The sequence below is a fragment of the Micromonospora sp. NPDC049081 genome, assembly GCF_040648835.1.
Classification (GTDB): domain Bacteria; phylum Actinomycetota; class Actinomycetes; order Mycobacteriales; family Micromonosporaceae; genus Micromonospora; species Micromonospora antibiotica.
The window spans coordinates 692,059-774,091 of record NZ_JBEZEK010000001.1; the positions used below are offsets into that span (position 1 = coordinate 692,059).

The window sequence follows — 82,033 nt, forward strand, 5'->3', positions numbered from 1 at the left end:
TCCTCCTCGGTGTAACCGAAGGTCTGCTGCCGCCGGCGCACCGAGTCGTGGGTGTAGACCACGTGCTCCCGGGCGGGCAGGTCACCGAGGTCGATCAGGCCGGCGTGCAGCCACTCGTCGTACGGCTGGGCGGCGGCCAACTCGGTCTTGATCTCGTCGTCCGAGACGATCCGGCCGTTGACCGTGTCCACCAGGAACATCCGGCCCGGCTGGAGGCGGCCCTTGGCGACCACCGTGGCCGGGTCGAGGTCGAGCACGCCCGCCTCGCTGCCCAGCACCACCAGCCCGTCGGCGGTCCGCCACCAACGCCCCGGCCGCAGGCCGTTGCGGTCCAGCACCGCCCCGACGATCTCACCGTCGGTGAAGGCGACCGACGCCGGCCCGTCCCACGGCTCCATCAGGCTGGCGTGGAACCGGTAGAACGCGCGCTTGTCCGGGCGCATCGCCGGGTCGTTCTCCCACGCCTCCGGGATCATCATCAGCACCGCGTGCGGCAGGCTCCGGCCGGCCAGGTGCAGCAACTCCAGCACCTCGTCGAAGTTGGCCGAGTCGGAAGCGGCCGGAGTGCACACCGGGAACACCCGGCGGATGTTGCCGGGCAGGTGCGGGCTGCGCAGCAGCGCCTCGCGGGCCTGCATCCAGTTCCGGTTGCCGCGGATCGTGTTGATCTCGCCGTTGTGCGCGATGAACCGGTACGGGTGGGCCAACGGCCAGGACGGGAAGGTGTTGGTGGAGAACCGGGAGTGCACCAACGCGATCGCGCTGTCGACCCGCTCGTCGGTCAGCTCCGGGAAATACTCCGGCAGCTGGTCGGGGGTGAGCATGCCCTTCCAGGTCATCGTCCGCGCCGACAACGACGGGAAGTAGGCGGTCACCCCCCGCTCGGCGGTCTCCCGCTCGGCCTGCTTACGCACGCAGAACGCCACCCGGTCCAGGTCGATGCCGGACAGCGGGGAACCGGCCGGACCCGCCGGGGTGTCGGTGAGCCGGTGCGCGGCCAGGAAGAGCTGCCGGATCCGGGGCATCGCCGCCAACGCCGTCTCACCGAGCCCGCTCGGGTCGGTCGGCACGTCGCGCCAGCCGAGCACCTCGGCCCCCTCGACGAGGGCGTACTTCTCCACCACCTGACGGGCGCGGGCCTCACCGCCGTCGTCGTCGGGGAGAAAGACCAGACCGGTGGCGTACTGGCCGGCGGGGGGCAGGGGGAAGTCCACCACCGCGCGCAGGAACGCGTCCGGCACCTGGATCATGATGCCCGCGCCGTCGCCGGTGTTCTGCTCGGCGCCCCGGGCGCCACGATGGTCGAGCCGGCAGAGCGCACCGAGGCCGTTCGCCACCACCGCATGGGAGCGCCGCCCGTGGAGGTCGGCCACGAAGGCCACCCCGCACGCGTCGTGCTCGTGCGCCGGGTCGTACAGACCGGTCGCGGAAGGGACCGGCTGCGGGCTGTGCGGGTACGGAAGGGCCACCGGGTCTCCTGTCGTCACTCAGGTTGTTTCATGGTCGGGACGACGTCGGCCCTGGGCGGTCTGTTGAGTCTACGTTAGGGCGACCCGGGCAGGGCCAGTGCGGATTGATCACACCTTCCAGACTCTGGGACGTGTAGTCTCGCGCGGTGGATCCTGCGCATCGCGACCTGTTCGACCGGTTGGAACGCTTCTATGACGCGGTGCCCCGGGACGCCGCCCGCGCCGAGGAACACGGCGGCCTGGTGCTGTTCGCCCGGAACGGGGTCGGTTGGCCGTTCTACGCCCGCCCCCGCCTCGACGCCACCGCGCCACCGTCGCTGGCCGACCTGCACACCGTCCGGGAACGGCAGCGTGAGCTGGGCCTGCCCGAGGCGTTCGAGTGGGTGCACGAGACCACCCCGGACCTGCTCACCACCGCCCGGGCCGCCGGCCTGAGCGTGCTGGAGGCCCCGCTGATGGTGCTCGACCCGCAGGTGACCCCGCCCGACCCGGCGACGCTCACCGACGTACCGGTGCGGGTGCTGGACCCGGACGCGCCCGGCTTCGCGCTCGACGTGGCGGCCCGCCGCGCGGTCGCCGCGGTCGGTTTCTCCGCCGCCGGCACCGCCGCCGGCGCCGCCGGCCCGGCCGAACGGGACGCCGCGATGACCGAGCTGGACGTGGCCGCCCTCGACGAGGAGCGGGCCGCGATCGCCGCCGGCCGGCGACTGTCGGCGGTCGCCTGGACGCCTGACGACGGCGCGTTGGCCAGCGGGATGGCGATGCGGGTCGACGACGTCGCCGAGATCGCCGGGGTCGCCACCCTGCCGGCCGCCCGCCGCCGGGGGCTCGCCGCCGCGGTCACCGCCACTCTGGCCCGCACCCTGCGCGCCGCCGGCACCGACCTGGTCTTCCTCTCCGCCGGCAGCGAGGACGTCGCCCGCATCTACCTGCGCGTCGGCTTCCGCCGCATCGGCACCGCCTGCATAGCCGAACCCACCGCCCTCCTCTAACCCCCACCCCTGTCCCTCCCCCGCCCCGCCCCGACTCGCCCCGGCTCGCCCCGCCCCGGCTCGCCCCGCCCCGGCTCGGCTCGGTGATCAAGAGGTTTGCGTCATGAAATGGGCCGCGCATGACGCAAACCTCTTGATCACCGGCCCGGGGACGGCCGTGCGGGGCGGGTTGGGGGTGGGGGCGGGTCAGGGGGTGGGTGGGGGGCGCCAGGCGGCGGCTGCGGCGGCGGCACCGGAGAGCAGGCGGGGGCTGATCGTGCCGAGGGCCGCGTCGCGGGCGCGCAGGGCCAGCCGGCCCCGGGTCTGGAGCACCGCCGACATCCGGCGGGTCTGCCGGACCACGGTGGCCGCCCGGGGACGGCGCAACCGGTCGTACGCCAGCACGGCGTCGGGCAACCGGGACTCGCGCAGCAGCGACGACAGGGTGGCCGCGTCCTCGAAGGCCAGGCAGGCGCCCTGTCCCAGGTGCGGTGGCATGGCGTGGGCGGCGTCGCCGAGCAGCACCACCCCGCCCGGCCCGGCGGGGAAGCCGTACGCCCGGGGCAGCGGACGCAACTCACGCACCTCCTGCTGCACCAGGTCGTCGGGTTCGGTGGCCGCCAGGAGGTCACCGATCGGGGCGGGCCAGCCCGCGTACCACCGCTTGAGCAGGGCGAGCTGGGTCTGCGGGGACTCCGGGCGGGGCGCACCGGCGGCGGTGGCCACCCAGTAGACGCCACCTCGACGGGACGCGCCGGAGGACCCCCGCTCGCCGAGCGAGGCCGCCACGAACCGGTAACCGGCGCCCAGCACCTCGCCACCGACCGGCTGGTCGGCCGGCACCGGCACCCGGTACCAGGGGATCACCGCCCGCCAGGCGGCGCAGCCGGAACTGACCACGCTGGCCTCGGGGGCGAGCTGACGGCGCAGCACGCTGTCCGTGCCGTCGGCGGCGACCACCAGGTCCGCCTCGACGAACTGCCCGTTCAGCCCGACCCCGGGCCGCTCGTCGGGGTTGGCCCGGACGCTGTCCACCACGACCCCGGTCCGCAGCTCGACCCGGTCCCCGAGGCCGGCGATCAGGGCGTCGTGCAGATCCTCCCGGTGCACCACCACCGGCATCCGGTCGGCCGGGGTGGGCCGGGGCTGCGCCAGCCAGTGACCGTCGGGGCGGCGGATACCGCCGTCGGGCAGCGGGGTGGCGATGGCGTCCAGGCCGGCGCCGAGGCCGAGTACCCGCAACGCGCGTACCCCGTTGGGCCAGAGCACCACGGCGGTGGGTTCCGGGCGGACCCGGTCGGCCCGTTCCAGCAGGGTGACCTGCCAGCCGGAGCGGGCCAGCGCGCCGGCCACCGACAGTCCGCCGAGCCCGGCGCCGACCACCACCGCGCTGCGCATGCCGGGCCCGCTCAGTTGTCCCGGTCGGCGGGCCGGCCACCCGCGCCGCCGGCCCCCGCTGACGCGTCGATGTCGTCGCCCGCGCCGGTCCCGGCGGCCCGGTCGCCGCCGGCTCGGTCGCCGCCGGCCCCGGCCTCCGCACCGCCGCTGAGCCGGTCGGGCTCCGCCGGCTGGTCGTCGTGGCCCGCAGGCTGGTCGTCGTGGCCTTCAGGCTGGTCGTCGTGGCCTTCAGGCTGGTCGTCGGTCGCCGTCGCGTCGTCGGCGGCGGGTCCGTCGGGCCGTACCCCGGTCTCCCGGTACGCGGTGAACTGTTCCTCGTCGACCACCTGGTAGCCCACCGGCGCGACCGTCGCGGCGGACCCCTTGCCGGTCTGGGACAGGTCGACCTGGGAGACGTCGCCACCGGTCACCGGAGCCGGCGCGGGGGCGTCGATCGGGATCAGGTAACCCCGGGGGCCCCGCACCCGCAGGAAGTAGATCAGCGCGCCGAGGAAGACCAGCCCGGCGGTCCACACGTTGAGCCGGACCCCGAGGATCCGGTTCGCCTCGTCGCTGCGCATCAGCTCGATCCAGAACCGGCCGGCGGTGTAACCCATCACGTAGAGCGCGAAGGCCCGGCCGCGCCCCAACTTGAACCGCCGGTCCAGGGCGAACACCAGGCCGGCGACGCCGAGGTTCCACAGCGCCTCGTACGCGAACGTCGGATGGTAGAGGCCGGGCTCCAGGATGGGCTGGTTGGCGTCGTCGCGCAGCGCGTGCCCGGGATTGTCCGGGTCCATCCGGTGGATCTCCAGGCCCCACGGCAGGCTGGTCCGCCCGCCGTACAGCTCGTTGTTGAACCAGTTGCCGAGCCGGCCCACCGCCTGGGCCAGCGGCAGGCCCGGGGCGAGGGCGTCGGCCACCACCGTCAGCGGGATGCCCAGCTGCCGGGCGGCGATCCAGGCACCGACCGCGCCACCGGCGACGGCCCCCCAGATGCCGAGACCGCCCTCCCAGATGGCGAACGCCTTCCAGGGGTCACCGCCGGTGCCGAAGTATTTCTCGGGTGAGGTGATCACGTGGTAGATCCGGGCGCCGATGATGCCGGTCGGGACCGCCCAGACCGCGATGTCGAGCACCGCGCCGGGGGCGACGCCACGCTGGCGCAGCCGATGCTCCGTCACCAGACAGGCGATCACGATGCCGGCGACGATGCAGAGGGCGTACGCCCGCAGCGGGACCGGCCCGAGCTGCCAGACGGCGGTCGTGGGGCTGGGCAGCGCCGCCAGGGGTGTCATCGAGACGTGGGTCACGGGTGCACAGGCTACCGCTGCGCAGCCGCGCCGTGGCACCCCGGTCCGGTCAGACCTGCCACCCGACCCTGCAACCCCGTCGGCCGGCCGCCCGACGGACGCCAGCCGTGGGGCGAAATGGCAGCATTCCGCCGCAGCGGACACCGCCGTCGCGCCCCCACTGAGTTGATCAACCCGAGCCGTCCCGCACCTCGGCGACGGACGGCAGGGTGGGACGGGCCGGCCGGGTGCGGGCTCAGCGGGTCGGGTTGCGGACGCCCTCGGCCAGCTCGGCGGAGAGGGTACGCAGGGCGGCCAACCCCGCGTCGAGGTCCGGGGCGTCCAGCAGCCGGCGGATCAGCGCGCTACCCACGATCACCCCGTCGGCGTACCCGGCGACGGTGGCCGCCTGCGCGCCGGTGCCGACGCCGAGACCCACCCCGACGGGCAGCTCGGTGACCTCCCGCAGCCGGGAGACCAGCACCGGGGCGGCGTCCGAGGTCTGGGACCGGGCCCCGGTCACCCCCATGATGGCGGTGGCGTAGACGAAGCCCCGGCAGTGCTCAACGGTCATCCGCAGCCGGGCGTCCGTGGACGACGGGGAGACCAGGAACGTCCGGTCCAGCCCGTACGCGTCCGAGGCGGCCAGCCACTCGCCGGCCTCGTCGGGAATGAGGTCGGGGGTGATCAGGCCGGTGCCCCCGGCGGCGGCCAGGTCCCGGGCGAACGCGTCCACCCCGTACTGCTCGATCGGGTTCCAGTAGGTCATGGTGACCACGGGTGCCCCGGTGGCCGCGACCGCCTCGATGATGCGCAGCGTGTCGGCGGTACGGACACCACCGGCCAGGGCGATGTCGCTGGCCTTCTGGATCACCGGGCCGTCCATCACCGGGTCGGAGTAGGGGATCTCCACCTCGATGACGTCCACCCCGGCCTCGACCATCGCGGTCATCGCGGCGATGCTGCCCTCGACGGTGGGGAACCCGGCCGGCATGCAGCCGACCAGGACGGCCCGCCCGTCGGCCCGGGCCTTGTCGAAGGCCACCCCGATCCGGCTCACGGTCTCACTGCTCCTTGTCGAGGATGCCGAAGTACTCACCGGCGGTGTGCACGTCCTTGTCGCCCCGGCCGGAGAGGTTGACCACGAGGAGCGGTTCCCGGCCCAGCTCGGCGGCGAGCTGCGGGGCGATCTGCACCGCGCCGGCGAGGGCGTGCGCGCTCTCGATCGCCGGGATGATCCCCTCGGTGCGGCAGAGCAGCTCGAACGCGGCCATCGCCTCCCGGTCGGTCACCGGCTGGTAGCGGGCCCGGCCGCTGTCGTGCAGCCACGCGTGCTCCGGGCCGACCCCGGGGTAGTCCAGGCCGGCGGAGATCGAGTGCGACTCGACGGTCTGGCCGTCGGCGTTCTGCAGCACGTACGTGCGGGCGCCGTGCAGCACCCCGGGGGTGCCGCCGGTGATGCTGGCGGCGTGCCGGTCGGTGTCCACGCCGTCGCCACCGGCCTCGAAGCCGTACAGTCGTACGTCGGTGTCGGGCACGAAGGCGTGGAAGATGCCCAGCGCGTTGGAGCCGCCGCCGACGCAGGCGAGCACGGCGTCCGGCAGCCCACCGGTCAGGTCGAGGCACTGCTGACGGGCCTCGTCACCGATGCCGCGCACGAAGTCCCGGACCATCTCCGGGAACGGGTGCGGACCGGCGGCGGTGCCGATCAGGTAGTGGGTGTCGTCGACGTTGGCGACCCAGTCCCGCATCGCCTCGTTCATCGCGTCCTTGAGGGTGCGCGAGCCGGTGGTCACCGGAATCACGGTGGCCCCCAGCATCCGCATCCGGGCCACGTTGAGCGCCTGCCGCTCGGTGTCCACCTCGCCCATGTAGACCACACAGTCGAGGTCGAACAGGGCGGCGGCGGTGGCGGTGGCCACCCCGTGCTGACCGGCGCCGGTCTCGGCGATCACCCGCCGCTTGCCCATCCGCCGGGTGAGCAGCGCCTGGCCCAGCACGTTGCGCACCTTGTGCGCGCCGGTGTGGTTGAGGTCCTCCCGCTTGAGCAGGACCCGGGCACCGATCTTGGCGGAGAACCGCTCGGCGGAGTAGAGCAGGGAGGGGGTGCCGGCGTAGTCGTGCAGCAGGGCCGCGAACTCGGCGAGGAACTCCTCGTCGGTCATCGCCTTGCGGTACGCGGCGTCCAGCTCGTCGAGCGCGGCGACCAGCGCCTCGGGGACGAACCGGCCGCCGAACCGGCCGAAGTGACCGGCGGAGTCGGGAAACTGGCCGGCCGGGGTCGTCACGTCGGCGCTCATGCCGTCGCTCCCCGGCCGTCCGCGCGCCGACGCCCCGTCGCGTCGCCGGTGACGAATCGCTCGCGCTCGCTCATCGCGATGTCCTCTCGCTGCGCAGATCTGCCCGTCGGGTCAGCGCGCCGGGCGGGGCGTGGCCGGGTGGTTCCCGGCGTTGACCAGCTCGGCGACCGCCTCACGGGGGCTCTTCTGGGTGACCAGCCCCTCGCCCACCAGGACGGCGTCGGCGCCGGCCGAGGCGTACCGGATCAGGTCGTGCGGACCGCGCACGCCGGACTCGGCGATCTTGACGACGCTGCTCGGCAGGCCGGGGGCGATCCGTTCGAACACCGACCGGTCGACCTCCAGGGTACGCAGGTCACGGGCGTTGACCCCGATCACCTGCGCGCCGGCCTCCAGGGCCCGGTCGGCCTCCTCCTCGGTGTGCACCTCGACCAGCGCGCACATGCCGAGCGACTCGATCCGCTCCAGCAACCCGACCAGGGCGTTCTGCTCCAGCGCGGCGACGATCAGCAGCACCAGGTCGGCACCGTGCGCCCGGGCCTCGTGCACCTGGTAGCTGGAGACCACGAAGTCCTTACGCAGGACCGGCACCTGCACCGCCGCCCGCACCGCAGCCAGGTCGTCGAGTGAGCCACCGAACCAGCGCCCCTCGGTCAGCACACTGATCGCCCGGGCACCACCCGAGGCGTACTCGCCGGCCAGCTCGGCCGGGTCGGCGATCTCGGCCAGTCGGCCCCGGCTCGGTGAGGAACGCTTCACCTCGGCGATCACGGCCACGCCGGGCTTGCGCAGGGCCGCGTACGCGTCCAGCGGCGGCGGCGCGGCGGCGGCCAGTTCGCGCAACCGCTCCAGCGGAAGCTGCTCCTGCCGTCGCGCCACATCCTCGCGGACGCCGGCCAGGATCTCGTCGAGCACGCTTGCGGACGCCGCCGAACCGGCCCCGTCCCCCTCTGCGTGCGCATGCTCAGCAGTCACCAACGGACTCCCCTCTCCGGGTGTCATGGGCCGATGCTAGGGGGCGCCACCTGGCGACAAGTGCCGGGGGTATGGCGCTCCTCACGAGATGGGCTGTGGCATGATGCCGGACCTCCGGTGAACGGAATGTCACACAGCGCCACCGTACCCGTCGGCGGGTGTCATCGACATCCGTCGTCCGGAGCCGCCCGGACCATCGATAGACGCCCATATGCGTTATGAGATCACGTTCCGGCGCACCGCGCAGCTCGGCCCGGTCGGGGCGGCTGTGACGAAACTCAAGGATCTCCGCCCGGTGCAGGTGGGGGCCGTTGACCGGCCCGTCACCAGGGCGAAACGTGAACCGGGCAGCATCGGTTTCGGGCAGACTCGACCATGCGCCTGCCCACCATCGGATCTCATCGTGCGGGGTGATCTATGAGCACTGCGGGGCCGAACGCCGGCATCGGACTCACCACCATCTCCCGAACCGTCGCCTCGCTGGCCGTCGAGGTGGTGCACACCCTGGAACGGGTCGTCGCGGGCGAGGGGCGGGTACGCACCGCCCGGGGCAACGCCTGGGAGGCGGTCTGCGCCGACCGGGCGCGCGCCGACCAGCGCGCCGAGCTGGACCGCCTGGTCGCCGAGCTGGCCGCCACCCGGGCCGCGGCCCGGGACCGGCACCCGGGTCAGGACCGGCGGGCCGTTCGGGACCAGCGCGCCACCCGCGCGCCGCAGCCGGTCAGCTGACCGTCGGGTCCTCACCCCGGTCGAGCGCGTCCCACGCCGCCCGGTTGCCCCCCTCGGCGATCGGCCGACCGTCGGGCCGGTCCGGCCCGGTGGCGCGCGCCGTCCGCTCGTAGCGGGCACCCATCGTCGGCCAACCCGCGCCGCGCAGCGCGGTGAGCAACCCGCCTCCGGCCGCCACCAGGCCACCGAGCAGGCAGAGCGCCGGCCACTGCCGGTGCGCCTCAGCCCCCGGGTCGGCGGCCAGCCCGTAACCGCCACCGGCCGCCACCGCCAGGCCGAGCAGGGCGACGAAACCACCCAGCAGCCGCCGCAGCCGCCCCCGGGTGGCCAGCACCGCACCGCCACCGGCCAACGCGACCAGCGCCAACGCGGACAGCCAGGGCAGCAGGTCCGCCCCGGAGCGGTCCTGCCGGGCCGGCGGCAACGCCCCCCGGGCGAGCACCTCCACCGACCAGGTGCGGGTCGCCGTCCAGGTGGCCAGGCCCGCCCCCGCCAGGCAGAGCAGCACGGCGTACGTCAGCTCACGCCGCCCGGAGGCCGCCGAACCACCGGAGGCCGCCGACCCGTCGGAGGTGGCCAAACCGTCGGAGGTGGCCGAACCGTCGGGGACAGCCGGGCCGTCGGGGACAGCCGGGCCGTCGGGGACAGCCGGGCCGTCGGGGACAGCCGGGCCGTCGGGGACAGCCGGGCCGTCGGAGGCGGTGCCGCTCACCGGGCCGGTCGCAGGGTCTCGGCGGCGGCGATGGCAGCCAGCACGGCGGCGGCCTTGTTCCGGGTCTCCTGGTCCTCGGCGGCCGGATCGGAATCGGCCACCACCCCCGCCCCGGCCTGCACGTACGCCCGGCCGTCGCGGATCAGCGCGGTCCGGATCGCGATCGCCATGTCGAGGTCGCCGCCGAACCCGAAGTAGCCCACGGTGCCGCCATAGAGCCCTCGGCGCACCGGCTCCAACCCTTCGATGATCTCCATGGCGCGGACCTTCGGGGCCCCGGACAGGGTGCCGGCCGGGAAGGTCGCGGCCAGCGCGTCGAAGGCCGTCCGGTCCTCGCGCAGGGTGCCCACCACCGTGGAGACGATGTGCATCACGTGGCTGTACCGCTCGATGGTGGCGAACTCCGGCACCTGCACGGTGCCCGGCTGGCAGACCCGGCCCAGGTCGTTGCGGCCCAGGTCGACAAGCATCACGTGCTCGGCGCGTTCCTTCGGGTCGGCCAGCAGCTCGGTGGCGAGCCGGGCGTCGGCGACCGGGGTGGACCCGCGCGGCCGGGTGCCGGCGATCGGGTGCAACATCGCCCGCCGCTGCCCGTCGGTGTCGGCGTTGACCTTGAGGTGCGCCTCCGGGGACGAGCCGACGATGTCGAACCCGTCGAAGCGCAGCAGGTACATGTACGGGCTCGGGTTGGTCGTCCGCAGCACCCGGTAGACGTCCAGCGGGTCGGCGTCGGTGGCCCGCTCGAAGCGTTGGGCCAGCACGATCTGGAAGCACTCGCCGGCCCGGATCGCCTCCTTGGCCGCCTCGACCGCCTTCGGGTAGCCGCCGTCCGGGGTGCGGCTGACCACGTCGCCGGCCGGTGGCCGACCCACCGTCGAGATCATGGGCGGAATCGGTCGGGACAACGCGGTGGTCATCGCGTCGAGCCGCCCCACCGCGTGGTGGTAGGCGGCGGTGACCCGGTCGGCCCGGTCCGGGTCGGTAAGCGGTGGCAGCACCGCGTTGGCGACCAGGATCGCCGACCCGTCGTAGTGGTCCAGCACCACCAGGTCGGTGGCGAGCATCATGCCCAACTCCGGCACCCCGAGGTCGTCCTCGGTCAGCTCGGGCAACCGCTCGAACCGGCGGATCAGGTCGTACCCCAGGTAGCCGACCATGCCACCGGTCAGCGGCGGCAGGCCGGCCGCCGGGTCCGGGGTGCCACCGGCGAGCGCCTCGACGGTCTCCCGCAGCACGTGCACCGGGTCGCCGGAGACCGGCACGCCGGCCGGCGGGGTGCCGGTCCACTGCGCGACGCCGTCCCGTTCGACCAGGGTGGCGCTGCTGCGCACCCCGATGAACGAGTACCGCGACCAGGCCATGCCGGCCGAACCGACACCCTGCTCGGCGGACTCCAGCAGGAACGTGCCCGGCCCGCCGGCCAGCTTGCGGTAGACCCCCACCGGGGTCTCCGCGTCGGCCAGCAGCCGACGGGTCACCGGCACCACCCGCCACCGGGCCGCCGCCGCCACGAACCCCGCGAGATCCGGGCTGAGCGCGCCGTCGGTCATCGCTGGACCCCCTGACCGGTGACCGGGAGTTCGGTGAAGAAGCAGGTGTGTTCGCCGGTGTGGCAGGCAGCGCCGACCTGGTCCACGCCGACCAGCAGCGCGTCGCCGTCGCAGTCCAACGCCACCGAACGGACGTACTGGTGGTGGCCGGAGGTGGCGCCCTTGACCCAGTACTCCTGCCGGCTGCGCGACCAGTAGGTGGCCCGGCCGGTGGTGAGGGTGCGGTGCAGCGCCTCGTCGTCCATCCAGGCGACCATCAGCACCTCGCCGGTGTCGTGCTGGCGCACGACCGCGGCCACCAGGCCGTCCGGGGTGCGGCGCAGCCGGGCGGCGATGGCCGGGTCGAGACGGGACGGGCGGGCCGCGTCGGCGGGTCCGCCGTCGTTGGGGGCAGAGTCAGGTACGGGCACAGTTCCCGATTGTCCCGCACGCGGTGCGGGCACCTGCGCCCCGTCCCCGACCGCCCGGGACAACTGGGCGACGTAGCGGTCCAGCCGGCCATCGTGCAGCGCCAGGGCGAGGTCCGGGCCGGCCGTCTCGGCGATCCGGTCGGCGTACGGGCGGACCAGCGGGAGCACCCCGGCCACCAGGCGGGCCGCGGCGACGCCGACCTCGGCGACGGCAGCGGGGCGTACCCCCAGGCAGCGCAGCATGTCGTCGCGGTAGCCCGGCGGCGCGACCGGCAGGTCCAGGGCGGCGGCGAAGGCGGCCCGGCGGGACACCACCCGCACCCCCGGGTTGGCCGGGCGCAGCACGCACGGGCAGAGCCGGGCCAGGTCGGCGGCGGCCAGCCGGACCCCGAGCGGGTCGTCGGCGGCCAGCGCCCCGGCCACCTTGCCGAGGGTGGCGACCAGCTCCTCCAGCCGGGGCTGGTCGGCGGGCTGGCAGAGCACGGGCAGGTCGATCCGGCGACGCCAGGTCGGGTCGGCCCAGAGCAACCGGGTGGGGGTGGTCACCGGCAGCCCGAACGCCCAGTCGGCGGGTTCGCCCAGCCGGTCGACCCAGGTGCGGACGTCCCGCGCGGCCACCGAGACGTGCACGATCCGCCCGTCGACCTCGGTCAGGTAGGCGCGACGGGTGTCGTACGGCGTCTCGGCCGGCCGGCCCGTGCCACCCGGACCGGCGCGGTCGGCGTCGACCGGGGTCGTCTGCCGGGCCGGACCGGTCGGGCCCGGGGCGGCCGGCGGACCGGCCCGGCGCGGGACCGGCGCGGGACCGACCCGCTCCGGCGGTCCCGGCGCAGCGGCCCGGCGCGACAGGGCCGACGGCCCCGCACCGGGCGGGGACGCCGGGTCCGCCAGCGGTGACAGGTCCGCCAGCGGTGCCGGGTCCGACGGATCCGCCGGGACGGGCCGGCCGGTCGCGGTGACCAGGACGTCGAGGTCGACGTCACTGTAGGCGGTGGCGGCTGACCGGGCGTGGCTGCCGCGCAGCAGAATCCCGACCACCGGACGCTCGGCGCAGGCCCGCAGCCGGTCGGTCCAGTCGGCCAGGAAGGCGGCCTCCGGCAACGGAGCGTGATCCACCGCGCCATCGTGCCGTACGTCCGATCAGGTCCGCAATGCCCGAAGGCGGACATCCTGTCCGGTCAGAAGGCTAGCGCCCGGTCCGAAGGCTGAAGCCCGGGTCGGGGCTAAAGACCGGTAAGAAGGCTAGCGTCCGATCCGATGTAGGGCCGCAGGTGCTGACGGTCGCCTGGGCGCACGGCCCGATCCGGACACCGGCCGAGGGGACCGGATCGGGCCGCTCGCGGCGAGAGAGGCGACCGGAGCAGGTCAGTGGCCGACCGTCCGCATCCCGGCTGCCGCGTACCGCTCGCCGGCCACCGCGTCGGCGGGGACCGCCTCCCGCAACCGGGCCTGTTGGGCGGCGGTGAGCCGCAGGTCGGCGGCGGCGGTGTTCTCCTCCAGGTAGCGGACCCGCTTGGTGCCCGGGATCGGGAGCACGTCCGGGCCCTGGGCGAGCAGCCAGGCCAGGGCGGCCTGGGCCGGCGTGCAGCCGATCTCGTCGGCCACCGCCCGGACGGCGGCCACCAGGCGCAGGTTGGCGTCGAGGCTCTCCGCCGCGAAGCGGGGAGCCGCCGCCCGCCAGTCACCCTCGGCGAGCTGGTCCCGCCCGGTGATCGCCCCGGTGAGCAGCCCCCGCCCGACCGGTGAGTACGCCACCAGGGCCACCCCCAACTCCCGGCAGGTGTCCAGCATCTCCCCCTCGACGTCCCGGGTGAACAGGGAGTACTCCATCTGCACGGCCGAGATCGGGTGCACCGCGTGGGCCGTACGCAGGGTCGCCGGGCTGACCTCGGACAGGCCGATCAGGCGCACCTTGCCCGCCTCGACCAGCTCGGCCATCGCCGTGACGGTCTCCTCGATCGGGGTGCCCGGGTCACGGCGGTGCAGGTAGTACAGGTCGATGGTGTCGACCCCGAGCCGCCCGAGGGAGGCGTCACAGGCCTCGCGGGCCCAGGCCGCGCTGCTGTCGACGCGGACCCCGGAGCCGTCGGGGGTGCGTCGGTTGCCGAACTTGGTGGCCAGGAAGACCTCGTCGCGGCGGGCCCGGACCACCGGGGCGAGCAGCCGCTCGTTGGCGCCGAAGCCGTACATGTCGGCGGTGTCGAGGTGGTTCACCCCCAGGTCGAGGGCGCGGTGCAGGGTGCGCGTCGACTCCGCGTCGTCCGGCCCGCCGTAGGCGAAGCTCATCCCCATGCAGCCCAGGCCGATCGCGGAGACCTCCGGACCGTCGGCCCCCAGCTGTCGACGGATCATCGCCCCTCCTCCGCGCAACGGTAGATTTCGATCTTGTAGTTGAGCACCTTGAGGTCCTCCTCCAGTTCGGCCATCCGGGTCAGTACCCGGACCCGGTGGGCTTCGAACAGCGCCCGTCGGGCGGCCCGCGTCCGGTCGCCCTGGCGGGCCAGCTCGGCGTACCGGCGCATGTCACGCACGGGCATCCCGGTGCGGCGCAGCCGGGTGAGCAGCATCAGCCAGCTCAGGTCGGCCTCGGTGTAGCGGCGGCGGCCGGCCGAGTCGCGGCCGACCGGGGCGACCAGCCCTTCCTGTTCGTACCAGCGCAGTGTGTAGGTGGTCAGGCCGACCCGGGCCGCCGCCTCGCCGACCGACAGGACTCTCTCCCGCGTGCTGATGTCCACGTGCCCCAGGTTCTCAGTTCGAGCGTGCTCGAAGTCAACCGTTGCGCCACACCGGGTAATTCATCTAGCGTTGATTTCAACATACGATGAGTTTTGGGAGGCGCGATGGACGACGCCATCGCCGTCCGCGACCTGGTCGTCGACCGGGGTCGACGACGGGTGCTGGACGGCATCGGCTGCACGGTGCCGCGCGGCGCGGTCACCGGGCTGCTCGGCCCGAGCGGCAGCGGCAAGACCACCCTGATGCGGGCCGTGGTCGGGGTGCAGACGATCAACTCGGGCACGGTCACCGTGCTGGGTCGACCGGCCGGTGCGGCCGAGCTGCGCCGCCGGGTCGGCTACCTGACCCAGGCCCCCAGCGTCTACGTCGACCTGACGGTCCGGGAGAACGCCCGCTACTTCGCCGCCCTCCAGGGACGTACCGCCGCCGACGCCGACGCGGCGGTCACCGACGTCGGCCTGGCCGCCGCCGCCGGCCAACTGGTCGGCACCCTCTCCGGCGGGCAGCGCAGCCGGGCCTCACTGGCCTGCGCGCTGGTCGGCGAACCGGAACTGGTCGTCCTCGACGAGCCCACCGTCGGGCAGGACCCGGTGCTACGGGCCGACCTGTGGGCCCGGTTCCACGCCCTGGCCGCCGCCGGGACCACCCTGCTGGTGTCCAGCCACGTGATGGACGAGGCGGCCCGCTGCGACCGGCTGCTGCTGATCCGCCACGGCCGGCTGATCGCCGACGACACCCCCGACGCCGTCCGCGCCGCGACCGGGGTGGACGACCTGGAAGAGGCGTTCCTGCGCCTCATCCGGGCCGGCGAGGCCGGCCCGGCGGACATCGGGGAGGCGGCGTGAACCCGACGATCCTGGCCGCCACCACCGGGCGCATCCTGCGTCAACTGCGGCACGACCGGCGTACGGTGGCGCTGCTGGTGGTGGTGCCGACGGTGCTGCTCACCCTGGTCTACTACATGTACGCCGACCAGCCCGCCCCGCCCGGGCGACCGTCGCCCTTCGACCGGGTGGCCCTGGTGATGCTGGGCTTCTTCCCGTTCATCATCATGTTCCTGGTGACCAGCATCGCGATGCTCCGGGAACGCACCAGCGGGACGCTGGAACGGCTGCTCACCACCCCGCTGGGCAAGCTCGACCTGCTCTTCGGCTACGGCATCGCGTTCGGGCTGGCCGGGGTGGTCCAGTCGACCGTCGCCGCCGCCGCGGCGTACCGGCTGCTCGGGCTGACCACCGCCGGGTCCGCCGCGCTGGTCGTGCTGATCGCCGCGGTCAACGCGGTGCTGGCCGTCGCGCTGGGGTTGCTGTGCAGCGCCTTCGCCCGCACCGAGTTCCAGGCGGTGCAGTTCATGCCGGTCGTGGTCGCCCCGCAACTGCTGCTGTGCGGGCTGTTCGTGCCGCGCGACCAGATGGCCGGCTGGCTCCAGACGGTCAGCGACGCGCTGCCCCTGTCGTACGCGGTGGAGGCGCTCCAGGAGGTCGGCGCGCACTCCACACCGACCGGCCTGATGTGGCGCGACGTGTCGATCGTGGCCGGCGCGGCGGTGGTGGCCCTGGTGCTGGCGGCGGCGACCCTGCGCCGGCGCAGCGGGTGAGCCCGGTGACCCGACGCACCGGCCGCCGCCCCGGCAACCAGGACACCCGGGAGGCGATCCTCACCGCCGCCCGGTCGGCGTTCGCCGAACGCGGTTTCGACGCGGCCTCGATCCGGCAGGTCGCCACCGCCGCCGGGGTCGATCCGGCCCTGGTCCACCACTACTTCGGCAGCAAGGAGGAGCTGTTCCGGGCCACCGTCGACATCCCGGTCGACCCGGCCGCGCTGCTGCCCGCCGTGCTGGCCGGCGAACCGGACGGGATCGGGGAACGGCTGGTCCGCACGTTCCTCGGGGTGTGGGACTCGCCGGCCGGCGGGGCGGCGGTGGCGCTGCTCCGCTCGGCGAGCAACAACGAGTGGACGGCCCGGCTGATGCGCGAGTTCCTGACCACCCAGGTGCTGCGCCGGGTGCTCGACCAGCTCGACCTCGACCCGGCGGAACGGCCGCTGCGCGGCGCCCTGGTCGCCACCCAGATGATCGGCCTGGCCATGATGCGCTACGTCATCCGCCTCGAACCGGTCGCCTCCGCCACCCCCGACACCCTGGCCGCAACCCTCGGCCCCACCATCCACCGCTACCTCACCGCCCCTCTCCCCTAACCCCGCCCCGGCACCCCGCCCCGGTGATGCCCTGCCCCGGTGATGCCCTGCCCCGGTGATCAAGAGGTTTGCGTCACGAAAGCCGCCCGGCATGACGCAAACCTCTTGATCACCGGGGCAGCGGGCGGGGGGCGGAGGGGTGGGAGCGGGGGGTGGGGGTCAGGGGTGGGGGTGGGCGGGGGTGGGGAGGTGAAGCAGGGGGTGCAGGAGGTGGGGCAGGTCCGCCGGGTCGGTGACCGGGTGGGGGAACGGCAGGCGGGTGCGGCGGCGGTCGCCGGGTCGGCCGTACGCCACGACCAGGCCGTAGCGGTCCAGGCGTACCACCCGGGGCTCGTCGCCGGTCAGCCGGAGCCGACCGCGCAGGTACGCGACCGTCTCCGGCCCGTGGTGGTTGGCGAGATCGGCCAGCAGCGCGGCCTCGTCGGCGTGCAGCGGGTCCGGCTCGGCGGCGGCGTACTCGCCGGGATCGACCCGGTGCACCACACCGGCGGTCTCCAGCCGGGCCTCGACCACCTCGAAGCGGTGCAGCCGGAAGCGACTCCCCACGTCGAGCAGGTCACCGGTCGGGTCCACGGCGGCGAAGTCGACGGCGGCGCGACGGGCCGACTCGCCGTCCAGTGGCACCGCCCAGCCGGAGACCCAGGCCCGGCCGGCCGAGGGTGCTCCGGCGGCCGGAGGCAGATCCAGCACGTCGAGCACCACGGCGACGTCCCGGGCGACCCCCGGGTCCAGCTCGGCGGCCAGGTCGCTGAAGACCGGGACGAGCAGCAGCACCCGCCCCTCCACGTCGGTGGCGTGCCGGACGTGGAACGGCCCGGGTCGGTGGGCGAGATGCACCAGGCCGGGCAGCCGACCGGCCACCAGGGTACGGATCAGCTCAGCAGGGGTCGGGGCCACCGGGCACCTCCGATAAAGGTTAGCCTTACCTAACCCGCAGCGTAGAGCACCCGGGCGACCACGTCCACCGACTGCCGGTTCCGCAGGGACACGCCGCTCGGCGACACGGACCCGGCGGCCGGTCGCCCGTCACCGGCGCCGCGCCGGACGTCAACGGGCCTGGCCAACCAACCAACCAGCTAGCCGAAGCGTCCACAGCAGGTGGGCAGGGCGGTGTCTGGTGCCGGCCGGTCAGCGGGTCTGTTCCAACCAGGAGGCGTAGAGCAGGCCGTAGACCGAGTCGGGGTCACGGAGCAGTTCCTCGTGCGGGCCGCGCTGCACGATCCGACCCCGGTCCACCACCACCACCTCGTCGGCGGCCTGCGCGGTGGAGAGGCGATGCGCGATGGCCAGCGTGGTACGACCCCGGGTCACCGCGTCCAGGGTGCGTTGCAGGCGTACCTCGGTGGCCGGGTCGACGGCGCTCGTCGCCTCGTCCAGCACCAGCAGATCCGGATCCGCCACGTACGCCCGGGCCAGCGCCACCAGCTGCCGCTCCCCGACGCTCAACGCCTCCCCCCGCTCCCCCACCGCAGTGGCCAGACCCGCCGGCAGACCGTCCAACCAGTCGGCCAGCCCCAGCTCGGTGAACGCGGCGGTGAGCTGCGCGTCGGTCAGCTCGGGGCGGGCGAAGCGGACGTTCTCCCCGACCGTGGCGTCGAACAGGAACCCGTCCTGCGGCACCATCACCACCCGGGACCGCAACGAGTCGAACCGCACCTCGTCCAGCGGCACCCCGGACAGCAGCACCCGCCCCTGCGTCGGGTCCATCAGCCGGGTGAGCAGCTTGGCGAAGGTGGTCTTGCCGCTGCCGGTCTCGCCGACCACCGCCACCCGGCTCTTCGCCGCGATGTCCAGGGTGACGCCGTGCAGCACCGGCGGCCCGCCCGGATAGGCGAACGTCACCCCGGCGAAGCGGATGTCCAACGGCCCGGCCGGCAGCTCCCGGCCCTGCTCGCCCGGGTCGGCCACGTCCGGCGCGATGTCGAGCACGTCGAGCACCCGCCGCCAGCCGGCAATGGCGTTCTGCGCCTCGTTGAGCACCTCGGTGGCGATCTGCACCGGCTGGATGAAGAGGGTGACCAGGAACAGGAAGGCGGTGAGCTGGCCGACGGACAGCGTCCGGTCCACCCCGAGCGACACCCCGACCACCACCACCCCGGCCAGTGCCACCCCGGCCGCCAACTCCCCCACCGAGCTGCCCATGATGCTGATCCGGATCGCCCGCTGCTGGGCCACCCGCTGCCCGTCGATCGCCTCGTCCAGCCGGCGGGCCGTCCGCCCGGACACCCCGTACGCCCGGATCACCGGCGCACCCACCACGCTCTCGGCGATCGTGCCGAGCAGGGTGCCCATCCGCTGCCGGACCACCCCGTACGCCCCGGCCAACCGGCGCTGCAGCAGCCGGATCATCAGCACCGCCGGGGTGAACGCGACGAGCACCACCAGCGTCAACTGCCAGGAGTACGCGAGCATCACCGCCGTGGTGACCGCGAGCTGGCCCAGGTTGACCAGGAGGATCACCCCGCCCCACTGGAGGAAATGGGTGATCTGGTCGACGTCGCTGGTCACCCGGGAGACCAGCGAACCGCGCCGCTCGGACTGCTGGTGCAGCATCGACAGGTCGTGCACGTGCCGGAACGCCCTGGTCCGGACGTTGGCCAGCGCGGTCTCGCTGACCGTGAACAGCCGCCGCATCATCAGGTACCCGCAGGCGGTGGTGACCACCAGCACCGCCGTGGTGGCGGTGACCACCGTGACGATCACCCCGAGGTCCGGACCACCGGGTACGGCGATCCCCTGGTCGATGCCGCGTTGCACGGCGACCGGGACCGCCACCCGGCCGACCATGTAGACCAACGCCAGGGCGATCGTGCCGGCCAGTCCGGTACGCAGCTCGGGCGAGAGCGCCAGCCCTCGGCGCAACGTCTGCCAGGTCCCCTCGACCCGCTCGTCCCCGCCACCCACATTCGCGCTCACCGGCGTCGACCCTTCGTTCGCGACTGCGGGGCTCCGCTGCGCTGCACTCCTCGCGCTCACCGAACCAACCCTTCGTTCGCGACTGCGGGGCTCCGCTGCGCTGCACTCCTCGCGCTCACCGGTCCACCTCGATTTCCAGGCCCGACGGCAGCGGGGCGACCTCGTCGTACGTCCGGTTCTGTTCGCGTTCCTGCTCGGCCTGCTCGTAGGCGGTGACCAGGTCGACGTAGCCGGGCACGCTGGCCAGCAGCGCGGTGTGGGTGCCCCGGGCCAGCACCCGGCCCTGCTCCAGATAGATCACCTCGTCGGCGAGCGCGATGGTGGCCCGCCGGTACGCCACCACCAGGATCGACGCGGCGGCCTGCTGCCCGGGTGCCGGGGCGCGCAGCCCGGCCAGGATGGCGGCCTCGACCCGGGGGTCGACCGCGCTGGTGGCGTCGTCCAGCACCAGCAGCCGGGGCCGGCCGGCCAACGCCCGGGCCAGGGTGAGCCGTTGCCGCTGACCGCCGGAGAGCGAGGTGCCCCGCTCACCGACCATGGTGTCGAGCCCGTCGGGGAGGGCCGCGACGAAACCGTCCGCCTCGGCCAGCCGCAGCGCCGCCCAGACGTCCTCGTCGTCGATGCCCGGCCGGTCCAGGCTGATGTTGGCCCGGACGGTGTCGTCGAAGACGAACGGCACCTGGGCGACCAGGGCGGCGGTCGAGGCGAGTGAGGCGGCGGTGAGCCGGCGTACGTCCACCCCGTCCAGGGTGACCGTGCCGGTGTCCGGGTCGACCAGCCGGACCGCCAGCGAGGCGATGGTGGACTTGCCGGAGCCGGTCGGGCCGACCAGCGCCACCGTCCGTCCGGCGGGCACGGTGAAGGCGACCGCACCGAGCACCTGCGTCCCGGGCAGGTGCGCCTCGGCGGGTTCGTACCCGAAGTGGACGCCGTCGAAGGCGAGGGTGGCGGGCGTCCCGCCGTCGTCGAGGGTGTCGTCCCCGTAGGGCATCTCGCCGGTGGCGTCGAGCACCCGGCTGACCCGGTCCCAACCGGCCACGCTACGGGGCAGTTCGGCCAGCACCCAGCCGATGGCCCGCACCGGGAAGGCCAGCACGGTGAAGAGGAAGGCGACGCTGACCAGCTCGGTGACGGTGATCGCGCCCTGCCGCAGCCGGATCGTGCCCACCACGAGCACGGCCAGGGTGCCGAGGCTGGGCAGCGTCTCCAGCAGCGGGTCGAAGACCCCCCGCAGCCGGCCGACGGAGATCAGCGAGTCGCGTAGCTCGTGGGCACGGCCGGCGAACCGGGCGGTCTCCTGGGCCTCCCGGCCCATGGTCTTGACCACCAGCGCGCCGTCGAAGCTCTCGTGGGCGATCCCGCTGACCTCGGCCCGCAGTCGTTGCGCCCGGGCCTGGCGGGGGGCCATCCGGCGGGAGTAGACCACGTTGAGCGCGAACAGGGCGGGGAACACGGCCAGCCCGACCAGGGCGAGCGCCCAGTCGGTGACGAAGAGTGAGCCGACCGCGCCGACCAGCATCACCAGCGTGCCCACCGCGAACGGCAGCGGCGCGATCGGATACCAGGCGGCCTCGACGTCGGAGTTGGCGTTGGACAGCAACGTGCCGGTGGAGTTGCGGTGGTGCCAGGACAGCGGCAGCTCCAGGTAACGGCGCGTCACCCGGCGGCGGTAGGCGGCCTGGAGGCGGAACTGCATGTAACCGGCGCCGAGCCGACGGCCGAAGATGCCCACCACCCGCAGCACGCTGATCCCGAACAACGCCACGGCGGCCAGGGCCAGCGTGCTCGTGCCGACCTCACCGGACTCGATCGCCGGCATCACCACGTCGCCGACGACCGCGCCGACCACGTACGCGCTGACGATCACCAGCCCGCCGAAGAGCACGCTACCGGCGACCGCCACCGCGAAGATCCGCGGTTGTTCCCGGATCGCCCGGCCGAGGACCCACAACCCCCGGTGGATCACGTCCCGACTCGTCCCGCTCGCCACGCTCTCCCCCGCCGTAAGCCGCAATTATCTCCCTTATCCTTACCGCTCGCCGCCACCTACGCCGCCCGGCGCGGTATGTCCACCATCACGTCGCGGACCGCGCCACCACACCGCACCCGGGGCCGCCGGCCCGCCGCACGGCGCTGCCGGACCGCGCGGGGCAGGTGGGAAGGGTCGCTCGCCGCGCCGACTGCGGCCGACCGTCCTACGATCGCTGCATGCCGCGGTACGCCCGAGCGGAGCGCGAGGCGCTCGCCAACCTGATGCTGGAAGTGGGCCCGGACGCCCCGACGATCAACGAGGGGTGGACCGCCCGGGACCTCGCCGCCCACCTGGTGGTGCGGGAGCGCCGCCCCGACGCCGCCGGTGGCATCCTGCTGCCACCTCTGCACGGGTACGCCGAGCGGGTGCGGCTGCGCACGGCCGCCCGGCCCTGGCCGGAGCTGGTCGACCAGGTGCGCCGGCCGCCGGTGTGGAGCCCGGTCAGCAACCCGCTCACCGACGAGTTGGCCAACACGATGGAGTTCTTCATCCACCACGAGGACGTCCGGCGGGCCCGGTCGGGGTGGCACCCCCGGGACCTCCCGGCGGGGCTGGCCGCCCGGTTGTGGAAGCCGGTCGCTCTGCTCGCCCGGACCCGGGCCCGCCGGTTCCCGGCCAGTCTGCTGGTGCAGGCGCCCGGGCACGGCGAGGTGGCCACCGGCCGGGGTGGTGACCGGGTACGCCTGGTCGGCTCCCCCGGTGAGCTGGTGCTGTTCCTCTCGGGCCGGCAACGGGTGGCCCGGGTCCAGCTCGACGGCCCGCCCGCGTTGACCGAGCGGCTGCGTACCGCCCAGCTGGGGATGTAGGCGCCCCGGCCCGCACCCGCGTGCCGTCCGGGCACCGGACCGCGCGGTCGGCGAGCACCCGCGCGCCAGCAGGTCACCCGTTGTGCCGTTCCCGTCACCGTCTGTCGGGGCGGTCGATTCGACCGCCCGACCGTCACCGGCAATGATCTGTGTCGATTCCCCAGGCGTACTCTCCGGCAACGCCACCGGTGGGGTGGCCGACTGGGGAAACCATGCGAAGCTTCGACGTCTCGGCGCTGCTCGAACCACCCTTCGTCAGCCGACGGCACGCCGCCACCGACGCGGTGGCGGCGGCGAGCCTGGAGTGGGCCCACCGGCAGGGCCTGGTCGGGGCGGGTCGTTCGGCGGGCCGGCTGCACCGGGCCGGGGCCGCCGAGCTGGCCGGCCGCGCCTGCCCGCAGGCGTCGGTGGCGCACCTGCGGCTGCTCACCGACCTGTTCTCCTGGCTGTTCGTGATGGACGACGTCTGCGACGACGACGGGCTGGGCAGCACGCCGGCCACCCTCGCGCCGACCGTCGCCGCACTGCTGGACGTCCTCGACCGGCACGGGGCCCCGACCAGCCGGGGCACACCGACCAGCCGGTACGCACCCACCGGCCGGGACGCACCCACCGGCCAGGGCACACCGACCGGCCAGGACGCACCGACCGGCCGGGGCGCTCCGGGTGGGGCGCTCGGTGCCGCCCTGGCCGACCTGTGCCGCCGGGTTCGCGACCAGCGCCGCCCCGCGCTGCTGCTGCGGCTGGTCGGCCAGTTGCGGGCGTGCCTGCTCGCGCTGCTGTGGGAGGCGGCGAACCGGGAGCACCGGCGGGTGCCGGGGGTGGCGGAGTACCGCCAGATGCGCCGGCACACCGGTGCCGTACGCCCCAGCCTGGCCCTCACCGATCTGGCGTACGGTCGACCGCCCGGTGCCCGGAGGCGGGTCGATCCGGCGTTGGTCGCGTTGGACGACCTCGCCGTCGACCTGGTCTGCTGGTGCAACGACCTGTTCTCCTACCGCAAGGAGCAGGGTCCGGTGGCCGACCCGCACAACCTGGTGACCGTCCTCGCCGCGCAGACCGGGCGGGGTGAGGCGGACGCCTTCCGCCTGGCCGCCGGGTGGTTCAACGACGGGCTGGCCGGCTACCTGGTCCGCGAGGCGGCGTTGGTCGCGCACGGCGGACCGGCGTTGACGCCCTACCTGGCGGCCCGCCGCTCGTGGCTGCGCGCCACCTACGACTGGTCGGCACGGGCCGACCGGTACGCCTGACCCGCCGCCGCACCCGCGGGGCCTGCGGGCAGCGGCCACCGGCCAGCTCCGCGGGGATTCAGCCGCCTCACAGGTACGGGGGCTAGCCGATGCCCCGGCGCAGGCAATACCCTTCGGTAACCGCAGCGCGACGTGACCCCCGTCACGTCACCCACCCCTGAAGGCGGCTTCCACGATGGCTCTCGATATCCCGTACCGCTCCATTCCCGACATGTTCCGTAAGCGGGTGGCCGCGACCCCCGACCAGCACGCCTTCGCCCATCCGGCACCCGACGACTCCGGCCCGGTCTGGTTGACCTGGGCCCAGGTGGGCCGGCGGGCCGACGCGGTCGCTGCGGGCCTGCACGGGCTCGGGGTCGGGCTGGAGGATCCGGTGGCGATCCTGGCGAACACCCGACTGGAGTGGATCATCGCCGATTTCGGCATCATGTGCGCGGGCGGGGCGACCACCACCGTCTACCCCACCACCGAGCCGCAGGACGCGGCGTACATCATCGCCGACTCCGGTTCCCGGGTGCTGTTCGCGGAGAACCCGGCCCAGGCGGCGAAGGTCGCGGGCACGCAACTGCCCGCGCTGACCCACGTGGTGCTCTTCGACGGCACCCCCGACCCGGCCGCCGCCGTGCCCCAGTTGACCCTGGCCGAGCTGGAGGAGCAGGGCGCGCAGGCGCTCGCCGCCGACCCGGGCCTGGTCGACCGGCTGATCGCCCCGGTCGGCCCCGATCACCTGGCGACGCTGATCTACACCTCGGGCACCACCGGCCGGCCCAAGGGCGTCGAGCTGCTGCACGGCGGCTGGTGCTGGGAGGGGGTGGTGCAGGCCGAGACGGGTCTGCTGCGCGACGACGACGTGCAGTACCTCTGGCTGCCGCTGTCGCACTCGTTCGGCAAGACGCTGCTCTGCGGCTCGACACACGTCGGACTGCCGACCTACGTCGACGGGCGGGTGGACAAGCTGGTCGAGTTGCTGTCGGTGATCCGGCCGACGCTGATGTGCGGGGCGCCCCGGGTCTACGAGAAGGTCTACAACAAGGCGGTCACCACCGCGCAGGACGCCGGCGGCGCGAAGGCGAAGATCTTTGCCTGGGCCGTCGCGGTCGGCAAGGAGAAGATCGCCCTGGAGCAGGCCGGCCGGCCGGTGCCGGGTGGCCTGAAGCTCAGGTACGCGGTGGCCGAGAAGCTGGTGTTCAGTAAGCTCCAGGCCCGGCTCGGCGGCCGGATCCGGGTGCTCGTCTCCGGGGCGGCCCCGCTGAGCGCGGAGATCGCCACCTTCTTCGCCGCGGCGAACCTGCCCATCTCCGAGGGGTACGGCCTGACCGAGACCAGCGCCGGCAACTTCGTCAACCCTCCCGACGGGTTGCGGATCGGCACGGTCGGCCGGGCGATGGGCGACCTGGAGTGCCGGATCGACACCGACGGGGAGATCCTGGTCCGGGGCCGGCCGGTGATGCGCGGCTACCACAACCTGCCCGAGGAGACGGCCGTCGCGTTCACCGAGGACGGCTTCTTCCGTACCGGCGACATCGGCAGCCTCGACGACGACGGTTACCTGCGCATCACCGACCGCAAGAAGGACCTGGTCAAGACCTCCGGCGGCAAGTACGTCGCGCCGTCGCACATCGAGGGCATGTTCAAGGCGATCTGCCCGTACACCTCGCAGGCGATCGTGATCGGTCAGGCCCGCAACTACTGCACCATGCTGGTCAGCCTGGATCCGGATGCGATCCGGGGTTGGGCGGCGGGCGGCCCGCTCGACGGGCGCGACTACGCCGAGATCGTCGCCTCGCCCGAGGCCCGGGCCATGGTCGAGGAGCACGTCGCCCAGCTCAACACCAAGCTCAACCGCTGGGAGACGATCAAGAAGGTGACCGTCCTGCCCCGCGACCTGACCATCGAGGACGGCGAGATGACCCCGTCGTTGAAGATCAAGCGACGCGGGGTGGAGAGCAACTTCGCCGCCGAGATCGACCGGATGTACGCGGGCAGCCTGGCCGAGATCTGAGCGGTCCGGACCGGTCGACGTCCGTGTCCCCCCGTCCCGGGACACGGCCGTCGACCGGTCACAGGTGCTCGCGACGCCACCGGCTCTGCTCGGCCTCGGCGGCTTCCTGTTCCGCCAGGGCCAGCTGGCGTACGCGGTGCCGACGCCGGCCCTGCCCCCGGGTCTCCACCACCACCAGGGCGACGCAGACCAGCGCCAGCAGGGCCAACGCGCCCACCTCGGACACCCGGGCCCCCACCGGGGCGAGCGCGGCCAGTGCCAGCACCGCCAGCACCGGCGGCCAGCGCAGCACCCGCAGCGCCCGCAGCCCGCAGGCGACGAGGCTGAGCAGGTAGAGACTCACCCCGCCGTAGAGCACCAGCACCCAGTAACCACCCAGCGGCACCCCCCAGTCCGGGTTGTCCGGGTCGGCCACCTCGGTCAGCAGGTCCTTGAGCCCGAGGGCGAAGAAGATGACCCCGGCGACGATCGGCAGGTGCAGGTAGGTGTAGGCGTCCCGGGCCAACCGGGCCCGGTGTGCCGGGTCCCGGCTGCGGTGCAGGGCCTGTTCCAGGGCGAGCGCCAGGGTGTCGAAGTAGGCCCACCAGAGCACCGACGCCACGGCGATGCCGAGCACCGCGGCGATCACCACCGGCCAGGTCAGCGGCAGGCCGGTGACGAACTTCGGGCCGACCCCCAGCGCGATGATCGACTCGCCGAGCGCGATCAGCACCATCAGGGCGTGCCGTTCCGCCCAGTGCCCGGCGGAGACCACCACCCAGTACGTCCCGCCCAGCCGCACCCCGGCCGCGTACTCCAGCAGCAGCGCGGCCGTCCACAGGGTGAGTTGCAGGGCGGTGGCGGCCCCGTCCCCGGAGATCCGGCGCGGCAGCAGCGCGGAGGCGACCAGCAGGGCGGCGGCGACCACCGGCAGCACCGCGAGCCGCCGCCACTGCCGCCACCGGGCCGGGTCGCCCCGGGCCACCACCCCGAAGACGGACAACTGGCTGGCCCGGACCAGAAAGTAACAGCCGGCGAAGACCAGCGGGCCGTTCAGGCCGCCGGGCTCGTCGAGGAACGCCCCCGGCATGCTCAGCGCCAGCAGGAAGGTGGCGGTGACGGTGACGAAGCCGACCACCGGCAGCAGCCCCTGGTCGGCGCGGACCGCGTTGCCGACGCCCGCGAACCCGGTCCAGCACCACCAGAGCAGCCCCAGCACCAGCAGGCAGCGCAGCAGGTTGGTGCCGGTGGGCTGCTGGGAGGTCAGCGCGGTGACGTTGAAGAAGGCGAAGACGAAGACCAGGTCGTAGAAGAGTTCCAGCCGGGTGGTCCGGGAGCCGGGCGCACCGAGCCGGACCCCGCGCGACCACTGCGGGCTGCCCACTCCGGCAGTCTCCCAGCCGACGCCCGCCGATCAGGCCGGTTCGTCCCGACCGGGACCACCGTCGGTCCCCGGGGCGGGCCGTCAGGCGATCACTGCCGGTTCCCGCCAGCGCGCCCGGCCGGCACCCCGGTCGAGGTCGTAGCGGATCGCGGCCAGCCGCCCGACCGCCTCCACCAGGTCGGCGGCGGGCAGGGTGAAGGGCAGTCGCAGGAAGCGCTCCAGGGTGCCGTCCAGGCCGAACCGGGGACCGGGGGCCAGCCGTACGCCGACCTCCTCGGCTGCCCGGGCCAGGGCGCTGGAGATCGGGCCGTCCAGCTCCACCCAGAGCGTGACGCCCCCCCGGGGCACCCCGACCCGCCAGTCCGGCAGCCGCTCGGCGAGCACGTCGAGCAGGGCGTCCCGCTGGGTGACGAGCTGCGCACGGCGGGCCGCGACGATCGCCGGTGCCTGGGCGAGCAGGTGCACCGCCACCAACTGGTCGAGCACCGGGCTGGCCATGTCCACCCCGACCCGGGCGGCGGCCAGCCGCTGCACCTGCGGCGCGGAGGCGCGTACCCAGCCGATCCGCAGACCGCCCCAGTAGGGCTTGCTCATCCCCCCGATGGAGATCACCCGGGAGTGCCGGTCGAAGACGGCGACCGGCGGGGGCAGCGGTGTGCCACCCAACGGCAGGTCCACGAAGGACTCGTCGACGACCAGGTCGGTGCCGGCGGCGTGGGCGGTGGCGACCAGCCGCTCCCGCAGCTCGGCGGGCATCAGGTGGCCGGTGGGGTTCTGGAACTCGGGGATCAGGTAGGCCAGTTTGGGCCGGGTCTGCCGGACGCTGCCCAGCAGCAGGTCGGCGTCCCAGCCGGCGTCGACGGCGAGGCCGTGGGTGCTGATCCGGGCCCGCCGGGCCGCCAACGCGGCGAGCGCGTTCGGGTAGGTGGGCGATTCGACCAGCACGTTCCCGCCGGGCGCGAGGGCCAGCCGCAGCACCAGGTCCAGCGCGTGCTGGGTGCCGCTGGTCACCATGATCTGCTCGGCGCTGGTCGGCAACCCCCGCTCGGTGTACGCCCGGGCGACCGCCTCGCGCAGCTCGATGATGCCGGTCGGGTGGTAGCCCGCGCCGGACAGGTAACGCGGCAGGTCCTCCAGGGCGGCTCGGGCGGCCGGCACCAGCTCGGGTGGGGCGGCCAACGCGGCCACCCCGAGATCGATCATGTCGCGGTCGTCCAGCGGGGTCCACAGGCCGGTGCTGGCGACCCGGTGGGTGCCGGGCAGCATGGTCCAGCTCCCCGCGCCGCGCCGGCTGGCCAGGTGGCCGGTCTCCCGCAACTGCCGGTACGCGGCGGTGACCGTGGTACGGCTGATCCGCAGCGCCTCGGCCAGCTCCCGCTCGGCCGGCAGGCGTACCCCCAGGGGGAGCCGGCCGTCGGCGAGCAGGCCCCGGACGGCGGCGGCGAGCGCGGCGTAGTCGGGGCTGCGGCGACGGCCCGGCAGCGCGTGCCACTGTCCGAGCAACCGGGCCAATTGGACCCCTCGCACCTGGCTGGTCACGGCCACCCCTTCGGAATTGGCTCTTCTGTGGGTGATATTGGACTCTAGAGTGGCATGCATGGCTCTGATTGGCAATCTCCGGCACCGCCCCGCCCGGCGGCTCACCCAGCTCTATGCCGGGCTGGTCCTCTACGGGGTCAGCATGGCCATGATGATCCGCTCCGGGCTCGGGCTGGACCCGTGGGACGTCTTCCACCAGGGGCTGGCCCGGCAGACCGGCCTGTCGTTCGGCACCGTGACCATCGCCGTCGGCGCGGTGGTGCTGCTGCTCTGGATCCCGCTGCGGCAACGGCCGGGCCTCGGCACGATCAGCAACGTACTGGTGATCGGACTGGTGGTGGACGCCACGGTGGCCCTGCTGCCGGCCGGGTGGCCGCTGCCCGCCCGGATCGGCCTGCTGCTCGGCGGCATCGTCGCCAACGGCGCCGCCACCGGCCTCTACCTCGGCGCGCGGCTCGGCCCCGGCCCCCGCGACGGCCTGATGACCGGGTACGTCGCCCGCCGGCCGGGCCGCTCCGTCCGGCTGGTCCGCACCGTCATCGAGATCACCGTGCTGGCCCTGGGCTGGCTGCTCGGCGGCACCGTCGGCGTCGGCACCGTCGCGTACGCGCTGGGCATCGGCCCGTTGGCCCAGTTCTTCATCCCCCGCTTCGCCGTCCCCGCCGAACCGGTCCACCCGGAACCGGACCCCGGGCCGCAGATCCCCAGGCCGCAGATCCCCGGACCGCAGCTCTCCGGACGGCAGGTCTCCGGACGGCAGGTCTCCGGGCCGCCGCCTGCGGTGCCCGGCCGACGGGCTCATCCGGAGCCGGCTCTCGGGCCACCCGTGTCGGCTTCCCCGCCGCCCCCGAGCCTGGCCCCCGGGTCACCGGCCACCGGGTCACCGGCCACCGGGTCACCGGCCACCGGGTCACCGGCCACCGGGTCACCGGCCACCGGGTCACCGGTGTCCGCCGTTCCGGCGTCCCCGGGAGTCCACCCGGAGGCACCGGTTTCCGGCCCCGGACAACGGTTCCCGGCGAAACCGCCTGCCGAGGGTCCGGGGGTGACCACGCTGAGCTGCGCTGACAGAACAGGGGGGAAGTAGGTGTTTCCTCAGCGGACACCTACAGGCATCATTCGTGCATGGGGGAGAATGCGTGGCGCTGGACGGACGCCTGGATCTTCGTGTCACTGGTGATCGCCAGCGGCGCCGGACGGCACCGCCGCGCGGCGGATTCGCGCCGCCCGGAAGGGGTCCGGCTCACTGACGTGCTGTCCACCGCCGACCACCTCAACCAGGCGATACCCGAACGGCACGACGTGGAGACAGCGGTCCAGCGGCTGGTCGGCGCGGGGCTGGTCACCGTCTCCGACGGCTGGTTCCGGATCACCCCCGACGGCGAGCAACTCTGGCGTACCCGACCCCGGGCCGGAGTGGGCGGCACCGTCGACAGCATGCAGGGGGTGCTCACCCGGCGACACGCCCCGGGCAGCGCGCAGTGGCACCTGCCCGAGGAGGACCACGCCGCCGCCGTGCAGGAGTACGTGGTCCGCTCGATCCCGGCCCCCCGCCGCTCCCCGGAGGGCCAGACCGGCCGCTGAGCCACCCGACCCGCAGGAGCAGTGCGCCAACCGGTGCGTGGGGCGACCCGGCGACGGTGCGCTCAGCGCACGGGGTGCCCGGCGACGGTGCGCTCAGCGGACAAAGTGCCCGGCGCTGCGTTCAGCGGACGGGGTGCCCGGCGGACAGGGTGGCCGGCGGCGCTGCGTTCAGCGGACGGGGTGCCCGGCGGTGCGCAGGGCGTCCTTGACCTCGCCGACGGTCAGCTCGCCGAAGTGGAAGACGCTGGCGGCGAGCACCGCGTCGGCCCCCGCGCCGATCGCGGGCGGGAAGTGCGCCACCCGGCCGGCGCCGCCGCTGGCGATCACCGGCACGTCGACCACCGCGCGGACCGCCTCGATCAGGGTGAGGTCGAAGCCGGCCTTGGTGCCGTCGGCGTCCATCGAGTTGAGCAGGATCTCCCCCGCGCCCAGCTCGGCCCCGCGCGCCGCCCACTCGACCGCGTCGAGCCCGGTGCCGCGGCGGCCACCGTGGGTGGTCACCTCGAAACCGCTGGGGGTGGTGCCAGCTGGTGCCCGCCGGACGTCCAACGAGAGCACCAGCACCTGCCGGCCGAAGCGATCGGCGATCTCGGCGATCAGCTCGGGGCGGGCGATGGCGGCGGTGTTCACCCCGACCTTGTCGGCCCCGGCGCGCAGCAGGGTGTCCACGTCGGCGACCTGGCGTACCCCACCGCCGACGGTGAGCGGGATGAAGACCGACTCGGCGGTCCGGCGCACCACGTCGAGCATGGTGCCCCGGTCGCTCGAGGACGCGGTGACGTCCAGGAAGGTCAACTCGTCCGCACCGGCCCGGTCGTACGCCGCCGCCAGCTCCACCGGGTCACCGGCGTCGCGCAGGTCGAGGAAGTTGACCCCCTTGACCACCCGACCGGCGTCCACGTCCAGACACGGAATCACCCGTACCGCCACCGTCATGCGCCGAGCCTATCCAACGCCCCCGCCCCACCCCCCTGCCCCGCCCACCCAACCCCACCAACCCCGCCACCTCCCCGGTGATCAAGAGGTTTACGTCAGTTCGATCTCCAAAGGTGACGCAAACCTCTTGATCACCGATGCCGGGGCGGTGGGGGAGGCGGGCGGGGGCGGGGAGGGGAGGAGGGGAAGGGGGAGGGAGGGTTAGAGGCGGACGAGCATTTTGCCGAGGTTTTCGCCGCGGAGGAGGCCGAGGAACGCTTCGGGGGCGTTGTCGAGGCCGTCGACGATCGTCTCGTCGTAGGAGAGGCGGCCCTCGCGCAGCCAGCCGGCGACCTCGGTGACGAACTGCTCGCGCAGGTCGCCGTGGTCGCCGACCAGGAAGCCGCGCAGGGTGAGCCGCTTGCCGATGACCAGCGCCAGGTTGCGGGGCGCGGCTGGCGGCTCGGCCGAGTTGTACTGCGCGATCATGCCGCAGATCGCGGCCCGACCGTGCAGGTTCATCGCCCCGATGGCGGCCTCCAGGTGCTCGCCGCCGACGTTGTCGAAGTAGACGTCGACCCCGTCCGGAGCGGCGGCCTTCAGCGCGTCGCGGACCGGACCGTCGTGGTAGTCGAAGGCGGCGTCGAAGCCGAGCTCCGTCAACCGGGCCACCTTGGCCGGCGAGCCGGCGCTGCCGACCACCCGGCCGGCGCCCCGCAGCTTGGCGATCTGGCCGACCATGCTGCCCACCGCGCCGGCCGCGCCGGAGACGAACACGGTCTCCCCCGGCCGCATCGCCGCCACGTCCAGCAGCCCGGCGTACGCGGTCAGCCCGGTCATCCCGAGCACGCTCAGGTAGGCGCTGACCGGGCCGACGTCCGGATCGACGCGGCGGGCGGACCGGCCGTCTAGCAGCGCGTACTCCCGCCAGCCCAGCCCGTGCAGCACGGTGTCGCCGACGCTGATCCCGTCGGCCCCGCCGGCCACCACCTCGCCGACCGCCCCACCGTCGAGGGGCGCATCCAGGGCGAACGGCGGCACGTAGGACTTGACGTCGTTCATCCGGCCACGCATGTACGGGTCGACCGACATGAACTGGTTACGGACCACGATCTGCCCCGGGCCCGGGGTGGGCACCTCGGTCTCGACGAGGCGGAAGTTGTCGGCCGTCGGCCACCCCTGGGGGCGGGAGGCCAGGTGGATCTCACGGTTGCTGGTCATCCGGTGTCGTCCTCTCGTACGCGATGGTGGTGGTCTGCTGCAGCGCTCAGGCCGCAGCGGCCTCGCGCACGGTGAGCGCCACCTCGATGTTGCCCCGGGTGGCGTTCGAGTAGGGGCAGACCTGGTGGGCGGCCTCGACCAGCTGCTGGGCGGCGGCGCGCTCGACGGCCGGCAGGTCCACCACCAGGGTGACGGCAAGACCGAAGCCGCCGCTGCCGTTCGCTCCGATGCTGACCTCGGCCTCGACGACCGAGCCGGTCACGTCGGCCTTGGCCCGGCGGGCCACCACGCGCAGCGCGGAGTGGAAGCAGGCCGCGTAGCCGGCGGCGAAGAGCTGCTCGGGGTTGGCCGCGCCACCTGCGCCGCCCATCTCCTTCGGAATCGCCAGGTCCAGGTCGAGGGTGGAGTCGGAGGTCCGGACGTGGCCGTCCCGGCCGTCGCCGGTGGCGGTCGCGGACGCGGTGTAGAGCACCTGCATGGAAATCACTGCTCCTTCTGTCGGTGGATCGTCTCGGTGACCCGGGTGAGGGTGTCGCGCAACGCGACCAGCTCGGCCTCGTCGAGCCCGGTGGAACAGGCCACCCGCAACGGCACGTCGGTCATCCGTTGGCGCAGGGCCACGCCGTCGGCGGTCAGCCCCACCTCCACCCGTCGCTCGTCGAGCGCGGAGCGGGTGCGGACCACCAGACCCGCCGCCGCCAGCCGTTTGAGCAGCGGGGAGAGGGTGCCGGAGTCGAGCCGCAGCGCGGTCCCCAGCTCGGAGACCGTGGGTGGATCGTCGCCGCGCTCCCACAGCACCAGCAACACCAGGTACTGCGGGTAGGTGAGCCCGAACTCGTCGAGGATGGGCCGGTAGACGTCGGTGAGCGCGCGGGAGGCCGCATAGAGCGCGAAGCAGACCTGATCACGCAACACCAGATGGTCACTCACCCGGAAAACGTAGCTCGCAATTCAATTGTGCACAACTTATCTGGTCGGAAGTGACCCGGGTCTCCCCCAGCCGCCTGAACAGGACGCCCCGGGCCAGGCCGCCGGACCAGGACGCCCCGGGCCAGGACGCCCGGCTGGACTCCCGGATCAGGAGGACACCCGGGTCAGGACGGCGGAAGGTAGGCCTCCAGCTCGACCTCCACCAGATGGTCCGGATCGACCAGCCCGGCGACGACGACAAGCGTCGCAGCCGGCCGGACCGGGCCGAAAACGGCATTGTGGGCCCGGCCGACCTCGTCGAGGAAGAGCCGGTCGGTCACGTACAGCCGGGTCCGCACCACGTCGGCGGCCCCCGCACCCACCTCGGCCAGGGCGGCCAGGGCGATCCGCAGCGCCTGGGCGGTCTGCGCGGCGGCATCGCCGACGTGCGTCACCACCCCGTCGACGGTCGACGTGCAGCCGGCCGTCCAGGCCGACCGACCGGCCCGGACCACCCGGGAGTAGCCGTACACCGTCTCCCACGGGCCGCCCGAGCCGAGCCGGGTGACGGTCGCGTCGTCCGGCCCGGCCACGTCGGTCATCCGGCCGCCCGCAACGTGGCAAGCGCCTCGGCCACCGTGAACGCACCGGCGTAGAGCGCCTTGCCGGCGATCACGCCCTCCACACCCGCCGGCTCCAGGGTCGCCAGGGCCCGCAGGTCGTCCAGGGTCGACACGCCACCCGAGGCGATCACCGGGGCGTCGGTACGGGCGCAGACCTCACGCAGCAGGTCCAGGTTCGGCCCGCGCATCGTGCCGTCCTTGGTGATGTCGGTCACCACATACCGGGACGCACCGGCCGCGTCCAGCCGGGCCAGCACCTCCCACAGGTCACCGCCGTCGCGGGTCCAGCCCCGCGCCGAGAGGGTACGACCCCGCACGTCCAGGCCGATCGCCACCCGGTCGCCGTACTCGGCGCAGATCCGGTCACACCACTGCGGGTCCTCCAGCGCGGCGGTGCCGATGTTCACCCGGGCCGCCCCGGTGCCGAGCGCCGCGCGCAGCGACGCGTCGTCGCGGATGCCACCGGACAACTCCACCCGCACGTCCAGCTTGCCGACCACCTCGGCCAGCAGGGCGGCGTTGGAGCCCCGGCCGAAGGCCGCGTCCAGATCGACCAGGTGGATCCACTCCGCCCCGTCGTTCTGCCAGGCCAGCGCCGCGTCGAGCGGGTCGCCGTAGGCGGTCTCGCTGCCGGCGGCGCCCTGCACGAGCCGGACGGCCTGGCCGTCGGCGACGTCCACAGCGGGCAACAGGGTCAGGCTCACGTTTCCTACTCCTCGGTCAGATCCGACGGTCCAGGGCGATCACCACGATCGCCGGCAGGACCAGCAGCAACAGCACGACCAGCGCCACCCGCAGCGCGAGATCGTCGACGAACACCCAGATCAGCACCAACGCCGCGCCGGTCAACCCGACGATGGCGGCCCGCTCCCCCCGGCTGCGCCGGGCCAACCGGCCCGTCCGGCCCCGCCGCCACTGCGGGGTGACCCGACGGACCAGGGCGCGGCGACGCTGCCGACGGGCCAACTTGCGCTGGCGTACGACACGGTCGCGGGCCGCCTCCGCCTCCCGGACGGCCCGCCGACGGGCCCGCTCCTTACTCACCGCGCACCCGACCCGGTGCGGCCGCCCGTCTCAGTCAACCGTGGCCAGCCAGTTGCGCAGCAGCACGGCACCCGTCTCGGCCGACTTCTCCGGGTGGAACTGGGCCGCCGACAACGGGCCCCACTCCACCGCGGCGACGAACTCCGTGCCGTGGTGGGCGGTGGTGACCCGGACGCCCGCCTCGCGCAACGACGCCTGGTCGAGCACCCCGTAGGAGTGCACGAAATAGAACCGGCTGTCGGCGGGCAACCCGGCGAAGAGCACCGACCCGTCCGGCGGGGTCACCGTGTTCCAGCCCATGTGGGGCAACCGGTCGGCGGGCAGCCGGGTCACCCCACCGGGCAGCAGCCCCAGCCCCTTGGTCACCACCCCGTGCTCGTCGCCGTGTGCGAAGAGCACCTGCATGCCGACGCAGATGCCGAGCACCGGGCGGCCGGCGGCGACCCGTTCGGCGATCACCGGGCCGGCACCCGACGCCTCGATCCCGGCCATGCAGGCCGCGTACGCGCCGACGCCCGGCACGACCAGGCCGTCGGCATCGGCGGCGGCGGTCAGGTCGGCGGTGACGGTCACGTCCGCCCCGGCGTGGGCCAGCGCCCGCTCGGCCGACCGCAGGTTGCCCGAGCCGTAGTCGAGCACCACGATCCGCTTGCCGGTGCCGTGCGCGCCCATCAGCCCTCCCCGGGTAGCAGCCAGAGCACCCCGCCGACGGTGGCCAGCACGGCGAGCAGCCCGGTGACCACGATCGCACCGCGTGGCGCGTCCTGCCGGTACAACGACCAGGCCCCACCGACGAGGATGCCGGCGAGGATCAGCAGCAGGGTCGGCAGCACCGGGCCCATCAGCGCCACCCCCCTGGCCGGCCGACCCGCGACGGGCAGCGCCGGGCGGAACCGGACGCGACCGCGCCGGTCACAGCGCGCCCTTGGTGCTGGGCACCACACCGGCGTTGCGCGGGTCGAGCGCGGTGGCCTCCCGCAGCGCCCGGGAGACCGCCTTGAACTGGGCCTCCACCACGTGGTGGGCGTCCGGGTGGCCGCCCGGCCGGGCCGCCCGCAGCACGTCCACGTGCAGGGTGACCCGGGCCGACTGGCCGAAGGACTCCCAGATGTGCCGGGTCATGCTGGTCGGATAGACCGGCCCGATGTACGGCGACAGCACCGGCTCGTCGTGCACCACGTACGGGCGGCCGGACAGGTCGACGGCGGCCCGGACGAGCACCTCGTCCATCGGGACGGTCGCCGAGCCGTACCGCCGGATGCCGGCCTTGTCGCCCAGCGCCTGGTCGAACGCGGCGCCCAGGGCCAGCGCGGTGTCCTCCATCGTGTGGTGGGCGTCGATCTCCAGGTCACCGACGGTGCGCACGGTCAGGTCGAAGCCGCCGTGCCGGGCGATCTGGTGGAGCATGTGGTCGTAGAAGCCGACCCCGGTGCTGATCTCGGCCTGGCCGGTGCCGTCGAGGTCGATCTCGACGAGGACCTTGGTCTCCTTGGTGATCCGCTCCACCCGGGCGGTGCGACTCATGACAGTTTCTCCATCGCGGTGAGGAAGGCGTCGGTCTCGGCGGGGGTGCCGGCGGTGACCCGCAACCAGCCGGGCAGGCCCACGTCCCGGACGAGCACCCCGGCGTCGAGCAGGGTCCGCCACGCGGTGGCCTGGTCGCCGCCGACGGCGAAGAGCACGAAGTTGGCGTCGCTGTCGGCCACCCGGAAACCCCGGCCCCGCAGCGTGTCGACGATCCGGTCCCGTTGCACCTTGATCGCCTCGACGGTGCCGAGCAGGGCGTCACGGTGGGCCAGCGCCGCGCGGGCGGCGGCCTGGGTGAGCGACGAGAGGTGGTACGGCAGCCGGACCAGCTGCACCGCCGACACCACCGCCGGGTCGGCGACCAGGTAGCCCAACCGGCCACCGGCGAAGCCGAACGCCTTGCTCATGGTCCGGGTCACCACCAGCCGGGGGTGGCCGGGCAGCAGCGCCAGGGCGTCGCTCGTGCCCGGTCGGGCGAACTCGGCGTACGCCTCGTCGACGACCACCATGCCGGGCGCGGCGTCGAGCACGGCGGTGACCACCGCCGGGTCCAGCGCGGTGCCGGTCGGGTTGTTCGGCGAGCAGAGGAAGACCACGTCGGGGCGGTGCTCGCGGACCTCGGCGACCGCCTCGTCGGCGGTCAGCCCGAAGTCGACCCCCCGCTGGGCCGGCACCCACCGGGTGCCGGTGCCCAGGGCCAGCAACGGGTGCATCGAGTACGCCGGCACGAAGCCCAACGCGGACCGCCCCGGCCCGCCGAACGCCTGGAGCAGCTGCTGCTGGATCTCGTTGGAGCCGTTGGCCGCCCAGACCTGCTCGGCGGTGATCCCGTGCCCGAGGTAGCCGGCCAGGTCGGCGCGCAGCGCCACCGCCTCGCGGTCCGGGTAGCGGTTGAGGTCACGCAGCTCGGCGGCGAGCGCCTTGCCGATCGCCTCCACCACCGGCTCGGGCACCGCGTAGGAGTTCTCGTTGGTGTTCAGCCGGACCGCCACGTCGAGCTGCGGCGCCCCGTACGGCGAACGGCCCCGCAGGTCGTCGCGGATCGGCAGGTCGTCGAGGGTGGTCACGACGCCTCCCCGGCGAACCGCACCGCGACCGCCTGCCCGTGCGCCGGCAGGTCCTCCACGGTGGCCAGGGTCACCACGTGCGGCGCGACGTCACGCAGCGCCTCCCGGGTGTATTCCACCAGGTGCACCCCGCGCAGGAAGGACTGCACGGACAGCCCCGAGGAGTGCCGGGCGCAGCCGCCGGTGGGCAGCACGTGGTTGGAGCCGGCGCAGTAGTCGCCGAGCGACACCGGCGCCCACGGGCCCACGAAGATCGCCCCGGCGTTGCGTACCCGCAGCGCCCAGTCGCGGGCGTCCCGGGTCTGGATCTCCAGGTGCTCGGCGGCGTACGCGTCGACCACCCGCAACCCGTCGGCCAGGTCGTCGACCAGCACGATGCCGCTCTGCTGCCCGCCCAGCGCGGTGCCGACCCGCTCGGCGTGCTTGGTGGCCGGCACCTGCCGGGCCAGCTCCCGGTCGACCGCGTCGGCCAGCTCGACCGACGGGGTGACCAGCACGCTGGCCGCCAACGGGTCGTGCTCGGCCTGGCTGATCAGGTCGGCGGCGACGTGCGCCGGGTCGGCGGTGTCGTCGGCCAGCACGGCGATCTCGGTCGGGCCGGCCTCGGCGTCGATGCCGACCACCCCGCGCAGCAACCGCTTGGCGGCGGTGACCCAGATGTTGCCCGGCCCGGTGATCATGTCGACCGGCGCGCAGTGCAGGGTGCCCCCCGCGTCGACCGCCGACCCGTACGCCAGCATGGCGACCGCCTGGGCGCCGCCGACGGCGTACACCTCGTCGACGCCGAGCAGCGCGCAGGCGGCGAGGACCCGGGCGTCCGGGAGCCCCCCGTTGTCCAGCTGCGGCGGGCTGACCACCACCAGCGAGCGGACCCCGGCCACCTGGGCCGGCACCACGTTCATCACCACGGTCGACGGGTACATCGCCAGCCCGCCGGGGACGTAGAGGCCGACCCGGTCGACCGGCACCCAGCGCTCGGTGACCGTGCCGCCCGGCACCACCTGGGTGGTGTGGTCGGTGCGCCGCTGGTCGGCGTGCACCCGACGGGCCCGGCTGATCGACTCCAGCAGGGCGGCCCGCACGTCGGGGTCGAGCGTCCCCTCCGCCTCGGTGATCGCCTCGGCCGGGACCCGCAGCACCGGCGGGCAGACACCGTCGAACCGCTCGCTGGCCTCCCGGATCGCCGGGTACCCATGGTCGCGGACGGCCTCGACGAGCGGGCGGATCCGCTCGACGGCCACGGACACGTCGAGCTGGGCACGGGGCAGCAGTCGGCGCGGGTCACGGACCCCGCCGCGCAGGTCGATCCGATTCAACACGCTCCCGAGTCTAGGCGGCGGCCCGGAGGGCGACCCGCGCCGCCCGTACCGCGAGACGGTGAGCCGGGACACGCCGACGTCGCGGGATCGGGCTACGCTCGGACGCGTGACCGCACGGCTGCCGGTGTTCCCCCTCGCCACGGTGCTCTTTCCAGGTCTGGTGCTGCCGTTGCACATCTTCGAGGAGCGTTACCGCCACCTGGTGCGGGACCTGGTCGGGCAGCCCGAGGGGGCGCCCCGCGAGTTCGGTGTGCTGGCGATCCGCTCCGGCTGGGAGGTCGCCCCGGGCGCGGGTCGGGCCACCCCGGGCGGCGGCGAGGTGACCCTGCACGAGGTGGGCTGCACCGCCGAGCTACGCCAGGTCAACGAGCTGGACGACGGCGGCTTCGACATCGTCACAGTGGGCCGGCGACGGTTCCGGGTCACCGGGATCGACCGGGAGTCCGCCCCCTACCTGACCGCCGACGTCGAGTGGCTGCCCGAGCCGACCGGCCCGGACGAGGCCGCCGAGGTGCTGGCGGCCCGGGTGATCGCGGTCTTCCGGCAATACCTGGGCCTGATCCGGGCCGACCCGCAGGAGCTGTCCGAGCAGCTCCCGGAGGACCCGACGGTGCTGTCGCACCTGGTGGCGGCCACCGCCGTGCTGACCGTGGCCGACCGGCAGCGGCTGCTCGCCATCGACGACACCACCGCCCGGCTGCGCGCCGAGCTGCGGCTGCTCAATCGCGAGTCGGCCCTGCTGCGTCAGGTGCGGGCGGTTCCGGTGCCGCTGTCGGAGCTGGCGTCCCCGCCGGCCCCCAACTGACCCCGCCCGGCACCCCGGGAGCACCGGGCCGGTCCCGACCGCTGTCGACGCCGGGCCGGTCCTGGTCACCGTGGGCGTCGGGCCGGTCCCCGTCGCGGTAGCCGTCGGGGCGGTCCGGGACGGCGATGCCGGTCGGTGGGGCGGTGCCGGTGGGGCCGTCGGGCCGGTCGGTGGCGACGGGGCCCGGCCAGCCGGCGACCTCGGGGCCGGTCGGCCAGTCGGGCTCCGGCTCCGGGCGCAGCGAGGGCCAGCGGGACCAGCCGGCCAGCAGGGTGTACGTGACGGCGGCGGCGAACGCCGGCAGCAGCAGGTTGCCGTACGGCAGCGGCAGCACACCGAGGACCCGTTCGATGCCCCCGGCCCGCAGGTCGGCCGGTTTGTCGAACGGCGTACCGGCGGGGGCGGTGGCGAGCAGCCGCTGGTAGCCGTCCAGCCCGATCCGGCGGCCCAGCTGCCAGGCGACCAGCGCGGTGCCGAGCGCCCCCACGGTCAGCGCGACCAGGTTCACCGGCCCGCGTCGGCGGCGCAGCAGCGTCCACACCGCGATCGCGGCGAGCACCCCGAACCCGAGGCCGAGCAGGCTGAACCAGCCGTCGGCGGCGATCGGCTGCTCCGGTTGGGGTTGGGCGTAGACGGCACCCTCGGCGGTCTTGAGCACCGGGGTGTCCGGGGCCAGCGCCGCCCAGAGCAGCCCCAACGGCGCCCCGAGCAGGGTCAGGCCCAGCACGAGGCCGGCTGCCACCGCGCGGGTGTGCCGGGGGCGTTGCTCCCCCGGCTGCGTCGGCCCGCCCGACGGCGGCGGCCACGGCAGGTACGACCCGCCCGGGTCGTATCCGGGCACGGTCGGTGGCCCGTCGGCCGGTGCCCCGGTGGGGACGGTGTGCGGGGTGGGCGCGACACCCGCCGGGGCGTCGGCGGGGCGGTGCGGATCGGGGGTGTCCGGGCTCACCCGATGATCCTCTCAGGCGGGGCGGTACGGCGGGGCGGCGGAGCCCGTACCGTCCCTCAGCGGGCGAACGGCTCCACCATCACCGAGGCGGCCCGCAGCCACGCGGCCCGGGTCTCGGCCTGGAGCTGGTGGTACTCGATCGACGACCCGGTCTCCAGCACCGGGTCGTACGGCACCACCGCGACGGCCCGGGTCCGGGTGGCGAAGTGCCGCTCCAGGTCGTCCTGGAGCGTCGACCGGCCCGGGGTGGGGCAGGAGATCAGGGTGACCGCGTTGTCGGCCAGCTCACCCATGCCCTCCTCGTGCAGCAGGTCGAGCATCCAGTCGGCGCTGAACGCGGCGTCCTCCCGGGGCACGGTGGTCACCACGAGCTGGTCGGCGGCGTGCATGACGGTGCGCCAGTTGGGGCTCTCCACGTTGTTGCCGGTGTCCACGCAGACCACGTCGTGGGTGCGCCGCAGCAGTTCCAGCACCCGTTTGACGGTGAACTGGTCGAGGCGCTGGGCGAACCGGGGGCTCTCCTCCCCGGCCAGCACGTCGTACGAGCCGTCGGAGGCGTGCCGCAGGTAGTCGTCGAGGGACTCCAGCAGCTCGGCGCCGTCGCGGATCTCGATGTGCGCCAGGTCGCTGATCAGGTGCCGGATCGTGCGGGCGTGCCGGGCGCTGCCGGCGCGCAGGCCGAGGGTGCCGCGCAGCTCGTTGTCGTCCCAGGCGAGCACGCCCCGGCCCCGGACGCTGCCGACGGTGGCGGCGGCGAGCACCGTGGCGGTGGTCTTGTGCACCCCGCCCTTGGGGTTGGCGAACGCGAGCACCCGGGGGGTGCCCAGGTCACGGCGGAGGATGCCGGCGGCGCGTTCCTGCTCGTCCTGGGGGCCCTGCTGACGCCACTCGATGCGGGCCGGTTCGATCCGGGCCGGGTAGCTCCGGTCGACGGTCACCGCGGGCGGGTAGGCCGGCGGCTCCGGCTGGTAGGTGGGCGCGGCCGGGTAGCCGGGCTCCGGGTAGGCCGGCTCGGGGTGGGCCGGCTCGGGGTAGGCGGGTTGCGGCGGCTGGTACGTCGGCTCCGGCGGCGCGTAGCCGGGCGCGCGGTATCCGTTGTCCAACAGGGCGTACCGGGACTCGGGGGGTGGCGGGTCGGACCGGTAGCCGTTGTCCAGCAGGGCGTAGCGGGACGGGACGACAGGCGGCTCCGGCGGCCGGGCCGGCTCCGGCGGGTAGCCGGGGTCGGCCGGGTAGCCGGGGGCGGCTGCGTAGCCGGCGTCGGCCGGATAGCCGGGAGCGGCTGCGTAGCCGGCGTCGGCCGGGTAGCCGGGGGCGGACCCGGCCGGATAACCGGGATCAGCCGGGTAGCCCGGGGCGGCGCGGTAGCCCGGGTCGGCGCGGTAGCCGGAAGCGGGCTCAGCCGGATAGTCCGGCGCGGCGCGGCGCGGCGGGTCGACCCGGTAGCCGGCCCCGGCGCGGTAGCCCGGGTCCGGTTCGTAGCCGGGCTGCGCACCGTAGCCCGGGTCGGCGGGTGGTGGCACGGAAGCCGATCCCCGCCCGGACCAGCCGCCGGCGGGCCCCCGGCCGGGCAACGGGTCCCGGACCGGCGGCTCGTCGCGGCGGTCCGGCTCCGCCTGGTCGGCGGCGCGTCCGCCGAGGCGGGCACGCTCGAAGAGCGCCCGCCATCGCGGTGCCGGTTCGGCCGACCGACCCCAGCCGGTCTCGCTGCCGTCCAAGGCTCGCCCTCCCGCGCCGTCGATCTCCGCCTGACAGGCTACGAACGAAACCCTATTCGGACCACACCGGTCTGCACACATCCCCCGGGAACAATACTTACGGCGACCGGTCGGACGACCCACCGCTACGGGAGTCCGGGGAGGTGGGGGCGGGGGTCGCGGCGGACCCCGGCCCGGCCCCGCTCGACGACGGTACCGGGGCGATCACAGCGGGCGCCCCTTCCGACGAATCGCCCATCGCCCCACCCGGCGTCGGGACCGGGCCGGTGGACGTCGGGTGCGCCGGTGTCGCGGCGGTGTCGGCGGGCGGCCGGGCCACGTCCCGCTGTTCCGGCAGCGGTGGCAGGAACACCGTCCGGTCCAGCCGGGCCACCTCGGGGGCGGGATCGAGCGCCCGGACCCCGTCCCGTCCGGCCACGGCACGCAGCGCGGTCGGGTCGGCCCGGATCACCGCCGCGTAGACGCAGGCGCAGGCCGCCCGGTAGCCGGCCGCCTCCCGCCCGGCGACCTGCGCCCCGGTCTCGTACCCCTGACGGGTCGTGGGGTCGGTGGTGTCGGCGGCCCGCCGCCGCTGGTCGGCGGCCTCCCGGTCCTTGCGGTCCGCGAGGCCGGCCATGCCGGCGGTGACGTCCTGCGGCAGCAGTTGCGCCGGCAGCCGGACCACCTCGGTCTGCCGACCGGGCAGCGGCACCCGCACCACCACCGCGGCGACCTCGACGTCGGCGAGCAGCGCCGGCAACCGGTCCGGCGCGAGGTAGCGGTCGAAGCTGACCAGCGCGTACGCCCCGGCGGTCAGCCCGGCGAGTTCGGCCCGGGCCGCGGCGGCGTACCCGGGCAGCGAGTCACCCGGCAGCACCCCGACCCGGGTCACCTGCCCGACCGTGCGGTCACCCACCGGCGCGGGTCGGCGGGCCACCCAGCCGACGGTGAGCAGCACCGCGCCGACGGCCAGCACCGCTGCGGTGACCAGCCCCCGGCGCGGCCGCGACGCGACGGCGGTTGGCCCGACGCCCGGGCGACTACCCGGCACCGGTCAGTCGCGCAGGATCGTCAGCGCGCGGGCCAGATCGTCCGGGTACTCGCTGACGAAGGTGACGTCGTCACCGGTACGCGGATGGGCGAAGGTCAACGACCGGGCGTGCAGCCACTGCCGGCGCAGTTCGAGCCGTGCCGACAGGGTCGGGTCGGCCCCGTAGGTGAGGTCGCCGACGCACGGGTGCCGCAGGGACGAGAAGTGCACCCGGATCTGGTGGGTACGCCCCGTCTCCAGCCGGACGTCGAGCAGGCTCGCCGCCGGGAACGCCTCGATGGTGTCGTAGTGGGTGATGCTCGGCTTGCCGTCGGAGACCACCGCCCAGCGGTAGTCGTGGTGCGGGTGCCTGTCGATCGGGGCGTCGATGGTGCCGCGCGACGGGTCGGGGTGACCCTGGACGACCGCGTGGTAGCGCTTCTCCACCTCGCGGTACTTGAACGCCCGTTTGAGCGCGGTGTACGCCTGCTCGCTCTTGGCCACCGCCATGATCCCGGTGGTGCCCACGTCGAGGCGGTGCACCACACCCTGCCGTTCGGCGGCCCCGCTGGTGGAGATCCGGTGGCCGATCGCGGCGAGGCCTCCGATGACGGTCGGGCCGGTCCAGCCGGGGCTGGGGTGCGCGGCCACCCCGACCGGCTTGTCCACCACCACGATGTCGTCGTCGGCGTAGACCACGGTCAACCCGGGGACCGCCTGCGGCACCACGGTCGGCGGCGCGACCGGCGCGGGCAGCGTCACCTCCAGCCAGGAACCGGCCTTGACCTTGTGCGAGTTCTGCCGGATCACGCCGTCGACAAGCGCGTCCCCGGCGTCGACGAGCGCGGCGGCGGCGGTGCGGGAGAGCCCGAAGAGGCGTGCCACCGCCTGGTCCAGCCGCATGCCGTCGAGGCCGTCCGGCACGGGCAGGGAACGGTGGTCGCCACCGGCGGCGGTCATGCCCGCTCCCGCGGCTCGGCGTCGGCCGCCGTCGGCGCGGCGGCGGCCGGTCCGGTGGGGGCGGCGGTCCGGGTCGCGTCGGTGGGGGCGTCGGCGGTGTCGCCCTTGGCACCGACCCGTCGCCCGTCGCGCTGGCGGCCGGTCAACTCCAGCAGCACGGCCAGCAGCACCCCGGAGACCAGGCAGCTGTCGGCCAGGTTGAACACCGGCCACACCTGGCCGTACGGGTCGAAGAGGCTGACCATGTCGACCACGTGACCGACGAAGTGACCGGGGGCCCGGAAGATCCGGTCGGCGAGGTTGCCGAGCGCCCCGCCCAGCACCAGCCCCAGGGAGACCGCCCACGGCAACGACCGCAGCCGGACCGCCATCCAGCTGATCCAGCCGACCACCCCGATGGTGATCAGCGGGAACACCCAGGTGTGGTCGGCGCCGATGCTCCACGCCGCACCGCTGTTGCGGGTCAGGGTGAGATAGACGGACCCGCCGAGCAGGCGCACCGGCGCCCGGTCGTCGAGCAGTTGCAGGGCGAGATGCTTGGTGAGCAGATCCGTCAGCAACGCGAGCGTCGCGATGCCGACGAGGACCACGACCGCCCTGCGTCGGGGGGTGCGGCCGGCCGGCCCGGTGGTGCCGGGTCCGGCGGTCGGTGCTGTGGTCATCGACTCCCCATCGACTGTCCCGACGACGCGGGTCCGCCGTCTCTCGAGGTCACCGGGGAGTGGACGTCAGCGCCGCTCCTCCAGCTGCTTGCAGGTCACGCAGAGGGTCGCCGACGGGAAGGCGGCGAGCCGCTCCACCGGGATCGGGTTCCCGCACCGCTCGCACCATCCGTAGCCACCCTCGTCGAGCCGCTCCAGCGCGCGCTCGACCTGGGTGATCCGTTCCCGGATGCTGTTGGCGAGGGAGATCTCCTGCTCGCGCTCGAACGTCTTGGTGCCGGTGTCGGCCTGGTCGTCCCCGGCCGAATCGGTCAACCGGTCGCGCTGCAGCTCGGTGATCTCGCTCAGGGTCTGATCGTACTCGGCGCGCAGCTCGTCCCGTCGGGCCGCCAGGGCCGCCCGGATCTTCTCGGTCTCCGCCGCGCTGCGGGTGGCCTGCGCGGTGGCCTTCGCCGCCGGTTTGCGACCGGCGGTCCTGGTGTCGGCTGGCTTCGCCATCGTCAGCTCCCTCAGCCGCGGGACGCGGCGGTCGGCGGTGCCCGGACAGGGTGCGCCGACATGGCGTCCCCAGGTAACAAAACGGGCGCACGGCAACGGTGGCCGCGCACTCCGGAGGTTGGCAAGAATACGGAACGTACAGGTTTCCGACAACGTGCCGGACCGTTGCGCCGCTATTCAGCCACTAATAACCCCTAATTGGGGCAAAAAGAAGACTAGCAGATCATCCGTCCCGATCCTCGCCGTACTCGCCGAACCACCTCGCCAGGCGACCCCGCCGGCTGACCGCCCGCAGCCGGCGCTCCGCCTCGTCCCGCACCCCGGCGGTCGCCACGATCAACAGGCTGTCCCCGGTCTTGAGCCGGGTGTCCGCCCCTGGCACGAAGCCCACCCCGTCGCGCAGCACCAGGGTCACCGACGCGCCCACCGGCAGCCGCAACTCGTCGACGTGCACCCCGGCCAGCCGGGACCCCGCCGGCACCTCCAACTGGAGCAGGTCCGCCCGCATCCGCTCCAACGGCGCGGTCTCCACCCGGATCTCCGCCGGCTCGGCCGGGGCGGTCACCCGCAACCGGCGGGCCGCCGGCGCGAGCGTGCCCGCCTGGAGCACCGTGAAGATCACCACCAGCACGAAGACCGCGTCGAACAACCGGTCCGCCCCGGGCACCCGGGCCGACAGCGGAATGGTGGCCAGCACGATCGGCACCGCACCCCGCAGCCCCGCCCAGGACAGGAAGAGCTGCTCACGCAGGCTCACCCGGAACGGCAGCGCCGACACCAGCACCGACAGCGGCCGGGCCAGCAGCAGCAGGGCCAGCCCGGTGACCACCGCCGGCAACAGCGCGGTGTGCAGCCGCTGCGGCGTGGCCAGCAGCCCGAGCAGCACGAACAACCCGATCTGGGCCAGCCAGGCCAGCCCGTCGGCGAATCCCAGGATGGCCTGCCGGTGCGGCAGCCGGGCGTTGCCGAGCAGCACCCCGGCGACGTAGACGGCGAGGAAGCCGGAGGCGTGCAGCACCGCCCCGGCGGCGTACGCCAGCACGGTGAAGCCGACGGCGGCGATCGGGTACAACCCGGAGGAGGGCAGCGCCGCCCGCCGCAGCGCGAACCGGCCGGCAAGCCCGGCGGCCAACCCGACCGCCGCGCCCACCCCGAGCTCGTAGCCGACCAGGAGGACCTCGAACCACCACGGGTGCTCCACCGGCCCGGTGCGCGACAGCAGCACCACCAGGATCACCACCGGGGCGTCGTTCATGCCCGACTCGGCCTCCAGCGCGGCCACCAGCCGGGGCGGCAGCCGCAACCGGCGTAGCGTGGCGAAGACCGCCGCCGCGTCGGTGGAGGAGAGCACCGCGCCGTAGAGCAGGGCCAACCGCCAGTCCAGCCCGAGCAGCAGGTGCACCACCAGGCCCACGACGACGATGCTGACCAGCACCCCGACGGTGGACAACGCGCCGGCCAGCCCGAGCACCGGGCGCAGGGTGCTCCACCGGGCGGTGAGCCCACCCTCCGCGATGATCACGATCAGCGCGCAGAAACCCAACATCCGGGTCAGCTCGGCGTCGTCGAACCGGATGCCCAGCCCGGCCTCACCGATCGCCACCCCGAGCGCCAGATAGACGAGCAGACTCGGCACGCCCAACCGGGTGGAGAACCGCACCGCACCGATCGCCACCAGCAACACGGCCGCCCCGAGGAGCAGGGCCAGATCCAGTCCCGGCGTCACGGGCGCCCCACCCGGGGCGCCGTCACCCGGCCGATCCGTCGCGCAGCCGCCGCAGCAACCCGCTCAGACCGGGCACCGGTCGGTCGACCAGGAAGAGCTTGTCCCGGCTGGCCGCCCCGGTGCGCAGCGCCACCGCCGACGGGCGGACGCCCAGGGCACCGGCCAGCGCCCGCCGGGCCGCCTCGGTGGCCCGGCCGTCCACCGCCGGGGCGGTCACGGCGATCACCAGGGCGGGTCCGTGCGGGCCGGCGGAGCAGCCGCCGACGCGGGCCCGGGACGCGCCGGGTTTCACCCGCACCGCGACGGTCAGCGTGTCGTCCGTGGGCATCGACGCCGGCCTCAGCGGGGGTAGGTGTCGGCGAGCAGGGCGGTGTCCGGGTTGCAGAGACCGCACGGGGTGAACCCGAGGGAGATCGCCTCGTCCACCGGCAGCGGCTCGTGTTCCCGTTCGATCAGGTGGGCGCAGGACGGCAGGTGGTAGCGGGGATGCCCGTCGACCACCAGCACCTCGGCGTCGAGTCGGGCCACCCGGGCCGCGTCGGCGGGTGGGACCCGCTGGGCCGGCGGATCCCACGGCGACGCGTCGTCCTCCGGCGGATCCCAGGGTGGCCCGGGGTCGTCCCCGGCCGCCCAGGCCGGGTCGTCCGCCGGGCCCCGGCGGGGGTCGTCCGGGTCGGGTCGGGCGGGGTCGGTGGGGGCACGGTCGGCCGGCGGGGAGGCGTGGTCCGGCCCCGACGCGGAGGGCACGACGACGGGATCCCACGGGGCCTCCGCGTCGGGCTCCCAGGCACCGGCGTCGGGGCGGGTGGCCGCGCCGACGGGGTCGCCGGCCACCGGCTGGCCGGGTGGTTGCCGCCACCCGGCGCCACCGGTGCCGAACGTCGTCGGGGGGTACGTCGTCGGTTCGTCCGACGGCGCGGTCGTGGGCGGCGGGGCGGTCGGACGGGACTCCGTCGCGCTCCGACCGCGCGCCTCGGCCCGTTCCGCCGCCCTCGCCCTGGTCACGGCTGCCTGGCGGGCACCGGCCACCAGGGCGACGGCAGCCAACAGACTGGCCGCGATGGAGCTGGTCAACAGGGTGCTGGAGCCGTCGACGAGACCGAACACCAGCAGGACCACGGCGACGAAGATGAGCAGGAGACTGGCGACTAGCACGGGCTCACCCCCGCAGCGTCGTGGGTCGTGGTGGGTCGGCGACCGTCGGGGGACGGTCGCCGACCGGGGATCAGCGGCCCGCTTCGAGGGCGCCGGAGCGACCGCCACCGTACGAGCCGGCGAGGCCCGCTGCGGCCAGACCGTTGCCACCGACGGCACGGGTGCCCTCGGCGCGGGTCATCTCGGCTTCGAGGCCCTGGCCCCGACCGTCGAGGTCCCGCAGCTGGCTCTCCAGGTAGGCCTTGAGCCGGGTGCGGTACTCGCGCTCGAACTGCTTGAGCTCCTCGATGTGCTTCTGCAACGCGGTCCGCTTGGCGTCCAGGCCCCCCATGGCCTCCTGGTGCCGCTGACGGGCGTCGCGCTCCAGCGCGTCGGCCTTGGCCCGCGCCTCGCGGGTGACCTCCTCGGCCTTGGAACGGGCCTCGGAGAGCAGCTGGTCGGCTTCCCGACGGGCGTCGGAGACGTGGTCGTCGGCGGTGCGCTGGGCCATCATCAGCACCCGCAGCGCCTGCTGCTCGCCGTCGCCGCCGACGGCCGGACCGCCGGTCGTGCGGACCTGCTCCAGCTCCGCCTGCATCGCGCGGGCAGCCTGCTCGGCGGCGGCCTTGTCGCGCTGCACCCGGTCGAGCTGGGCCTTGACGTCGTTGAGCTCCGCCGCGAGCCGGGCGTCGCCACCGGGGCCGGCAGGGGCCCCGCCACGACCGCCGCGCTCCACCTGCGCGCGCAGCTCGTTGTTCTCCTCGATCAGACGGGCCAGCTCACGCTCGACCTCGTCCAGGAAGGCGTCGACCTCCTCCTCGTCGTACCCCCGCTTGCCGATCGGCGGCTTTTTGAAGGCGACGTTGTGCACGTCGGCCGGTGTCAGCGGCATCGAAACTCCTCGGGTCAGTTGCGGCCGCGAAAGCGCGCGCTGGTCAGGAGAAGTTCCTGATCAGCGGATCTAACACAAACCTCATCAGCACGAACAGGATAACCAGGAGCACAAGGGAGGCCAGGTCGATGCTCACGGTACCAATTCGCAGTGGGGGGATCACCCGCCTCAACGCCTTGAGAGGCGGATCAGTGACGCTCCACACGGACTCAAGTCCGGCGGACGCGCCACGCCCCGGTTGCCACCGACGACCGTACTGGAGGACTGCACCGAGAACGAATCGGGCCAACAGCACAATAAGAAAGAGGTACACAATCAGGTACAAGAGTTGGAACATGATCGACAACACAGCAGACGACGTCCCTCGGTCGGGTGGACTTAGCTCAGGGAGAAGAAGCCACCCTCAGCGATCTTGGCCTTGTCCTCCGCGGTGACCTGGACGTTGGCCGGTGAGAGCAGGAACACCCGGTTGGTCACGCGCTCGATCGTACCGCGCAGCCCGAACGCCAGCCCGGCGGCGAAGTCCACCAGCCGGCGGGCGTCGGCCTCGTCCATCTCGGTGAGGTTGATGATCACCGGAACGCCGTCGCGGAAGTGCTCGCCGATGGTCCGCGCCTCGCGGTACGTCGTCGGGTGCAGGGTGGTGATCTGGTAGCGCTGCTCCTCCTCGGCCACCACCGGCCGCTCCCGCGGCGACGCCTGCGGCGCCAGGGCGAGATTGTCCCGGGTGTGGTAGCTCAGCGCGCCCGAGGACTCCGACCCGCCGGACCTGGTGATCGACCGGACGCTCGCCCGTTCCGACCGTTCGGCCCGCTCCGACCGTTCGGCCCGCTCGTCGTCGGCGCGGTCGGCCTCGGCCAGTCGGCTGGACCGGTCCGTCAGCCGACCCCGGTCACCGAGGCGCGGACGCGGTGCCGGCGGCTCCTCCGCGTCGTCCTCGTCGTCGTCGGCGAATTCCTCGGCGTACCGGCTCGACCGGTACCGCGACTCGCGGTAGCCGGGCTTGTCGTAGCCCTCGTCGTAGCCCCGCTCGTCATCCTCCTCGACGAGACCGAGCCAGACCCCCGCCTTGCGCAGTGCACCCATCCCGCGCCCTTCCGTCCGCCGTGCGGCACGCACCCCCGTGCCGTGTCGCCATGATCGCGAATGGACTTCCATGCCCACCGGATCGAAGTGGCAATCCCTCGACGCGCGATTCGCGGCTCGCCCGTCGTGGCCCCCGACCTGGGGACGCCGCTCCTGAACAACACTGATGTAATTTGCTTCTATCGCGGTCAGGCTACCGCAGCGTGGTACGCATTCCGAGCAACGCGCTGCCGACGCGGACATGTGTCGCGCCGTGTCCGATGGCCACCTCCAGGTCACCGCTCATCCCGGCGGAGAGCGCCGTCGCCCCCGGATGGTCGGTCCGGAACCCCGCCGCCACCTCGGCCAACCGGGCGAACGCCCGCTCCGGTTCCCAGCCCAGCGGCGCCACCGCCATCAGCCCGGCCAGTCGCAGCGCCCCCGCCCCGGCCAACGCCCCGGCCACCGCACCGAGCCCGCGGTCGGCGTCCGCGGCACCCGGCAGGGCACCCCCTCGGGCCGGGTCGCCGTCGATGCTGACCTGGACCAACGTCTCCAACGGACGGTCCCGGCCGGACTCCGCGGCGGTGGCCAGCGCGCGGGCCAACCGGACACTGTCCACGGAGTGGACCACATCGGCGTACCGGACCACCGAACGGGCCTTGTTGCGTTGCAGTTGGCCGATGAAGTGCCACCGGGCGGCCACCCCCGCCGCCGCCACCTCGGCCGCCTTCGGTGCCGCCTCCTGGTCCCGGTTCTCCCCCAGGTCGGTGACCCCGAGCCCGGCCAGCGCGACCGCGTCGGCGGCCGGGTACGTCTTGGTCACCGCGATCATGGTCACCCCGGCCGGGTCCCGGCCGGCGGCGGCGCAGGCGTCGGCGATCCGGGCCCGCACCACGGCCAGGCCGGCCGCGAGCGCGGCCCGGCGGTCCGCACCCACCGGATCGGGCGCGGCGGTCATCGGCCGGACCGCCCGGTCACCGGCGGGGTGGCCCGGCCGCCCCGGGACCCGTCCGGCGTCGTCGGGGTGGCGTGCCCGCCTGCGGGACTGCCCGTCATCAACGGGCTCAGGAACCGTTCTTGAGGAAGTCGGGCACGTCGACGTCGTCGAAGAGCACCCGGCGCGGCGACTGCTGCGGCGGCATGGTGGCCGGCGCGGTGACCACCGGGGCCTGCGGCGTCGGCTGGTTCTGGTTGCTCTTGCGCGGCGACTCGGACGCCTTGTACGCCGGCGTGCCACCGTCGAAACCGGCGGCGATCACGGTGACCCGCACCTCGTCGCCGAGCGCGTCGTCGATGACCGCACCGAAGATGATGTTGGCGTCCGGGTGGGCCGCGTCGGTGACCAGCTGCGCGGCGTCGTTGATCTCGAACAGGCCCAGGTCGGAGCCACCGGCGATGGACAGCAGCACGCCCCGCGCACCGTCCATGCTCTGCTCCAGCAGCGGGCTGGAGATGGCCGCCTCGGCCGCCTCCACCGCCCGGTTCTCCCCCCGGGCGCTGCCGATGCCCATCAGCGCGCTGCCCGCCCCGCTCATCACGCTCTTGACGTCGGCGAAGTCCAGGTTGATCAGGCCCGGGGTGGTGATCAGGTCGGTGATGCCCTGGACACCGGAGAGCAGCACCTGGTCGGCGGTGCGGAAGGCGTCCATCATGCTGATGCCCCGGTCACCCAGGGCCAGCAGCCGGTCGTTGGGGATGACGATCAGCGTGTCGCACTGGTTGCGTAGTTCGTCTATTCCCGCCTCGGCCTGCACCTGACGCCGCTTGCCCTCGAAGGAGAACGGCCGGGTCACCACGCCGATCGTCAACGCGCCGAGCTTGCGGGCGATGTTGGCCACCACCGGCGCCCCGCCGGTGCCGGTGCCGCCGCCCTCACCGCAGGTGACGAAGACCATGTCGGCGCCCTTGAGCACCTCCTCGATCTCGTCGCGGTGATCCTCGGCGGCGTTCTTGCCGACGTCCGGGTTGGCGCCCGCGCCGAGTCCCCGGGTCAGCTCCCGGCCGACGTCGAGCTTGACGTCGGCGTCACTCATCAGCAGCGCCTGCGCGTCGGTGTTGATCGCGATGAACTCGACGCCCTTGAGCCCAACCTCGATCATCCGGTTGACGGCGTTGACGCCGCCGCCGCCGATGCCGACGACCTTGATGACCGCCAGGTAGTTGTGCGGAGGTGTCATCTCCGGTCCTTTCCGTTCGAGATTGGCTCGCACCGCCCCGGTACGGCGTGGCTCAGACCGGTGGTCGGCGAGCTGTCACCAGCGAGGATCAGAGGCGAACCCTAACCCTCTACTAGAGGGTTAGAGTTATGTCAACCACTGATCCTCTTCGGGGCAACGTAAGCGCCCCCACGCCGAGAGCCAAGGACCCCACCGGCGTGTCGCCGTCGCGAGAGTAACGACTCACGTTCGACACGGGCCTCACCGGAAGGTCACCACGTCAGGAGCGCTCACGTCGATCGTGTCGGCCTTACGACCCAGCAACGCCGTCGCCACCCGCGCCTTCTCCTCGCCCCGGGTCGCGTCGCCCCAGACCACCGTCCGCTCGTCACGCAGGGTCAGCCCGATCCGGGCCAACCCCTCGACGGTCACCTCGACCAGAGCGGCCCGCAACGCCGGGGTGAGCACGGTCAGCACCTGCAACGCCGCCCGGGTGCCCGGATCGTCCGGCCCCGGGGCGGCCAGCCGCACCAGCGGCAACCCCGCCGGGGGCCGGGGCACCGTCCGGAACACCACCCCGCTGCGGTCCAGCACCACGAACTGGTCGTCCCGGGGCACCACCGCCACCCCGGTCCGCTCCACCACCGTCACCACCAGGGTGTCCGGCCAGTCCCGGCGTACGGTGGCCCGCTCGACGGGGGCCAACCCGCCGATCCGCCGGGCCGTCGCGGCCAGGTCCACCCGGGCCAGCGGCGCCCCGTCCGGCACCGCCGCCGCGTCGCGCACCTCGACCGGGGTGACCAGCCGGGCCCCCTCCACCCGGACCTCGCGCACCCCGAACAGGCCGGAGCCGAGCATCGCCCAGGCCACCAGGCCGGCCAGCACCAGCACCCCGGCGACCACCGCCCAGGGCAGGGCGGCCCGCATCCGCCGCTGCCGGGCCCGCGCCATGAACCGCCGGGTGGACGGCGGGACCGCATCGCTACCGGCCCGCACGAGCTGCCAGCGCCGTGCCGGACCACGCCGGGAACCACCACCGTCCGCGCCCGCGGGACGGCCCCGCGCCGGCCCCGGACTCATCCGGTGGTGGAGACCGTGCCGTCCGGGCCGACGACCGGGCCCGGGGCGACCGGTTCGGTGACCCCGCCGGCCCGGACGGTCAACGCGTCGAGCAGCTGGTCGCCCAGCAGGGAGATCGGCGGGGCACCCATCGTCACCACCACGTCACCGGGGCGGGCCCGCCGGGCCACCTCCACCGGCGCGTCGTCGAACGAGTCCACGAAGACCTTGTGCGCGGCGTCCAACGGCACCGCCGCCAGCAACGCCGCCGACCCCTCACCCGGCTGCCGCAGCTCACCGGGGCCGAAGACCTCCAGCAGCACCAGCTCGTCGGCGATGCCCAGGGCGGCGGCGATCTCCGCCTGGAGGTCCCGGGTGCGGTAGAGCCGGTACGGCTGGAACACCACGATCAGCCGGCCGTCGCCGGCGACCTCGCGCAGCGTCTGCAGGGCCAGGGTCATCGAGGTCGGGTGGTAGGCGTACTCGTCGTAGACCAGCACACCGTCGGCGACGCCCTTGCGTTCGAAACGGCGGCGTACCCCCGGGAACGCGGCCAGCGCCGCCTCCGCCGCCGCCACCGGCAGGCCGAGCAGGTGGGCGGCGAGCACCGCCGCAGCACTGTTGAGCCCCATGTGCCGCCCCGGCACCGGCAGCCGGATCTCGCCCAACGACCGGCCGTCGAGCGCGGCCAGGTACCGCACCCCCTGGGCGGACGAGGCCATCTCGGACAACCGCAGGTCGGCGTCGGCCGCCTCGCCGTACGTCCAGACCCGCCGCCCCTCGGCACGCAGCGTCTCGGCCAACCGCCGGCCGCCCGGGTCGTCGGCGCAGGTGATGACGAACCCGGCCGGGTCGGTGAGCCGGGCGAACTCGGCGAACGCCGCCTCCAGGGTGGCCAGGTCGCCGTAGGTGTTCAGGTGGTCGGCCTCGACGTTGGTGATGATCGACACGTACGGGCGGTAGATCAGGAACGACCTGTCGCTCTCGTCCGCCTCGACCACGAAGTGCTCGCCGGTGCCGTGGTGCGCGCCCGAGCCGACCTCGGAGATCTCCCCGCCGATGACGAAGGACGGGTCGACGCCGGCCTGCTGGAGCACCATGGTCACCATCGAGGTGGTGGTGGTCTTGCCGTGGGTGCCGGCCACCGCGACGGTACGCCGGCCGGTCATCGCCGCCGCCAGCGCCTCGGAGCGGTGCAGCACCCGCAGCCCGCGCCGCCGCGCCTCGACCATCTCCAGGTGGTCCTGCGGAATCGCCGAGGAGTAGACCACGGTGTCCACCCCGTCGAGGTTGGCCGCCTCGTGGCTCATGTGGATGGTGCCGCCCAGCGCCCGCATCCCGGCCAGCGACGGCCACTCGCGCAGTTCGCTGCCGGAGACCGGCAGGCCCCGGGTGAGGAAGAGCCGGGCCAGGCCGCTCATGCCGACCCCACCCACCCCGATCAGGTGGATCCGGCCCAGGTCCTCCGCGGTGAGCGTGCCGGCCGGGGTGAACTGCGCGGTGTTCATGCCAGGTACCTTTCCGTCGCGGTGGACCGGCTCACCGGGCCACCGCCTCGTAGACGAAGTTGAGCAGGGCCACGTCGCCGTCGCGGCGGCCGTACGCGGCGGCGGCGTGGCTCATCGCGGACAACCGCTGCGGGTCGCGCAGCAGGGGCAGCACGGTGCGCTCCAGCCAGTCCGGGGTCAGCTCGGCGTCGTCGACGAGCAGCCCGCCGCCGGCCTCCACCACGGGCAGCGCGTTGCGCTTCTGCTCCTGGTTGGAGTGCGGGTACGGCACGTAGATGGTGGGCAGCCCGATGGCGGCCACCTCGGCGCAGGTCATCGCCCCGCCCCGGGCCAGCATCAGGTCGGCGGCGGCGTAGCCCAGCTCCATCTCGGACAGGTAGGGCAGCGCCACGTACGGCACCGGCAGGTCGGTGGGGACCGGCACCGGCTCGTTGCGGGCACCCATCACGTGCAGCACCTGCACGCCGTTACGGGACAGTTCCTTGGCCGCGCCGGAGACCGCCAGGTTGATCGACCGGGCACCCTGGGAGCCACCGGCGACGAAGAGCACCGGCAGGTCGGGGCGGAGTCCGAAGTGGGCGCGGGCGGCGGCCCGCATGGCGAAGCGGTCCAGCCCGGCGATGCCCCGGCGCAGCGGCACCCCGACCACCCGGGCGTCGCGCAGCGCCTCCGCCTGGGCCGGCTGGTGCGGGAATCCGACGGCGATGTTCTTGGTGAACTTCATGCCGAGCCGGTTGGCCACCCCCGGCGGGACGTTCACCTCGTGGATGACGATCGGCATCTCGCGCCGCCACGCGGCCAGGTAGCCGGGGACGGAGACGTACCCGCCGAAGCCGACGACCACGTCGGCGGAGACCTCGTCGATCACCTTGCCGGCGGCGCGGGCCGCTTTCCACATCCGGTCCGGGGTGCGCACCAGCCCCATGTTGACCGAGCGGGGCAGCTGGTAGGCGGGGATCTGCCGCAGGTCGTAGCCGGCCGGCGGGATCAGCTCGTTCTCCAGGCCCTTGGGGGTGCCGAGGCAGGTGATCCGGACGCCCGGGTCGTGTCGGCGCAGGCAGTCGGCGAAGGCGAGCAGCGGGTAGATGTGCCCACCGGTGCCCCCTCCACAGAGCACCACCGAACGCAGCGGACCCATCAGCGTCTCCTCTCGCTCGCCGGCCCGCCGCGGGTCCGGTCCTGCCGGACGCCGCGCGGTACGGCCTGATCGTCGGGTCGCCGCCCGCGCGCCCGGGGTACGGACCCCGGGGCAGCCGGTGGCGACGCCGGTCGGCTCCGCGCACCGGGAAGCGGCGGCAACGGGGCCCAGACTAGTCGGACCCATCGGGCGGGCGGACGGGCGTGCAGGGCTCGGGCGGCGTCGGGTTCGGCGCGGGCGAAGGAGGCGAGCATGCCGACCGCGGCCAGGGTGACGACCAGGGCGCTGCCGCCGTCGGAGATGAACGGCAGCGGCACCCCGGTCAGCGGCAGCAGCTTGGTCACCCCACCGATGTTGATCACGGCCTGGCCGGTCAGCCAGGCGGTGACGGCGGTAGCGGCGAGCCGGCGGAACGGGTCGGCGACCCGGCGGGCGATCCGCAGCCCGGTGTAGGCCAGCACGGCGAAGAGCACCAGGATGACGGTGCAGCCGACCACGCCCAGCTCCTCGGCGATGACGGCGAAGATGAAGTCGTTGTGGGCGGCCGGCAGCCAGCCGAACTTGAGACTGCTCTTGCCCAGCCCGACGCCGAACCAGCCGCCGTGTTCGATGGCGTTGCGGGCCTGGACCATCTGCCAGCAGGCGTCCTCGACGCACTTGGCCGGGTCGGGCGTGTCGAGGAACGAGGTGAGCCGGGCCAGCCGGTAGTTCTCCTGGCCACGCGCCCCGGAGCCGGCGCCGAGGGAGGCCACCGCGACGAGCAGGCCGACGCCGGCCAGGCCGACGGCGGAGAGGGCGGCGAAGACCCGCAGCCGCACCCCGGCCGCCCAGAGCAGCCCGACCACGATGGCCAGCAGGCAGAGCATGCTGCCCAGGTCGTTGTAGCCGACCAGCACGAAGAGCAGGCCGACGACGGGGAACAGCGGGGTGGCCAACTCCTTCCACCAGCCCAGCGCGGCGCCCTTGCGGGCCACCACGTGCGCGCCCCACAGCACCAGCGCCAGCTTGGCCAGCTCGGCGGGCTGCACCTGGATCGGCCCGAGATAGAGCCAGAGCAGGTTGGCCTGCAGCGGCCCCAGTGACTTCAGCCCGAACAGCGCGTTGAGCGCCACCAGCAGGTTGAGCACCAGCAGCAGCACCACGGCCCCGCCGAGCAGCGGCCGGCCCAGCGAGCGGAAGGTGCTGGCCGGCAGCCGCTGGCAGGCCCAGAACGCGACGATGCCGATCACCGCGAAGATGGCCTGTTTGGTCACCGAGGCGGCGGCGTCGCCGGCCTCGGCGTAGTCGCGCACGCTTGTCGCCGAGAAGACCATGGTCAGGCCGATCAGCAGCAGCAGGCCGGCGCTGGACAGCAGCAGGTAGTAGGAGGCCAGCGGGCGGGCCAGCAGGCCGCGCAGCGCCGCCAGGCCGCCGGCCGGTCCCAGCCCGGACAGCACCGGGGGCGGATCGGCGGTACGCCCCGCGCCCGCGACCCGCCGTGGCTGGGTCTGCGCCGTCGTGCCGGTGCTGGTGCCTCGGTCCTCCCCCACCCGCCCATCATCGCCGCTGCGGGCGGCCGGTTCCGGCCGTTCCCCCCGGTCGGCGTGTCGAAATGCGCGACGGGGGCCCCTCCGGTAGGAGGAACCCCCGTCCGCCGGTGGTCCGGCGGCGGCCCGGCGCGGACGGAACCGGCGCGCGGGCCGGTACCGGCCCGGAACGCGATCAGCCCATGCTGGCGAGGAAGTCGCTGTAGAACAGGCCCAGCGCGATGGCCACCCCGATGCCCGCGATGATCCAGAACCGGACCACGATGTTGACCTCGCTCCAGCCGGCCAACTCGAAGTGGTGCTGCAGCGGGGACATCCGGAACACCCGCTTGCCGGTGGTGCGGAACGAGATGATCTGGATCACCACGGACATCGTGATGATCACGAACAGCCCGCCGAGGATCGGCAGCAGCAGCACGGTACGGGTGGACATCGCCATCCCGGCGATCAGCCCGCCCAGGCCCAGCGCGCCGGTGTCGCCCATGAAGATCCGGGCCGGCGAGGTGTTCCACCACAGGAAGCCCACGCACGCCCCGGCCGCCGCCCCGGCGATCAGCGCGATCTCCAACGGGTCCCGGACGGCGTAGCAGTAGTTGTCCGGGTTGGCGGTGTACGTCGGGTCGGCGCACCAGTGCCGGTACTGCCAGAACGCGATCAGCGCGTACGCGGCCAGCACCATCACCGAGGCGCCGGTGGCCAGCCCGTCCAGCCCGTCGGTGAGGTTGACCCCGTTGGTCGCCGCCATCACCACCATGATGATCACGATCACCGAGGCGACCTTGCCGATCTCCAGGGCCGGGATGTCCCGGATGAAGCTCAGCGTGGTGCTGCCCACGGTCTCGGTGTTGGTCGTCGCGCCGCTGGCGTCGGTCATGCTGCTCGGGAAGTACAGCGCGACCACCCCGAAGACCGCGCCGACCAGGATCTGCCCGAACAGCTTGCCGCGCTTGTTGAGCCCGCCGCTGTGCCGCTTGCGCACCTTGAGGAAGTCGTCGATGAAGCCGACCGCGCCGGAGAAGACCATCAGCCCCAGCAGCACCAGGGCGGTGATGGTCGGCTCGACCTGGGCGATCTGCGCGTCCGGCAGGGTGGTCAGGGCGAGGTGGCCGGCGACGTACGCGATGACCGTGGCCAGGATGAACACCACGCCGCCCATCGTCGGCGTGCCCTTCTTGCCCTCGTTGCTGGCCAGCCCGAGGTTCGATCGGATCGGCTGGCCGGCCTTGAGCCGGGCGAACACCTTGATCGCCAGCGGGGTGGCCAGCAGCGACACCAGGAACGCCACGCCGATGGCGACGATGACCGCCCTCACGCGGCACCCCCCGCGCCGGGCCCGTCAACCTGGGCGTCGGCCCGCAGGGCGTCGACGACCTCCCAGGTGCGGTACCGGGAGCCCTTCACCAGGACGACGTCGCCCGGTCGTAGCTCGCTGCGCAGCACCTCGACGGCCGCCGCCTGATCGGTGAGCAGCACCGACTCTCCTCCCCAGTCACTTACCGCTGTCGCGCCCTCGTGGATCGGCGCGGCCGGCTCACCCACCACGAGCAGCCGGTCGACACCGAGTTCGGCCGCGAGCCGGCCGACCTCCCGGTGCCCCTCGTCCTCGTACGCGCCCAGCTCGGCCATGTAGCCCAGCGCGGCGAACGTCCGCCCGCCCCGGTGCATCCCGGCCAGCGCCCGCAGCGCCACCGCCATCGAGGCCGGGTTGGCGTTGTACGAGTCGTCGATCACGGTCACCCCGTCGGGACGGGTGAAGACGTCCATCCGGCGGCTGGAGACCAACCCCAGGTCGCCCAGGGCCGCCGCCAGCTCGGCCAGCGGCATGCCCAGCTCCCGGGCCACCGCCGCCGCGGCGAGCGAGTTGGAGACCTGGTGCCGGCCGGTCAGGCCGAGCCGCACCGGGGCCGTCCCCTCCGGGGTGACCAGGGTGTACGCCGGCCGGCCCCGCTCGTCCAGGGTGACGTCGACCGCGCGGACGTCGGCGTCGGCGGACTCGCCGTAGCGGACCACCCGGGCGGCGGTGCGCGACGCCATCGCGGCGACCAGCGGGTCGTCGGCGTTGAGCACGGCCAGCCCGTCGGCCGGCAGCGCCTCCACCAGCTCCCCCTTGGCCAGGGCGATGTTCTCCACCGAACCGAACTCGCCCAGGTGCGCCACCCCGACGTTGAGCACCACCGAGACCTGCGGCGGCACCACGTCACAGAGGTAGCGGACGTGTCCCACGCCCCGGGCGCCCTTCTCCATCACCAGGTACCGGGTCTGCGCGGTGGCCTGCAACGCGGTGTACGGGTGCCCCAGCTCGTTGTTGAACGACCCGGGCGGGGCGACCGTCGGGCCGAGCCGCACGGCGAGCTGCGCGATCAGGTCCTTGGTGGTGGTCTTGCCCGAGGAACCGGTCAACCCGATCACGGTGAGCCCGGGCAGCCGGTCCACCACCGTGCGGGCCAGCCGGCCCAGCGCGGCCAGCGCGTCGTCCACCAGCACCATCGGCACCCCGGGCAGCTCCCGGGTGCCGAGCACCGCCACCGCACCGGCGGCGACCGCACCGGCGGCGTAGTCGTGCCCGTCGACCCGCTCACCGGGGAAGGCGACGAAAAGCGCCCCGGCGGCGACCTTGCGGGAGTCGAACTCGACCGGACCGGTGACCACGGTGGCCGGGTCGGCGGCGTGCAGCCGGCCACCGACCGCCGTGGCGACCTCGGCCAGGCTCAGCGGGATCACCGGCGACCCGCCAGGTCGCCGAAGCGGACGCGCAGCGCCTGCGCCAGCTCGGTGCGGTCGTCGAACGGGTGCACCTCGCCGGCGATCTCCTGACCGCGTTCGTGTCCCTTGCCGAGCAGCGCCACCACGTCGCCCGGTTCGGCCAGCCGCACCGCCTCGGCGATCGCCTCCCGCCGGCCCGGCACCTCGACGATCCGGGCGGCGGCGTCGGCGGCGTACGCCCCGGCCAGCACCTCGGCCCGGATCGTCGCCGGGTCCTCGGTGCGCGGGTTGTCGTCGGTCACCAGCACCACGTCGGCGCCCCGGGCGGCGGCGGCACCCATCACCGGCCGCTTGCCCCGGTCCCGGTCACCACCGGCGCCGATGACGCAGATCAACCGGCCGGTGCCGGTGTCGCGCAACGCGACCAGGGCCGCCACCACGGCGTCGGTCTTGTGCGCGTAGTCGACCACGCCGCGCACCGGCGCGTCCCCGCTGACCAGTTCCAGCCGGCCGGGCACCCCGCCGCAGGCGGCCACCCCGGCGACGGCGGTCGCCGGGTCGACCCCGGCGGCGACCAGGCAGGCGACGGCGAGCAGCGCGTTGGCCACGTTGTGCCGGCCGGGCAGCGCCACCCCGGCGGGCAGGGCCAGGTCGTCCGGGCCGTGGGCGGTGAACCGCTGGGCGTAGCCCTCGCCGCCGACCCGGTCGGCCCACCAGGTGGCGGTCGGGTCGCCGGCCGCCGAGTAGCTGACCGTGGCCGGGCGGAACAGCGGACGCAGGGCCGGGTCGTCGTGGTTGAGCACCTCGACCCGGCAGCGCCCGTCGAACAGTTTCGCCTTGGCGGCGAAGTAGTCGGCCGAGTCGGCGTGGAAGTCGAGGTGGTCGGAGCCGAAGTTGGTGTAGCCGCCGACGGTGAACCGGACCCCGCCGACCCGGCCCATCGCCAGGGCGTGGCTGGACACCTCCATGACCACCGCGGTCACCCCACGCTCCCGCGCGGCGGCGAGCAGCGCGTGCAGGTCGGTCGCCTCCGGGGTGGTCCGGACGCTGTCGATCACCAGTTCACCCAACCGGGTCTCCACCGTGCCGATCAGGCCGGTGACGTGACCGGCGGCGCGCAGCCCCGACTCGATCAGGTAGGCGGTGGAGGTCTTGCCGGCGGTGCCGGTCACCCCGATCACGGTCAGCCCGTCGGTCGGGTCGCCGTAGACCGCGGCGGCCAGCTCACCCAGCACCGCCCGGGGGTCGGGCGTCACCAGCACGGGCAGCCCGGTCGCGCCGGCCGCCGCCGCACCGGACGGGTCGGTCAGCACGGCCACCGCGCCGGCCGTGGCGGCGGCGGCGGCGAACTCCGCGCCGTGCCGGCGGGCACCGGGCAGCGCGGCGTACAGGTCGCCGGGGCGGACCTCCTGGCTGGCGTGGGTCACCCCGGTCACGACCAGCGCGGCGGCGTCGGCCGGCGGCGTCACGGCGAGCCGGTCGGCGAGGTCGCCGAGCCGGACTCCGGGCACGGTACGGGGGCGTGGATTGCCGGGCACGGCGTCAGACCCTACCCGGTCGTCCGGTTCCGGCCGCACAGCCGCCCCGGTGGTTCGTCGGCACTCACCGATGATGTCCCGCCGTTCCCGGTCAGCGCGGAAAGACCTCGAAGTTGGGAGATTTCCCGCGCGACGGCGGGACCCGGTAGTGACGCAGCGTGAAGCCCATCATCTCGCGGAACGCCGGGGCGACGACCGCGCCGCCACCGCCCTCGGGGTTCCACACGAAGACCGCCACCACGTACCGGGGTGCTTCGGCGGGGGCCATCCCGATGAACGAGCCGACCTCGCCGGGTTGCTGCTTGCCGTTGACGTAGCGCAGCCCGGTGCCGGTCTTGCCGGCGATCCGGTAGCCGGGCACGGCGGCGGCCAGGCCGGTCGCGCCGTCGACGGTGGTGACCGCCTCCAGCAGGGTACGCAGCGCGGCGGCGTTGCTCGGGCTGAGCACCGAACGGGTGACCGGGGCGGCGGCCGGGGTGCGTTTGCCGTCCGCCCCGACCACCTCCTTGATCAGGTGCGGCTGGACGTAGGTGCCGTCGTTGGCGATCGTGGCGTACGCGGCGGCCATCTGCAGCGGGGTGGCGTCGACGCTGTGCCCGATCGGCACCGAGCCGTAGGACGAGCCGCTCCACTGGTCGGCCGGGAGCAGCCGCCCGGACGCCTCGCCGGGCATCCCCTCGCCGGTGGGCTGCCCCAACCCGAACCGCTTCTGGTAGTCGATCAGCCGGTCCGGGCCGAGCCGGTCGCCGATCTCGATGGTGCCGACGTTTGACGAGTAGGCAAGCATCCCGGCCACGCTCAACTTCTTGCCCTCGGCCGGGTGGGTGTCGCGGAAGGTCACCCCGCCCCGGGTGATGGTGTTGGCGACCGGCCAGGCGCTGTCCGGGGTGATGACGCCCTCCTGCAACGCCGCGCCGTAGGTGATCGCCTTGTGCACCGAACCCGGGTCGACCACGAAACTGGTGGCCGCGTCCTCCCGGTCGGTGGGCCGGCTCTGCTCCGGTGACGCCGCGTTGTAGGTCGGGTTGCTCGCCTGGGCCAGCACCTCACTGGTCTTGACGTCGAGCACCACGGCCGCGCCGATCGCGCCCCGGGTCTGCGCCATCTGCCGGCTGAGGATCTGCTGCACCTGGAACTGGAGGTCCCGGTCGGTGGTGAGCACCAGCGAGCTGCCCGGCCTGGGGGCGGTGGTCTGGCTGTAGCCGCCGGGGATGGGCGCGTCCAGGTCGCCCGCGCCGGCCTCGTAGACCCACCGGCCGTCCTGCCCGCGCAGCACGTCGTCGTAGCGGGCCTCCAGCCCCTCCAGGCCGTCCATGTCCGGGCTGGTGAAGCCGACCAGGTTGGCGGCCAGGTCACCGCCGGGCACCTCGCGGCGCTCGTCACGGTGGGTGCCGATGCCGGCCAGTTCGAGCGCCTCGATCTGCTTGGCCTGGGCGATGTCGACGCCCCGGGCCAGATAACGGAACTGGAGCCCGCCCTGGCGCTTCATCTTCTCGGCCAGCTCGGAGACGGGAATGCCGAGCAGCGGGGAGAGCAGCTTCGCGGTCTCCGTCCGGTCCTTGACCAGGGTGGGGTCGACGAAGACGTACCGCGCCTCGACGCTGCGGGCCAGCGGGGCGCCGTTGCGGTCCTCGATCGACCCGCGCGGAGCCGGCAGTTCGACCCGGCTGAGCCGGTTGCCGACGCCACCGCCGGCGTACGCCGGGGTGTCCACGGCCTGCAGGACGACCAGCCGGATGCCGATCACGGCGAAGACCGCCAGCACGAGCGCGGTGCCCAGCCGCAGCCGGCGTCGCGGTTCGGCCAGCTTCGGCGGGCGACGCGGCTTGCGCACCGGTCGCCGGCCGGCGGGCCGGTCGGTGCGCCGGGGTGCCTCGGTCCGGCGGGGGGCACCCCGGCCGGGTGTGTCGGTGCGGCGCGGGGTGGTGCGGCCGGGGCGGCGGCGTGGCGCGGGCGGATCGGCGAACTCGTCGTCGTCGGGGGCGGCCGTGGCCGGCACGGTCCGGATGACGCCGGTGCGCCCGGTCGGGGCGGCCTCCCGGCGGCCGGCCCGGTTGGCGGCGGCCCGGCCGCCGTCGAGCACCTGGAGGGCGGGCCGGAACGGGTCGCCGGAGCGGCCGGCCCGGGGGGTACGCCGTTGCCCGCCCCGTTCGTCGCTGCTCTCCCGGATGGTCCGCCCCCGGGGGGTGTACGCCCGCGCGTCGGAGATCCCCCCGCCGTCCCCGGCGCGGGGCTGCCCGGTGCGGGCGTCCCCGGCCCGGCCCTGTCCCCGGGGTTCACCGGCCCGGGGCCCGGCGGCCGGGGGTTCGCCGGTGCGCGACTGCGGGGTCCGTGGTTCTGGTGTGCGGGGCTCCGGCGGGCGTGGCTCGCCGCCCCGGGCGGCCCCACCACGAACCGATCCGCGCCGGGAGCCCGTGGCGTCCCGGCGCGGTTCGTCGGATCTGGGTGGCACGGGTGTTACCCCCCGTTGCCCTGCTGGCTGGTGATCGCCGGCTGTCCGTCGGCCGGCTGCGGCACGCCGATCAGCCGACCGTCCGGCAGCCGGATGTACGCCGGTTCGCCGGCCTCCACCAGGCCCAACTTGCGGGCCTCGGCGGTCAGGTTGCCCGGCTCCTTGGCCTCCTCGATCTGCTTCTCCAGCTGCTGCTGGTCGACGTCGAGGCGGGCCTGCTGCTGCTGGAGCTGCTGGAGCCGGAACGCGTTCTCGTTGATCTTGGTGTTGACGGCGAGGATGCCCAGCACCCCACCGACCACCAGCACCACGATCAGTGCCGCGAACGGCGCCCGGGGCACCCGGACCGGCGGCGGCGGCGCCACCCGCAGCCGGGGTGAACCGGTGCCGGTGGCCCGGGTGGCCGGCTGCTCGGCCGGCCGCAACGCGGCGCTGCCCTGGGTGGGGAACTCGCGCGCCCCCCGGCGAGCCTCCCCCGCTCGACCGGCGAGGTCCGCCGGCATCGTGGTACGGGTCGTGCGCTGCGCCGTGGTCCGGCCCCCCGACCGCGGTGCGCGCTGCCCGACGACCGCGTCGCGGTCGTCACGCTTGTTGACGTTCATGTCCCCTCCCCCTGTTCGTCCGTCCTGCCGTCCCCCGGCGTCGCCCCGTCATCCACTGTGGAACCCGGCGTCGACCCCGTGCCCGGTTGGTGCATCGCCCTGACCCGTCGGCGGGACCGTTCGCGGTCGGTCCGCCCCTGCTGCCCGGTGGTCGGGTCGAGTCGCTCCGCCGCCCGCAACCGCACGGATGCGGCCCGCGGGTTCGCGGTGACCTCGGCCTCCCCGGCGAGTTCGGCACCCCGGCTGAGCAGCCGGAACGTCGGACCCGACCCGGGTAGTTCCACCGGGAGGTCGACCGGGCCCTTACTGCGGACCCGGTCGGCGAGCGCCTGCTTGGTGAGCCGGTCCTCCAACGAGTGGTAGGACAGGACCACCATGCGGCCGCCCACGTTGAGCGTGTCGAGGGCAGCCGGCAGCGCCGTCTCCAGCACCACCAGTTCCCTGTTTACCTCGATCCGTAAAGCCTGAAACGTTCTCTTGGCCGGGTGTCCCCCGGTTCGTCGCGCTGGTGCCGGAATGCTCTCCCTGACCAGCTCGGCCAAGCGGGCCGACGAGGTGATCCGGCCCCGCTCCCGCTCCCGCAGGATCGCCGAGGCGATCCGGCCGGCGAACTTCTCCTCGCCGTAGACCCGCAACACCCGGGCCAGGTCCGGGTGGGAGTAGCTGTTGACCACCTCCTCGGCGGTCACCCCCCCGGTCTGGTCCATCCGCATGTCCAGGGGCGCGTCCTGGGCGTAGGCGAACCCGCGGTCGGGCGCGTCGAGTTGCAGTGAGGAGACGCCCAGGTCGAACAGCACCGAGTCGATGCCCGGATAGCCCAACCGCGCCACCACCTCGGGCAGCTCGTCATAGACGGCGTGCTCCAGGTGGATCCGGTCGGCGAACCGGGCCAGCCGGACCCGGGCGTGCGCCAGGGCCTCGGTGTCCCGGTCCAGGCCGATCAGCACCGTGTGCGGGTGCCGTTGCAGCACCGCCTCGGCGTGCCCGGCCAGACCCAGCGTGGCATCGACGTGGACCGTACGGCCGCCCCGGTCCAGCGCGGGGGCCAGCAGCTCGAGGCACCGCTCGAGCAGCACCGGCACGTGCGTGCCGCGCAGCTCCCCCATGTCGACCCCCACTGTGGAATAAGTCTCGTCGTGTCGCGCTCTGCTCGTCGGACGACGCCGTACCGTCGTACCGCCAGATCCCCATCCGCTCCCGCTCCGGCTCCGGGTCACCGACCCGGGGTGGAGATCGTGCCCCTGGCACCGGGGAAGGGGCGCCAGGAACTCGAAAGCGGCTGGAGATCTCGCAGTACGTCGGGCGTCGCCACGCCCTACAGACCGCCGGGCAGCACCCCCTCCTCGATGTCGGCGAAGTCGTCTTCGCTGTCGGCGAGGTAGCTCTCCCAGGCCGCCCGGTCCCAGATCTCCACCCGGGTGGACGCCCCGATCACCACCAGATCCCGGTCGAGCGCGGCATAGGACCGCAGGTGGGCCGGGATGGTGACCCGGCCCTGCTTGTCGGGGACCTCGTCGTGCGCGCTGGCGAAGAAGACCCGGCTGTAGGCCCGGGCCGCCTTGTTCGTCATCGGCTGCGCGCGCAACTGCTCGGCGATCCGCTGGAACTCGGGCGTGGGGAAGACGTAGAGACAGCGATCCTGTCCTTTGGTGATCACGACACCCCCCGCCAGTTCGTCCCGGAACTTGGCCGGAAGGATCAACCGACCCTTTTCGTCCAGGCGCGGAGTGTGGGTGCCGAGGAACATCGGCCCAACCCCCTCGCCCTGAGCGGCGTTCGCGGCGCCGCTGACCCCCTGGGCCGGTGGGCCCTCCCGGCCTCACCAATGCGCCCCACTCTACTCCACTTCCCTCCACCTGCAACCAGAATCGCCCGCCCGGCGCGTCGCCGGCGGGGCTAAAACCGCACGTCAGAGCCGGTGGAGCGAAGTGGAGGGCCGAGCCGCCCCCGCGCCGCGTCCGCTACCCGACATTGATCGACTCCGTCCGGTGGAGCGCTCCCCGACCGGACGCCCGGCCCACCCCGACCGAACGGTTCGCCGTCGGCGGCGATCTGGCGGGCGCGGAGGTCCGGTAACCTCGCTCGCGTGACAGACGCGAAGATGCCCCTGCGGGCGAAGGTGGCCAGCTCCGTGTCGAGGACCGCCGCGGCGCTGTCGCGCGCCGCCGGCCGGGGCGACGGCTCGGTGATCGGCGGGTGGATCGGGCTGAAGATCGACCCGGACCTGCTGGCCCACCTCTCGGCCGGTCGCGCCATCGCGCTGATCTCCGGCACCAACGGCAAGACCACCACCACCCGACTCAGCGCCGCCGCCGTCGGCGTGCTCGGCCGGGTCGCCACCAACTCCTTCGGCGCCAACATGCCCACCGGGCACACCTCGGCGCTGGCCAAGGCCGGCAGCACCCCGTACGCGGTGCTGGAGGTCGACGAGCACTACCTCGCGCAGGTGCTGGAGGCCACCGAGCCGCACGTGGTGGCCCTGCTCAACCTCTCCCGCGACCAGCTCGACCGGGCCAAGGAGGTGGCCATGATGGCGCAGCTCTGGCGGGCCGCCCTGATCCGGCACACCGACGTGCGGGTGGTGGCCAACGCCGACGACCCGATGGTGGTCTGGGCGGCGACCCCGCCGGCCGACCCCGCCCGGGGCGTCCGCCCGCCGCACGTCACCTGGTTCAGCGCGGGCCAGCGCTGGCACGACGACTCCTGGGTCTGCCCGGAGTGCGGCTCCACCATCCAGCGCTCCGGCGAGCAGTGGTGGTGCACCGGCTGCCCGCTGCGCCGCCCGGACGCCCAGTGGACGGTGGAGGACGACGGTGTGCTCGACCCCACCGGGGCCTGGCACAAGGTGACCCTCCAACTCCCCGGCAAGGTCAACCTCGGCAACGCGGCCACCGCCCTCGCCGTCGCCGCCGAGTTCGGGGTACGCCCCGTCGACGCGGTCTCCCGGCTGCACACGGTCAGCTCGGTCGCCGGCCGGTACGCCCAGGTCGACCGGGACGGCCGCAACATCCGGCTGCTGCTGGCGAAGAACCCGGCCAGCTGGCTGGAGGCGTTCGACATGGCCGACGAGGCACCGACCCTGCTGTCCATCAACGCCCGCGACCCCGACGGGCTGGACACCTCCTGGCTGTTCGACGTCGACTTCGCCCCGCTGCGCGGCCGGCAGGTCCTCATCACCGGTGACCGGGCGTACGACCTGGCGGTCCGGCTCGACGTCAACGGGGTGCCGTTCCAGCACGTCCGGGCGTTCGGCGAGGCGGTCCGGGCGGTGCCGCCGGGCCGGCTGGAGGTCATCGCGAACTACACCGCCTTCCAGGACATCCGAGCGGAGTTGGACCGTGTCAACTGAGAGCCTGCGTATCGTCTGGATCTACCCCGACCTGCTCTCCACCTACGGCGACCGGGGCAACCTGCTGATCCTGGCCCGCCGGGCGCAGCAGCGCGGGATGCCGGTCGAGGTGCTGGAGGTCCGCTCCGACCAGCGGTTGCCCGCCACCGCCGACATCTACCTGATCGGCGGCGGCGAGGACGGCCCGCAGGCACTCGGCGCGCAGCGCCTGCTCGCCGACGGTGGCCTGCACCGGGCCGTCGCCCAGGGGTCGGTGGTCTTCGGCGTCTGCGCCGGCTACCAACTGCTCGGCACCTCCTTCTTCGCCAAGGGCACCAAGTGCGCCGGGCTGGAGCTGCTCGACCTCTCCTCCGACCGGGGTCCCACCCGGGCGGTCGGCGAGCTGGCCGGCGAGATCGACCCGAGGCTGGGGGTGCCGGCGCTGTCCGGGTTCGAGAACCACGGCGGCCGGACCCACCTCGGCCCCGGTGTGTCGCCACTGGCCCGGGTCAGCGCCGGGGTCGGCAACGACGGCGTCACCGAGGGGGCCTGGCGGGGCAGCCTGCTGGGCACCTACTCGCACGGGCCGGCACTGGCCCGTAACCCGGCCCTGGCCGACCTGCTGCTGCGCTGGGCCACCGGCGCGCACCAGCTCCCCCCGCTGGACGACACCTGGGCCGACCGGCTCCGCTCCGAACGCCGCGCCGCGGTGGCCTCCGCCGCCCGGACATGACCCACCGTCGGGCGGCCGCGGTCGCCGCCGCCCGGCGGTCGCTCGGTCAGCCGTCCGCCCGGCGGTTCGCCCTGCTGCTGGTCATGCTCGTCGGGTTCGCGGCGGTGCTGCTGGTGGCACCCCGGCCGGACGTCGGCGAGCTGCCCCGGCTAGCCGACACCCTCGGCGGGTACGCCCCGGTCGTCGGGATCGTCGTCGGGGCGTTGCTGCTGGTGGCGCTCGTCCCCCGGACGTTCGTCACGCTCGTGGCGGGGGCCGTCTTCGGTGCCTTGGAGGGGGCGGCGTACGCGCTCGGCGCGGCGCTGCTGGCCGCCGCGCTCGGCTTCGCCGTCGGCCGGGTGCTGGGGCGGGAGTTCGTCGCCGAGCGGGTACGCGGCCGGCTGGCCCGGCTCGACGGCTGGTTCGCCCGGCAGAGCGTGCTGGGCGTGATCACCGTACGGATGCTGCCGATCGCCGGGTTCGGCCTGGTCAGCTACGGCTACGGCACCACCGGAGCGCGGGTGCTGCCGTTCCTGGTCGGCAGCGTGCTGGCCTCCGCCCCGACCGCCTTCGGCTACGCCGCCATCGGCGCGGCGGCCAGCTCCCCCGGCAGCATCAACTGGTACGCCGCCGCCCCGGCCAGCCTCGGGCTGATCGCCAGCGCGGTGCTGGCGTACCAGTGGTGGCGGGCGGAGCGCCGACGTCGGCTCGACCCGGGCTGACCCCGACCGGCGTCGGGGACCGGCGCTGACACCGGACGGGCCGGCCGGTGGCGTGCCGTCGCCCCGGCGGATCAGGGACCCCGTTGCGCGTCACGGTCGTCCCTGTGCGCGGGGTTGACCAGCCCGGCCTCGTAGGCGGCGATGACCAGGTGCACCCGGTCCCGTGCGCCGAGCTTGGTGAACAGCCGGGCCACGTGGGCCTTGGCGGTGGCCGCGCTGATGAACAGGTGCGCGGCGATCTCCGTGTTGGACAGCCCCCGACCGACCAGGGTCAGCACCTCGCGTTCCCGCTCGGTCACCCCGGGCAGGGCGCGCGGGTGGGCGGCCCGGTCGGGGCGGCGGGCGAATTCGGCGATCAGCCGGCGGGTCACCGCCGGTGCGATGAGGGCGTCACCGGCGGCGACCACCCGGACCGCGCCGAGGATGTCGTCCAGGGCCATGTCCTTGACCAGGAATCCGCTCGCCCCGGCACGCAGTGCGCCGTGCACGTGCGCGTCGTCGTCGAACGTGGTCAGCACCAGCACCCGGGGCGGGCCGCCGGCCGCGGTGATCGCCCGGGTGGCGGTGATGCCGTCGGTCCCGGGCATCCGCAGGTCCATCAGCACCACGTCGGGCACCACGTCCCGGGCCAGCCGGACCGCCTCCGCGCCGGTGCCGGCCTCACCGACCACCTCGATGTCGGGTGCGTCGGCGATCAGCACCCGCAGACCGGCGCGGACCAGCGGCTGGTCGTCGACGAGCAGGACCCGGATGCTCACCCGTCGGCCCCGGCGGGCATCTCGACGCTGGCCCGTCCGTCGTCGGCCGGCAGGCGGGCGGCGACCCGGAAACCGCCCTCCGGGCGCGACCCGGCGGCGAACCGGCCCCCGAGCAGCGTCACCCGTTCCCGCATGCCGACGATCCCGTGCCCCGCACCCGCACCGCTGGGCGGAGCGCCCCGGCCCGCGTCGACCACCTCGACGCGGAGCCCGTCCGGCAGGTAGCCGAGGGTGACCTGACACCGGTCGACGTCGGCGTGCCGGACGACGTTCGTCAGCGCCTCCTGCACGATCCGGTAGGCGGCGAGGTCGACCTCCCCGGGCAGCTGTCGGGGCGGGCCCTCCCGGCGTACCGCCACCCGGACCCCCGCCTCGGCGGCGACGTCGACCAGCCGGTCCAGGTCCGCCAGACCGGGCGGCGGGTCGAGCGACGCCGCCGCCTGCTGCGGGTGACGCAGCGCGCCGACGGTACGCCGCAGCCCGGCCAGCGTGTCCCGGCTGGTCTGCTCGATGGCGGCGAGTGCGGCCCGGGCCTGTCCCGGCTGGGTGTCGATGACCCGGGCTCCGACACCCGCCTGGATGGCGATGACGCCGATGCTGTGCGCCACCATGTCGTGCACCTCCCGGGCGATCCGCAGCCGCTCCGCAGTGACCGCCTCGACGGCGGCGTGCGCACGTGACTCCTCGGCGTGCCGGCGGCGGGCCCGCGCCGCGCCGCCGGCCACCACGGCGGCGACCACCAGCAGCACCGAACTGGTGGCCCGGTCGACCGGGCCGGTGGCCGAGTTGACGAAACCCGCAGTGACCTGCAGCACGAGCACCACGGCGGCGGCGGGGACCGCGATCCGGCCCGGGAAGCGTGCCGCGACCAGCCCCACCATCGCATCGACGACGAGGAACTGCAGGTACCAGACGGCGGACAGGTAGCCGTTCTCCCACGCGTTCGTCGCCACGGTCACCGTGCAGGCCCCGACGAGGGCCAGCCCCAGCGCGAGCAGCGGACGACGTCCCAGCAGCGCGGCGGGCAGCAGCACCACCAGCGCCGGCGCGAGATAACGCAGCGGAATCCCCGGCACGCTCCCGTCGGGGGTGGGGACCGGCAGGAGCGGACCGCCCGTGCCGACGGTCGACGCGAGCAGCACCACGACCGGGAGCAGGCCCACCCCGGCCCAGACGAGGACCGTCCGCACCCGGCGGGCGACGGGGTCCGGACGGGCGGTGACGGCACGCATGGGCACACCGTAGCCAGCGGGCGGGCGGGTGGTCATCAGCCGGCGGGCGTACGCCCCGGGGCCTACCCCGCGGGGCCCGAAGTGGCCGGCGGTACGACGCCCGGTCGGCCACCGTCCGGCAGCGTCGAACCCGTGATCGAGATACGTGACCTCACCAAGCGGTACGGCCGGACCACTGCCGTGGACCGGCTGACCCTCACCGTCCGACCCGGACACGTGACCGGGTTCCTCGGGCCGAACGGCGCCGGCAAGTCCACCACCCTCCGGTTGCTGCTCGGCCTGCACCGCCCGACCAGCGGCAGCACCCTGATCGACGGGCAGCCGTTCGCCGCACGCCGGCGCGGGTTGCGGCACGTCGGCGCGCTGCTCGACGCGGGCGACGTGCACGGCGGGCGCAGCGCCCGCTCGCACCTGCGGGCGCTGGCCGCCAGCAACGCCATCGGCCGGTCGCGGGTCGACGAGGTGCTGGGCGAGGTGGGCCTGACCGGCGTCGCCGGACGCCGGATCGGTGGTTTCTCGCTCGGCATGAAGCAGCGGCTCGGTATCGCCGCCGCGCTGCTGGGCGATCCGCCGACGCTGCTGTTCGACGAGCCGTTCAACGGGCTCGACCCGGCGGGGGTGCGCTGGGTGCGTGAACTGTTCCGGCGGCTCGCCGCCGAGGGCCGGACCGTCCTCGTCTCCAGCCATCTGATGAGCGAGATGGAACAGACCGCCCAGCACCTGGTGGTGATCGGCCGGGGCGAGTTGATCGCCGACGAGAGCCTGGCCGAGTTCGCCGCCCGCAGCGTCCAGACGCAGGTCGTGGTCCGTACGCCCGATCCGGCGGCACTGACCGTCGCGGTGCGCGAGGTGGGCGCGGACGTCGGGACGACCCCCGAGGGGGCGCTCGTGGTGACCGGCCTGAGCCCGACGGCGCTCGGCGACCTGGCCTTCACCCGGGGCATCCCGGTGCACGAATTGATCACCCGGTCCACCTCGTTGGAGGAGGCGTTCATGAACCTCACCGCCGACCGCGTCGACTACCGGGCGGGAGAACACCGGTGACCGCCTCGACCGAGGCCGCCCGGGGCGCCGGCCGCCGGGCCGTCGAGCCCGCCGCCCGCTTCCGTGACCTGCTCGCCTCCGAATGGCTCAAGCTGTGGTCGCTGCGTTCCACCTACGGGTCGATGGCGCTGATCGCGGTGTCGGCCATGCTGTTCAGCGTGCGGGCGGCCCTGGCCGACCACCACAACTGGCCGGGCTACTCGGCGGAGCGGCAGGCCGCGTTCGACCCGATCCACGACGCCTTCCCCGAGGAGGGTTGGTTGTTCGTCATCCTCGCCGCCGGGGCGGTCGGCGCGGTGGCGATCGCCGGTGAGTACGCCAGCGGCCAGATCCGTACGACGTTCGCCGCCGTACCGGCCCGGTCCGCCGTGGCCGCCGCCAAGGTGCTGGTGTTGGCGACGGTCATGCTGGTCGTCGGGGTGCTGACGGCAGGTGTCTCGTTCGGGTTGTCGCAGGCCATCCTCGCCGACCGGGGGGCCGGCGCGTCGCTCGGCGACCCCGGGGCGTTGCGGGCGGTCGTCGCCTCGGCGCTGCTGCTGCCGGTCTGCGCGCTCATCGGCCTGGGCTTCGGTGCGTTGCTGCGGCACACCGCCCCGGCGATCGTCGCGACCACGGGGCTACTGCTCCTGCTGCCGCTGGCCTTCGACCTGGAGAACCGGTGGACGGCCGCGATCCACAACGCCCTGCCGGTGCCGGCCTGGGAACGGCTCGTCGCGAACCCGTACATCCAGTTCAACGAGCACCTCGCCACGGTCCCGGGTTCGTGGGTGGCGCTCGCCGCCTGGCCGGTCGTCGCCACCCTGGTGGCCGCGCTGGTCGTGCACCGCCGCGAACCCTGACCGGCTCCACGGTCCGCAGCGGCACGCCGGGCGGGCCGGTGGGAAGGGCCCCTCGCGCCGCCTGAAGCGTCGACGAGGGGCCCTTCCGACAGGTCAGGCGACGACCGAGACCAGCCGGCCCGGCACCACGATGACCTTGCGGGGTTCCTTGCCGGCCAGCGCGGACGCGACCGCCTCCAGGGCCGCCGCCCGGACGGCCTCCTGCGGCGCGTCGGCGGGCACCTCGACCCGGCCCCGGACCTTGCCGTTGACCTGCACCGGGTAGGTGACCGTGTCGGCGACCAGCAGCGCCGGGTCGGCGGTCGGGAAGTCCGCGTACGCCAGGGAGGTGTCGTGGCCCAGCATCCGCCACAGCTCCTCGGCGACGTGCGGGGCGAACGGGGCCAGCATCAGCACCAGCGGCTCGGCCACCTCACGGGGGGTCTGTTCCAGCCGGGTCACCGCGTTGGTCAGCTCGATCAGCTTGGCGATCGCGGTGTTGAACCGGATGCCCTCCATGTCGGTGCGGACCCCGTCGATCACCCGGTGCAGCAGCCGGCGGGTCTCGGTGTCGGCGGGCGCGTCGGTGACCCGCAGCGTGCCGGTCTGCTCGTCGACCACGGCCCGCCACACCCGTTGCAGGAACCGGTACGACCCGACCACCGCCCGGGTCTCCCACGGGCGGGACACCTCCAGCGGGCCCATCGACATCTCGTACACCCGGAAGGTGTCCGCGCCGTAGGCCGCGCACATGTCGTCCGGGGTGACCACGTTGCGCAGCGACTTGCCCATCTTGCCGTACTCGCGGGTCACCTCCTGCTCGCCGTGCATCCAGCGGCCGTCGACCTCGACGACCTCCTCGGCCGGCACCGGGGTGCCCCGGGAGTCGCGGAAGGCGTACGCCTGGATCATGCCCTGGTTGAACAGCTTGCGGAACGGCTCGAACGACGACACGTGCCCCAGGTCGTACAGCACCTTGTGCCAGAACCGGGCGTACAGCAGGTGCAGCACGGCGTGCTCGGCACCCCCGACGTACAGGTCGGTGCCCCCGCAGTCGCCCTCGGCGCGCGGGCCCATCCAGTACGCCTCGTTCTCCGGGTCGACGAAGTGTGCGGCGTTGGTCGGGTCCAGGTAGCGCAGCTCGTACCAGCAGGAGCCGGCCCACTGCGGCATCACGTTGGTCTCCCGGGTGTACCGCTGGGGCCCGTCGCCCAGGTCCAGCTCCACCTCGACCCAGTCGCGCCGCCGCGACAGCGGGGTCTCCGGGTTGCTGTCGGCGTCGTCCGGGTCGAACGTCTTCGGCGAGAAGTCGTCCACCTCGGGCAGCTCGACCGGCAGCATCTCCTCGGGCAGGGCGATGGCCGCGCCGGTGGCGTCGTAGACGATCGGGAACGGCTCGCCCCAGTAGCGCTGCCGGGAGAACAGCCAGTCCCGCAGCCGCCAGGTGACCGCGCCGACGCCGTGGCCGTTGGCCTCCAGCCAGGCGATGGTCGCCGCCTTGGCGTCGGCCACCCCCAGCCCGTTCAGGTCCAGGCCGCGCTCGGGGGCGGCGCTGTTGATCGCCGGCCCGTCCCCGGTGTACGCCTTCCCGTCGAACCCGTCGGCCGGCTGCACGGTCCGCACGATCGGCAGCTCGAAGACCTCGGCGAAGGCCCAGTCCCGCTCGTCCTGGGCGGGCACCGCCATGATCGCGCCGGTGCCGTAGCCGGCCAGCACGTAGTCGGCGATGAAGATCGGGATCTGCCCACCGGTGACCGGGTGGGTGGCGTACGCGCCGACGAAGACGCCGGTCTTCTCCTTGGTGTCGGCCTGCCGCTCCACGTCGGTCTTGGCCGCCGCCGCCTTCCGGTACGCCTCGACGGCCTCCCGGGGGCCGGCGTGCCCACCGGTCCAGGCGTCCCGGGTCCCGGCCGGCCAGGCGGCCGGGGTCAGCGCGTCGACCAGCTCGTGCTCGGGGGCCAGCACCAGGTAGGTGGCCCCGAAGATGGTGTCCGGCCGGGTGGTGAAGACTCTGATGCGGGCTCCGCCCGCGACACCGGGATCAGTGGTCCCGGTCGCGAAGTCGATGTGCGCGCCGGTGGAGCGGCCGATCCAGTTGCGCTGCTGCAGCTTGATCGACTCGGGCCAGTCCAGCGTGTCCAGGTCGTCCAGCAGCCGGTCACCGTACGCGGTGATCCGCATCATCCACTGCTTCAGGTTGCGCTTGAAGACGGGGAAGTTGCCCCGGTCGGAACGGCCGTCGGCGGTGACCTCCTCGTTGGCCAGCACGGTGCCCAGCCCCGGGCACCAGTTCACCGGCGCCTGCGAGACGTACGCCAGCCGGTGGTCGTCGACGATCCGCCGCTGCTCGGCCGGGCTCAGCTCGGCCCAGGCCCGACCGTCGGGGGTGGGCCGGTCACCGGCGGCGAACTCGGCGGTCAGCTCGGCGATCGGCCGGGCCCGGCGGGCGTCGGCGTCGTACCAGGAGTTGAAGACCTGCAGGAAGATCCACTGGGTCCACCGGTAGAAGTCGGTGTCGATGGTGGCCATCGAACGCCGCTCGTCGTGGGCCAGCCCCAGCCGGCGCAGCTGCGCCTTGTACCGCTCGATGTTGGCCACGGTGGTCGTGCGGGGGTGGGTGCCGGTCTGCACCGCGTACTGCTCGGCGGGCAGGCCGAACGCGTCGAAGCCCATCGCGTGCAGCACGTTGCGCCCGGCCATCCGCTGGTAGCGGGCGAAGCAGTCGGTGCCGATGTAGCCCAGCGGGTGGCCGACGTGCAGCCCCGCCCCGGACGGGTACGGGAACATGTCCAGCACGTACAGCTTCTCCGCGCCCGCCCGCGGGTGACCGGGGTCGGCCAGCGGACCGGTCGGGTTCGGGGCGTGGAAGGTGCCCTCCCGCTCCCAGGTGCCCTGCCACCGACGCTCGATCTCGTCGGCCATGGCCGCGGTGTACCGGAACGGGGGGATGTCGCCCGCCGGTGCGGCTGCCTCACTCATACCTACTCCTTGGCGCGGTCATCGCGGTCGTGTCGCACTGACGCGATCATCGGGGACCGGTGCCCTCGGGCGGGACCGGCGCGGTCGTGTCGGATCTGGGGAAGCGTCGGGCCCGCAGGACCCTGCCGCGGGCACGAAAAAGCCCCTCGCACAGGAGGGGCCGCCGTGCTGTCGCGCGTCAGCGCATCAGCACGGCCCGGTAAGAAGCAGGGAGACTGCGCTCATGTCCCGCAGTCTACCCCCTGGCAGCCGTCGGCCGGGGACCGCACCCGCCCCGACGGTCACCTTCCGTGAGCACCCGGCCGCGTCGGGTCCCCCGACCTGACGAATATCCGCTGTGTGACCGGCCGACTTCCGGCAGGGTTCGGCGTTCACCGTAAACATGGTTAGCCTGAGAGACCAGTGCGATTCCTGCGGCAGACGAGGCTTCCCGTTGCGAACCGAACGACGGGTCCAGGTGCTCTTTACCGAGCTGCCGTCGCGACGAGGAGAAGGCCCGTGACACAACAGACCTGGGACGAGGTGGGCGGCGTGCTGCCGCACGACGAGTTCCGCGCCGCCAGTGAGGCCGTCGTGGCCAACATCGAGCAGGTCATCGAGGGCAAGACAGCCACCGTGCGGCTCGCCCTGGCCGTCCTGCTCGCCGAGGGTCACCTGCTGATCGAGGACGTCCCAGGAGTCGGCAAGACCAAGCTGGCCAAGGCGCTCGCCCGGTCCATCGACTGCTCGGTGCGGCGCATCCAGTTCACCCCCGACCTGCTGCCCAGCGACGTCACCGGGGTCAGCGTCTACAACCAGGAGACGCACGACTTCGAGTTCCGCCCCGGCGCGGTCTTCGCCAACCTGGTGGTCGGCGACGAGATCAACCGGGCCTCCCCCAAGACGCAGTCCGCCCTGCTGGAGTGCATGGAGGAGCGTCAGGTCACCGTCGACGGGGTGACCTACCAGCTCCAGACCCCGTTCATGGTGATCGCCACCCAGAACCCGATCGAGATGGAGGGGACGTACCCCCTCCCGGAGGCGCAGCGGGACCGGTTCACCGCCCGCATCGCGATGGGCTACCCGGGCCCGGAGGCCGAGCTGGCCATGCTGGACGGGCACGGCGCGGCCGACCCGCTCCAGGAGCTGCGGCCCGTCTCCGACGCCGACACGGTCCGCCGCCTGATCGCCACCGTGCGTAACGTGCACGTCGCCGACGCCGTCAAGCAGTACGCCGTCGACCTGGTCACCGCCACCCGGGAGGCCCCCGACCTGCGGCTGGGCGCGTCCCCCCGGGCCACCCTGCAACTGTTGCGCACCGCCCGCGCGGTGGCCGCCCTGGAGGGCCGCGACTACGTGCTGCCCGACGACCTCCAGGCGCTCGCGGTGCCGGTGCTGGCCCACCGGATCATCCCCACCGCCGACGCCCAGCTGGCCCGCCGCACCACCGACGCGATCGTCGCCGAGCTGGTGCACCGGCTGGCCCTGCCGGCGGACCGCAAGCGTCCCACCGGGTACGACACCCCCCGCCCCGCCGCCGGCAACGGCCGCCCGCCGTTCGAGCCGCGGAGGCCGTGACGTGCGTGCCGGGCTGCGTGGCCTGACCACCCGGGGCCGGTCGTTCCTGGCGGCGGCGATCGCCGCGGCGATCTCCGCCGGCATCCTCGGCGAACGGGACCTGCTCCGGGTGGCGGTGCTGCTCGCCGTCCTGCCGCTGCTCGCCGCGCTGTACGTCGGCCGGACCCGCTACAAGCTGGCCTGCAACCGCTCGCTGGACCCGCACCGGGTGCCGGTCGGGGCCAGCTCCCGGGTGGTGCTGCGGTTGCAGAACATGTCCCGGCTGCCCACCGGCACCCTGCTGCTGGAGGACCGGCTGCCCTACGCGCTGGGCAGCCGTCCCCGGGTGGTGCTGGAACGACTCGGCGCGCACCAGGCCAGCTCGGTGGCGTACACGGTCCGCGCCGACGTACGCGGCCGCTACGAGGTGGGCCCGCTGGTGGTCCGGATGACCGACCCGTTCGGGCTGTGCGAGCTGAGCCGGGCCTTCCCCAGCACCGAGCAGCTGACCGTGATCCCGCAGGTCACCCCGCTGCCCTCGGTACGCCTACCCGGCGAGTACGCCGGCAGCGGCGACAGCCGGGCCCGGTCGGTGGCGGTGCACGGCGAGGACGACGCCGCCACCCGGGAGTACCGCAGGGGCGACGATCTGCGCCGGGTGCATTGGAAGTCGACGGCCCGCACCGGTGAGCTGATGGTGCGCCGGGAGGAACAGCCCTGGGAGAGCCGGGCCACGGTGCTGCTGGACACCCGGGCGCACGGTCACCGGGGTGACGGTCCCACGGCCAGTTTCGAGTGGTCGGTCTCCGCCGCCGCCAGCATCGCCTCGCACCTGCGGCAGGCCGGTTACAAGCTGCGCCTGGTCACCGGGGACGGGGTGGACGTGGACGCCACCGAGACCACCGGGGACGGCCTGCTCCTCGACCAGCTCGCCGACGTCCGGCTCGACCAGCGTGGTGACGTGGCGACCCTGGTGCAGCGGGTCCGGCAACGCGCCGACGGGGGCCTGATCATCGCCTTGTTCGGCTCACTGACCACCAGTGAGGCGGAGTTGCTGAGCGGGCTGCGCGGCAGCGGCGCGACGTGCGTCGGCTTCGTGCTCAACAGCTCCACCTGGCTCAGCCTGCCGGAACGGGCCCGGTTCGAGGCCGAGCAGACCCACGCCGCCGCCGCGTTGGCCCTGTTGCAGGGCGGCTGGCGGGTCATCGGGGTCAACCACGACGGCCAACTGCCGGTGCTCTGGCCGCAGGCCGGGCGCGGTTCGCAGGGCTTCGCGCTGCGTGCCGCCCTCGCCGAGACGGTCGCCGGGGCCGTCCGGTGAGCCGTCCGACGACAGGGAGGGTGACGTCGTGATCGCGTCCCGGAACATCGGCTTCGTGGCCGCGGTGGCGACCCTGCTCGCCGCGGCACCACTGTCGTCGATCTTCCAACAGTGGACCTGGCTGATCCAGTCCGCCATCGCGGTCGCCGTGGTGGCCGGCGCGGCGGCGCTCACCCGACTGGTCCGGGCCCCCCTGTGGGGTCAGGTGCTGGGCATGCTCGCCGGTCTGCTGCTCGCCCTGACCTGGCTCTTCCCCGGTGGCGGCGAGCTGATCGCCTTCCTGCCCACGCCGGCGACGCTGGCCCACTTCGGCGAGCTGGCGCAGGGCTCCTTGCAGGACATGCGCTCCTACGGGGTGAAGGTGCCCGACACCACCCCGCTGCTGTTCATCAGCGTGCTCGGGGTGGGCTCGGTCGCGGTGGTGGTCGACGTCCTCGCCGTCGGGCTGCGGCGACCGGCCCTGGCCGGACTGCCGATGCTGGCCATCTACTCGGTGCCGGTCGCGGTCTACGTCGACAGCGTCCCCGCGCTGCCGTTCGTGGTCGGCGCCGCCGGCTACCTCTGGCTGCTGGTGACCGACAACGTCGACCGGGTCCGCCGGTTCGGCCGCCGGTTCACCGGTGAGGGCCGCGACGTGGACGTCTGGGAGTCCTCCCCGCTGGCCGCCGCCGGTCGCCGGCTGGCGGTGGTCGGGGTGGCGCTGGCCGTGGTGCTGCCGTTGGCCGTGCCGGGGATGACCGGTGGGCTGCTGGACCAGTTCAACACCGCCGGCAACGGCACCGGCAACGGCACCGGCCGCCCCGGGCAGGGTGGCGGGCCAGGCCGGATCGACCTCTTCGCGTCGCTCAGCGGGCAGCTCAACCAGTCCGAGGTGGCCGACATGGTCAAGGTCACCACCACCGAGCAGAACCCGTTCTACCTGCGCTTCGGGGTCGCCGACGAGCTGCGCCCGGACGGTTTCCGGGTACGCCCGCCCAACGGCCGCCCGGTGAACCGGGAGCTGCCCGACCCGTCGGGTCGCACCGGGCCGGGGGTGGAGCAGCGGACCTACCGGGCGACGGTGGAGATCAACCGCACGCTGAGCATGCCCTTCGTGCCGCTCTACACCGACCCGGTCAGCTTCGACGGGCTCAACGGCAACTGGTCGTACGACCAGAACCTCGGGGTGGTCTTCTCCAACCGGGACAACTCCCGGAGCAAGCGCTACTCGTTCGAGTACGTGCGCTCGACGTTCACCCCGGCGGCGCTGCGTCGGGCCCGCCCGTTGCCGGCCGAGCACCCGATCCGGCTGCAACAGACCCGCACCCCGGAGGTCCGTGAGGTCAGCCTGCTGGTCAGCCGGCTGGTGGAGGGGAAGTCCACCGACTACGACCGGGTCCGGGCGATCTACGACTACTTCTCCCGGGAGAACGGCTTCAGCTACTCGCTGAGCACCAAGGGCGGCACCAGCGGTCAGGAGATCGTCGACTTCCTCACCAACAAGGTCGGCTACTGCCAGCAGTACGCGGCGGCGCTGGCCTGGCTGGTACGCGAGGCCGGCATCCCGGCCCGGGTGGCGTTCGGCTTCACCAACGGCAGCAGCACCAACGGGGACACCTACACGTTGACCAACCGGAACCTGCACGCCTGGACGGAGGTCTACTTCGACCAGTTCGGTTGGGTCCCGTTCGACGCCACCCCGGCGTACGGCGTCCAGGGGGCGAACCGGTCGGCGTGGGCGCCGGACTCCGACGCCCCGGACCCGGAGCCGTCGGACACCGCCGCGCCGGCCGCCCCGCAGGACCCGGGGGCCACCACGGGGCCGCAGCGGGACGAGGCCGCCGACAAGGACACCGACGCCGGTTTCGACCCGACCACCGGCGCTCCCGTCGAACGTGCCCCGACCTGGCCCTGGTGGACGGTGGGCGCGCTGCTCGCGGTGGCGGCGCTGTTGGCCGTCCCGGCGCTGCGGCGGCGGGCGCTGCGCCGGCAACGGCACCACCTGCCGACCCCGGTGGCGGCCGGGCCCGCCCCCGACGACGGGGCGGGCGGGAGCAGCCCGATGACGGTGCTGGGCGTGGACGCCGAACGGGCCCGGGCGGACGCCCACGCGGCCTGGGACGAGTTGCTCGACACCCTGGTCGACTACCGGGTGCGGATCGACCGGACGGAGACGCCCCGGGCGACCGCCGAGCGGCTGGCCCGGGAGGCGGTCGGTGAGGACGCCGGATCCGCCACGGCGGTACGGCTGCTCGGTCGCGCCGAGGAACGTGCCCGGTACGCCCGGGACCCGCTCACCGGCGAACCGCTGCACCCGGCGTTGCGGACGGTACGCGACAGTCTCGCCGCGCGGGCGGACCGGCGTACCCGGTTCCTCGCCGCCGTGCTGCCCCCCTCGGTGCTGCTGCGCTGGCGTACCTCGCTCGGCGACACGTCGGCGCGTCTGGTGACGGCTTCCGGCCGGCTCCGCCGCCTGCTGCTGCGCTGGAACCCGCGCCGCCTGCTCGCCACCCGCCGCGCCTGACTCCGCCCCGGCCGCCTCGCCCCGGCAGGGCAGACCGCTCGTGGGGCGGACCGCTCGTGGGGCGGACCGCTCGTGGGGCGGACCGCTCGTGGGGCGGACCGCTCGTGGGGCGGACCGCTCGTGGGGCGGACCGCTCGTGGGGC

Annotated in this window: 72 protein-coding genes and 4 pseudogenes (1 of these 76 cut by a window edge); 19 read left to right on the forward strand and 57 right to left on the reverse strand. The window is 74.0% G+C overall.

Going from position 1 to position 82,033, the window contains the following annotated elements; all coding sequences use genetic code 11:
* A protein-coding gene (gene gltB / locus AB0B63_RS02495) for a glutamate synthase large subunit (RefSeq protein ID WP_357013995.1) crosses the window boundary here: on the reverse strand, positions 1-1,469 show its beginning. Its footprint begins 3,187 nt before the window's first position; only the first 1,469 of its 4,656 coding nucleotides appear in the window; it begins with the start codon at positions 1,467-1,469; its stop codon lies off the left edge, out of view.
* 146 nt (positions 1,470-1,615) lie between these two features.
* Here gltB and AB0B63_RS02500 point away from each other — a divergent pair, with 146 nt between their 5' ends.
* Positions 1,616-2,461: a GNAT family N-acetyltransferase gene (locus tag AB0B63_RS02500; RefSeq protein WP_357013998.1), complete on the forward strand. Its 846-nt coding sequence runs from the start codon at positions 1,616-1,618 to the stop codon at positions 2,459-2,461.
* A 186-nt stretch (positions 2,462-2,647) separates the two neighbouring features.
* Here AB0B63_RS02500 and AB0B63_RS02505 read toward each other — a convergent pair whose 3' ends face one another.
* The 5 genes from AB0B63_RS02505 to trpC form a co-directional block, all read right to left on the reverse strand.
* Positions 2,648-3,838: an NAD(P)/FAD-dependent oxidoreductase gene (locus tag AB0B63_RS02505; RefSeq protein ID WP_208569689.1), complete on the reverse strand. Its 1,191-nt coding sequence runs from the start codon at positions 3,836-3,838 to the stop codon at positions 2,648-2,650.
* 11 nt (positions 3,839-3,849) lie between these two features.
* Positions 3,850-5,115 carry a prolipoprotein diacylglyceryl transferase gene (gene lgt, locus AB0B63_RS02510; protein WP_357014390.1) on the reverse strand — a complete coding sequence of 422 codons (1,266 nt, stop codon included), beginning with the start codon at positions 5,113-5,115 and terminating at the stop codon, positions 3,850-3,852.
* A gap of 250 nt (positions 5,116-5,365) precedes the next feature.
* A complete protein-coding gene (gene trpA / locus AB0B63_RS02515) occupies positions 5,366-6,169 on the reverse strand; it encodes a tryptophan synthase subunit alpha (protein ID WP_208569690.1) in 804 nt (267 codons plus the stop codon).
* A gap of 4 nt (positions 6,170-6,173) precedes the next feature.
* Positions 6,174-7,409: a tryptophan synthase subunit beta gene (trpB, locus tag AB0B63_RS02520; RefSeq protein ID WP_357014003.1), complete on the reverse strand. Its 1,236-nt coding sequence runs from the start codon at positions 7,407-7,409 to the stop codon at positions 6,174-6,176.
* A gap of 111 nt (positions 7,410-7,520) precedes the next feature.
* Positions 7,521-8,324 (reverse strand): indole-3-glycerol phosphate synthase TrpC, encoded by an 804-nt coding sequence (gene trpC / locus AB0B63_RS02525; protein WP_176738808.1) that lies wholly within the window; start codon positions 8,322-8,324, stop codon positions 7,521-7,523.
* Between the two features lie 477 nt (positions 8,325-8,801).
* Between trpC and AB0B63_RS02530 the strand changes: the two genes are divergently transcribed.
* Complete coding sequence (locus AB0B63_RS02530) at positions 8,802-9,113, forward strand: hypothetical protein (protein WP_208569692.1); 312 nt, start codon at positions 8,802-8,804, stop codon at positions 9,111-9,113.
* On the opposite strand, the gene AB0B63_RS02535 is transcribed toward AB0B63_RS02530, so the two are convergent.
* The 6 genes and pseudogenes from AB0B63_RS02535 to AB0B63_RS02560 all read right to left on the reverse strand — a co-directional run bounded on the left by AB0B63_RS02535 (position 9,106) and on the right by AB0B63_RS02560 (position 14,520).
* Entirely contained in the window at positions 9,106-9,693 is a 588-nt protein-coding gene (locus tag AB0B63_RS02535; RefSeq protein WP_357014393.1) for a Trp biosynthesis-associated membrane protein, read from the reverse strand. The two genes, AB0B63_RS02530 and AB0B63_RS02535, sit on opposite strands and share 8 nt — an antisense overlap.
* 128 nt (positions 9,694-9,821) lie before the next feature.
* On the reverse strand, positions 9,822-11,375 hold the full coding sequence (locus tag AB0B63_RS02540) for an anthranilate synthase component I (RefSeq protein ID WP_357014006.1): 1,554 nt from the start codon (positions 11,373-11,375) through the stop codon (positions 9,822-9,824).
* The gene (gene hisI / locus AB0B63_RS02545; RefSeq protein WP_357014395.1) at positions 11,372-11,785 is read right to left on the reverse strand and encodes a phosphoribosyl-AMP cyclohydrolase; all 414 of its coding nucleotides are present in this window, start codon (positions 11,783-11,785) and stop codon (positions 11,372-11,374) included. Before hisI ends, AB0B63_RS02540 begins: the two co-directional genes overlap by 4 nt.
* A 159-nt stretch (positions 11,786-11,944) precedes the next feature.
* Positions 11,945-12,901, reverse strand: a pseudogene (locus AB0B63_RS02550) (hypothetical protein); the annotation flags it as partial.
* Between the two features lie 249 nt (positions 12,902-13,150).
* The gene (locus AB0B63_RS02555; RefSeq protein WP_357014009.1) at positions 13,151-14,137 is read right to left on the reverse strand and encodes an aldo/keto reductase; all 987 of its coding nucleotides are present in this window, start codon (positions 14,135-14,137) and stop codon (positions 13,151-13,153) included.
* Complete coding sequence (locus tag AB0B63_RS02560; RefSeq protein ID WP_357014012.1) at positions 14,134-14,520, reverse strand: MerR family transcriptional regulator; 387 nt, start codon at positions 14,518-14,520, stop codon at positions 14,134-14,136. Before AB0B63_RS02560 ends, AB0B63_RS02555 begins: the two co-directional genes overlap by 4 nt.
* A gap of 105 nt (positions 14,521-14,625) precedes the next feature.
* Here AB0B63_RS02560 and AB0B63_RS02565 point away from each other — a divergent pair, with 105 nt between their 5' ends.
* The 3 genes from AB0B63_RS02565 to AB0B63_RS02575 are packed head-to-tail and all read left to right on the forward strand — an operon-like array spanning position 14,626 to position 16,717.
* Positions 14,626-15,366: an ABC transporter ATP-binding protein gene (locus tag AB0B63_RS02565; RefSeq protein ID WP_219463875.1), complete on the forward strand. Its 741-nt coding sequence runs from the start codon at positions 14,626-14,628 to the stop codon at positions 15,364-15,366.
* Positions 15,363-16,118 (forward strand): ABC transporter permease, encoded by a 756-nt coding sequence (locus AB0B63_RS02570; RefSeq protein ID WP_208569698.1) that lies wholly within the window; start codon positions 15,363-15,365, stop codon positions 16,116-16,118. The genes AB0B63_RS02565 and AB0B63_RS02570 overlap by 4 nt, the downstream gene beginning before the upstream one ends.
* A 5-nt stretch (positions 16,119-16,123) precedes the next feature.
* Entirely contained in the window at positions 16,124-16,717 is a 594-nt protein-coding gene (locus tag AB0B63_RS02575) for a TetR family transcriptional regulator (RefSeq protein ID WP_357014017.1), read from the forward strand.
* Positions 16,718-16,876: 159 nt separating this feature from the next.
* Here the strand turns inward: AB0B63_RS02575 and AB0B63_RS02580 are convergent, their stop codons facing one another.
* The 3 genes from AB0B63_RS02580 to AB0B63_RS02590 form a co-directional block, all read right to left on the reverse strand.
* Positions 16,877-17,614, reverse strand: a complete 738-nt coding sequence (locus tag AB0B63_RS02580) for a DUF2470 domain-containing protein (protein ID WP_208569700.1) — start codon at positions 17,612-17,614, stop codon at positions 16,877-16,879.
* A 231-nt stretch (positions 17,615-17,845) separates the two neighbouring features.
* Positions 17,846-19,633, reverse strand: coding sequence for an ABC transporter ATP-binding protein (locus AB0B63_RS02585; RefSeq protein ID WP_307799712.1), 1,788 nt, complete (start codon positions 19,631-19,633; stop codon positions 17,846-17,848).
* A gap of 115 nt (positions 19,634-19,748) precedes the next feature.
* Entirely contained in the window at positions 19,749-21,623 is a 1,875-nt protein-coding gene (locus AB0B63_RS02590; RefSeq protein WP_357014022.1) for an ABC transporter ATP-binding protein, read from the reverse strand.
* 218 nt (positions 21,624-21,841) lie between these two features.
* Between AB0B63_RS02590 and AB0B63_RS02595 the strand changes: the two genes are divergently transcribed.
* From AB0B63_RS02595 to AB0B63_RS02605, 3 genes are all read left to right on the forward strand, one after another.
* The gene (locus AB0B63_RS02595) at positions 21,842-22,471 is read left to right on the forward strand and encodes a TIGR03085 family metal-binding protein (protein WP_357014025.1); all 630 of its coding nucleotides are present in this window, start codon (positions 21,842-21,844) and stop codon (positions 22,469-22,471) included.
* Positions 22,472-22,683: 212 nt separating this feature from the next.
* Positions 22,684-23,721 (forward strand): terpene synthase, encoded by a 1,038-nt coding sequence (locus AB0B63_RS02600; protein ID WP_357014028.1) that lies wholly within the window; start codon positions 22,684-22,686, stop codon positions 23,719-23,721.
* Positions 23,722-23,896: 175 nt separating this feature from the next.
* Positions 23,897-25,723 (forward strand): long-chain fatty acid--CoA ligase, encoded by a 1,827-nt coding sequence (locus tag AB0B63_RS02605; RefSeq protein ID WP_357014031.1) that lies wholly within the window; start codon positions 23,897-23,899, stop codon positions 25,721-25,723.
* A 58-nt stretch (positions 25,724-25,781) separates the two neighbouring features.
* Here AB0B63_RS02605 and AB0B63_RS02610 read toward each other — a convergent pair whose 3' ends face one another.
* Positions 25,782-27,086: a low temperature requirement protein A gene (locus AB0B63_RS02610; protein WP_357014034.1), complete on the reverse strand. Its 1,305-nt coding sequence runs from the start codon at positions 27,084-27,086 to the stop codon at positions 25,782-25,784.
* Between the two features lie 81 nt (positions 27,087-27,167).
* Positions 27,168-28,625: a PLP-dependent aminotransferase family protein gene (locus AB0B63_RS02615; protein WP_357014037.1), complete on the reverse strand. Its 1,458-nt coding sequence runs from the start codon at positions 28,623-28,625 to the stop codon at positions 27,168-27,170.
* Positions 28,626-28,683: 58 nt separating this feature from the next.
* On the opposite strand from AB0B63_RS02615, the pseudogene AB0B63_RS02620 reads away from it, so the two are divergent.
* Positions 28,684-29,310 (forward strand): annotated as a pseudogene (locus tag AB0B63_RS02620) (hypothetical protein); the annotation flags it as partial.
* A gap of 440 nt (positions 29,311-29,750) precedes the next feature.
* A complete protein-coding gene (locus tag AB0B63_RS02625) occupies positions 29,751-30,209 on the forward strand; it encodes a hypothetical protein (protein ID WP_208569707.1) in 459 nt (152 codons plus the stop codon).
* A 168-nt stretch (positions 30,210-30,377) separates the two neighbouring features.
* On the opposite strand, the gene hisF is transcribed toward AB0B63_RS02625, so the two are convergent.
* The 12 genes from hisF to hisD form a co-directional block, all read right to left on the reverse strand.
* Complete coding sequence (hisF, locus tag AB0B63_RS02630; RefSeq protein ID WP_208569708.1) at positions 30,378-31,145, reverse strand: imidazole glycerol phosphate synthase subunit HisF; 768 nt, start codon at positions 31,143-31,145, stop codon at positions 30,378-30,380.
* 201 nt (positions 31,146-31,346) lie between these two features.
* Positions 31,347-32,345: an NADP-dependent oxidoreductase gene (locus tag AB0B63_RS02635; RefSeq protein ID WP_357014042.1), complete on the reverse strand. Its 999-nt coding sequence runs from the start codon at positions 32,343-32,345 to the stop codon at positions 31,347-31,349.
* Positions 32,346-32,391: 46 nt separating this feature from the next.
* Positions 32,392-32,823 carry an organic hydroperoxide resistance protein gene (locus AB0B63_RS02640; protein WP_357014046.1) on the reverse strand — a complete coding sequence of 144 codons (432 nt, stop codon included), beginning with the start codon at positions 32,821-32,823 and terminating at the stop codon, positions 32,392-32,394.
* A gap of 5 nt (positions 32,824-32,828) precedes the next feature.
* Positions 32,829-33,275, reverse strand: a complete 447-nt coding sequence (locus tag AB0B63_RS02645; protein ID WP_208569711.1) for a MarR family transcriptional regulator — start codon at positions 33,273-33,275, stop codon at positions 32,829-32,831.
* A 164-nt stretch (positions 33,276-33,439) separates the two neighbouring features.
* Positions 33,440-33,856, reverse strand: coding sequence for a Rid family hydrolase (locus AB0B63_RS02650; protein WP_208569712.1), 417 nt, complete (start codon positions 33,854-33,856; stop codon positions 33,440-33,442).
* Complete coding sequence (gene priA, locus AB0B63_RS02655) at positions 33,853-34,581, reverse strand: bifunctional 1-(5-phosphoribosyl)-5-((5-phosphoribosylamino)methylideneamino)imidazole-4-carboxamide isomerase/phosphoribosylanthranilate isomerase PriA (protein WP_208569713.1); 729 nt, start codon at positions 34,579-34,581, stop codon at positions 33,853-33,855. The genes AB0B63_RS02650 and priA overlap by 4 nt, the downstream gene beginning before the upstream one ends.
* Before the next feature lie 16 nt (positions 34,582-34,597).
* Complete coding sequence (locus AB0B63_RS02660; RefSeq protein WP_091237477.1) at positions 34,598-34,921, reverse strand: hypothetical protein; 324 nt, start codon at positions 34,919-34,921, stop codon at positions 34,598-34,600.
* Positions 34,922-34,951: 30 nt separating this feature from the next.
* On the reverse strand, positions 34,952-35,593 hold the full coding sequence (hisH, locus tag AB0B63_RS02665; RefSeq protein ID WP_208569714.1) for an imidazole glycerol phosphate synthase subunit HisH: 642 nt from the start codon (positions 35,591-35,593) through the stop codon (positions 34,952-34,954).
* Positions 35,593-35,763 (reverse strand): hypothetical protein, encoded by a 171-nt coding sequence (locus AB0B63_RS02670; protein WP_168222542.1) that lies wholly within the window; start codon positions 35,761-35,763, stop codon positions 35,593-35,595. The genes hisH and AB0B63_RS02670 overlap by 1 nt, the downstream gene beginning before the upstream one ends.
* A gap of 70 nt (positions 35,764-35,833) precedes the next feature.
* Positions 35,834-36,445 carry an imidazoleglycerol-phosphate dehydratase HisB gene (hisB, locus tag AB0B63_RS02675; RefSeq protein WP_357014054.1) on the reverse strand — a complete coding sequence of 204 codons (612 nt, stop codon included), beginning with the start codon at positions 36,443-36,445 and terminating at the stop codon, positions 35,834-35,836.
* Positions 36,442-37,515, reverse strand: coding sequence for a histidinol-phosphate transaminase (locus tag AB0B63_RS02680; RefSeq protein WP_208569716.1), 1,074 nt, complete (start codon positions 37,513-37,515; stop codon positions 36,442-36,444). The genes hisB and AB0B63_RS02680 overlap by 4 nt, the downstream gene beginning before the upstream one ends.
* Positions 37,512-38,834 (reverse strand): histidinol dehydrogenase, encoded by a 1,323-nt coding sequence (gene hisD, locus AB0B63_RS02685; RefSeq protein ID WP_208569717.1) that lies wholly within the window; start codon positions 38,832-38,834, stop codon positions 37,512-37,514. The genes AB0B63_RS02680 and hisD overlap by 4 nt, the downstream gene beginning before the upstream one ends.
* Positions 38,835-38,940: 106 nt before the next feature.
* Between hisD and AB0B63_RS02690 the strand changes: the two genes are divergently transcribed.
* Complete coding sequence (locus tag AB0B63_RS02690; RefSeq protein ID WP_208569718.1) at positions 38,941-39,639, forward strand: LON peptidase substrate-binding domain-containing protein; 699 nt, start codon at positions 38,941-38,943, stop codon at positions 39,637-39,639.
* A gap of 196 nt (positions 39,640-39,835) precedes the next feature.
* On the opposite strand, the pseudogene AB0B63_RS02695 reads toward AB0B63_RS02690, so the two are convergent.
* The 25 genes and pseudogenes from AB0B63_RS02695 to mraZ all read right to left on the reverse strand — a co-directional run.
* A pseudogene (locus tag AB0B63_RS02695) lies at positions 39,836-40,480 on the reverse strand (DUF2567 domain-containing protein); the annotation flags it as partial.
* Positions 40,481-40,644: 164 nt separating this feature from the next.
* Positions 40,645-42,306, reverse strand: coding sequence for an AAA family ATPase (locus AB0B63_RS02700; protein WP_357014060.1), 1,662 nt, complete (start codon positions 42,304-42,306; stop codon positions 40,645-40,647).
* A 97-nt stretch (positions 42,307-42,403) separates the two neighbouring features.
* Positions 42,404-43,336 (reverse strand): hypothetical protein, encoded by a 933-nt coding sequence (locus AB0B63_RS02705; protein WP_357014063.1) that lies wholly within the window; start codon positions 43,334-43,336, stop codon positions 42,404-42,406.
* Between the two features lie 3 nt (positions 43,337-43,339).
* The gene (locus AB0B63_RS02710) at positions 43,340-44,275 is read right to left on the reverse strand and encodes an RluA family pseudouridine synthase (protein ID WP_208569721.1); all 936 of its coding nucleotides are present in this window, start codon (positions 44,273-44,275) and stop codon (positions 43,340-43,342) included.
* Positions 44,272-44,937 (reverse strand): signal peptidase II, encoded by a 666-nt coding sequence (gene lspA, locus AB0B63_RS02715; protein WP_357014068.1) that lies wholly within the window; start codon positions 44,935-44,937, stop codon positions 44,272-44,274. Before lspA ends, AB0B63_RS02710 begins: the two co-directional genes overlap by 4 nt.
* Positions 44,938-45,003: 66 nt before the next feature.
* Entirely contained in the window at positions 45,004-45,435 is a 432-nt protein-coding gene (locus tag AB0B63_RS02720; RefSeq protein WP_204959263.1) for a TraR/DksA C4-type zinc finger protein, read from the reverse strand.
* Positions 45,436-45,658: 223 nt separating this feature from the next.
* Positions 45,659-47,161 (reverse strand): potassium/proton antiporter, encoded by a 1,503-nt coding sequence (locus tag AB0B63_RS02725; RefSeq protein ID WP_208569723.1) that lies wholly within the window; start codon positions 47,159-47,161, stop codon positions 45,659-45,661.
* A 22-nt stretch (positions 47,162-47,183) separates the two neighbouring features.
* Entirely contained in the window at positions 47,184-47,489 is a 306-nt protein-coding gene (locus tag AB0B63_RS02730; protein ID WP_357014073.1) for a DUF167 domain-containing protein, read from the reverse strand.
* A gap of 11 nt (positions 47,490-47,500) precedes the next feature.
* Positions 47,501-47,731, reverse strand: a pseudogene (locus tag AB0B63_RS02735) (hypothetical protein); the annotation flags it as partial.
* A gap of 655 nt (positions 47,732-48,386) precedes the next feature.
* On the reverse strand, positions 48,387-49,187 hold the full coding sequence (locus AB0B63_RS02740) for a DivIVA domain-containing protein (RefSeq protein ID WP_088643047.1): 801 nt from the start codon (positions 49,185-49,187) through the stop codon (positions 48,387-48,389).
* 43 nt (positions 49,188-49,230) lie between these two features.
* Positions 49,231-49,536, reverse strand: coding sequence for a YggT family protein (locus AB0B63_RS02745; protein ID WP_091237509.1), 306 nt, complete (start codon positions 49,534-49,536; stop codon positions 49,231-49,233).
* Positions 49,537-49,565: 29 nt separating this feature from the next.
* Entirely contained in the window at positions 49,566-50,273 is a 708-nt protein-coding gene (gene sepF / locus AB0B63_RS02750; protein ID WP_357014078.1) for a cell division protein SepF, read from the reverse strand.
* A 193-nt stretch (positions 50,274-50,466) separates the two neighbouring features.
* On the reverse strand, positions 50,467-51,213 hold the full coding sequence (locus tag AB0B63_RS02755) for a YggS family pyridoxal phosphate-dependent enzyme (protein WP_357014081.1): 747 nt from the start codon (positions 51,211-51,213) through the stop codon (positions 50,467-50,469).
* Positions 51,214-51,319: 106 nt separating this feature from the next.
* Positions 51,320-52,432, reverse strand: coding sequence for a cell division protein FtsZ (gene ftsZ / locus AB0B63_RS02760; protein ID WP_208569728.1), 1,113 nt, complete (start codon positions 52,430-52,432; stop codon positions 51,320-51,322).
* 240 nt (positions 52,433-52,672) lie between these two features.
* Complete coding sequence (locus tag AB0B63_RS02765; protein WP_357014085.1) at positions 52,673-53,491, reverse strand: FtsQ-type POTRA domain-containing protein; 819 nt, start codon at positions 53,489-53,491, stop codon at positions 52,673-52,675.
* The gene (murC, locus tag AB0B63_RS02770; protein WP_357014088.1) at positions 53,488-54,978 is read right to left on the reverse strand and encodes a UDP-N-acetylmuramate--L-alanine ligase; all 1,491 of its coding nucleotides are present in this window, start codon (positions 54,976-54,978) and stop codon (positions 53,488-53,490) included. Before murC ends, AB0B63_RS02765 begins: the two co-directional genes overlap by 4 nt.
* Before the next feature lie 31 nt (positions 54,979-55,009).
* On the reverse strand, positions 55,010-56,116 hold the full coding sequence (murG, locus tag AB0B63_RS02775; RefSeq protein ID WP_357014091.1) for an undecaprenyldiphospho-muramoylpentapeptide beta-N-acetylglucosaminyltransferase: 1,107 nt from the start codon (positions 56,114-56,116) through the stop codon (positions 55,010-55,012).
* Complete coding sequence (locus AB0B63_RS02780; RefSeq protein ID WP_208569766.1) at positions 56,116-57,522, reverse strand: putative peptidoglycan glycosyltransferase FtsW; 1,407 nt, start codon at positions 57,520-57,522, stop codon at positions 56,116-56,118. The genes murG and AB0B63_RS02780 overlap by 1 nt, the downstream gene beginning before the upstream one ends.
* 295 nt (positions 57,523-57,817) lie before the next feature.
* Positions 57,818-58,954: a phospho-N-acetylmuramoyl-pentapeptide-transferase gene (gene mraY / locus AB0B63_RS02785; RefSeq protein WP_208569731.1), complete on the reverse strand. Its 1,137-nt coding sequence runs from the start codon at positions 58,952-58,954 to the stop codon at positions 57,818-57,820.
* On the reverse strand, positions 58,951-60,363 hold the full coding sequence (murF, locus tag AB0B63_RS02790; protein WP_208569732.1) for a UDP-N-acetylmuramoyl-tripeptide--D-alanyl-D-alanine ligase: 1,413 nt from the start codon (positions 60,361-60,363) through the stop codon (positions 58,951-58,953). The genes mraY and murF overlap by 4 nt, the downstream gene beginning before the upstream one ends.
* Positions 60,360-61,922: a UDP-N-acetylmuramoyl-L-alanyl-D-glutamate--2,6-diaminopimelate ligase gene (locus AB0B63_RS02795; RefSeq protein ID WP_357014095.1), complete on the reverse strand. Its 1,563-nt coding sequence runs from the start codon at positions 61,920-61,922 to the stop codon at positions 60,360-60,362. The genes murF and AB0B63_RS02795 overlap by 4 nt, the downstream gene beginning before the upstream one ends.
* 52 nt (positions 61,923-61,974) lie before the next feature.
* Complete coding sequence (locus AB0B63_RS02800) at positions 61,975-64,335, reverse strand: penicillin-binding transpeptidase domain-containing protein (protein WP_357014098.1); 2,361 nt, start codon at positions 64,333-64,335, stop codon at positions 61,975-61,977.
* Positions 64,336-64,340: 5 nt separating this feature from the next.
* Complete coding sequence (locus AB0B63_RS02805; RefSeq protein WP_208569735.1) at positions 64,341-64,937, reverse strand: hypothetical protein; 597 nt, start codon at positions 64,935-64,937, stop codon at positions 64,341-64,343.
* Positions 64,934-66,043 (reverse strand): 16S rRNA (cytosine(1402)-N(4))-methyltransferase RsmH, encoded by a 1,110-nt coding sequence (gene rsmH / locus AB0B63_RS02810; protein ID WP_208569767.1) that lies wholly within the window; start codon positions 66,041-66,043, stop codon positions 64,934-64,936. The genes AB0B63_RS02805 and rsmH overlap by 4 nt, the downstream gene beginning before the upstream one ends.
* A gap of 209 nt (positions 66,044-66,252) precedes the next feature.
* Positions 66,253-66,684: a division/cell wall cluster transcriptional repressor MraZ gene (gene mraZ, locus AB0B63_RS02815; RefSeq protein WP_208569736.1), complete on the reverse strand. Its 432-nt coding sequence runs from the start codon at positions 66,682-66,684 to the stop codon at positions 66,253-66,255.
* A gap of 354 nt (positions 66,685-67,038) precedes the next feature.
* Here mraZ and AB0B63_RS02820 point away from each other — a divergent pair, with 354 nt between their 5' ends.
* From AB0B63_RS02820 to AB0B63_RS02830, 3 genes are read left to right on the forward strand one after another with little or no spacing between them, the layout of a single operon-like run.
* On the forward strand, positions 67,039-68,286 hold the full coding sequence (locus tag AB0B63_RS02820; protein WP_208569768.1) for a MurT ligase domain-containing protein: 1,248 nt from the start codon (positions 67,039-67,041) through the stop codon (positions 68,284-68,286).
* Complete coding sequence (locus tag AB0B63_RS02825; protein ID WP_208569737.1) at positions 68,276-68,998, forward strand: glutamine amidotransferase; 723 nt, start codon at positions 68,276-68,278, stop codon at positions 68,996-68,998. The genes AB0B63_RS02820 and AB0B63_RS02825 overlap by 11 nt, the downstream gene beginning before the upstream one ends.
* A complete protein-coding gene (locus AB0B63_RS02830; RefSeq protein WP_208569738.1) occupies positions 68,995-69,699 on the forward strand; it encodes a VTT domain-containing protein in 705 nt (234 codons plus the stop codon). Before AB0B63_RS02825 ends, AB0B63_RS02830 begins: the two co-directional genes overlap by 4 nt.
* Positions 69,700-69,770: 71 nt before the next feature.
* On the opposite strand, the gene AB0B63_RS02835 is transcribed toward AB0B63_RS02830, so the two are convergent.
* Both AB0B63_RS02835 and AB0B63_RS02840 read right to left on the reverse strand, forming a co-directional pair.
* Complete coding sequence (locus tag AB0B63_RS02835; protein ID WP_208569739.1) at positions 69,771-70,457, reverse strand: response regulator transcription factor; 687 nt, start codon at positions 70,455-70,457, stop codon at positions 69,771-69,773.
* Positions 70,454-71,689: a sensor histidine kinase gene (locus AB0B63_RS02840; protein WP_357014105.1), complete on the reverse strand. Its 1,236-nt coding sequence runs from the start codon at positions 71,687-71,689 to the stop codon at positions 70,454-70,456. Before AB0B63_RS02840 ends, AB0B63_RS02835 begins: the two co-directional genes overlap by 4 nt.
* A 132-nt stretch (positions 71,690-71,821) precedes the next feature.
* Between AB0B63_RS02840 and AB0B63_RS02845 the strand changes: the two genes are divergently transcribed.
* Positions 71,822-72,733, forward strand: coding sequence for an ATP-binding cassette domain-containing protein (locus AB0B63_RS02845; protein ID WP_357014108.1), 912 nt, complete (start codon positions 71,822-71,824; stop codon positions 72,731-72,733).
* The gene (locus AB0B63_RS02850; protein ID WP_208569742.1) at positions 72,730-73,572 is read left to right on the forward strand and encodes a hypothetical protein; all 843 of its coding nucleotides are present in this window, start codon (positions 72,730-72,732) and stop codon (positions 73,570-73,572) included. Before AB0B63_RS02845 ends, AB0B63_RS02850 begins: the two co-directional genes overlap by 4 nt.
* A gap of 93 nt (positions 73,573-73,665) precedes the next feature.
* Here the strand turns inward: AB0B63_RS02850 and leuS are convergent, their stop codons facing one another.
* Positions 73,666-76,530 (reverse strand): leucine--tRNA ligase, encoded by a 2,865-nt coding sequence (gene leuS, locus AB0B63_RS02855; RefSeq protein WP_357014111.1) that lies wholly within the window; start codon positions 76,528-76,530, stop codon positions 73,666-73,668.
* A 498-nt stretch (positions 76,531-77,028) separates the two neighbouring features.
* On the opposite strand from leuS, the gene AB0B63_RS02860 reads away from it, so the two are divergent.
* Genes AB0B63_RS02860 through AB0B63_RS02870 form a run of 3 tightly spaced genes read left to right on the forward strand, consistent with a single transcriptional unit; the run spans position 77,029 to position 81,890 of the window.
* Positions 77,029-78,087: a MoxR family ATPase gene (locus AB0B63_RS02860; RefSeq protein ID WP_091237553.1), complete on the forward strand. Its 1,059-nt coding sequence runs from the start codon at positions 77,029-77,031 to the stop codon at positions 78,085-78,087.
* Between the two features lies 1 nt (position 78,088).
* On the forward strand, positions 78,089-79,387 hold the full coding sequence (locus AB0B63_RS02865) for a DUF58 domain-containing protein (RefSeq protein WP_208569745.1): 1,299 nt from the start codon (positions 78,089-78,091) through the stop codon (positions 79,385-79,387).
* Between the two features lie 28 nt (positions 79,388-79,415).
* Positions 79,416-81,890 carry a DUF3488 and transglutaminase-like domain-containing protein gene (locus AB0B63_RS02870; protein ID WP_357014115.1) on the forward strand — a complete coding sequence of 825 codons (2,475 nt, stop codon included), beginning with the start codon at positions 79,416-79,418 and terminating at the stop codon, positions 81,888-81,890.
* The last annotated feature ends 143 nt before the right edge of the window (positions 81,891-82,033 follow it).

What these genes read in the sequence shown, in the direction of transcription:
- AB0B63_RS02505 (WP_208569689.1), bottom strand. Translation starts at nt 3,838, where the DNA reads ATGCGCAGCGCGGTGGTGGTCGGCGCCGGGCTCGGCGGACTGTCGGTG.
- lgt (WP_357014390.1), bottom strand. Translation starts at nt 5,115, where the DNA reads ATGACACCCCTGGCGGCGCTGCCCAGCCCCACGACCGCCGTCTGGCAG.
- trpB (WP_357014003.1), bottom strand. Translation starts at nt 7,409, where the DNA reads ATGAGCGCCGACGTGACGACCCCGGCCGGCCAGTTTCCCGACTCCGCC.
- AB0B63_RS02530 (WP_208569692.1), top strand. Translation starts at nt 8,802, where the DNA reads ATGAGCACTGCGGGGCCGAACGCCGGCATCGGACTCACCACCATCTCC.
- AB0B63_RS02540 (WP_357014006.1), bottom strand. Translation starts at nt 11,375, where the DNA reads ATGACCGACGGCGCGCTCAGCCCGGATCTCGCGGGGTTCGTGGCGGCG.
- AB0B63_RS02555 (WP_357014009.1), bottom strand. Translation starts at nt 14,137, where the DNA reads ATGATCCGTCGACAGCTGGGGGCCGACGGTCCGGAGGTCTCCGCGATC.
- AB0B63_RS02565 (WP_219463875.1), top strand. Translation starts at nt 14,626, where the DNA reads ATGGACGACGCCATCGCCGTCCGCGACCTGGTCGTCGACCGGGGTCGA.
- AB0B63_RS02595 (WP_357014025.1), top strand. Translation starts at nt 21,842, where the DNA reads ATGCCGCGGTACGCCCGAGCGGAGCGCGAGGCGCTCGCCAACCTGATG.
- AB0B63_RS02600 (WP_357014028.1), top strand. Translation starts at nt 22,684, where the DNA reads ATGCGAAGCTTCGACGTCTCGGCGCTGCTCGAACCACCCTTCGTCAGC.
- AB0B63_RS02605 (WP_357014031.1), top strand. Translation starts at nt 23,897, where the DNA reads ATGGCTCTCGATATCCCGTACCGCTCCATTCCCGACATGTTCCGTAAG.
- AB0B63_RS02625 (WP_208569707.1), top strand. Translation starts at nt 29,751, where the DNA reads ATGGGGGAGAATGCGTGGCGCTGGACGGACGCCTGGATCTTCGTGTCA.
- hisF (WP_208569708.1), bottom strand. Translation starts at nt 31,145, where the DNA reads ATGACGGTGGCGGTACGGGTGATTCCGTGTCTGGACGTGGACGCCGGT.
- AB0B63_RS02635 (WP_357014042.1), bottom strand. Translation starts at nt 32,345, where the DNA reads ATGACCAGCAACCGTGAGATCCACCTGGCCTCCCGCCCCCAGGGGTGG.
- AB0B63_RS02640 (WP_357014046.1), bottom strand. Translation starts at nt 32,823, where the DNA reads ATGCAGGTGCTCTACACCGCGTCCGCGACCGCCACCGGCGACGGCCGG.
- AB0B63_RS02650 (WP_208569712.1), bottom strand. Translation starts at nt 33,856, where the DNA reads ATGACCGACGTGGCCGGGCCGGACGACGCGACCGTCACCCGGCTCGGC.
- hisH (WP_208569714.1), bottom strand. Translation starts at nt 35,593, where the DNA reads ATGGGCGCGCACGGCACCGGCAAGCGGATCGTGGTGCTCGACTACGGC.
- AB0B63_RS02670 (WP_168222542.1), bottom strand. Translation starts at nt 35,763, where the DNA reads ATGGGCCCGGTGCTGCCGACCCTGCTGCTGATCCTCGCCGGCATCCTC.
- hisB (WP_357014054.1), bottom strand. Translation starts at nt 36,445, where the DNA reads ATGAGTCGCACCGCCCGGGTGGAGCGGATCACCAAGGAGACCAAGGTC.
- AB0B63_RS02710 (WP_208569721.1), bottom strand. Translation starts at nt 44,275, where the DNA reads ATGACCGCCGCCGGTGGCGACCACCGTTCCCTGCCCGTGCCGGACGGC.
- lspA (WP_357014068.1), bottom strand. Translation starts at nt 44,937, where the DNA reads ATGACCACAGCACCGACCGCCGGACCCGGCACCACCGGGCCGGCCGGC.
- AB0B63_RS02720 (WP_204959263.1), bottom strand. Translation starts at nt 45,435, where the DNA reads ATGGCGAAGCCAGCCGACACCAGGACCGCCGGTCGCAAACCGGCGGCG.
- AB0B63_RS02730 (WP_357014073.1), bottom strand. Translation starts at nt 47,489, where the DNA reads ATGCCCACGGACGACACGCTGACCGTCGCGGTGCGGGTGAAACCCGGC.
- AB0B63_RS02740 (WP_088643047.1), bottom strand. Translation starts at nt 49,187, where the DNA reads ATGCCGCTGACACCGGCCGACGTGCACAACGTCGCCTTCAAAAAGCCG.
- sepF (WP_357014078.1), bottom strand. Translation starts at nt 50,273, where the DNA reads ATGGGTGCACTGCGCAAGGCGGGGGTCTGGCTCGGTCTCGTCGAGGAG.
- AB0B63_RS02755 (WP_357014081.1), bottom strand. Translation starts at nt 51,213, where the DNA reads ATGACCGCCGCGCCCGATCCGGTGGGTGCGGACCGCCGGGCCGCGCTC.
- ftsZ (WP_208569728.1), bottom strand. Translation starts at nt 52,432, where the DNA reads ATGACACCTCCGCACAACTACCTGGCGGTCATCAAGGTCGTCGGCATC.
- AB0B63_RS02765 (WP_357014085.1), bottom strand. Translation starts at nt 53,491, where the DNA reads ATGAGTCCGGGGCCGGCGCGGGGCCGTCCCGCGGGCGCGGACGGTGGT.
- murC (WP_357014088.1), bottom strand. Translation starts at nt 54,978, where the DNA reads ATGAACACCGCGCAGTTCACCCCGGCCGGCACGCTCACCGCGGAGGAC.
- murG (WP_357014091.1), bottom strand. Translation starts at nt 56,116, where the DNA reads ATGGGTCCGCTGCGTTCGGTGGTGCTCTGTGGAGGGGGCACCGGTGGG.
- AB0B63_RS02805 (WP_208569735.1), bottom strand. Translation starts at nt 64,937, where the DNA reads ATGAACGTCAACAAGCGTGACGACCGCGACGCGGTCGTCGGGCAGCGC.
- rsmH (WP_208569767.1), bottom strand. Translation starts at nt 66,043, where the DNA reads ATGGGGGAGCTGCGCGGCACGCACGTGCCGGTGCTGCTCGAGCGGTGC.
- mraZ (WP_208569736.1), bottom strand. Translation starts at nt 66,684, where the DNA reads ATGTTCCTCGGCACCCACACTCCGCGCCTGGACGAAAAGGGTCGGTTG.
- AB0B63_RS02820 (WP_208569768.1), top strand. Translation starts at nt 67,039, where the DNA reads ATGCCCCTGCGGGCGAAGGTGGCCAGCTCCGTGTCGAGGACCGCCGCG.
- AB0B63_RS02830 (WP_208569738.1), top strand. Translation starts at nt 68,995, where the DNA reads ATGACCCACCGTCGGGCGGCCGCGGTCGCCGCCGCCCGGCGGTCGCTC.
- AB0B63_RS02840 (WP_357014105.1), bottom strand. Translation starts at nt 71,689, where the DNA reads ATGCGTGCCGTCACCGCCCGTCCGGACCCCGTCGCCCGCCGGGTGCGG.
- leuS (WP_357014111.1), bottom strand. Translation starts at nt 76,530, where the DNA reads ATGAGTGAGGCAGCCGCACCGGCGGGCGACATCCCCCCGTTCCGGTAC.